122 protein-coding genes and 2 riboswitches are annotated in these 115,343 nt (G+C 25.9%); of the genes, 55 read left to right on the plus strand and 67 right to left on the minus strand.

What is annotated here, in order from left to right:
* Positions 1-17: 17 nt before the first annotated feature.
* The 5 genes from I4U89_RS04585 (at position 18) to I4U89_RS04605 (ending at position 3,307) form a co-directional block, all read left to right on the plus strand.
* Entirely contained in the window at positions 18-335 is a 318-nt protein-coding gene (locus tag I4U89_RS04585) for a hypothetical protein (RefSeq protein WP_195938759.1), read from the plus strand.
* Between the two features lie 100 nt (positions 336-435).
* Positions 436-1,359: a tyrosine-type recombinase/integrase gene (locus tag I4U89_RS04590; protein ID WP_195938761.1), complete on the plus strand. Its 924-nt coding sequence runs from the start codon at positions 436-438 to the stop codon at positions 1,357-1,359.
* 48 nt (positions 1,360-1,407) lie between these two features.
* Positions 1,408-1,695: a hypothetical protein gene (locus I4U89_RS04595; protein WP_195938763.1), complete on the plus strand. Its 288-nt coding sequence runs from the start codon at positions 1,408-1,410 to the stop codon at positions 1,693-1,695.
* A gap of 1 nt (position 1,696) precedes the next feature.
* Positions 1,697-2,503, plus strand: a complete 807-nt coding sequence (locus tag I4U89_RS04600) for an N-acetylmuramoyl-L-alanine amidase (RefSeq protein ID WP_195938765.1) — start codon at positions 1,697-1,699, stop codon at positions 2,501-2,503.
* 435 nt (positions 2,504-2,938) lie between these two features.
* A complete protein-coding gene (locus I4U89_RS04605) occupies positions 2,939-3,307 on the plus strand; it encodes a hypothetical protein (protein WP_195938767.1) in 369 nt (122 codons plus the stop codon).
* A 33-nt stretch (positions 3,308-3,340) separates the two neighbouring features.
* Here I4U89_RS04605 and I4U89_RS04610 read toward each other — a convergent pair whose 3' ends face one another.
* Positions 3,341-4,207, minus strand: coding sequence for a hypothetical protein (locus tag I4U89_RS04610; protein WP_195938769.1), 867 nt, complete (start codon positions 4,205-4,207; stop codon positions 3,341-3,343).
* A 503-nt stretch (positions 4,208-4,710) separates the two neighbouring features.
* On the opposite strand from I4U89_RS04610, the gene I4U89_RS04615 reads away from it, so the two are divergent.
* The 7 genes from I4U89_RS04615 (at position 4,711) to I4U89_RS04645 (ending at position 11,198) form a co-directional block, all read left to right on the plus strand.
* Positions 4,711-4,899, plus strand: a complete 189-nt coding sequence (locus I4U89_RS04615) for a hypothetical protein (protein ID WP_195938771.1) — start codon at positions 4,711-4,713, stop codon at positions 4,897-4,899.
* Positions 4,900-5,157: 258 nt separating this feature from the next.
* Positions 5,158-7,044, plus strand: a complete 1,887-nt coding sequence (locus tag I4U89_RS15815; RefSeq protein ID WP_195938773.1) for a cell wall-binding repeat-containing protein — start codon at positions 5,158-5,160, stop codon at positions 7,042-7,044.
* 101 nt (positions 7,045-7,145) lie between these two features.
* Positions 7,146-7,562, plus strand: coding sequence for a PH domain-containing protein (locus tag I4U89_RS04625; RefSeq protein WP_195938775.1), 417 nt, complete (start codon positions 7,146-7,148; stop codon positions 7,560-7,562).
* 135 nt (positions 7,563-7,697) lie between these two features.
* Positions 7,698-7,880 carry a hypothetical protein gene (locus I4U89_RS04630; RefSeq protein ID WP_195938777.1) on the plus strand — a complete coding sequence of 61 codons (183 nt, stop codon included), beginning with the start codon at positions 7,698-7,700 and terminating at the stop codon, positions 7,878-7,880.
* A 368-nt stretch (positions 7,881-8,248) separates the two neighbouring features.
* Complete coding sequence (locus I4U89_RS04635; RefSeq protein ID WP_195938779.1) at positions 8,249-8,650, plus strand: hypothetical protein; 402 nt, start codon at positions 8,249-8,251, stop codon at positions 8,648-8,650.
* 14 nt (positions 8,651-8,664) lie between these two features.
* A complete protein-coding gene (locus I4U89_RS04640; RefSeq protein ID WP_195938781.1) occupies positions 8,665-8,895 on the plus strand; it encodes a hypothetical protein in 231 nt (76 codons plus the stop codon).
* 14 nt (positions 8,896-8,909) lie between these two features.
* The gene (locus tag I4U89_RS04645; protein ID WP_195938783.1) at positions 8,910-11,198 is read left to right on the plus strand and encodes a hypothetical protein; all 2,289 of its coding nucleotides are present in this window, start codon (positions 8,910-8,912) and stop codon (positions 11,196-11,198) included.
* A 250-nt stretch (positions 11,199-11,448) separates the two neighbouring features.
* On the opposite strand, the gene I4U89_RS04650 is transcribed toward I4U89_RS04645, so the two are convergent.
* Complete coding sequence (locus I4U89_RS04650) at positions 11,449-12,348, minus strand: DnaD domain protein (RefSeq protein WP_195938785.1); 900 nt, start codon at positions 12,346-12,348, stop codon at positions 11,449-11,451.
* Positions 12,349-12,591: 243 nt separating this feature from the next.
* Here I4U89_RS04650 and I4U89_RS04655 point away from each other — a divergent pair, with 243 nt between their 5' ends.
* The 3 genes from I4U89_RS04655 to I4U89_RS04665 all read left to right on the plus strand — a co-directional run bounded on the left by I4U89_RS04655 (position 12,592) and on the right by I4U89_RS04665 (position 15,981).
* Positions 12,592-14,229, plus strand: coding sequence for a hypothetical protein (locus tag I4U89_RS04655; protein WP_195938787.1), 1,638 nt, complete (start codon positions 12,592-12,594; stop codon positions 14,227-14,229).
* Between the two features lie 161 nt (positions 14,230-14,390).
* Complete coding sequence (locus tag I4U89_RS04660) at positions 14,391-15,008, plus strand: hypothetical protein (protein WP_195938789.1); 618 nt, start codon at positions 14,391-14,393, stop codon at positions 15,006-15,008.
* Positions 15,009-15,312: 304 nt separating this feature from the next.
* Positions 15,313-15,981, plus strand: a complete 669-nt coding sequence (locus I4U89_RS04665; protein WP_195938791.1) for a tetratricopeptide repeat protein — start codon at positions 15,313-15,315, stop codon at positions 15,979-15,981.
* A 107-nt stretch (positions 15,982-16,088) separates the two neighbouring features.
* Here I4U89_RS04665 and I4U89_RS04670 read toward each other — a convergent pair whose 3' ends face one another.
* Positions 16,089-17,183: an AI-2E family transporter gene (locus I4U89_RS04670; RefSeq protein WP_195938793.1), complete on the minus strand. Its 1,095-nt coding sequence runs from the start codon at positions 17,181-17,183 to the stop codon at positions 16,089-16,091.
* Between the two features lie 179 nt (positions 17,184-17,362).
* Between I4U89_RS04670 and I4U89_RS04675 the strand changes: the two genes are divergently transcribed.
* From I4U89_RS04675 to I4U89_RS04685, 3 genes are all read left to right on the plus strand, one after another.
* On the plus strand, positions 17,363-18,079 hold the full coding sequence (locus tag I4U89_RS04675) for a pseudouridine synthase (RefSeq protein ID WP_195938795.1): 717 nt from the start codon (positions 17,363-17,365) through the stop codon (positions 18,077-18,079).
* Between the two features lie 7 nt (positions 18,080-18,086).
* Entirely contained in the window at positions 18,087-18,668 is a 582-nt protein-coding gene (locus tag I4U89_RS04680) for a class I SAM-dependent methyltransferase (protein ID WP_195938797.1), read from the plus strand.
* A gap of 262 nt (positions 18,669-18,930) precedes the next feature.
* Positions 18,931-19,803, plus strand: a complete 873-nt coding sequence (locus I4U89_RS04685; RefSeq protein WP_092925918.1) for a MurR/RpiR family transcriptional regulator — start codon at positions 18,931-18,933, stop codon at positions 19,801-19,803.
* A 95-nt stretch (positions 19,804-19,898) separates the two neighbouring features.
* Here I4U89_RS04685 and I4U89_RS04690 read toward each other — a convergent pair whose 3' ends face one another.
* Together I4U89_RS04690 and I4U89_RS04695 are read right to left on the minus strand one after the other, a co-directional pair.
* Positions 19,899-20,675, minus strand: a complete 777-nt coding sequence (locus tag I4U89_RS04690) for a hypothetical protein (protein WP_195938799.1) — start codon at positions 20,673-20,675, stop codon at positions 19,899-19,901.
* Positions 20,676-20,813: 138 nt separating this feature from the next.
* Positions 20,814-21,542, minus strand: a complete 729-nt coding sequence (locus tag I4U89_RS04695) for a M48 family metallopeptidase (RefSeq protein ID WP_195938801.1) — start codon at positions 21,540-21,542, stop codon at positions 20,814-20,816.
* Between the two features lie 109 nt (positions 21,543-21,651).
* Positions 21,652-21,751, plus strand: a riboswitch (purine riboswitch).
* Between the two features lie 81 nt (positions 21,752-21,832).
* Here I4U89_RS04695 and add point away from each other — a divergent pair.
* The gene (gene add, locus I4U89_RS04700) at positions 21,833-22,819 is read left to right on the plus strand and encodes an adenosine deaminase (protein WP_195938803.1); all 987 of its coding nucleotides are present in this window, start codon (positions 21,833-21,835) and stop codon (positions 22,817-22,819) included.
* 141 nt (positions 22,820-22,960) lie between these two features.
* On the opposite strand, the gene I4U89_RS04705 is transcribed toward add, so the two are convergent.
* Positions 22,961-23,590: a peptidylprolyl isomerase gene (locus I4U89_RS04705; protein ID WP_195938805.1), complete on the minus strand. Its 630-nt coding sequence runs from the start codon at positions 23,588-23,590 to the stop codon at positions 22,961-22,963.
* A gap of 273 nt (positions 23,591-23,863) precedes the next feature.
* Between I4U89_RS04705 and I4U89_RS04710 the strand changes: the two genes are divergently transcribed.
* Together I4U89_RS04710 and I4U89_RS04715 are read left to right on the plus strand one after the other, a co-directional pair.
* Positions 23,864-24,175: a hypothetical protein gene (locus I4U89_RS04710; protein ID WP_195938807.1), complete on the plus strand. Its 312-nt coding sequence runs from the start codon at positions 23,864-23,866 to the stop codon at positions 24,173-24,175.
* A gap of 60 nt (positions 24,176-24,235) precedes the next feature.
* Complete coding sequence (locus I4U89_RS04715; protein WP_195938809.1) at positions 24,236-24,856, plus strand: HAD family hydrolase; 621 nt, start codon at positions 24,236-24,238, stop codon at positions 24,854-24,856.
* Between the two features lie 43 nt (positions 24,857-24,899).
* On the opposite strand, the gene I4U89_RS04720 is transcribed toward I4U89_RS04715, so the two are convergent.
* Positions 24,900-25,058: a hypothetical protein gene (locus I4U89_RS04720; RefSeq protein ID WP_195938811.1), complete on the minus strand. Its 159-nt coding sequence runs from the start codon at positions 25,056-25,058 to the stop codon at positions 24,900-24,902.
* 182 nt (positions 25,059-25,240) lie between these two features.
* Here I4U89_RS04720 and I4U89_RS04725 point away from each other — a divergent pair, with 182 nt between their 5' ends.
* On the plus strand, positions 25,241-26,488 hold the full coding sequence (locus I4U89_RS04725) for a chloride channel protein (protein WP_195938813.1): 1,248 nt from the start codon (positions 25,241-25,243) through the stop codon (positions 26,486-26,488).
* Between the two features lie 52 nt (positions 26,489-26,540).
* Positions 26,541-26,705 carry a hypothetical protein gene (locus tag I4U89_RS04730; RefSeq protein WP_195938815.1) on the plus strand — a complete coding sequence of 55 codons (165 nt, stop codon included), beginning with the start codon at positions 26,541-26,543 and terminating at the stop codon, positions 26,703-26,705.
* A 123-nt stretch (positions 26,706-26,828) separates the two neighbouring features.
* Here I4U89_RS04730 and I4U89_RS04735 read toward each other — a convergent pair whose 3' ends face one another.
* The gene (locus I4U89_RS04735; protein ID WP_195938816.1) at positions 26,829-27,653 is read right to left on the minus strand and encodes a thermonuclease family protein; all 825 of its coding nucleotides are present in this window, start codon (positions 27,651-27,653) and stop codon (positions 26,829-26,831) included.
* A 247-nt stretch (positions 27,654-27,900) separates the two neighbouring features.
* Between I4U89_RS04735 and I4U89_RS04740 the strand changes: the two genes are divergently transcribed.
* The 11 genes from I4U89_RS04740 to I4U89_RS04790 all read left to right on the plus strand — a co-directional run bounded on the left by I4U89_RS04740 (position 27,901) and on the right by I4U89_RS04790 (position 37,832).
* A complete protein-coding gene (locus I4U89_RS04740) occupies positions 27,901-28,716 on the plus strand; it encodes an Mrp/NBP35 family ATP-binding protein (protein WP_195938818.1) in 816 nt (271 codons plus the stop codon).
* A gap of 90 nt (positions 28,717-28,806) precedes the next feature.
* Positions 28,807-29,742, plus strand: coding sequence for a dipeptidase (locus I4U89_RS04745; protein WP_195938819.1), 936 nt, complete (start codon positions 28,807-28,809; stop codon positions 29,740-29,742).
* A gap of 79 nt (positions 29,743-29,821) precedes the next feature.
* Entirely contained in the window at positions 29,822-30,097 is a 276-nt protein-coding gene (locus I4U89_RS04750) for a hypothetical protein (protein ID WP_195938821.1), read from the plus strand.
* 19 nt (positions 30,098-30,116) lie between these two features.
* On the plus strand, positions 30,117-30,788 hold the full coding sequence (locus I4U89_RS04755; protein ID WP_195938823.1) for a response regulator transcription factor: 672 nt from the start codon (positions 30,117-30,119) through the stop codon (positions 30,786-30,788).
* Positions 30,789-30,936: 148 nt separating this feature from the next.
* The gene (locus I4U89_RS04760) at positions 30,937-31,077 is read left to right on the plus strand and encodes a hypothetical protein (RefSeq protein ID WP_195938825.1); all 141 of its coding nucleotides are present in this window, start codon (positions 30,937-30,939) and stop codon (positions 31,075-31,077) included.
* A 107-nt stretch (positions 31,078-31,184) separates the two neighbouring features.
* A complete protein-coding gene (locus I4U89_RS04765; protein WP_195938827.1) occupies positions 31,185-33,155 on the plus strand; it encodes a [FeFe] hydrogenase, group A in 1,971 nt (656 codons plus the stop codon).
* Positions 33,156-33,195: 40 nt separating this feature from the next.
* A complete protein-coding gene (locus tag I4U89_RS04770) occupies positions 33,196-34,089 on the plus strand; it encodes an HD domain-containing protein (RefSeq protein ID WP_195938829.1) in 894 nt (297 codons plus the stop codon).
* 164 nt (positions 34,090-34,253) lie between these two features.
* Positions 34,254-35,075 carry a pyrroline-5-carboxylate reductase gene (proC, locus tag I4U89_RS04775; RefSeq protein WP_195938831.1) on the plus strand — a complete coding sequence of 274 codons (822 nt, stop codon included), beginning with the start codon at positions 34,254-34,256 and terminating at the stop codon, positions 35,073-35,075.
* 179 nt (positions 35,076-35,254) lie between these two features.
* Complete coding sequence (locus I4U89_RS04780) at positions 35,255-36,496, plus strand: peptidase U32 family protein (protein ID WP_195938833.1); 1,242 nt, start codon at positions 35,255-35,257, stop codon at positions 36,494-36,496.
* A gap of 193 nt (positions 36,497-36,689) precedes the next feature.
* Positions 36,690-37,394: a glucosaminidase domain-containing protein gene (locus I4U89_RS04785; RefSeq protein WP_195938835.1), complete on the plus strand. Its 705-nt coding sequence runs from the start codon at positions 36,690-36,692 to the stop codon at positions 37,392-37,394.
* A 78-nt stretch (positions 37,395-37,472) separates the two neighbouring features.
* The gene (locus I4U89_RS04790) at positions 37,473-37,832 is read left to right on the plus strand and encodes a hypothetical protein (RefSeq protein ID WP_195938837.1); all 360 of its coding nucleotides are present in this window, start codon (positions 37,473-37,475) and stop codon (positions 37,830-37,832) included.
* 81 nt (positions 37,833-37,913) lie between these two features.
* Here the strand turns inward: I4U89_RS04790 and ymfI are convergent, their stop codons facing one another.
* Both ymfI and rluF read right to left on the minus strand, forming a co-directional pair.
* Positions 37,914-38,654: an elongation factor P 5-aminopentanone reductase gene (gene ymfI, locus I4U89_RS04795; protein ID WP_195938839.1), complete on the minus strand. Its 741-nt coding sequence runs from the start codon at positions 38,652-38,654 to the stop codon at positions 37,914-37,916.
* A 79-nt stretch (positions 38,655-38,733) separates the two neighbouring features.
* Positions 38,734-39,438: a 23S rRNA pseudouridine(2604) synthase RluF gene (rluF, locus tag I4U89_RS04800; RefSeq protein WP_195938841.1), complete on the minus strand. Its 705-nt coding sequence runs from the start codon at positions 39,436-39,438 to the stop codon at positions 38,734-38,736.
* Positions 39,439-39,991: 553 nt separating this feature from the next.
* On the opposite strand from rluF, the gene I4U89_RS04805 reads away from it, so the two are divergent.
* The 6 genes from I4U89_RS04805 to I4U89_RS04830 all read left to right on the plus strand — a co-directional run bounded on the left by I4U89_RS04805 (position 39,992) and on the right by I4U89_RS04830 (position 47,533).
* On the plus strand, positions 39,992-42,181 hold the full coding sequence (locus I4U89_RS04805; protein WP_195938843.1) for a helix-turn-helix domain-containing protein: 2,190 nt from the start codon (positions 39,992-39,994) through the stop codon (positions 42,179-42,181).
* Between the two features lie 56 nt (positions 42,182-42,237).
* Positions 42,238-43,074: a hypothetical protein gene (locus I4U89_RS04810; RefSeq protein ID WP_195938845.1), complete on the plus strand. Its 837-nt coding sequence runs from the start codon at positions 42,238-42,240 to the stop codon at positions 43,072-43,074.
* A 13-nt stretch (positions 43,075-43,087) separates the two neighbouring features.
* Positions 43,088-44,332: a hypothetical protein gene (locus I4U89_RS04815; RefSeq protein ID WP_195938846.1), complete on the plus strand. Its 1,245-nt coding sequence runs from the start codon at positions 43,088-43,090 to the stop codon at positions 44,330-44,332.
* A 461-nt stretch (positions 44,333-44,793) separates the two neighbouring features.
* Positions 44,794-45,033: a hypothetical protein gene (locus tag I4U89_RS04820; RefSeq protein WP_330615524.1), complete on the plus strand. Its 240-nt coding sequence runs from the start codon at positions 44,794-44,796 to the stop codon at positions 45,031-45,033.
* Between the two features lie 486 nt (positions 45,034-45,519).
* The gene (locus tag I4U89_RS04825; protein ID WP_195938847.1) at positions 45,520-46,920 is read left to right on the plus strand and encodes a MotA/TolQ/ExbB proton channel family protein; all 1,401 of its coding nucleotides are present in this window, start codon (positions 45,520-45,522) and stop codon (positions 46,918-46,920) included.
* Positions 46,910-47,533: an OmpA family protein gene (locus tag I4U89_RS04830; protein WP_195938849.1), complete on the plus strand. Its 624-nt coding sequence runs from the start codon at positions 46,910-46,912 to the stop codon at positions 47,531-47,533. Before I4U89_RS04825 ends, I4U89_RS04830 begins: the two co-directional genes overlap by 11 nt.
* A gap of 34 nt (positions 47,534-47,567) precedes the next feature.
* Here I4U89_RS04830 and I4U89_RS04835 read toward each other — a convergent pair whose 3' ends face one another.
* The gene (locus I4U89_RS04835) at positions 47,568-47,972 is read right to left on the minus strand and encodes a DUF4829 domain-containing protein (RefSeq protein WP_195938851.1); all 405 of its coding nucleotides are present in this window, start codon (positions 47,970-47,972) and stop codon (positions 47,568-47,570) included.
* Between the two features lie 215 nt (positions 47,973-48,187).
* Here I4U89_RS04835 and deoD point away from each other — a divergent pair, with 215 nt between their 5' ends.
* A complete protein-coding gene (gene deoD / locus I4U89_RS04840) occupies positions 48,188-48,901 on the plus strand; it encodes a purine-nucleoside phosphorylase (RefSeq protein WP_195938853.1) in 714 nt (237 codons plus the stop codon).
* Positions 48,902-48,979: 78 nt separating this feature from the next.
* On the opposite strand, the gene lexA is transcribed toward deoD, so the two are convergent.
* From lexA to I4U89_RS04880, 8 genes are all read right to left on the minus strand, one after another.
* Positions 48,980-49,609, minus strand: a complete 630-nt coding sequence (gene lexA, locus I4U89_RS04845; protein WP_195938855.1) for a transcriptional repressor LexA — start codon at positions 49,607-49,609, stop codon at positions 48,980-48,982.
* A gap of 101 nt (positions 49,610-49,710) precedes the next feature.
* Positions 49,711-50,856 carry a tyrosine-type recombinase/integrase gene (locus I4U89_RS04850; protein ID WP_207744114.1) on the minus strand — a complete coding sequence of 382 codons (1,146 nt, stop codon included), beginning with the start codon at positions 50,854-50,856 and terminating at the stop codon, positions 49,711-49,713.
* Between the two features lie 624 nt (positions 50,857-51,480).
* A complete protein-coding gene (locus I4U89_RS04855; RefSeq protein ID WP_195938857.1) occupies positions 51,481-52,434 on the minus strand; it encodes an acetyl-CoA carboxylase carboxyltransferase subunit alpha in 954 nt (317 codons plus the stop codon).
* 153 nt (positions 52,435-52,587) lie between these two features.
* Entirely contained in the window at positions 52,588-53,436 is an 849-nt protein-coding gene (gene accD, locus I4U89_RS04860) for an acetyl-CoA carboxylase, carboxyltransferase subunit beta (RefSeq protein WP_195938859.1), read from the minus strand.
* A gap of 13 nt (positions 53,437-53,449) precedes the next feature.
* On the minus strand, positions 53,450-54,817 hold the full coding sequence (gene accC / locus I4U89_RS04865) for an acetyl-CoA carboxylase biotin carboxylase subunit (RefSeq protein ID WP_195938861.1): 1,368 nt from the start codon (positions 54,815-54,817) through the stop codon (positions 53,450-53,452).
* A gap of 11 nt (positions 54,818-54,828) precedes the next feature.
* Entirely contained in the window at positions 54,829-55,299 is a 471-nt protein-coding gene (gene accB, locus I4U89_RS04870) for an acetyl-CoA carboxylase biotin carboxyl carrier protein (RefSeq protein ID WP_195938863.1), read from the minus strand.
* A 131-nt stretch (positions 55,300-55,430) separates the two neighbouring features.
* Positions 55,431-56,018 carry a hypothetical protein gene (locus I4U89_RS04875; RefSeq protein WP_195938865.1) on the minus strand — a complete coding sequence of 196 codons (588 nt, stop codon included), beginning with the start codon at positions 56,016-56,018 and terminating at the stop codon, positions 55,431-55,433.
* Positions 56,019-56,090: 72 nt separating this feature from the next.
* The gene (locus I4U89_RS04880; RefSeq protein WP_195938867.1) at positions 56,091-56,294 is read right to left on the minus strand and encodes a hypothetical protein; all 204 of its coding nucleotides are present in this window, start codon (positions 56,292-56,294) and stop codon (positions 56,091-56,093) included.
* 195 nt (positions 56,295-56,489) lie between these two features.
* Here I4U89_RS04880 and I4U89_RS04885 point away from each other — a divergent pair, with 195 nt between their 5' ends.
* Entirely contained in the window at positions 56,490-56,750 is a 261-nt protein-coding gene (locus I4U89_RS04885) for a hypothetical protein (protein ID WP_195938870.1), read from the plus strand.
* 23 nt (positions 56,751-56,773) lie between these two features.
* Here the strand turns inward: I4U89_RS04885 and trmB are convergent, their stop codons facing one another.
* Positions 56,774-57,412: a tRNA (guanosine(46)-N7)-methyltransferase TrmB gene (gene trmB / locus I4U89_RS04890; protein WP_195938872.1), complete on the minus strand. Its 639-nt coding sequence runs from the start codon at positions 57,410-57,412 to the stop codon at positions 56,774-56,776.
* Positions 57,413-57,510: 98 nt separating this feature from the next.
* On the minus strand, positions 57,511-57,642 hold the full coding sequence (locus I4U89_RS15820) for a hypothetical protein (protein WP_279311298.1): 132 nt from the start codon (positions 57,640-57,642) through the stop codon (positions 57,511-57,513).
* Between the two features lie 454 nt (positions 57,643-58,096).
* Here I4U89_RS15820 and I4U89_RS04900 point away from each other — a divergent pair, with 454 nt between their 5' ends.
* A complete protein-coding gene (locus tag I4U89_RS04900; RefSeq protein WP_195938876.1) occupies positions 58,097-58,957 on the plus strand; it encodes a YitT family protein in 861 nt (286 codons plus the stop codon).
* A 21-nt stretch (positions 58,958-58,978) separates the two neighbouring features.
* Here the strand turns inward: I4U89_RS04900 and I4U89_RS04905 are convergent, their stop codons facing one another.
* Together I4U89_RS04905 and I4U89_RS04910 are read right to left on the minus strand one after the other, a co-directional pair.
* On the minus strand, positions 58,979-60,076 hold the full coding sequence (locus I4U89_RS04905) for a leucine-rich repeat domain-containing protein (protein WP_195938878.1): 1,098 nt from the start codon (positions 60,074-60,076) through the stop codon (positions 58,979-58,981).
* 34 nt (positions 60,077-60,110) lie between these two features.
* The gene (locus I4U89_RS04910; RefSeq protein WP_195938880.1) at positions 60,111-60,677 is read right to left on the minus strand and encodes a GNAT family N-acetyltransferase; all 567 of its coding nucleotides are present in this window, start codon (positions 60,675-60,677) and stop codon (positions 60,111-60,113) included.
* 308 nt (positions 60,678-60,985) lie between these two features.
* Between I4U89_RS04910 and I4U89_RS04915 the strand changes: the two genes are divergently transcribed.
* Complete coding sequence (locus I4U89_RS04915; RefSeq protein ID WP_195938882.1) at positions 60,986-62,098, plus strand: tyrosine-type recombinase/integrase; 1,113 nt, start codon at positions 60,986-60,988, stop codon at positions 62,096-62,098.
* A 334-nt stretch (positions 62,099-62,432) separates the two neighbouring features.
* Here I4U89_RS04915 and I4U89_RS04920 read toward each other — a convergent pair whose 3' ends face one another.
* The 6 genes from I4U89_RS04920 to I4U89_RS04945 form a co-directional block, all read right to left on the minus strand.
* On the minus strand, positions 62,433-63,257 hold the full coding sequence (locus tag I4U89_RS04920; RefSeq protein WP_195938884.1) for an alpha/beta fold hydrolase: 825 nt from the start codon (positions 63,255-63,257) through the stop codon (positions 62,433-62,435).
* A 360-nt stretch (positions 63,258-63,617) separates the two neighbouring features.
* Positions 63,618-64,820, minus strand: a complete 1,203-nt coding sequence (locus I4U89_RS04925; RefSeq protein WP_195938886.1) for an alanyl-tRNA editing protein — start codon at positions 64,818-64,820, stop codon at positions 63,618-63,620.
* A gap of 209 nt (positions 64,821-65,029) precedes the next feature.
* The gene (locus I4U89_RS04930; protein WP_195938888.1) at positions 65,030-65,992 is read right to left on the minus strand and encodes a magnesium transporter CorA family protein; all 963 of its coding nucleotides are present in this window, start codon (positions 65,990-65,992) and stop codon (positions 65,030-65,032) included.
* A gap of 115 nt (positions 65,993-66,107) precedes the next feature.
* The gene (locus I4U89_RS04935; protein WP_195938890.1) at positions 66,108-66,419 is read right to left on the minus strand and encodes a hypothetical protein; all 312 of its coding nucleotides are present in this window, start codon (positions 66,417-66,419) and stop codon (positions 66,108-66,110) included.
* Entirely contained in the window at positions 66,395-66,595 is a 201-nt protein-coding gene (locus I4U89_RS04940) for a hypothetical protein (protein WP_195938892.1), read from the minus strand. Before I4U89_RS04940 ends, I4U89_RS04935 begins: the two co-directional genes overlap by 25 nt.
* Positions 66,596-66,704: 109 nt before the next feature.
* Entirely contained in the window at positions 66,705-67,265 is a 561-nt protein-coding gene (locus tag I4U89_RS04945) for an NUDIX hydrolase (RefSeq protein WP_195938894.1), read from the minus strand.
* Between the two features lie 416 nt (positions 67,266-67,681).
* Here I4U89_RS04945 and I4U89_RS04950 point away from each other — a divergent pair, with 416 nt between their 5' ends.
* The gene (locus I4U89_RS04950; protein ID WP_195938896.1) at positions 67,682-67,882 is read left to right on the plus strand and encodes an ATPase; all 201 of its coding nucleotides are present in this window, start codon (positions 67,682-67,684) and stop codon (positions 67,880-67,882) included.
* A 59-nt stretch (positions 67,883-67,941) separates the two neighbouring features.
* Here I4U89_RS04950 and I4U89_RS04955 read toward each other — a convergent pair whose 3' ends face one another.
* The 11 genes from I4U89_RS04955 to I4U89_RS05005 all read right to left on the minus strand — a co-directional run bounded on the left by I4U89_RS04955 (position 67,942) and on the right by I4U89_RS05005 (position 78,421).
* Positions 67,942-68,916 (minus strand): acyltransferase family protein, encoded by a 975-nt coding sequence (locus tag I4U89_RS04955; protein WP_195938898.1) that lies wholly within the window; start codon positions 68,914-68,916, stop codon positions 67,942-67,944.
* Between the two features lie 55 nt (positions 68,917-68,971).
* On the minus strand, positions 68,972-69,808 hold the full coding sequence (locus I4U89_RS04960; protein ID WP_195938900.1) for an alpha/beta hydrolase: 837 nt from the start codon (positions 69,806-69,808) through the stop codon (positions 68,972-68,974).
* A gap of 113 nt (positions 69,809-69,921) precedes the next feature.
* Complete coding sequence (locus I4U89_RS04965) at positions 69,922-71,256, minus strand: FAD-dependent oxidoreductase (RefSeq protein WP_195938902.1); 1,335 nt, start codon at positions 71,254-71,256, stop codon at positions 69,922-69,924.
* A 275-nt stretch (positions 71,257-71,531) separates the two neighbouring features.
* Complete coding sequence (locus tag I4U89_RS04970) at positions 71,532-72,371, minus strand: 4-hydroxy-3-methylbut-2-enyl diphosphate reductase (protein WP_195938904.1); 840 nt, start codon at positions 72,369-72,371, stop codon at positions 71,532-71,534.
* Between the two features lie 24 nt (positions 72,372-72,395).
* Entirely contained in the window at positions 72,396-72,992 is a 597-nt protein-coding gene (locus I4U89_RS04975) for a lysophospholipid acyltransferase family protein (RefSeq protein ID WP_330615525.1), read from the minus strand.
* A 27-nt stretch (positions 72,993-73,019) separates the two neighbouring features.
* Complete coding sequence (gene cmk / locus I4U89_RS04980) at positions 73,020-73,670, minus strand: (d)CMP kinase (protein WP_195938906.1); 651 nt, start codon at positions 73,668-73,670, stop codon at positions 73,020-73,022.
* Between the two features lie 40 nt (positions 73,671-73,710).
* On the minus strand, positions 73,711-74,088 hold the full coding sequence (aroH, locus tag I4U89_RS04985) for a chorismate mutase (protein ID WP_195938908.1): 378 nt from the start codon (positions 74,086-74,088) through the stop codon (positions 73,711-73,713).
* 9 nt (positions 74,089-74,097) lie between these two features.
* Positions 74,098-75,312: an NAD(P)/FAD-dependent oxidoreductase gene (locus I4U89_RS04990; RefSeq protein ID WP_195938910.1), complete on the minus strand. Its 1,215-nt coding sequence runs from the start codon at positions 75,310-75,312 to the stop codon at positions 74,098-74,100.
* Positions 75,313-75,321: 9 nt separating this feature from the next.
* A complete protein-coding gene (locus tag I4U89_RS04995) occupies positions 75,322-75,963 on the minus strand; it encodes a histidine phosphatase family protein (protein ID WP_195938912.1) in 642 nt (213 codons plus the stop codon).
* A 102-nt stretch (positions 75,964-76,065) separates the two neighbouring features.
* On the minus strand, positions 76,066-76,890 hold the full coding sequence (locus tag I4U89_RS05000; protein WP_195938914.1) for a MerR family transcriptional regulator: 825 nt from the start codon (positions 76,888-76,890) through the stop codon (positions 76,066-76,068).
* Positions 76,891-77,101: 211 nt separating this feature from the next.
* Positions 77,102-78,421: an MATE family efflux transporter gene (locus I4U89_RS05005; protein WP_195938916.1), complete on the minus strand. Its 1,320-nt coding sequence runs from the start codon at positions 78,419-78,421 to the stop codon at positions 77,102-77,104.
* Positions 78,422-78,752: 331 nt separating this feature from the next.
* Here I4U89_RS05005 and I4U89_RS05010 point away from each other — a divergent pair, with 331 nt between their 5' ends.
* Together I4U89_RS05010 and I4U89_RS05015 are read left to right on the plus strand one after the other, a co-directional pair.
* Positions 78,753-79,922, plus strand: coding sequence for a cation diffusion facilitator family transporter (locus I4U89_RS05010; RefSeq protein ID WP_195938918.1), 1,170 nt, complete (start codon positions 78,753-78,755; stop codon positions 79,920-79,922).
* Between the two features lie 341 nt (positions 79,923-80,263).
* Positions 80,264-80,938: a Crp/Fnr family transcriptional regulator gene (locus I4U89_RS05015; RefSeq protein ID WP_195938920.1), complete on the plus strand. Its 675-nt coding sequence runs from the start codon at positions 80,264-80,266 to the stop codon at positions 80,936-80,938.
* 49 nt (positions 80,939-80,987) lie between these two features.
* Here the strand turns inward: I4U89_RS05015 and I4U89_RS05020 are convergent, their stop codons facing one another.
* The 7 genes from I4U89_RS05020 to I4U89_RS05050 all read right to left on the minus strand — a co-directional run bounded on the left by I4U89_RS05020 (position 80,988) and on the right by I4U89_RS05050 (position 88,807).
* A complete protein-coding gene (locus I4U89_RS05020; RefSeq protein ID WP_195938922.1) occupies positions 80,988-82,676 on the minus strand; it encodes a MutS-related protein in 1,689 nt (562 codons plus the stop codon).
* 103 nt (positions 82,677-82,779) lie between these two features.
* Positions 82,780-83,535 (minus strand): hypothetical protein, encoded by a 756-nt coding sequence (locus I4U89_RS05025; protein ID WP_195938924.1) that lies wholly within the window; start codon positions 83,533-83,535, stop codon positions 82,780-82,782.
* Between the two features lie 35 nt (positions 83,536-83,570).
* Positions 83,571-83,834, minus strand: a complete 264-nt coding sequence (locus I4U89_RS05030; protein WP_195938926.1) for a helix-turn-helix domain-containing protein — start codon at positions 83,832-83,834, stop codon at positions 83,571-83,573.
* Positions 83,835-84,065: 231 nt separating this feature from the next.
* On the minus strand, positions 84,066-86,663 hold the full coding sequence (clpB, locus tag I4U89_RS05035) for an ATP-dependent chaperone ClpB (protein ID WP_195938928.1): 2,598 nt from the start codon (positions 86,661-86,663) through the stop codon (positions 84,066-84,068).
* Between the two features lie 229 nt (positions 86,664-86,892).
* Entirely contained in the window at positions 86,893-87,321 is a 429-nt protein-coding gene (locus I4U89_RS05040; RefSeq protein WP_195938930.1) for a hypothetical protein, read from the minus strand.
* A 143-nt stretch (positions 87,322-87,464) separates the two neighbouring features.
* Positions 87,465-88,130 carry a Bax inhibitor-1/YccA family protein gene (locus I4U89_RS05045; protein WP_195938932.1) on the minus strand — a complete coding sequence of 222 codons (666 nt, stop codon included), beginning with the start codon at positions 88,128-88,130 and terminating at the stop codon, positions 87,465-87,467.
* Between the two features lie 89 nt (positions 88,131-88,219).
* A complete protein-coding gene (locus I4U89_RS05050; RefSeq protein ID WP_195938934.1) occupies positions 88,220-88,807 on the minus strand; it encodes a hypothetical protein in 588 nt (195 codons plus the stop codon).
* A 174-nt stretch (positions 88,808-88,981) separates the two neighbouring features.
* Between I4U89_RS05050 and ytaF the strand changes: the two genes are divergently transcribed.
* Complete coding sequence (gene ytaF / locus I4U89_RS05055) at positions 88,982-89,599, plus strand: sporulation membrane protein YtaF (RefSeq protein WP_195938936.1); 618 nt, start codon at positions 88,982-88,984, stop codon at positions 89,597-89,599.
* Positions 89,600-89,637: 38 nt separating this feature from the next.
* On the opposite strand, the gene I4U89_RS05060 is transcribed toward ytaF, so the two are convergent.
* The 8 genes from I4U89_RS05060 to I4U89_RS05095 form a co-directional block, all read right to left on the minus strand.
* Entirely contained in the window at positions 89,638-91,263 is a 1,626-nt protein-coding gene (locus I4U89_RS05060; RefSeq protein ID WP_092925788.1) for a Na/Pi cotransporter family protein, read from the minus strand.
* Between the two features lie 240 nt (positions 91,264-91,503).
* Positions 91,504-92,034, minus strand: coding sequence for a hypothetical protein (locus I4U89_RS05065; RefSeq protein WP_195938938.1), 531 nt, complete (start codon positions 92,032-92,034; stop codon positions 91,504-91,506).
* A gap of 175 nt (positions 92,035-92,209) precedes the next feature.
* Entirely contained in the window at positions 92,210-92,623 is a 414-nt protein-coding gene (locus I4U89_RS05070; protein WP_195938940.1) for a membrane lipoprotein lipid attachment site-containing protein, read from the minus strand.
* A gap of 205 nt (positions 92,624-92,828) precedes the next feature.
* Positions 92,829-93,134 (minus strand): hypothetical protein, encoded by a 306-nt coding sequence (locus I4U89_RS05075; protein ID WP_195938942.1) that lies wholly within the window; start codon positions 93,132-93,134, stop codon positions 92,829-92,831.
* A gap of 118 nt (positions 93,135-93,252) precedes the next feature.
* Positions 93,253-93,798 carry a hypothetical protein gene (locus tag I4U89_RS05080; protein ID WP_195938944.1) on the minus strand — a complete coding sequence of 182 codons (546 nt, stop codon included), beginning with the start codon at positions 93,796-93,798 and terminating at the stop codon, positions 93,253-93,255.
* A 422-nt stretch (positions 93,799-94,220) separates the two neighbouring features.
* The gene (locus I4U89_RS05085; protein WP_195938946.1) at positions 94,221-94,853 is read right to left on the minus strand and encodes an ABC-2 transporter permease; all 633 of its coding nucleotides are present in this window, start codon (positions 94,851-94,853) and stop codon (positions 94,221-94,223) included.
* A 1-nt stretch (position 94,854) separates the two neighbouring features.
* Complete coding sequence (locus I4U89_RS05090; protein WP_195938948.1) at positions 94,855-95,709, minus strand: ABC transporter ATP-binding protein; 855 nt, start codon at positions 95,707-95,709, stop codon at positions 94,855-94,857.
* A gap of 11 nt (positions 95,710-95,720) precedes the next feature.
* Entirely contained in the window at positions 95,721-96,095 is a 375-nt protein-coding gene (locus tag I4U89_RS05095) for a GntR family transcriptional regulator (RefSeq protein WP_195938950.1), read from the minus strand.
* Positions 96,096-96,397: 302 nt separating this feature from the next.
* On the opposite strand from I4U89_RS05095, the gene I4U89_RS05100 reads away from it, so the two are divergent.
* Positions 96,398-97,741, plus strand: a complete 1,344-nt coding sequence (locus I4U89_RS05100) for an MATE family efflux transporter (protein WP_195938951.1) — start codon at positions 96,398-96,400, stop codon at positions 97,739-97,741.
* Between the two features lie 56 nt (positions 97,742-97,797).
* Here the strand turns inward: I4U89_RS05100 and I4U89_RS05105 are convergent, their stop codons facing one another.
* The 3 genes from I4U89_RS05105 to I4U89_RS05115 form a co-directional block, all read right to left on the minus strand.
* Positions 97,798-98,490: a radical SAM protein gene (locus tag I4U89_RS05105; RefSeq protein WP_195938953.1), complete on the minus strand. Its 693-nt coding sequence runs from the start codon at positions 98,488-98,490 to the stop codon at positions 97,798-97,800.
* Positions 98,491-98,597: 107 nt separating this feature from the next.
* Positions 98,598-99,161, minus strand: a complete 564-nt coding sequence (locus tag I4U89_RS05110) for an ECF transporter S component (protein ID WP_195938955.1) — start codon at positions 99,159-99,161, stop codon at positions 98,598-98,600.
* 1 nt (position 99,162) lies between these two features.
* Entirely contained in the window at positions 99,163-100,128 is a 966-nt protein-coding gene (locus I4U89_RS05115; protein ID WP_195938958.1) for a nucleoside hydrolase, read from the minus strand.
* A gap of 98 nt (positions 100,129-100,226) precedes the next feature.
* Positions 100,227-100,270: riboswitch (PreQ1 riboswitch) on the minus strand.
* 286 nt (positions 100,271-100,556) lie between these two features.
* Here I4U89_RS05115 and nhaA point away from each other — a divergent pair.
* Entirely contained in the window at positions 100,557-101,756 is a 1,200-nt protein-coding gene (gene nhaA / locus I4U89_RS05120) for a Na+/H+ antiporter NhaA (RefSeq protein WP_195938960.1), read from the plus strand.
* A 44-nt stretch (positions 101,757-101,800) separates the two neighbouring features.
* On the opposite strand, the gene I4U89_RS05125 is transcribed toward nhaA, so the two are convergent.
* Entirely contained in the window at positions 101,801-102,598 is a 798-nt protein-coding gene (locus tag I4U89_RS05125) for an HAD family hydrolase (protein WP_195938962.1), read from the minus strand.
* Between the two features lie 221 nt (positions 102,599-102,819).
* Positions 102,820-103,506: a ferric reductase-like transmembrane domain-containing protein gene (locus I4U89_RS05130; protein ID WP_195938964.1), complete on the minus strand. Its 687-nt coding sequence runs from the start codon at positions 103,504-103,506 to the stop codon at positions 102,820-102,822.
* A gap of 347 nt (positions 103,507-103,853) precedes the next feature.
* On the opposite strand from I4U89_RS05130, the gene I4U89_RS05135 reads away from it, so the two are divergent.
* The 3 genes from I4U89_RS05135 (at position 103,854) to I4U89_RS05145 (ending at position 106,561) form a co-directional block, all read left to right on the plus strand.
* Positions 103,854-105,776, plus strand: coding sequence for an OPT family oligopeptide transporter (locus I4U89_RS05135; RefSeq protein WP_195938966.1), 1,923 nt, complete (start codon positions 103,854-103,856; stop codon positions 105,774-105,776).
* A gap of 105 nt (positions 105,777-105,881) precedes the next feature.
* Positions 105,882-106,232: a PqqD family protein gene (locus I4U89_RS05140; protein WP_195938968.1), complete on the plus strand. Its 351-nt coding sequence runs from the start codon at positions 105,882-105,884 to the stop codon at positions 106,230-106,232.
* Positions 106,232-106,561 (plus strand): hypothetical protein, encoded by a 330-nt coding sequence (locus I4U89_RS05145; protein WP_195938970.1) that lies wholly within the window; start codon positions 106,232-106,234, stop codon positions 106,559-106,561. Before I4U89_RS05140 ends, I4U89_RS05145 begins: the two co-directional genes overlap by 1 nt.
* A gap of 123 nt (positions 106,562-106,684) precedes the next feature.
* Here the strand turns inward: I4U89_RS05145 and I4U89_RS05150 are convergent, their stop codons facing one another.
* The gene (locus tag I4U89_RS05150) at positions 106,685-107,869 is read right to left on the minus strand and encodes an MFS transporter (RefSeq protein ID WP_195938972.1); all 1,185 of its coding nucleotides are present in this window, start codon (positions 107,867-107,869) and stop codon (positions 106,685-106,687) included.
* Positions 107,870-108,161: 292 nt separating this feature from the next.
* On the opposite strand from I4U89_RS05150, the gene I4U89_RS05155 reads away from it, so the two are divergent.
* Positions 108,162-109,466, plus strand: coding sequence for a DEAD/DEAH box helicase (locus I4U89_RS05155; RefSeq protein ID WP_195938974.1), 1,305 nt, complete (start codon positions 108,162-108,164; stop codon positions 109,464-109,466).
* A 35-nt stretch (positions 109,467-109,501) separates the two neighbouring features.
* On the opposite strand, the gene I4U89_RS05160 is transcribed toward I4U89_RS05155, so the two are convergent.
* The 5 genes from I4U89_RS05160 to I4U89_RS05180 form a co-directional block, all read right to left on the minus strand.
* On the minus strand, positions 109,502-110,269 hold the full coding sequence (locus tag I4U89_RS05160; protein ID WP_195938976.1) for a YdcF family protein: 768 nt from the start codon (positions 110,267-110,269) through the stop codon (positions 109,502-109,504).
* A 67-nt stretch (positions 110,270-110,336) separates the two neighbouring features.
* Complete coding sequence (locus tag I4U89_RS05165) at positions 110,337-110,864, minus strand: GNAT family N-acetyltransferase (protein WP_195938979.1); 528 nt, start codon at positions 110,862-110,864, stop codon at positions 110,337-110,339.
* A 195-nt stretch (positions 110,865-111,059) separates the two neighbouring features.
* Positions 111,060-111,230, minus strand: a complete 171-nt coding sequence (locus tag I4U89_RS05170) for a hypothetical protein (protein WP_195938981.1) — start codon at positions 111,228-111,230, stop codon at positions 111,060-111,062.
* Positions 111,231-111,376: 146 nt separating this feature from the next.
* A complete protein-coding gene (locus I4U89_RS05175; RefSeq protein WP_195938983.1) occupies positions 111,377-111,988 on the minus strand; it encodes a YitT family protein in 612 nt (203 codons plus the stop codon).
* A gap of 396 nt (positions 111,989-112,384) precedes the next feature.
* Positions 112,385-113,038, minus strand: a complete 654-nt coding sequence (locus I4U89_RS05180) for an FMN-dependent NADH-azoreductase (protein ID WP_195938984.1) — start codon at positions 113,036-113,038, stop codon at positions 112,385-112,387.
* Between the two features lie 551 nt (positions 113,039-113,589).
* Here I4U89_RS05180 and I4U89_RS05185 point away from each other — a divergent pair.
* A complete protein-coding gene (locus I4U89_RS05185; protein ID WP_195938986.1) occupies positions 113,590-114,495 on the plus strand; it encodes a glycoside hydrolase family 73 protein in 906 nt (301 codons plus the stop codon).
* A 185-nt stretch (positions 114,496-114,680) separates the two neighbouring features.
* On the opposite strand, the gene I4U89_RS05190 is transcribed toward I4U89_RS05185, so the two are convergent.
* Complete coding sequence (locus I4U89_RS05190; protein WP_243279136.1) at positions 114,681-115,340, minus strand: YczE/YyaS/YitT family protein; 660 nt, start codon at positions 115,338-115,340, stop codon at positions 114,681-114,683.
* Positions 115,341-115,343: the final 3 nt, after the last annotated feature.

The following is a 115,343-nucleotide window of genomic DNA, read 5'->3' on the forward strand; positions in this document are numbered from 1 at the left end:
GAGAGGAGTTGTCTAAAATGGGAGAATCAATAAATGATATATTTTTTAAAAATAAAACCAAGGATAGTATAGATTTAAATTTAACAAAATTTGGTGATTTTACTAAAATATCAATTTTAGACAATAGTCTAAAAGGAGATGCAAAATATAAATACTACGTTGGACCTGTTATAGAGGAGTGTAAACAATATATTTCAAATAAACTAGAAGTCAATATATGCAAATTTTATAGCAAATCAGAAGATAAGACTATTATAAAGACACTTAAAACTAGTGATGATGTAGAAGATTTTGAAAATTATATTAAATCATTAATTAAGAAAAAGAGACCTTGAATGTCTCTTTTTTTATGCTTAGAAAATAAAAAATATTAATTAAGTTATAAGTTAGTAACAATCTTTATATAATGCAATATAGTAAGGGTGGTTAATTGATATGGCAAAGAATAAAATATGCATTGAAGGAAAAATCAATGAACAAAACTTAATGGCTTACAACATGTATAAAGGTCATAATGAATTAAAAGGAATATCCGAGAAAACTATCAGAGGATATGAATATGATCTTTTTCAATGGTTTAGATTTCTCAACACCTATCAAGAGGATAAAACTTATAAGGATGTTACATCTGAAGATATAGAAGAATATCTTATGTTCTGCAAAATGAACGGTAATGAGGCATCTAGAATTCAAAGAAGAGCAGCATGTATAAGTAGTTTCTATATTTTCTTAAGAAAGAAAAAGAAAGTAAAGGTAAATCCTCTTGATGATGTAGAAAGACCTCGTAAAAAGATGTTTGTTAGAGAGAAGCATTTTTTAAAAATGGACCAGGTAGAAGAATTAAAATCTAAACTTCCAGAGTTAAATAATATTGTTGCTGAAACATTTGTATTACTTGCAATCAATACAGCAGCTAGAAGAAATGCTCTAAGAAATATAAAGTGGACAGATATAGACTTTGATGAAAGAGAGATCTATGTTATAGAGAAAGGTCCAAAAGAAGTTACATTGTATATCTCAGAGGATATAAAAAATAAACTTCTAAAGCTAAAAGAATACTACGAGGATAATAATATAAATCTTCCGTATGTGTTTATTACAAAATATCATGGTAAGTATAAGCAAGCAGGAGAAGCAGCAGTTTCTAAATGGGTAAGACAAGCAGGGTTACTTATAGGTATACCTAAATTAGCTCCTCATAGTCTTCGTAGAACTGCAGCAACTCTTTTATATCATAATGGGGTTGATTTATGGACAGTATCTAATATATTAAATCACCAAGATACTTCAACTACTCAAATATATTTACAGACTAATAAGAAAAAATTAAAAAACATTAAAGATAGTGTTAATTTATAAATTTAAGGACTAGGTATTTACCTGGTCCTTTTAATATGGAGGTATTGTATGGAGCAAATGATATCTGAATTTGCAGGACTTGGAATAGTGGGGTTAATAGGTGGATATCTATTTACAACTTTTATGAAAGAGAGAGCCGAAGAACGTAAAGTAAACATGGAAAATCAAAAAGAAGATAGAGAGTTATTTAGAAAGTCAGTCGAAACTTTTACAGAAACTTCAAAAACATATGCAGAAAGTATAACAAGTTTAACTATTAGAGTTGAAAATGTAGAAGAGGGTGTAACTAGAACAGAATCAAAAGTAGATAAAATTTTAGAAAAGGTTGGTGTATAGTATGAAGATAGCGATAACTGTAGGGCATTCTATTTTAAAGAATGGAAATTGTACAAGTGCTGGTGGATATGTACAAGAATATAAATATTGCAAAGAATTAGCAACATTAATAGCTAACTACCTTAAACAAGAAAAACATACAGTAGATGTTGTTGTATGTCCAGAAAGACAATTTAATAAAGCATATGAAGAAAAGGCATATAAGCTTAGTAAAGTTAATAAAAGAGGATATGATTTATTGGTAGAGTTGCATTTAAATGCTTTTAATGGATCTGCTAAAGGAACAGAAGTATTGTATTATTCAGATAGAGGTAAGCCATATGCTCAAAGAGTAAATGACAAGTTAGATGATATATTTATTGATAGAGGTATAAAAAAGAGAACTGATTTATACATATTAAGAGATACAGATTGTCCTGCAATACTTGTAGAAGCTTTCTTCTGCGATAATAAAGAAGATTATCAAAAGGCAGATGAAGCCCATGAAAAAGATTTAATAGCTAGAAAGATAGCAGAAGGTATTTTAAATAAGAACTTAGACATACAAAATAAGAAGTATAAAAATTGTATCTTATATGGAAATGATATAGATAAAGTTGGCGCAGAAATAATTAGTTGGTCTAAAGATGATTGTATTGTTAAAAATGTAAAAGATCATATAGCATGGGAAGGAACTAATCTATTTGTTATTGGTGGTCCTGCTAAACAAGAATTAGATAAAATGAATACAAAAGAAAAATATACATCTATAGCCGGTTCAGATAGGTATGATACGATAAAGAACTGTTTGAAATTTGTAGGTAAATAAAGTTATAATAAAAAAACTAATAATTTTAATTTAGAATATTTGACTTCAAAATATATTTATGATAAAATAATAAATAATCCTTGTTATTTGTAATGTTTTTATAATGGGAATAGATTATTTATATTTATTTTTTATTAACATCATTAAACCAAAAAGAAGTTATTATTCCTAAGTAGAATAGTCACTTCTTTTTTTATAAATAATTATATTTCAAAAATAATATATTAATATATATAAATAAATTTATATTGTTGATTGTTGTCAAATATTGTTATATTATACTATTAATAATATTATAATTTCCAAATCGTAGTGTATGTTTTTACAATCTACAAATTGTATAAGTTAACGACCCTAGAAAAGAGACTGTTATTATTTTATACAGCCTCTTTTTTATTTTAATATAAATTAAAAATTTAGTATGTGGAGGTAACCATGGACATATTTTGGATAATAATTATTGTATTTGGAACCTTGTATTTTTTTATAAAATGGCTAATTGATTTAACTGATAAAGTTAAAAAGAAGTTAGAAATCAAAAACACTAAAACAAATGTCGTTCCCATGAAAGTTGTTAATAAATTTTTTGTGGAAGGGAAACTTGAAAAGATAGGTGGAAACATATTACCATCCAAATATCCTGATTCCTATATTATAGAATTAAAATATAAAGATTCTTATTATAAGATTAATGATTATGAATTATACAATAACTCAAATATAGGGGATACAATAAGTTTACAACTTATTAATAACATAGATAAAAATGGTAATATTATTAATTCTAGTATAAAAAAAATATGAGCCGACAACTATATAGTTATCGGCTCATATTTTTTATATTCTAATATAATTGTATTGAGCTACATTTACATTTTTTAGATAAGATAAAGTATATCCTGCAACTTTTACAGCAGATGACCCTAGGTTAAATGCTGCTAATATTGCTATTACAGTGTTAAGGCCAGGAACTGCTGCAACAGGACCTATATATTCTAAGAATGCTGCTAGAATTTGCCCTACACTCACTCCAGGGCTTAGAGTACTTGCAATATTATTAACATTTTCTCTACCATTTTTTATTTCTTTGTATAGTCCAGCAGTATAACCTGTGTTCCAACTTGAGTTTTTATACCATGTCTTACTCTTTCCATAATAACTTGTAGCATGCATTTTATATTTTGATTTATAGTTTCCTCCTTTTTTTACATAAAAACTAAATGGGTCAGGTCCCCCTGTTCTTATAGGTCTAACTTCATAGGATTCAGCATATAAGGAAGATTCATTATTTTCATTTTCTAGATTTTCACTATATTTCTTAACATTTTTTAAATAATCTATAATAATACTATTTTCTACATTACCAGCATTATCATATGTTGTGACTCTTAACTGACCAGTAAAACCGTTACCTTCCGTTTTGAATTCCTTAGTTTTAGCGATTAATTTAAATTCGTCTTCTGTTCCAAACTTGGAGATAAAATCTTTTTTTACTTGTTCATAAAGATTTTCATTTGAGAAAGTATTGATTGATCCTCCTAACAGCAAATCTTCATTAATATACTTTTCCTCATTAATTCCCTGACTTAACACTAAATTATCACTTTTTGAGATTTCACCTGCATAAACAATATTTGCTATAGGTGTAAAGATCATTGATGAAACAATTCCCATTGCTATAATTTTTGATTTTCTTGATTTCATGAACTTTCATTCCTCCTGTAAACTAATATTTATATTGTAAAGCAGTATAACATGACAAATTTATACAGTAAATTATTTTTTATCGCAATTTTCAACAATATAATTGACTAAGTAAACTAAATTTTATAAACAATTTGAATGTTGAAATTCTATTGATAATTACATAAAATTTCTTGATGAGTATTTATTTTTATTGATACCTTTAATTGATATGCACAAAAACTGACCGAATAAAGGATATTCTCATAAATGTAGCCACTTAAGAAACATATATAACTAGAATTACTATTAGAAATAGATTCATTGAGTTAACTTAAAATAAGTAATTTTATTTCAAGTTAATCAAACTATTTTGGAATTGGAAAATAATTGAATATTTTGTATAATATAATCAAAGTTTACAATTGTTATATAATGTAAAATAATAATACATCTGATAACATATAGATAAAATTAAGAATTTGAAGGTTAGATTAACATAATCAATTTGTAGGGGGATAAGAATGAAAAAACTAAAAATAATTAGCATCATAGCTTTAATTTTAAGTACAATTTCAATGATTTGGGGTATTGGTGTAGTATGTTACTATGTTGAGAATTTGTTTATTCGAGGAACATCAGTAGCTATTTTAATTGCATCATCTATATTTGTATCGAATACAGTAGGATTGGTATTTAAAGAGTCAAAGTAATGCAAATTCCAATTTATAGAGTAAATTTAGTGAATAATATTAATATATTGCGAACAATTTACAGTAAATTAGAAAAACAACCACATCTTAGGTTTGGATACCTTGGAAATACTAAGGTGTGGTTATTTATATACTATAATTATTACGAAGTAAGCTAACATAGTCTAATAAAATACATTTTTCATACATATTTTTATGAAAATCGACATACATTGTATTGTATACTCATAGTGATTTACATAAAACGGAGGGGAATATATGAAAATAAGCAAAAAGTTATTAGCTTTGGGGTTGTCTTTCTCAATAGTTATATCTAATGTACCAGGAGCATATGCTTTATCTAGCATTGATAAAGTTCAAGGTAAAGACAGATATGAAACTGCAGCTATGATAGCAAGTAAGCAAAATTACAGTACAGCTATTTTGGTAAATAGTGATAAATCATTAGCAGATGGTTTAAGTGCTAGTGGATTAGCAGGAGCAGTAGATGCACCTATATTATTAACTAAAAAAGATAGTATACCTGGCTATACTCTTAATAAGTTAAAAGGAGTAAATAAAGTATACATAATAGGTTCAGAAAGTACAGTAAGTAAAAATGTTGAAGAGGAATTAAAATCAAAAGGTATAGTAGTAGAGAGATTAGGTGGAGCTGATAGAATTCAGACTAGCTATAATGTAGCTAAAGAAATAAGTGAAATAACTAAAGTAGATAAAGTTATTTTAACAAATGCATATAAAGGTGAGCCCGATGCAATGAGTGTTGCACCAGTAGCAGTAAGAGATAATGCACCTATAATACTAACTAATGGGCAAAGTATACCATTTAATGCTAAGGATATAGAGAGTTATGTTATTGGTGGAAAAACAAATATGAGTGATAACTTAGTTCAAGATACTAAGTCAGAGAGATTAGGTGGTACAGACAGATTTGATACTAATAAAAAAATAATAAATAAGTTTTATCCTGGAGTTAAAGAGTTCCATATAACTAAAGCATATAATTTAGTTGATGCATTAACAGGATCTACAATAGCAAAAAATACTCCGATTGTATTAGTTCACAACAACAGTGATAAGAGTATTTTAAAAGGAGCTACAAAAGTTACTGCTTTAGGGGGAATAGATCCATCTATAATACAAGAATGTATAAATGCTGTTAATGGAATAGTTTTAAGTGGAAACATAGAAGTACACTTTATAAATGTTGGTCAAGGGGATGCTACATATATAGAAATGCCTGATGGAACAGACATACTAATAGATGCTGGAGAAAGTAAATATGGAAGTACTGTAGTAAATTATTTAAATAGTCAAGAAAAAGGAATGGATTTAGATTATTTAATATCTACTCATCCAGATGCTGATCATGTTGGAGGTATGCAAGAGGTATTTAAACAGTTAAATGTTAAGAATTTCTACTATCCTGTAGATGCACCACATAACACTCAAACTTGGAAGAATGTTCTAAGCTTAGCTAATACAGAAGGGTGCAAAATACTAGACTCTAAACCAGGTACAGTTATAAGTGGTGGTGGTGCAACTTTAAAATTCATTCACCCTGCAAAAGATTATAATGATAATAACGAAGATAGTGTAGTTGGATTATTAGACTATAATAATACAGAGGTACTATTAACAGGAGATGCTGAAGCTATAACAGAGCAAGACATGGTTAGTCAAAATCTAGTTCCAGATGTAGATGTATTAAAAGTAGGCCATCATGGATCTAATACTTCTACTACACAAGAGTTTTTAAATAAAGCTAAGCCAGAACATGCAGTAATAAGTGTTGGAGAAAATAGTTACGGACATCCGACTCAAAATATATTAAATAGATTATTTGGTATAGGTTCTAAAGTATGGAGAACAGATAAAAATGGCCATGTAATTATGACAAGTAATGGTAACAATATAGATATGAAGGCAGTAGCTGGTGGTCCTCAGACTCAACCAGACACTCCAGATAATGGAGAAGATAATCAACCAGTTGAGAAAGCAGTTTATGCTAATGGTGGAAGTAGCTCATCTAATAAGTATCATAAAACAGCAACAGCACATGGTATGAAAGGTGCTATAAAAATGACAGAAAGTGAAGCTAAGAAAAAGGGCTACGTAGCTTGCAAGACTTGTTTTAGAAAATAAAAAAATAGGGGTTATATCCCCACCTATTTTTTTATGTATTTATTAGTATGTAAAAAATTGGTATAATTATAGTTGACATTGATTAGTAAGGGGAAAATAATATGTTTGGATTTGGTAAAAAGAAAGATAAAAATATTCCGGTTGAATTAAAAGACTTGAATAAAAAAAGTTTAGAAACTCATATAGAACTACAAGAAAAGGTTAAGGAATATTTATTAGAGGGAGAAACAGTTATTGTAGATGGAAGATTGGAATTTAAAAGTTACTTCGCTACAGAGAAGAGAATAATAATCATACAAGCTATGAATAAGAAGTTAAAAGGCATACAAGTTGATTCCATTTATTATAACAATATCGCTTCTGTAAAATATAGTGAAGGAATAATAAAAAAATTAAACTATGATTTAATAACTATAGATTTAAAAGGTACTATACAAAAATGTATGATACAATTACCAAGTGTAGTTACAAAAGAAATGTATAGAATAATAAATGAATATATAGCGGTTAATGCTTAATTTAAGTAGGTCTAGATGACCTACTTTTTATTTATTATAAAAAATTTAATTGGACAGGTAAGTTTCTGCACACAAACTCATAGTATGTATTAGAAATGAGTAAAAAATATATGAAAGTATAAGAAAGGAGTAGTTATGACGAAGAGGAAGCAATCCTTAAAACAACCTATAAGTTTTAAGCAAAATGTAAGAGATTTAGTCATCTATAATTATTTAGAGTCAATCAAGAATACACTTGGTAAAAGTAATTACATGAAAAACTTAGTTGAAAAGGATATGAGAAAAAAAGGATTATGGAAAGATGAGTATGATGATTAAAAATTAAAGAGCTCCAGGACGGCCATCCATAGAGCTCAAAGTTAAGTGAATTAAAATTATATAATTCTATAATAAATTTCTATAAATATTATTTAAACCCTTCAAATTAAATCTAAAAATCTACTCTAATAACCATGCATGTGCTATTCATATCTGCACTTATACTAAAGAAGATAAACACATTAGAAGCGCTTAAGAAGTTTATATTAGAAATTGTTTTAGAATTTAAAAAGAGATTTATTTAATTAACATTTCTATAATAGTTCCAATAGTACCAAAAGCACTAAACCAAAGAAAATTACTCATAAATTACCTCCAGATAAATTAATTATAAGATTATTATAACCAGGTAGAAGGGGGATTATACTATGTTACTAGGAAAATATAGAGTGAAAACATATAAGTTCGGAGAGTTTATAAAAGAAGATATTACATTAGCAGAGAAGGTTATAGCGAATATTAAAAATAATAAAGTTATGTATACTAAATTAGTATTTATGGTAGTTTTAATGCTACATATAGATATAAATGTATATGGGAATGAGTTTGCATCTAGCTTAGATAGAGTAGGAAATCAAATAATAGATATGCTATCAAGTTTCGCTAAATGGGGATGTATAGGCATGGGTACTAAGACTATGATAGTAACACTTTTGAACGGTGGAAATATGAAGCAGGCCATGACAGAAGGAATACAGTACTGGATAGGATTTTTATTCATACAGTTTTATCCTCAATTATTTGAAATGTTCAATGGGATTAAATTTTAAAGGAGGGATAGTGTATGTTTAAAAAGTTATTTGAAGCTGTAAACCCTTGGAATTATATAGAAGAATGGCTATTAGAAGTGGGAATAGACGTAGTGTTATCTAGCCAGTATATATGTGCTATAGCAGGTATGATAGGACTTATATTATATTTGTTTGGATGTAATAAAGGAAAAACAGTAGCATCTATATCGCCTGTAATATATGTAATAATTAGAATTTTAGGTTCTGTATTGTTAGGAATATAGGAGGAGTAGATATTATGTTTAAGAGAAAAGTAGAAAGCATAAAGCTTAGTAAATTAATTGAAGTTAAGAGAACGGAATATACAGTAGTTCAATTAATACCCACAAAATCTAACAAAAATAATTCAACCCATAGTATAGCTAATCTTATAAATAAGATGTATATGCAAACTAGTAAATTAATTAGAGTTGAAAATAAGAAACTTATCATAGAAACACAACTAAAAGCTTCTTATTATATACATGTTACTAAAAAAGAAGTGCAGTTCTTTTTCATAATACCTACTGTTCATCTAATGAAATTTAAATCTAAGTTTATGGAAACTTGGAAGAATATCGAGATAAGAGAGGTAGATAAGCTACCTATTAATAATATAAATGAATGCACGAAGTACCAGTTAAGATACAAAATGAATGATGCGTTAAGTTTAAATGTGGATAAAAGAAGTAATGATCTTCTTAATGCAAATATGTCAGTTCTAGAAATTTTAGAAGAAAATGAAAGTGTAGGGATATTATATAACTTTATCCCAACAGCAGAAAAGGAAAGTAATTATTTCAAAATAACATATAAGGAAGCTATCCAAAGATATAGAAAAGGAGAAAATCTAAAAAAGAGTAAAAATATAGTAGATTTAGGCATAATAACACTAAAATTTTTAATTCAATTTTTAGATGACTTTATAGGAGCGATTTTAAGTAATAATAAAACGACTCAACAACTATTTATATCTACGAATAAAGAGCCTTCTCCTAGCACCATTAGAAAGTCTAAAAGTGATATATGTAAAACTCAAGTGGTTATTTTAAGCAAATCTAAGGAAAAAGAGCGAGAAAAACAACTAGCTATATCTACATGTAATACTTTTAAGGCTATAAGTGATGATAATGAACTAATTGGAACTGAAATCAAACAAAATCTAAATGAATATACAACACAATTAAATAATGTAAAGACTGTAAATACAACAGAAGAAGAAGTAGGGAATTTTATATCAGTTCCAGGAAAAGAAATAATAGATATGTATAGTGTAATACAACATAATAAAATACTAGAAAGAAAAGCTCCGAATTGTTTAGAACATGGTGATGTAAGAGTAGGAACTGTAAAATGTAAAGATATAGAACAAGAGGTTTTTTATAGTATTGATAAACAGATAAAGAGGCTTGGGAGAGTTTTACTAGGACCTATGGGAGCAGGGAAAGATTACTACATGGTAAATATGGCAAAGGATATAATAAAAGCAGATAGAGGACTCATAGTTATTGATTATATAGATACTTGCCAGCTATCAGAAAATATTAAAGCAATCACACCTAAGGAAAGATTGTTAGAAATAGATTGTACAAATATAAAACAATTACAGTCATTTTCATATAATGAGCTTAGATATAAAGATGATGATGATGAATATACTAAAGTGTCTATATCTATGCAAAAAGCACAGCAACTACAAATATTATTAGATAGTATAAATGATGACAATGCTCAACTCACACCTCGTATGCTTAGATACTTATATGCAGCAGCTACTGTTGTATTTTATGTAAAAATAGATGCTAGCTTTAAAGATGTTATAGATATACTTACTAATCCCCAAAAGAGAATATCATTAATTGAAAGTATAAGTGATGAGGGGAAAGATATACTTGTAGATGAAATAGATGATTTAGAAGATTTGACTAAAGTAGATAAGAAAGGCAATATAGAAAACTATGATAGTAAAATAGATGGAATAATAGATCGTATAAGTTGGTTAAAGGCTAATATGTACACTAAGTTAGCTTTTACAAATAATAGCTCTAGTAATATAGATTTTATAAAAGAAATAAATGATAGAAAGGTAATATTAATAAAGATACCTGAAAAACAATTCAATAGTAGAATGATAAGAAATATATTAGCTACATTTTATCTTAGTAAAATATGGCTAGCGAAGCAACTTGGAGCAACTGATGCACAAACAGAGTTATTTATAAATGAGATACATCAATCTTATAATTGTCAGTTGCTGATGGAAAATATATTAGTGGAATGCAGAAAGTTTAATTTAACACCTACATTAGCATTACATTTCTTAAGTCAATGTACAAATAAATGTAAGAATGCTATTTTAGCTTCAGGGTCTTCTTTTTTACTATTAAGCGGATGTGATGTAAAAGCATTCCAAGAATTAAGTCACCAGTTTGAAAAGTATAATTACAGTGAAGAGGATCTAGTGGAATTAGAAAGATATAATGCTTTATGTCTTATAAAAAATGAAGATACAAATTATAGTGCATTTGTTGCAAAACTCCCAGCTTAATAGTTTGGGAGTATTTTTATGTACTTCTACATACATTTATATATAAATTTTAATATAAAAGGCCAAAGTCAAAATGTATAGACTTTGGCCAGGTCACTTACGACCAATTATACTGGTCGTTCATATATATACCAAACAAGTTTGTAACGCTACGCTTATATATTCACTTGTATAATGTAAGTGTATGCAAATAGCATAGTAAAAGTTGCATGTCCTATTGTAAAAAATAATTTTTATATTATTTTAGATTTTAAAATGTTGCTTCACCAAATTTAGCTTCTTGACTTTTTCTCAATATTTCCATAAGTTCATCTTCATTATAATTGGTAAAATTTTCATTAAAATTATGGAATTTAGTTTTTTTATATTTGTTTTGTGGTATACTATTTTTATCGTTAATGTTGGGCTTATCTGTTTTAGATAGTCCATTTTTTTTGCCCTTAAATACTTCATAGTCAACTTTATATTCTTCTATAGTTTTTATATTCTTTTTTTCTAGTTCACTAAATACTTTCTTCATATACTTATATGGATTGTCTACTTTGTTACCAGATGCAGATGTAAAAACTTCTTCAAATATTTCATAATCAAATAGATCACAATAATTCTTAATCATTTTAATAGTATGTGGCATAACTCTCTTTTCAAGCTTCATTTCTTTATATAAATTTATAACTTTTTCTTCTAATGTATTTTGATCATTAACAACAACATTATTTTCTTTTTTATTTATTTTCTTTTTACTTATTTTCTTTTTATATTCGTGATTTTCCGAAGTCGGATAATCCGATTTCGGGTTTTCCGTAATCGGTGAGTTCGTAGTGAATTCAACTGGTTGAGCGTGAACAATATATTTATAACCGTTGAATTTACCTTTCGTTCTAATTTCGCTACGTTGAATATATCCAAATGAAATTAATTCATTTATAGCAGACGTAATAGCATCTCTACCTTCTTTTAATTGCTTGGTTAAAGAAGAGATATATATCTTATGTTTATTTGAATTTTGAAATCTTATTATTTTTACATATATACCTAATGCTTTAGCACTAATATCTTTCTCATCTAGTATTATATTAGGAACCCTGGTAAATGGATCTTCAAATCCGCTACCCATTTCGAAATATGTTTCATTTTTAAATTTACTCATTACTTTCTCCTTAACTTATGTTAAAATCAAAAATGACTAGTTTGACTAGTCATTTTGTGGATAAAAATGTGGATAAGATGTGAATAAATATCTTTAACTGACTACTAACTGACATTTAACGACAATATTTAAAGTTATCCATTGATAAATAGCCATTTATAAAAAACGTATTTATTTTTTTACAATAAATGGATATAATGTAATTAAATATAAATAAATAAATAATAAGAAAGGGAGTATTTAATGGGAAAGAAAATAAAACCGTATATAATATCACTTATAATCATTTTGATATATTTAATCATAAAACTACCAGTTTTAGGTTTTGACTTTTTATCATTTACATCGACGCTTATACTATTCTTTGGTTTATCTGGCTTATTAGACATGATGCTTGACAGGTCCGAAAAGACTTCTAAAATGGCAAAATACAATTTTTTTATAGCTATAATACTTATAGTTTATAATATAGCTGTTCCATTTATAACATCTTCACCAATACTTCATTCTAAATCATATCGAAACTTATTAGGAGAAGTTAAGGAAAGTACCTTTACAAAAGATGTAAGTCCCGTAAGTGTAGCAGATATTCGTTTAGTAGATGAAGATATGGCTATGAAATTGGGAGACAAAAAAGTTGGCGAAGTACCAGCATTAGGAAGTGTTGCTAAACTTGGTAAATTTCATATACAAAGTGTAAATGGAAATTTATATTGGGTAGCACCACTTGTACATAGAGATTTAATAAAATGGATAACATCACTGGATGGAACTAATGGATATGTAATGGTATCTGCTAGTAATCCTCAAGATGTAAGGCTAGTTCAAGAGATAGACGGGAAACCTGTTAAGATAGTATATCAACCAGAAGCATATCTACATCAAGACTTACACAGACATATGTATTTAAAAGGCATTGTAAATGTAGGTATGACAGATTTTACACTTGAAATAAATGATGAAGGTAGACCTTATTGGGTTACAACATTATACAAACATGATATAGGATACAGCGGTGCTAATGCTGTTGGAGTGGCTACAGTAGATGCAGAAACTGGAGAAACTAAGAGATATAGTATAAAAAATGCACCAAAATGGATAGATAGAATACAACCTCAAGAATTTGTAACAGATCAAATAAATGATTGGGGATTATATGTGAAAGGATTTTTAAATTCTGTAATATCAGAAGAAGGCGTTTTAGTCCCAACTGAAGGAACATCTTTAGTTTATGGAAATGATGATAAATCATATTGGTATACAGGGATAACTTCTTCTGGCGGAGATGAATCAACTATAGGATTTATGTTAGTTGATACTCGTACTAAAGAATCTAAATTATATAAGCAACCAGGTGCAACAGAAGCAGCGGCTATGAGATCTGCAGAAGGCAAAGTTCAAGAGAAAAACTATGAAGCAACATTCCCTGTAATGTATAACATACTTGGAACCCCTACATATGTTTCATCTTTAAAAGATAAAGCAGGTTTAGTTAAGATGGTTGCATTTATATCAGTAGAAGACTTTAGTATATTAGGACTCGGAGAAACAAAAGAAGAAGCACTTAGAAATTATAGAGAGGCACTTTCTTCGAAAGGCAATAATATAAAAATAGAAAATGACACAACAACAGAGATAGTAGAAGGTACTGTATCTAGAATTAGCCCAGATGTAAAGTCAGGCAATACTTTCTATTATCTGACATTAGAAAATAAAGATGATAGAATATTTAATGCAACATCAAAAGTATCTATAGACTTACCACTCACTCAAGTGGGAGATAAGGTTAAAATAACTTACCAAAAAGGGGAAAAGGGGTTTGTAGATATAGTAGAATTTGATAATCTAAGTATAGGTAACATAACTAAAGAAAATAAATGATTTAAGTTAGAAGTAGCAAATTTGCTACTTCTTTTTAGTTTAATTAAATATAATATTTGAACTTTTAAATAAATTACTTAAAATTTGTAAATTTTATAGTACCTGCTTAATATAATAATATATGACTTTTAATATCAAATAACTTCAAGGAGATAGACGATATGCTTGGAATAGAAAAAGAGATATTGATTTTAGTAAGTAGAGTTAGGTGTATGACAGAGAATCAATTTGGAAAAGTTTTTGGGACAAGGAAGAAATTCAAAAAAAAATCTTTTAAAAAAACTTTAAGAAAGATGTGTAATGATTATACACTTAGAAAATATCCATGTAATATAAATTATTCAGGATATAAAGACAATTCATATGTATATTACCTAAATGGAAGTAAACAATATAAGGGTAAAGAGCTTATAAAGGTAATTATTGGATCAGAAGTAGCAATCAAATTAAATAATAATGGATATGATATAAAAAGATTTTATAGAAATATATCAGTAGGAAATTCAAAGTATGATTTATTTGTGGAATATATTGATAAGTATGGAGATATAAAGCAAATCTTGATAGACATAAAAATAGATGAAAAATTAAACACTTCTAAGTATGAAAATATGGATGAAAAGATAAAAAAATCAACAATACCTTTTTTTGAAACTCCAAAAGTAATAGTTATAACAGGGGAAGAAATAGATGATTTACAAAGAAGTATGATAAATAAGTTAGATGGTGAGGTTGAAGTAATAGATATATTTTTAAATAAATTGTTTAGATATATATAAAAGATTTGTATTTATAGAGAATATAATATTCAATATTAAAAAAGTGCAGATATTTATGACTACACTTTAAATATATTTAATTATGTTTTATTATCATATTTTTAATATTATTAAATATATAACATATTGCAAAAAGTTACTAACTAAAATAAGAATCGTTAAAAAATAGATTTCTAAATGAAAATTTACAATAATTTATCTAAAAATAAAATAAAAAAGTTTTTTAAAATATTAATTTCGATATTTTCTCCTATATAAACAACAAGTATGATAGAATTATTACTAGATAATAAGGAGGGATTTAATGAAATTAAAATTAATTTTACTATTATCATTGATAGCAATTGTAATGGTAGGTTGTTCTAAAGAAGACGATGACTTAGTTAGTCAGGGAAAAGTTGCTTTAGAAAAACATGAATACGAAAAAGCTAGAGACTTATTAGCAGATGCCTTACAAGCCGATAGTGCAGATGATGAGGCCAGAGCTATGTATATGCAAGCTGTTAAAATGGAAAAAGCTAATGAATATGAAAATCAAGGAAATTATAAAAAAGCTATAAAAGAGCTTGAACGAATAGAAGATATAAAAGATGGTTCATCTAGTATTAAAAATGAGGCACTAACTAAGAAAAAAGAACTTATAAAGCTAGATGAAGAGTACCAAAAAGCTCAGAAAGAAAGAAAAGAAAATGCAAAAGAAGCTTCTAAAAAAGGTGTAATTTATGCACAAAAACAAGTTTCAAGTATTCAAGCTAAAATACTAGCTAAAGAAGAGGAAAACAGAAGAAAAGAAGCTGAAGAAAAGCAAAAGGAAGAGCAAAATTTACAAGAAAACATGGAAATAACACAACCAATAGTTCCTAATCAACCGGTAACACCTCCTATAACTCCTTCACCAAATCCAGATACTCAGCCTATTCCTCAAACTATAGAACGAAAAATAGTAACTATAGTAGATAAAATTTTAAAATAAGATTGTACAGAATAATAAATAGCTATGATTTAAATCATAGCTATTTATTATTCTTAAATTTTATTTCATATAGCTAATATAAACAAATATTTAATTGAGGAAAATTATTATTTTGAGTCTTTAATATTTATCTGATTGTTTATGTATTTACCCAAACAAATTTTTATTAATGCTGCAAAAGGAACAGACAAAAAAACACCTAATACTCCAAATAATGAACCCCCTATAAGTACTGCAGATATGACCCAAAGTGGACTAAGTCCAACTTGATCTCCCATAATCTTAGGTCCGATTATATTTCCATCTATTTGTTGAAGAATAAAAATAAATACAAATACCCAAAGTGCCTTAAGAGGACTATAAAGAAAAGTCATAGAAATAGGTAGTATAGCTCCTATAAATGGACCGAAGTAAGGTATTATGTTAGTTAAAAAAACTATAAATGATAAAAATATAGCATTATCAATTTTAATTAAAAACTTAAATCCTAAAAAAGCTAGTATTCCTATTATTAATGAGTCTAATATTCTACCAACTATATAATGATAAAATATATAATTAGAGGTTTTAAAAAATTCTATAAAAGAATTAGCTTTTCTGGTAGTGGTAATAGCGTATAATAAATTCTTACAACCTAGTATTATCTTTTCTTTATCATATAAAATATAAAAAGATAATATAAGCCCCATTAAAATATTAAAAAATAAAGAAGTTATACTAAGTATATAATTCAAAATATCAGTAGAAGTTTTTGACGATAAATTATTAAGTTCTTTTAATAGTATATTTAATCCATCTTCTATTTTATATATCAATAATTTTAAGAGATCTAAATTTGATATATGCTTAGTAAGTACTGTCTCTAAAGTATTTATACAATAAGGTATCTCCTTTAATAAAGTGCTTAATGTATTTATTAAAGAGGGGATTATCATATTAGCACAGATAGATACTAATGATAAAATACCAATATAAGATATTAAAAGACTTAAAATTCTTTTAATATTAAACTTTTTTTCAAGAAATACCATCAATGGATCTATCAAGAGAGAAAATAAAATACCTATAAAAAAAGGACTTAGAATCATGAATAAACCCTTTATATTAGATAATAAATTCTCTGGCGAATCTATAAATTTATATATAAGTATAGTTATAAAAGCTATAAATACATAATACTTTATATTTTCCTTTGAAATCATAATATTCTCCTTAAAAATTTACTTAAATTAGATATATTAATAGTATTTCATATAAATGAAAAAAAATTAGGGTTTTGTTTTTAATAACAATGTATTATTATATATAATTGTAATAATAAAAAAAAAGTCTTATATCAGTGAATTATTAGAATGACAAAATATTAAAGAGAAGGTGTAATATGAGGATAAATAAATATATAGCGTCTTGTGGTATAGCATCAAGAAGAAAAGCTGAAGAACTTATAAATGATGGTAGAGTTAGTGTAAATGGAAAAATTATAACAGAATTATCATTTCAGGTAGATGAAGTTAAGGATATAGTAGAAATAGATGGAGAAAAAATAGGATTAGATGAAAAAGAAGTATACATAGTTTTAAATAAACCAGAAGGATATATAACGACAGTAAAAGATCAATTTGACAGACCAAGTGTACTTGATTTAATAACTGATATAAAAGAAAGAATATATCCTGTTGGAAGACTAGATTATGAAACTAGTGGATTATTACTTCTTACTAATGATGGTGATTTAACTTATAAATTAACTCATCCAAAACATGAGATAGATAAAACCTATATGGCAATAGTAAAAGGTGTACCAACTAATGAAGAAATAGAAAACTTTGAGAAAGGTTTGTATATAGAAGATTATAAAACAGCACCTGCTAAGTTTAAAATAGTAAAAATAAATGAAGAGAAAAATTATTCAATATGTCAAATAAAAATACATGAAGGTAGAAATAGACAAGTAAGAAAGATGTGTAGAGCTATAAATCATCCAGTACTTAGACTTAGAAGAGTTGCTATGGGTAAAATAACTTTAAAAGAAACTGAAGTAGGAAGCTACAGACACTTAACTAATGATGAGATAAAGTACTTAAAGGGTATAAAGTAGGTGAATTATGATAAAAGCTAAATATTTAACTAAGGTAATAGACATAAATAAATTGTATTTAGAACAAATAATAAATGAGGGCGATATAGTCGTAGATGCTACTATGGGTAATGGATACGATACAACATATCTTGCTAAGAAAGTAGGAGAAAGTGGTTTTGTATACAGCTTTGACGTTCAAGAAGAAGCTATACAGTCAACATCAAAAAAGTTAGAAAAAGAAGGTTTATCTTCTAGGGTAAAACTTATTTTAGATGGTCATGAAAACATGGACAAATATATTGATAAAGAAATTTCATGTGTTGTATTTAATTTAGGGTATTTACCAAGGGCTAAACATATGATTACAACAAAACCAAATACAACAATAAAGGCTATAGAGAATAGCTTAAAGCTACTTAAGCCTCATGGTGTAATAAGTCTTGCAATTTATACAGGACATGAAGGTGGATTAGAAGAAAAAAATTGTGTGCATAATTTTGTTAAAAACTTAAACCAAAGTGAATTTAATGTATTAGAATGTAAATTTATAAATCAAATAAATAATCCACCAGAGCTTATTTTAATAGAAAAGAAAAAAGAATATTAAGCCATGCTTTAAGCATGGTTTTTTTAGATGATTTATTTAAAAAATATTTCTTAAAAAGAATTAATTATATGATGCTAGATAAAAATAAAATTATATATGTTTTTATACAAAATCTTTAAATGAGTATTTAAAATATATATGTAAAAGTGGTATAATAATATTCGATGCTCAATCAGACATTAAAAATACAGAGAATTTGAATATAGAGGCATTTCTAAAAGAATTTAGAAATTTTGATAATATAAATTATAAGGAGAAAGAAATGGAAGATACTAGAGACTTAAAAGATAGTAAAAAACTTATCTCAGACATACAAGCACAATATCCAAGACTTAGTAAAGGGCAAAAGCTAATAGCTCAATATATACTATCAAACTATGATAAAGTAGCTTTTATGACAGCTTGTAAATTGGGGGAAACAGTAGGGGTTAGTGAATCTACAGTAGTCAGATTTGCAAATGCACTAGGTTATTCTGGATATCCTAAACTTCAAGAAGCACTACAAGAACTTATAAAAAATAAGCTTACAACAGTTCAAAGAGTGGAAATGGCAAAAGAATATTCAGATGATAGTACAATACTTAATAAAATACTAAAAGGCGATATAGATAATATAAAATCAACGCTAGAAACAATAGATGAAAAAGCATTTGAGGAATCTGCAAATAAGATACTTAAAGCCAGAAAAATATATATATTAGGTATGAGAAGTTCATTTACTATAGCTCAATATTTAGGCTTTTACTTAGATATAATACTTGATAACGTTCATATAATAAGAATGGATATGGGAGATGCATTTGAACAAATAGTAAAAATAAATGAAGAAGATGTAATAATAGCTATAAGCTTCCCAAGATATTCTAAAAAGTCATATCAAATAGTAAGCTATGCTAAAGAAAAAGGAGCTCATATAATATCATTAACAGATAGTTTATTTGCGCCAGTTGCATCTTTAGCAGATGATGTATTATTAGTAAAAAGCAATATGGCATCATTTGTCGATTCACTAGTACCTGCATTAAGTATAGCTAATGCGTTAATAGTATCTGTTGGTATGAAAGAAAAAGAAGATATAAAAGAACACTTTAGTGATTTAGAAAAAATTTGGGATCAATATTCCGTTTATGAATAGGTTTAAAATAAGCAATATACTTAGCAAATTAAGTTTGGTATATTGCTTATTTTTTATAGTTTTTAAAGTACCGTATAATCTTTTAAGTTTATAAATTATTTATATACATTAAAATGCTTTAAATATACTCCATCTTTTTCTTTTTTAGAACGAGTATCGAAAGGATTATTTATAAGTGCTTTTATATATAAGCTAGGATAATTATAACTTAAATAATTGATATAATGACACCACATATAAGTTAGATATCGATAAACCTGAGATATATCACTTTCTAAATGCTCCTTTTCATATTCTTGAATATCTAGATTGTATCTAGTATCAATTTCTTCTTTCAAGTGAAAAAGTGCCATAATAGTTTCTGTAAAGGTTTCGTGATCATGTAAATATTCATTACTTATTAAAATTACAAGTAAGTTCTTACTTTCATGAAGAGAATTTTTTATGACAGTTAAATCAATATTATTTAAGTCAATTTTATAGTCATATTTAGATGTAACTAATTTAATGTTTTTAAAATAATCAGCATCATTTATTAATTTATCTAAATCAACCATATTTCTGATATTATTAATATTTTTATCACCGATAGTAAATTGATTAAGCAATTTAGTTCCTACCTCTGTGAAGAATACACCTATTAGTAGGCTAAGCTTTTCTACTATATGTGCCCTTTCTCTTTTTTCTAGCAATTTATCTATGAATAACGTTGTGAAAAATACCTCCATAGGGATAAAGGCTATATCTGCAAATAAAAATATCAAAGTATGATGAGCATCTTTAAATACTAAGTAATGTATATAGTGCAAAAACAATGACAATAAAATAAGAAATGCGCCTATCAGCATATTTCCATTTTTAAATTTTTTCATTAAATCCTCCAGTTTTTTTAATCAAATACTTCATTTACGTATAGAAAGTAATTAATTATGCTTTTAATAACTTTTGCCAAAGTTAATGATGATATACATTTTTAGTTAAGATAAATTTTACCTAGTATTATAAAATAACTATATTTTTAATTTATTTGAATTATTTTTTAGATACTCTCTTTTATTTTTATAATCTGGTATTACACTTTCAACTAAGTTCCAAAACTCTTTTGAATGATTCATATGCTTTAAATGGCATAACTCATGCACTAATATATAATCAATAATATCAATAGGTGCTAAAAATATTCTCCAGTTTATGTATATATTACCTAGGGAAGAACAAGTACCCCATGTAGTTTTTTGTTCTTTAACTTTAATATTTTCAGGATATATATTTAAAATTTTAGAATATATGTTTAATCTTTCTTTAATTTTTTCATTACCAGAGGTTATAAACCATTCTTTAAGTAATTCGTAAATTGTATTACGCCTATTTGATATACTTATATGAGAGCTTATATCTACTATAAACTCACGTTCTTTTAAATATATACTATTTTTAGATAAGAATTTATCATCATTAATTCTTAATGTATAGAGATTACCAAGGTAATAAATATTATCTCCATCTATAAGTTCAAGTTTTTTTGTATTAAAATTTATCTCATCAAATTCACGTAATTTATTCGATATCCAAGAAATCTTAGATTTAAGTAAATCATTAATATAGGAATTAGATATACCACTTGGTGAAGTTACAGTAACTATCCCTGGATATTTAACTTTAATAGAAATGTTTTTTATATTAGATTTTTTTATTATAGAATATTTTATAATATTATCTTTGTATTTAATTTCATGCAATGATTTAACCCTCCAAATAAATGTATTAACTTTATTTTACATAAAAAAATAGATTATTAATATAAAAATATATTGACAATGTTACAAAAAGATAATAGAATCATTAGAAATAAATAATTTAGAGAATCTACGTATAATCCCAATGATATGGTTTGGGAGTTTCTACCAAGAACCGATAATTCTTGATTACGAAGGAGTTTTACATGATTTTAGTGTGCAAGCTTCTTTGTGATCAAGAATTTTTTTATATAAAAAATTAAAAACATAGAAAATTAGGGAGGCGATTTATTATGAGGAAATTACCCAAAATAGAACTACATTGTCACTTAGATGGGAGTGTTAGACCACAAACAATAATAGATATAGCAAAGAGGGAAAATATAGAGATACCTTCATATAAAGAAAATGAAATAAAAGAATTAGTAATGATAAAAAAAGATTGCACATCGCTTAATGAGTATTTAGAGAAATTTGACTTACCAAATAAAGTAATGCAAAGCAAAGCAAGCTTAAAGCAAATAGCTTTTGAACTTTTAGAAGATGCACAAAGAGAAAATGTAAAATATATAGAAATTAGGTTTGCACCACTATTACACATAAATAAGGGGTTAAGTGTAAAAGAAGTAATACAAAGTGTAATAGATGGAATAAAAGAAGCTCAAAAGATATATGATATAAAAGGTAATATAATATTATCTTGTTTAAGAACTATGAGTGTAGAGGATGGTATTAAAGTTGTAGAATCTGGGAAAGAATTTATAAACAAAGGAGTAGTGGCTATAGATTTAGCAGGATGTGAAGAAGAAGGATTTTGTAGTAAGTTTAAGCCTGTAATAGATAAGGCTAGAGAATATGGCTATAATGTAACTATACATGCAGGAGAAGCAGCAAGTGGGCAAAATGTTATAGATGCTATAAATTTACTAGGAGCAAAAAGAATAGGTCATGGTGTTAGAATAAAAGATATGAAAGAAGCCTATGATTTAGTAAAATCAAACAAAGTATATCTTGAGATGTGCCCAACAAGCAACATTCAAACTAAAGCAATAGATGATTTTAATAATTATCCATTATATGATTTTTACAAAGATGGAATATATGTGACGTTAAATACAGATAATAGAACAGTATCTAATATAGATCTAACAAATGAGATAGATTTAATCTTTGATAAATTTAATATTAATGAAATAGAGTATAAAAATATATACTTAAATGCAGTAGAAGCAACATTTTCAGATGAACAAATTAAAAATTGGTTAAAAAGCTTTATATAAATAAAAATCACCTCTTGAGTAAGTTAAATTACTCAAGAGGTGATTTTTGCTTAAAATGATTTATCATTAAATTAAAATATAATTTATGGTCAAAAATTTATTATAGTTTAGGCATTTATTCGAAAAAGCGAGCAAATATAACTACATTTTTTTAGGTTCATCATAAGTAGTACCAAATGTATCTACTTTAATTGAATCTATAATTACCTTTCTAGTAGGAGCATCATTTTTGCCAGTCTCAATATTTTCTATTTTAGAAACTACATCTATACCGTCAATAACCTTGCCAAAAGAAGCATATTGTCCGTCTAAATGAGGAGAATCTTTAGTTACTATAAAGAATTGACTTCCAGCACTATTTTTATTTTGACTTCTAGCCATAGATAATACTCCTTTAATATGCTTTAAATCATTTTTAAACTTATTCTTAGTAAACTCTCCATAAATACTATATCCAGGACCACCCATACCAGTTCCATCAGGGTCTCCACCTTGAATCATAAAATCTTTTATGACTCTATGAAAAGTTAAACCATCATAAAAACCACTATTAGCTAAGTGTATAAAGTTATTAACTGTATTTGGGGCTATATGAGGATATAGCTCAGCTCTAACCGTTCCAAAATCCTTAAATATTATAGTAGCAATAGGAAGATTTTCAGGTGGAGTTCTGACTTCATCATCAATTTCACTATTTGAAGAACATCCAACTAAAGCTAAAGCACCTGCAATTAAAGCTCCTATAAAACCTTTCTTTGTCTTATTTCCCACAAAATCACCATCCTAGTTAAATTTTAGTCGTTTTATTATAGCATAAAAAATATATTTTTTTGTAATAAAAAATTAATATAAATTTTTATTATAGCATTATATATAAATTAGTACATATAATATGTAAATATATTTATATATAAGTTAAAAATACTTTTTACATTACAGAGGTAAAAACATGAAAAAATACAAAAATGCCTATCAATACTTTGTAGAGTATTTTTATTTTTAGTTATAGCAGTTAATATAAATTCTTATGCAAATGAACCTATAATGGAGTACAAATTTACTGTAGAGCAACAAAAAGTAAAAAGAGCAGAATTTATATGGAGAACCTGTATAAAAAAACTTAGACAAGAAAAAGTATTAAGCAACACAGATGCTAAAGCTATAAATAAATATATATCTGACAAAATGAAAAATAAAAGATATGAAGCTCATATCAATAACTATAAGTATCAAAAAGATGCATTAAAAATAAAAAATGTAGATGAAATTGTATCTAAAAATATAATAACTAAAGAACTGGGAAAGATATTAAAAAAAGAACTGGCAAGTTATAATCTAAATAACTTAGACTACTAAAATGCTATGTAGAAAATACATATAAAATAAGGTACTATAAAATGGTAAGGGGGGAAGATAATGAAAAAATATAAAAATATAATATTTGATATTGATGGTACTATATTAAATACAGCAAATATGAATATATATCCATTAATCAAGCTAATTAAAGAGGAAAAAGAAGTAGATATGACATATGAAAGCCTTTTATTTGCTTTGGGTCTTCCAGGAAAGAAAACTCTAGAGATATTAGGATTTAATAATATTGATAAATCTTATGAAAAGTGGGTTAAGTATGTAAATGAATATGAAAAAAAGGCAACACTTTATGATGGAATTGAAGATATTATAAAACATATTCATTCTAAAAATATAATATGTGGAATTGTAAGTTCAAAAAATAAGTCTCAATATAAAGTTGACTTTATGCCTACAGGACTTCATGAGTGTATGAGTGCTATAGTATTAGAAGAAGATACAAAATATCATAAGCCACACCCAGAACCATTAAAAAAAGTAATGGAAATGTTAAATATAAATTCATATGATACATTATATATAGGAGACTCCATATCGGACTATAATTGTTCTAAGAGTTGTGAGGTAGACTTTGCTTTAGCTTTATGGGGAGCCGTAGATAAAAATATAAATGCAACTATAAGTTTAAATGAACCTAGTGATATATTAAATCTTATATAAAGATAAAATAGATTATGGATATATAACCATAATCTATTTTATATTATTTAAATTGATTAGTATACTTTTTATTTTTCTTATCCTTACATCCTAAATCTTCTTTTTCAAAAGAAGGGCAAGTTCCTTCTAATCTTTTTTTAGTAGTATTAGTCATTTTAACATTACTATCTGAATTAAATTCTGGTCTAGTATTTTTCTTCATAACAATTTTTCTCCTATCATATCTTTATAGTTAGTATGTCTATATAATTTATAAAATATTTATTGTAAAAATATATAAAACCATATTTATAAAAAATAATAAAAACATTGACTTCCATAGCAAAAAGAGTATTATATTGTTAGTATAAATATATAAATTTAACAAAATAAGAGGTGATAATATTGCACCAAATTAGAGTTCATATCAAAGAAAGTCGATTGATCTTAATTTCCTTTTTAAGGTGGTTTGTATTAGCATCTATATCTGGTGCTGTTGTTGGATTAGTAATCTCTTCATTTTTAAATTGTTTACAATTTGCAACAAATACAAGAAAATCTAATCCGTGGCTTTTATATTTACTTCCATTAGGAGGGGCATTAGTAAGTTACTTATATGCTAAATTTGGAAGAGATTCAGCTAAGGGAAATAACCTTATAATTGAAAGAATTAATGAAGGACAAGGTCATATACCATTTAGGATGGCGCCATTGGTATTTTTTGGAACATTTGTTACTCATTTGTTTGGTGGATCAGCAGGTAGAGAAGGTACTGGAGTACAAATAGGTGCAAGTATTTCAGCAAAGATAGGTAGAATACTAAAATTAAAAGGATTAGATTATACAATATTAATAATAAGTGGAGTTAGTAGTGGTTTTGGGGTAGTATTTGGAACACCTATAGCAGGTACTGTATTTGGACTTGAAGTAAGCTCTATTGGTAAAATGAGGTACGAAGCTATAATACCATGTTTTGTATCAAGTTATATTGGAAACTTTATAGCTAAATTACTTAATGTTCACCACAGTCACTATAATGTAGTTGAGGTTATAGGTGGTGTTGACGTATTTTTTAAGGTAATATTGTGTGCAGCTTTATTTGGTCTTACAAGTAAACTATTTGCAGAACTTACACATGAATTAAAGAAATTTTTTAGCAAAAAAATACCAAATTCAACTTTAAAAAGTTTTATAGGCGGAATAATAATTATAATTATTGTATTAATACTTGGAACCAGAATATATTTAGGATTAAGTTTGGATTTGCTAAGTGATTCATTTACAACAGTAGTTTCTAAAGATTCATTTATAATAAAACTAGTATTAACTTCACTTACTTTAGCTGTAGGTTTTCAAGGTGGTGAGGTAACTCCATTATTTGTAATAGGTGCTACACTTGGAAATTTACTTGCTGGAATAGTTGGGTTACCTATTTCATTTTTAGCAGGTATGGGTATGATAGCTGTATTTGCTGGAGCAACCAAAACTCCTATATCATCATTTATAATGGGTGTAGAGCTATTTGGTTCTTCGAATATGGAATATCTATTTATAGTTTGTGCAATAAGTTATGTGTTTGCAGGTAGAAGTACTATATATACATCTCAGAAAAATTCATTATTTAAACCAGATGAAGAAGATATATACATTTAAAGACAATATATGATAACATAAAAATATATATAATTAAAAGGTAGGGAAAAATATGAATAAAAAGGGCAATATTTTAATAGATTCACTTTTAGAACAAGGAAATATTTATAAGTTAAAATGTAATAAATGTAAATCTGTATCAGTACAAATTACTGAAAATAAAGAACCAGATTATAAATGCTCTGACTGTGATGGAACATATACAATAATTAAATAGTATCCATGTAAAATAAAAGTAAAAAGTACTTGCCAAAGTTAAATAACTTTAGTAAGTACTTTTCCTAATTTTATTCTCTAATAAATAACATTAAATTTAAAATATATATGTAAATAGAACTTTTTATTTAAAGCATTTAGAACATGGACTATAACCTTTATCTAAAGCTTCTTTTTCAGTCAATTTTATAGCCCCCTTCATTCCATGAGAAGTTCTTGATTTATGATAGTATTTAGACTTACTATTACCACCATTAGCATATACTACATTTTTATCATTTGAATTTATAGTCCCAGAACTTTCTTTTTCATTTACCTTAGACATATCATATCCTTTATCAGTTACATACCCATCAATTGACCATATATTTAACTTATTAGATTTAGCTTCATTTTGAGTTTTATTTAGTGAGTCAAGATGTTTAGTTTGATTGTATATATAACCAACTCTTGCCAATCCTTCTTCTACAACTCTTTCATTATACATTTCTAATTTTTTGTGTTCAGGACAAGTATACCATAGATACCCAAGATACCTTCCATATTTATCTGTTGAGGTTTTTCCATCAAGCTCAAAGTAAACAGTATCACCCTTTTTTAGCAATGATTTAGCAAATTCAGAAGCCTCAGGACCATATTTTTGGACACCAAGATTTGGATGCTTAGTTTCCGGAGTATCTATTAATAATAATCTAGTATCAACTTCTTTATTATTAGGAAGTATTATTTCAACTGTATCTCCATCCACAACTCTATCAACAGTAGTTTTTATTACATCTTTAGAATTTACATCTAAATCTTGACTTACATTACTCTTATGATTAGAAATCTGGCTATCTAAGACTTTAGAATTAGATGTTTTACTAGTACATCCTACAAAAAGTAATGGTATTGATATTACAATAGATAATAAGCTTCTTTTATATTTTAGTTTCTCTAAAATTTTCATTTTATTCACCTCTTTTACATACTTTATATATAATACTATTTATCTTGAATTTGATGCAACTATTTTGTAGTAAAATGATGAAATTTGTTTTATAGAAATTTTAAAGTATTTTTGATAAATTATCAAAATTAATATATATAATAAGCAATATATATAATAAAAATTAAAGTTTATGCCTAAAAATGATTACATAAGGATATAATGGGTATATAGTTATACATAATTTAAAACTTTTAGGAGGATACAAATGTCAAATTGTAGTTCATGTCCATCAAAATCAAGTTGTAAGAGCCAATCTACTTGTAATATAGAAAATAATCCAAAAAATAATATAAAAAAAATTATAGGTGTTATGAGTGGTAAAGGTGGAGTTGGTAAATCAACTATAACAGCACTACTTGCTAAGAAACTAAATAAAATGGGATATAAGGTTGGTATCCTTGATTCTGATATAACAGGACCTAGTATTCCAAGACTTATGGGTGTATCAAATGAGAGAGCTATATCTCCAAATGGTAAAGATATATACCCTGTAATAACTAAAGAAAATATAAAAACAATGTCTGTAAATTATATGGTAGATAATGAAAACCAGCCAATAGTTTGGAAAGGACCATTAATAGGAAATACTGTAAAGCAATTTTATAGAGATGTTATGTGGGAAGAGTTAGATTATTTATTAATAGATATGCCTCCAGGAACAGGAGATGTAGCATTAACTGTTATGCAGTCTATTCCTTTAACTGGAATAGTAATGGTATCAGTTCCTCAAGATATGATATCAATGATAGTTGCCAAAGCTGTTAATATGGCCAAAATGCTAAATATTGATATATTAGGTGTAGTTGAAAATATGAGTTATATACAATGCCCTGATTGTGATAAAAAAATAAAGTTATTTGAAGGAGAAGAAACGGAAAAATTCTTGAGTGAAATGAATTTAAAGTTACTTGGAGAACTTCCTATGACTAAAGAAATAGTAAATATAACTCACAATGGAGTAAATGAAATAAGTAAGGAATTAGATAGTATACTGACAGGTATAGTGAATAATATAAAATAATAAATAAAAATAAAGCTACTAAATTAGTAGCTTTATTTTTATTTTAAATCTATAATCTAATATATGATTAATATAAGGGAGATGACTATTATGAAGCTTATAGATTTACATTGCGATACAATAGATAGACTAATGGAAGCAGATAAAGATTTATATGAAAATAATTTTTCTGTAGACATAAAAAAATTAAGAAAATCAAATTCTATTTTACAAGTATTTGCATTATATTTTGATCTAAATAAATATAGGTTAGATCCATATAAAAGATTTGAAGACATGTATGAAAAATTTAATAAAGAGATAATTAAAAATAGAGAGTATATAGGTCTAGTAACAAGTTATCAGGATATAGTATCTAATATTAATAATAATAAAATATCAGCAATTCTTTCAATCGAAGAAGGAGGAGCTATAAATGGAAATATAGATAATTTATATAAAATACATGATAAAGGTGTTAGATTGATAACATTAACTTGGAATTATGAAAATGAAATAGGCTATCCTCATAATAATTACGATTTTAGTGACAATCCTTTAAAATCATTTGGGAAAAAAGTAGTTGAATGCATGAATGAACTTAATATGATAATAGATGTCTCTCATTTAAATGATGGAGGGTTTCATGATGTAGCTAATATATCTAAAAAACCATTTATAGCATCGCATTCAAATGCTAGAAGTATAACTAATGTCACTAGAAATCTAAGTGATGACATGATAAAAATATTAGCCAATAGTGGTGGTGTTATGGGAATAAATTTCTGTAGTTATTTTACAGGAAAAAGTTCTATAACTAAAATAGATGATATAATACATCATATAAAGCATATAGCAAATATTGGTGGGATAGATGTAATTTCTATAGGAAGTGATTTTGATGGAATAGAAAATATAGTCGAAGTTTATGATATAGGTGAAATGGAAAAACTTTATAACTCACTAAAAAAAGCTGGATTTAAAGAAGATGAAATTGATAAAATGATGTATAAAAATGCATTAAGAGTTATAAAGGATGTTCTCTAGAAAGTTTTAAAGAGAATATATTAACATAATATAAATCTAAAGAATATCATACATTAAAATGAATTTTGGGAGGTATATTATGAAATATGCTAGCTATAAAAAAGGAGTTATAATTGATATAACTAGTATTGAAAATGGTAAGTATATATTTATAACTATAGGTGAAGAGCCCGGTAATATATACACTTATACAAGGCTTGTATATTCTGATAAGACTTTAATACTAGATCATGAGTATAATGAAATATCTGTTAAAGATTTAAATATAGGAGACTTTGTAGTCGCATATCATTCTAATATCATGACCTTAAGTATACCACCACAGACTAATGTATATATAATTGAAGTTAAGTAGTTATATAAGGAGACAAAATATGAAAAAGCTAATGATTATAGAAGATTCAAAGACTATAAGAGAAGAGTTAAAAGCGTTACTTAATAGGTATGGTTATGAAGTATTTGCATCAGACAAGTTTGAAAATATAATAAATGATGTAGAAAATGAAAAACCACATTTGATATTACTAGATATTAATTTACCTATATATGATGGATTTTATATATGTAGAGAGATAAGAAAGATTTCTAATATACCAATAATAATAGTTACAAGTAGAGATAATGAAGTAGATGAACTTATGAGTATAAATTTAGGTGCAGATGATTTTGTAACTAAACCCTATAATACACAAATACTTTTAGCACGTATAAGTTCTGTATTAAAAAGAGTTTACAATGATTCAGGAAATATGGATATTCTTGAATACAAGGATTTAAGTTTAAATCTATCAAAGGGAACTGTAAAATCGTCTACAGGTTCTTTGGAAATTAGTAAAAATGATATAAAGATATTATCTTATCTTATAAAAAATAAAGAGAAAATAGTAACTAGAGAAGAATTAATGAACTATATGTGGAATTCAGACTTATACGTTGATGATAATACACTATCTGTAAATATAAATAGGCTTAGAAAAAAATTAGAAGAAATAGGTCTTAAGGATTATATAGAGACTAGAAGAGGGCTAGGGTATATAATGAAATAAAAAAGTACAGCTAAATTAGTTGTACTTTTTTATTTCATTTTATTTTAGATATATTTATTAAAATCGACAAATTACTTTATTTTATGTAACTATATATGTAAATTTGAATATATATATACTAAAAGAAAACTATAAATTGGAGGGTACAATGTCTAAAAAAAACAATAAAAATTCTAAGACTAAAAAGATAAATCAAAAAAATTCAAAGAATAAACCTCAAGATTCTATAAATCTAAATAATGAAATAAAGGAGATTTTACTGAAAAAGTTAATAGAAAAGATAAAATAAAAAACCTGAAACTATCAGGTTTTTTATTTTATCTTTTTAAAGAATAAGATTAAAACTTAAGGGAAAAATTAAATAGTAAATTATAAAATTGTATAAGAGGTGCAGACATGGCAAATGAAAGACAAACTATAATACATAGTTCCCTTGGTTCTGTATTTAGTGTTTTTAGTGAAGAAGAACTAAAAAAATTAACAAAAGAATGTAAAAGAAGAATTGCTATCTCTGGAAAAATTAATTCTCCAGGTATAATAGAAGTTCCTAAAGGTGCAACACTTGCCGAAATAATAACTATGGCAGGAGGGCTATTAAATGATAGTGGATTTAAAGCAGCACAGCTAGGTATACCATTTGGTGGATTTATAACTGAAGATAATTTAGACCAAGAATTAGATTTTAAATTATTTGATAAAAATACAAGTCAAACTATAATAATTCTTTCTGACGAAGACTGTATAATACAATATGCTAAATTTTACATAGATTATCTTTTAGGTAAGATGCAAGATGGTAGTTTAGACAATTATTTAGTTGCTAAAAAAGAGATAATAAGAATGTGGAAATTACTTGATAGAATCAGCAAAGGTAGAGCTAATATGAGAGATATTTTCTTTCTAAGAAGACTTGCAAGTACAGTAAAAGAAAAAGTAAATCAAAAACACAATATAATGGAAGAAATTATAGATAAGTTTTATGATGAGATAAAAGAACATATAGAAGGCCACCGATGTTATACATTTCAGTGCAACCATCTTATAAAGCTATCTATAACTAAAAAATGTATAGGATGTGGAGCTTGCAAAAGAGTTTGTCCAGTTGATTGTATTGAAGGCGAAAGAAAAAGTAGACATTACATAGATTATACAAGATGCACTCACTGTGGACAATGTGTAGCTGCTTGTCCAGTAAATGCTATAACTACAGGAAATAATACTTTTAGATTTTTAAGAGATCTAGCTACACCAAATAAGTTAGTAATAACCCAAATGGCACCTGCTGTTAGAGTTGCAATAGGTGAAGCTTTTGGACTTGAACCTGGTACTAATGTAGAAAATAAAATATCATCGGCGCTTAGACAGATTGGTGTAGATTATGTATTCGATACCACTTGGGCTGCAGATTTAACTATTATGGAGGAAGCTGCTGAGCTTCAAGAAAGAATAGAAAAATATTATTCAGGTGATAAAAGTGTAAGACTTCCAATGCTTACATCTTGTTGTCCTGCTTGGGTAAAATTTATAGAACAAAATTATGCAGATATGTTAGATGTACCATCATCTGCTAAGTCACCTATGCAGATGTTTGCAACTGTTGCAAAAGATATTTGGGCGAAAGAAAAAGGGTTAGAAAGAGACCAGGTAACATTGGTTTCTATAATGCCTTGTATAGCAAAAAAATATGAAGCTTCAAGGGCAGAGTTTTCACGTGATCTTAATTATGACGTTGATTACGTTATAACAACTAGTGAGTTAATGACGTTATTTAAAGATTCAAATATAGATTTAAGTCAAATAGAGGATTCTCCTATTGATTCAGTTATGGGTGACTACACAGGAGGAGGAATAATATTTGGTAGAACAGGAGGAGTTATAGAATCTGCGACTAGGACTCTTTATGAAAATATGACTGGTAAAAAACTAGAAAAAGTTGAATTTGAATCTCTTAGAGGATGGGATGGCCTAAGGGTTGCAGAGGTTAAAATTAATGATTTAACATTAAAAATAGGTATTGCCTATGGTTTAAGAGAGGCTGGTAAACTCCTTGATAAAATAAGAAATAAAGAAGAATTTTTCCATGCTATTGAAATAATGGCATGTCCTTATGGATGTGTTGGTGGAGGTGGACAACCTAAAGCTAAAAAAAGACTTGAAACTCTTCAACAAAGAGCTGAAGGTTTAAATTCCATAGATAGATCATTAGACCTTAGAGTATCCAAAGAAAATCCTAAGGTAAGAGCAATCTACGATAAGCACTTAGATCATCCATTGAGTCATAAGGCTCATGAATTACTTCATACTGAATACTTTGTTAAGGTAAAAAGAGGAAAAGATGAAAACACTGATGCAAGTAAAGAAGAATAGAAACTTACTTAAATAAGCTTTTAAAGAAAGAGTGAATTTTATGGGTAATAAAAAAATATTTTTGAGAGATATTAAAAATAATGAACAGATAAAGACCTCTCTTATGGTTATGAAGTATCTTCATAGAGATGGTAATAAATATGTATTTAATATGAGTGATAAAAGTGGTCATATTAAAGCTAAACTTCCTTACAGAGTACCATTAGGTAAAGTTTTATCTATAAATTGTAAGAAGAATTCTATTTTGGATATAGAAGAATTTGATGAAATTAAGGATTATGACCTTAAGGATTATTTACCAACAACTAAAGAACCTATAGAAAATATACTAAATGAGATAGAAGAAATATCAAAAAAATATATAGTATCTACAGAAGGTAAATTATTAAACGATTACTTTTTCAAAGATGAAGAATTTTTAAATAAATTTAAAGAAGCTATAGGTGGAGTATCTATGCACCACAATTATATAGGAGGTCTTGCTGAACATACTTTAAATGTAATGTACTTGACAAAAGTGTTATGCGAAAGATATTCTTGCAAGAGAAAAGAAATAGCAATATTAAGTGCTAAGCTTCATGATATAGGCAAATTATATGAACTTGAATACCATGGTCCATTCAAGTATACTCTACAAGGAGAATTAGAAGGACATATAGTAATTGGAGTTCAGATGTTAGATAGAGCTTTTGATAATATAGATTATACATTTAGTGAAGACTTTATAAGAAGAATAAAAGGATGTGTAACTCAACATCATGGTAAGTTAGAATATGGTTCTCCAAGGCCAGCTAATATGGAAGAGTCATTTATAATAAATTATGCAGATTCAGTTGATGCTACTATGAGTAAGATAGTTCAAATAAAAGATAATACAAGTGATGATGAATGGTCTGAGTATGATAGAAGGATAGAAACAAAGCTTTATCTATAAAACACAAATAATTCTAAAAGTGAAAACTATATGAAATATTGGTAAAAAGTATTATAAAGTCACGAGTAAAACTTGTGACTTTATTTTTTATGTAATCTATATGTAATAATATTAATGATTTGTTATACTTGTTTATATATAAATAAAAATATAAGGAGAATGATATGAATAAAAAAATAGGATTTATCGGTTGTGGTAATATGGCTAAAGCTATGATTAAAGGAATTATAAATTCAAAGCTTATTAAAACTGAAAATATATATGCATCAGCTTTAAGTGAAAATACTTTAATTAATGCAAAAAATAAATTTAATATAAATACAACAAAAGATTCAAGAGAAGTTGTGTTAAAGTCAGATATAATTGTTATTGCTGTAAAACCTAATATATATGATATAGTACTTAATGATATTAAAGATGTAATAGGTAATAAAATAATAGTAACTATTGCAGCTGGAAAAACTATAGATTCTATAGAAAGCATAATAGGTGATGATAAAAAAATAATAAGAACTATGCCAAATACTCCAGCACTTGTAAACGAAGGTATGAGTGCACTTTGCAAAAATAAAAATATATCAGATCAAGATTTAAGAGATATAAAAAGTATTTTTGATTCATTTGGAAAAAGTGAAGTAGTAGATGAAAATTTAATACATGCTGTTATAGGAGCTAGTGGTTCATCTCCTGCATATGTATTTATGTTTATAGAGGCTATGGCGGACTCATGTGTATCTCATGGTATGTCAAGGGATATGGCTTATAAATTTACATCTCAGGCTGTTATGGGAGCTGCTAAGATGGTACTAGAAACTAATATTCATCCAGGTGAATTAAAAGACATGGTATGTTCTCCAGGAGGAACTACTATAGAAGCTGTAAAAGCTTTAGAAGAAGAAGGTTTTAGGAAGTCTATAATAAAAGCAATAGATAATTGTATTGATAAGTCAAAAAAAATGAGCAATGCTGACCTTTCTAAAAAATAAATTATAATGTATAATGAATAGTTGTATAAAATATTAATACAAGTTTTATAAATTTATATTTGGGTAAAATATGTAGAATAAAGAAGAACTACAGCGTTTAAATACCCATTATAATTATTTTATAATAAATATAAATTAGTTTAATTAAAATAAAGATATAAAAGATTAAGGAGACATATATGAAGAAAGTAGAATTACTAGCACCAGCAGGTGACTTAGAAAGATTAAAAATAGCTTTTACTTATGGTGCAGATGCTGTTTATCTTGGTGGAGAAATATTTGGTATGAGATCGGCTGCTAAAAACTTTACTATAGAGCAAATGGCTGAAGGTGTAGAATTTGCACATGAAAGAGGAAAGAAAGTTTTCGTTACAATAAATATAATACCAAGAAATGAAGAGTTAGACCAATTAAAAGCATACTTATTAGAATTAGATAGAATAAATGTAGATGCAGTTATTGTAAGTGATCCTGGTATATTTACTATCGTTAAGGAAACAATACCTAACATGGAGATACACATTAGTACTCAAGCTAGTACAACGAATTCATTAGCATCAAACTTTTGGTATAAAGAAGGCGCCAAAAGAGTAGTTATGGCTAGAGAATTATCATTTAAGGAAATAAAAGAAATAAGAGACAATGCAGCTGAAGATATGGATATAGAAGCTTTTGTTCATGGAGCTATGTGTATGTCTTATTCAGGAAAATGTGTTATAAGTAATTATACAACAGGAAGAGATGCAAACAGAGGTGCTTGTGCTCAACCTTGTAGATGGAAATATACTTTAGTTGATGAAGTTAATCCTGGTCAGTATGAAAAAGTTGCAGATGAGATAGATTCTTCATTCTTCTTTAATTCAAAAGATTTATGTATGATAGAGTATATACCACAAATAATCGAAAGTGGTATAACAAGTTTAAAAATAGAAGGTAGAATGAAAACGGCGTATTATGTAGCTACTACTGTTAGAGCATATAGAATGGCACTTGATGAGTACTATAAAAACCCTAAGGAGTGGAAATTTAACCCTATGTGGCTGGAAGAACTTAAAAAGGGAAGTCATAGAGATTATAGTACTGGATTTTATATTGATAGACCAAGTGAAAAAGCACACAACTATGAATCAGCTTCATATATAAGAAATTACGACTTTATCGGAATAGTCAGAGATTATGAAGAAGAAACTGGCCTTTATATAGTAGAACAAAGAAATAAAATGAATGTATTAGATAAAATAGAGGTTATAGGACCATTTAAAGAAACAATGGATGCGACAATTCTTGAAATGTATAATGAAGATGGTGAAGAAATAGAATCTGCTCCACATGCAAGACAAATTGTTAAAATGAAGTTAGATGTTAAAGTAGACAAGGATTATATGTTAAGAAAACCAATTGTAAATATAAAAACAATTTAATAAAATGTAAATAAAAAGTCCTAGTATTAATTTATTAGGACTTTTTATTTACATTTTATTAAAAAACATATATTTAAGATTAAAGATGGAGTATATAGTAAAATTTTGTATTAAATTATATAAAGGGAATGTAAATTATATAGTTGAATATATACTAAAACAATATTTATTTTTCAATAAGGAGAAAAATAGTATGAAATTTATTAAAAAGTCTATTGTGATATATATACTTATAGTTTCATTTATAATATTTATATTTTCATCAAATAAAACAACATTTATTACAAAAAATACAAACTCATCAAATGAAAAAGTTAACGAAAATATTAAAATAAAGAGCTATGTTCTATCTAGTACTAAAGAAAAATTAAGTAAAGAAAATGTAAAAAACATAGAAAAAGATAGAGTCTCAAATATTGTCTATAAAAGAGAAGATATTACTATCGAAAGTGGAGTAAAAAAAGAAGAACTTGAAAATGTATTTAAAAATTATAAAGGTGCATCTAGTATGACTCATCTTTCTAAGGCATTTGTTGATGCCGAGGAACTTTATGGTGTAAATGCATTTACAATGGCTGCTATAGTAGCTCTTGAAAGTGGATTTGCTACATCAAGGAGAGCTGTTGAAGATAATAATTTAACAGGATTTGAGGTCTATACAGATGAATCAAAGGGAAAGTTATTTTCTACTCAATATGAATCAGTCATATATACAGCTAAGCATCTTGCTAATAACTACCTTACAAAAGGAGCTATTTATTATGAAGGGGTATCTGTAGATGATGTACAGATACATTATTGTCCTGATGAAGGAAAAAATAAGGAATGGGAAGTAAAGGTAGATAAATTAGCTTCTGGATTCTTAGATGTATATAAAGAACTTTACGTAAATGAATAAAATATATCTAATGTATTAGCTTATAATAATATATATTAATCATAAGATATTATATATTTATAGATGGGAGGATGATTTATGCAACATAAAAAGGTTGAGTATATAGAGATAACATCTAGAGAATTAGATATATTAAAGCTTATAAATTTAGAACAATTTGATTTAAAAAAATGCTCTAAGCAATTTAATTTATCTTTAAATGAAATTTCACAATTAATATTAGATATTAGAAGAAAAGTAACAATAGCTATTATTGAAGATATTCCTATAAAAATAACTCAATGTGTGACAAAGGAAAAAGTAAATACTATTTGTAAATTTAGGTGTGCTATTTGTGGAAGTATTTATACTATAGATTATACAAGTGAAGAAATAACATGTCCATTATGCTTTTCAAAAGAAGTCATGACAAATCAAGATGCTGGTTTCCTAAAATAAATTAATTTAAAGTTAAAAAAATCTATGTAAAATACTTTATATTAATTATTATTATAAATAAGTATTTTACATAGAACACATCTAATTTATTACAAATCCACCATTAGAGCTTATAACTTGACCTGTTATAAAATTTGATTTTTCACTAGCTAAAAATAAAGCTAAATTAGCTATATCTAGAGGAGTACCCAGTCTTAACAATGGAGTTTCATTTTTTAGATCTTCAATAACATCTTCATGTATATCATTTAACATATCTGTTTGTATAATTCCAGGTGCTATAGCATTAACTTGAATATTAGAAGGCCCTAATTCTTTTGCTAGAGCTTTTGTCATACCTATGAGTGCAGCTTTCGATGTAGAATATGCTACTTCATATGATGCTCCAACCATTCCCCATATAGAAGATATATTTATTATTTTACCGCTATGCTCATATAACATATACTTTACCGCAGATTTAGTAGTATAAAAAACACTATTTAAATTTGTATTTATCATATTATTCCAATCTTCATTAGTTGTATCTGTAAACATCTTATAATCAGTTATACCAGCATTATTTATAAGTACATCAATTTTTTCAAAATTACCGATACAAAACTTAACCATTGCATCTGCTTCTAAAGGATTTGATATATCTGCCTTATATAAAACTACTGAATACCCTTTTGATATTAGTTCATCGTAAAGTTCATTAGCTTCTTTTTCTGATTTATTATAATTAATTAATACATTATATTCATTTTCTGCAAATACTTTTGCCATTTCGCGACCGATGCCTCGAGAGGCACCTGTTATTAATACTGTTTTCTTACTCATATTTAGTTTTGACCTTTCTTAAATCTGTTTTATAAAGTAAAAAAATTTTATATAATTATAAAATACATATACCTACACTTTATAGCTTTTGTAAAATATTATCCATTTCTTTGCTTGTTAGTTTTCTCCATTTTCCAGTGGGTATTCCCTTTAATGTTAAATCCATTATCCTTACTCTTTTTAATTTTATAACATTATATCCAAATACTTCACACATTCTACGTATTTGTCTATTTAATCCTTGAGATAATATTATTTTAAATGTACGATCATTTATCTTATTAACATGACATTTTTTAGTTACAACCCATTTATTATTAACGGGATTAAATATTTTAACCCCAGAACTCATTTTTTCTATAAATTTTTGATTTATATTTTTATCAACTGTAACAACATATTCTTTTTCATGGTTATTTTCAGACCTTAATATTTTATTTACGATAGATCCATCATTTGTTAAAAGTATTAATCCTTCTGATGGCTTATCAAGCCTTCCAATAGGAAATATTCTTTCTGGATAGTTTATATAATCAATTATATTACCTTTAACATGACGTTCTGTTGTACATGTTATTCCAACAGGCTTATTTAATGCTATATATACATTATTTTTTTTAGGAATAATTCTTTTTCCATTAACCTTTACAATATCATTAACCTCAACAGACTGACCTATTTTGGCTATTTTTCCATTTATAGAAACTTTTCCTTGTTGTATTAATTTATCAGCTTCTCTTCTAGAACACATTCCAGTAGAGCTAATGTAATTGTTTAGCCTCATATCGTTCTCCTTTGTTTCTTAATTGTAAAACATCTTAAATAATACTTTTAAAGTATATTACAGTTGCATATGTTAATCAAGGTGTAAATGATGACTTAAGTGTGTTTGGTTTGTAAATTTAAAAAAAAGATGTTTCTTACCAGAAGTTAAAGAAATATTTAGAGTAAATATTAAATTTTATATATGTTAGTTAACTTTATGATAAATAATATTTATAAGTTCGCAATTGTTATATAATTCAAAATAATTTTATGATATTTTATATTAAATAATGGAGATATATTATAAAAAATATATCAAGATGATCTAATAAAATTAACGAAAAATATAACAATTTATAAAATTTAATTGTAATCCATGAAATTAAACATAGGTTAAATATTTTGTTTTATTATATAGAAAAGTTTAAAATTAATAAAAATAACTCTATTACATTCAATATATGTTATAGGGTTATTTTTATTAGAGAGAGAGTTCATAAATTATATATATATATATATCATATAAAATAAATATATTTGATATTATATAAAAATTATGAGGAGAAACTAATATGGCGCTAAATACCAATAGAATATTAGAACAGATAGGATATTCAAGAGAAGAGTTTGCTAGAGAAATGAATTGGACATTAGATGAATTGTCAAAATATGAGAAGGGAGAATTAAAATTACCCGCAGAACAACTTATAACAATTATACGTATAACTGATTTACAACCTAAAGATATTCAGATAGATGATAGTAAAGAAAAGTTTTTTAAAACAAAAATAAGTCCTAGAAATACATGGAAACCTTCGAGAATAACTCAAACTAGTCTACTTGAATATATAAAAGAAGGTATTGAGAATATTAATGAGACTACTTGTAAAACAGAATTAGAAAGAGTAAAAAATTGTATTAGCACCCTAAGAAAACCTAAAATTTCATTTGCAGGTCAGTCAGATGTAGGAAAAAGTACTTTAATTAATGCATTAATAGGATCTGAAAAAATGCCTGCAAAATGGACTCCAACAACTTCAATTGTAGTTCATATTAAACATATAAACGATAGGCCAGAGTTTATAAAAGATAATGTATGGATTTTTGGGAAAAATAATAATGAATTTTGGTCAGATGAAAAGTTAAATGATGAAGTATATTGTAAAAAGTTTTTGGTAGGCAAAGGTGATTATTCTTTGCTACAAACTTATGGTACTCATCAATCAGAAAATAATAGAAATAAAGAAGCATTTTCAGCAGTTACATTTATAGAAAGTGATTTGCTTGAAACTTGTGATATATTGGATTTACCAGGATTTGCAGCTAATTTAGAAGATGATGCGTTACATAAATTTAATACACAAGAAAATGAAACGGATATTCTTATTTACTTAAGTAGATCGAATGGTTTTTTACAGGATAGGGACTTAGATTACTTAAACTTATGCTTAGACGCTTTAAGACCTATTGAAAGAAAAGGGGTAAATGATTTAGATAAATTAGAAAACTTATTTATTATAGCATCACAAAGTAAAGCAGTAGGTAATGGCAACTTTAAGGAGTTACAAGAAATACTAGATAGAAGATGTAATGCGTTCTGTAAATTATTACGAATAGCATCTGAAGAAAATGGGGAAAAATCATTACTTTATAAAAGAAGCAAAATAACAGGATATGATTACACAAACAAGGACATTAGAGCAAGATTTTTTACATACGAAAGAGATATAACAAGGTTATGTGAGAGATTTAATAAATCATTTCAAAAAACAGCAGAAAAATTATCACAAAGTATCTATAAAGATTTTTCACAAAAGCTAGGTGCTATTTATGGCAGTTCAATAGAAACTATTAAATCTAAGATTAATGAATATAAATTAATAATGGAAGAAAGAGAAAAATATATTAAATTACTAACAGCGATTAAAGAAAATGAGCCATTGAGAAAGTCACAACAAGATGAATCAAATAAAAAAGTCTTTTTTGAAATTACTAATCTTAATACTTCAACAAAACAAGAAATACAAACTATTTATGATGAATTTATGAATGTAGAAAGTTTGATAACATTAATAGATAAAAATAATTATAAAAATAATAAAAGTGATAAAGAGCAATTTAGCTCACTAGTATCAAAAATATTAAAGGATAGAATACAACTTGTTATAGAAAATAAGTCCAATGATTTTTCTAAAATTCTAGATGAATATTTAAAAGAGTATGATAATAGATTTAAGAAGTTACTAAATTTAGGTTTAGAAAAAGATATTGACTTAAACTTTGATACAGTAACATTATTTGCTACAAGTATAGCAAGTATTGGTGTAGCAGGTGCCGCAGGGATTTGGCTAACAACATCATTTACATCAATGATAGTGACATCATTGGGGGCTTATGCAGGTTTAGGTTCTATAATAGCATTTGGTGGTGTTATAACTATTGCGGTAGGGGCTGTAATAGCGGCTGTAATATCCGCTTTGAGGATTTTTTCATGGAAGAAAGATTTATGTGAGGCGATAATCAATTCATACAAATCAGAAGAATATATAACAAAGATATTTTCAGAAGTTGATAAATATTGGAATGATACTAAAAAAGCATTTGAGTTATCTGTTAAGCATATAGAAGATGAATGGAATAAGAAAATAAATGAGTATGAAAATTTAGCAGATGAAGAAAATTTATCACAATTAGAAAATAATTTAAAAGATGCTAGGGATGGATTAGATTTTTTTATGAACATGCCTTTAGTAAAAAGTTAACGATGGTCTATAGAAATATAATTAATAAAATTAAATTAAATGTATAGAGGTATATGATGGATATAAATAATAGTTTTTATAAATACTTAAAAGAAAAAAATAATGTATTTGATGCATATACAGTAATAAAAAATTATTTTAGTAAAGATACTTCAAATGAGATATATTTTAGTAATTATATTGAAAGTGCATTAACATTAGCTCAATTAGATATTGATTTTAATGATAGAAAACAATATATCTATGAATGTAATAATGCGTTAGCTGTTTTCTCAGAGTCTGTAGAAATGAATGAAGAAACATTGAACACAATTAAAAATACAAAAATGATATTGCAAGAAACCTTTAATAATATTTGTAGTGAAGAAGATAAATTTTACTCTAAAAATGAGATAAAGATTCAAAATGAAAATACTAAGTTATTAGATAAATTATCAAATATCAAGTTAGGAATATCAAATGCAAAAACACAGCTAGAGATGGACAAATTATTAGCTAAAGTTGTAGAAATTGAGAATTGCTTAAATAAAGATTATTTTACTTTAGAACAAAATGAAATTTATGAAACGCTTACGAAACACTATTCTAATACGATTTCTAGTAAAATGGAAGAATTAAATAAAAATATATTATTAGAAATGAATAAAAAAGCTGTTAAAAGTTTTAAAGAAGCATTTGATAGTTTTACAAAGAAAAAATCATTGTATAAAGATACAGAATCAAATTTAAAGGCGTTAGTAGTAAGTAAATTATTTCCTTATGATTCAAGTAAGTTATTTAACGAAACTTTAATATACTATAATCATGTTTATGCACTAATTTTTCAAGAAGTCAGTGATGAACTAAAATTTAAACTGACAGAATGGTCTATTCAGACTACAAAAATAAAGTAGGTGGTATATTTTTATGATTAGTAAACAAAAAACTATTTCTTATGTATCCCATTTACAAAGAGACGATAACAATAAAATTAAAACAATAAATCATAGAGTTAGAAATTCTATTGTAAATACAATAGAAGAATCAATGAAACAAAATAATAAAACTATATATAAACATATATATAGTAAAGATCAAGATAATAATACCAAAGTAAACTATATAAAAAGATATTCTATAGATTCACCTATAATTGCACCCACTACATTTAGAACTAGGACTATAACAGAATCTTTTAATAGTGAGTTATCAAGCTTTCATGATCAATTTAAATCAATGAATAAAACAACAGGAAGTAGAAATTTAGGAGTTAGTAATGCGTGGAAATATGAATATGCCGAGGTTAAAATGGGTGGAGAAGGTACTCGTAATTGGACCAATGAACAAAAGATTGAATTGCTTGAAAATGGTAAAGTAAAGTATATGGAAGGTCATCATATAAATAATGTTTCTCACCATGCTGAACAACAATCTAATCCTAACAATATTAAATTTTTGAACAGAGAAGAGCACCTATTAGAGCACCATGGTGATTTCAGAAATGAAACTAAAGGTAAAATGTATGATAGAGATCAAAGGTTAATAAAAGTTAATTCAAAAAGAGTAATAAAAAATGAAATATACGGATTAGGAACAGCTGCAGCAATTGGACTTGGAATAGGATTTACAATTGGATTCTTAGTATCATTATCTCAAAATGATTTAAATCCAAATAGTATAAAATATGCTTTCATAACAGGAACTAAATCAGGTATTGAAAGCTCTGCAATGGCAATGGGAGGACATATAATAGGAAGAAGTATAGGTTCAGTAGCTAGCGACACCTTAACATCATGCGTTATAGGATGCTTAGGTAAAAATATTGCTGAGGAAACATTAAATAATATTTATAAAATGTGTAATATAGGAGTTGTTGGAACTTTAAGTATAGCGATATTTTCAATTTATCAATTTACAAAAATGAAAATGATGGGATTATCAACAAAGGAATGTTTAATAAGAACAGGAAAGTCGGTAGGATTATCTTTTTCAGTATTAATTTTATCTATTGTAGCCCAAGGTATATATGGTGGATCAATAGGCGTCATAGTATCAGTTGTTGCGGGTATAATCATGACAGGAAAAATACTAAAAAAAGAGATTAAAACTAGAGAGATAGCTAAGAAAATAACTACTTATAGTATATCGCTTACAGAACCACTTTTTGCATAACAAATTTAGTGCTTAGTTAATATTTACAATTACAATATATTTAATTAGTATTTAGGTATTGATGATTTAAGTTTATATATTAGTTAAAGTAAATAATATTAATATATTACGAACATTTATATTAAAAATAACCATACTAAGTTATTGAAAAAACTTTGGTATGGTTATTTTTTATACACATATTATCACAAAGCAATATAACAGAGTATAAATTTTTAATTTAATCAGATTCTATTTGAATTTTAATTATTAGAAATGAACAATAAATATAATAAGTAGATAAATTTATATAAAAAACTTCATATAAATATACTAAAATATGTAGTATAGAAAACATTTCAGGGTGAGAAACAAAGTGCAACCAATACTAGATAGTAATGAAAATTTAATAAATAGAATGCAAGAAATACTACAGCAATCTAGATTTCTTTTCTAGATCTGCGACAACTGCACATGTAGTTATGCAACTCAACTCAGAAAATGGAGGTAATAGAAAGTATATAATGGTACAACTTCCAGAAGCAACAGATGAAAAAAGTGAAGCTTATAAATCAGGATATAAAAATGAAATAGGAAAAGAGCGTATAAGAAGAGCTGGAGATAAAATACTTAAAGAAAACAAAGATAAAGAAGGAATAGAAAATCTAGATATAGGATTTAAAGTATTTAGAGTAGAAAACTCAAACATAAGACTTTACTGAATATATATTCGAACACAGGAAATAACTTTTTTTCAATCTACATGATTAATATAATGATAGTCTTTATATAGTACATTTTTTAAATGTAAGTGTCTTCTCTTTAAGACGAATTATAAATCAGAATCTAAATATAAATGTATGTATAAATGACAAGAAAAACCGAGTTTATATTTTTGGACCTCTCATAAATATACGTAATTATACGAATTATATATATTTATGTATTTCAATTTAATTTTATTTTCCATAGTAACAAATCATAGAAATTTTTCATAGTATTTAGTAACACTATTAAAAACTCCCTACAATAATCTTAAGACAAGAGTTATCTAGATTTTTCAAAGATAAAACCAATAATTTAACTTAATGTAGGCTAGTTATGATAGTTAATAAAGTGACTTAGGTTTAAGTCACTTTATTTTTTGAATTTTATCTTTAGCTAGTACATATATATAATTATATAAATATTAAGGGAGGAGAGAAGTTTTGAATAGTTTACTTATAAATATATTAACAGTTTTCTTTGTTTTAGTAATACTTATTTATAGCATTATAAATATAATCTTAAATAAGGCTTTATATAATCATATAAATAATGATTATATAAATTTAAATGAGCATAATCAAAGAAGTATGATGTATAAATCTATAAAAGAGAAATATAATTTATATTTACTAGAAAATAGCCATGCTCAAGTTAATATAACTACATTTATTGAGGAAATTTGTTCTAATTTAACATTTAAAAAGAGATATGTACTTGATAATATTAAATCAATAAAGAACTCATCATCCAACTGTATATTACTTGGTGTATTAGGAACCTTTGTTGGGCTTTCGTTAATGCTTTTAAGTATAAATACTAGTGATATAATAAATTCACTTCCTCAAACTATAAGTTCGATGCAAACTGCATTTATAACTAGTATTTGTGGAATAGTTAGCTCTATTGTATTAAATGCCATACTTTCTCATAATGATTGTGAACAAATATTAACTATGTTTATGTTAAAATGTGAAAATTTACTAACTTCTGATATAACTCATAATAAATCTAAGGACTTAGATAATAAAATAGAAGATGTAAAAGATACTATAAAGCAAATTAGCAAATCAATAGAATCTATAGAGAAGTTTGATGATATATCAAAAGATTTAAATAAATTTAATAAAGACTTTATAAACAGTATAAAAACGTTAGAGAACTTACTTCTAGGATCTTCAGATTCTATAAGAGTATTTGATCAAGATATTAGAAAATTAGATAAACAATTTAATATATTGAATATAAAATTTAGTAAATTATTTGACAAATATGATGTTCAAGAGGATATAAATAAAGAAATATTATTAGATATAAAACTTACTTCTAAAAATATAAATGAGTCTGTTGAAAATCAATACAAAATGAGAGAGTTTTTAAGAAGCTTATCTGCTAACTTCGCTTTATATGAAAGAACTGCTCAAGACTTATTAGTTAAACTTGTAGATTATGAAAAAAATCTATCTAATATGCAAGGTAACATAAATAAGGAGCAAATAAACCTAGATCAAACAGTAAAACATTTAGCATCTGTAATAGCAATTTCAAGTCAAGATATAGATGAAAAATTGAATATGATATTTGATTACATAGAAATTTATAAAGAAGCTGTAGCTATGGATTATATGAAAGAAGATAAATATAAGCCTGAAAATCAAGAAGAAATTTATGATATAGAAGAAAGTGATTCTAATTATAGTAAATCTAGTGAGTTATTAAGAACTTCAGATGTATCAAGAAAGAAAAGACAAAATAAGTTCATATCTATAGATTCAAAAAAAAGAAATAAATTAAGTAAATCATCTTTAAATAAATTAATTGGAGATGGTAAAGATGATAAATAAGTATAGAAGAACTATTAATAAAGAATTTGAAAAGAGTAGCTTTTGGCCAACTTTTACAGATATGATAGCAACTGTATTGATGGTTATAATGCTCATACTTTTTAGTAGTGAATCTATAACAGGTTCAGTTGAAAAAGATTTAGCAAAAAATATAAATGATTCAGTTAAAAATACATTAATAAATCAAGGATTAGATGTATCAGTTGATGAAAATAACGGATTAGTAACTTTTGGTGAAAGTACTATGTTTGATGTAGATAGTTATGAGTTAAAGCAAGAAGCTAAAGAGATGCTTAAAATATTTATTCCAAGGTACGTAGAAGCTCTTTATAGTGATTACGATGGTAATATATCAAAAATAGTAATAAAAGGTCATACAGATGATGTGGGGAGTTATTTGTATAATCTAGACCTATCTCAAAAAAGGGCTTATAGTGTAGCTACATTTATAGTAGGTGAGGAAATTGGAGATTATAAATATAAAGATAAGGTATTAAAGGATATCGAAGCTATAGGTAGATCTGAGGCTGAGCTTATAAAAAATACCGATGGTACTATAAATAAAGATGCATCAAGAAGAGTAGAGTTAATGTATGAGATTGATGTTGATTAACAAAAAGGTGGATATAAACCACCTTTTTATAATTTTACATATCAAAGATATCTATTAACCATTTAGAACTATGATTATCTCGGCAAAGGTATATCCAAGACTCATATGTATTATTTATATTTTTAGGAGTAGTATAATCAATTTTGTACTTAACTTTATAGATTCTAATATTGTCGATGCTTTTTTTGCTATATTTTGTGTATGATTTTAGTAAACTATTGTTTGTTTCTCGTTCTAGTGATTTTAATGTGATTTTATCTATATAATTTAATTTAGAACTTAAAAAATTAATTTCATCTTGATCTGTAATGATTTGATTTATTTTAGATATGTCTTTTTTATTAATTGAGTCAAAATATTCATTTACAACTTCTCTAGAAGTATCATTTTTTTCTATACCTTCGGACTTTATCGTTGCTAAAAAAGAAAATATAAGCATAGGTATTAAAAGTAATAATGCTAATGTTTGGTTACTCTTAGTTTTATTTTTTATGAAATCACCTCCTAAATTAACAATTCTAATTAAATAAATGCTTAAATTTAGTTATTTATTCCTGGAAAAGGTATATCTAATTATAGTATACTATCATATAAGCTAAAAATAAATTATAAGTTAAAATTTATTAATACTTGATATTTTAAGGAGGCTAAAATATGAATAACACACCAACAGCACATAATAATGCAAAGCTAGGAGATATAGCAGAGACTATATTACTTCCTGGAGATCCACTAAGAGCTAAATTTATAGCAGAAAATTTTTTAGAAGATGTAATTGAATATAATACTGTTAGAGGTATGTTTGGATATACAGGATATTATAAAGGCAGAAGAATATCTGTACAGGGAAGTGGTATGGGCATACCATCAATAGGAATTTACTCTTATGAATTAATACATTTTTATGGAGTTAAAAATCTTATAAGAATTGGCTCAGCAGGAGCAATAAATGAAAAATTAAATTTACATGATATTGTAATAGGAATGGGCGCTTGTACTGATTCAAATTTTGCATCACAATATAATTTACCAGGTTCATATGCTCCAATAGCAAGTTATAAATTACTACAAAAAGCAGTAAATATAGCTAATGATAAGGGGACTACAGTAACTGTTGGAAATATACTTTCAAGCGATGTATTTTATTCTGATACAGGACTAAGTAATTTAGAAAAATGGAAGAAGATGGGTGTGCTATGTGTAGAAATGGAAGCAGCGGGTCTTTATATGAATGCTGCTAGAGCAGGAGTTAATGCACTTACTATACTTACAATATCAGATTGTCCTTTTACTGGAGAAGAGTGTTCATCTCATGATAGACAAGTAGCATTTACGAAGATGATGGAAATTGCGTTAGAATTAGCTTAAATATTAAATTTTCAATCATAAATAAAAGATATGGCTGTAGTACCATATCTTTTATTTATTTAAAAACACTTAAATTTATTATAATACTCTAAATACACCTGTAACAATTCCTATAACCTGTACATCTCTAGATGTTAGAACTATTGGTTCCATAAAATCATTTTGAGGTATTAGTCTAATAACATCTCCATCTTTTTCAAATGTCTTTACTGTAGCATACTCATTATGAATAAGAGCTACTACTATCTCAGAGCCAACAGCAGTATTTTTTCTATCCACAATAACATAATCTCCATTTAAAATACCTGCATTAACCATACTATCACCTTTAACTTTTAAAACAAAGTTATTGCTACCTTTAACTAAGTTAGCTGGTAATGTTATGTACTCTTCTATATTTTGTTTTGCAAGTATTGGTAGTCCTGCTGTAATTTGTCCAACCAAAGGAAGATTTAACATTTCTGGAGTAGGAAAATCTGATTCGAATCCAGCTTTATCTAAAACTTCTATAGCTCTTGGTTTAGTAGCATCTCTTCTTATATACCCTAATTTCTCAAGCTTATTTAAATGTGCATGTACAGTAGAAGTTGATTTTAACCCTACAGCATCACATGTTTCCCTAACTGATGGTGGATATCCCTTTGAGGCTATCTGATCTTTTATAAATTCTAATATTAATATTTGCTTACTACTCAAATCTATATACATAAAATCTCTCCTTCCTAATCAAATATTGCATTATACTTATATTGTAGCACAATGTTTCCCTTTTCTCAAACATTCGTTCCAAAATAAAAGGTATTTACTATTTAATCTAAAGAAGCTTCTTTTTCATCATCTATCCATTCGAAATTATTTACGATATCTCTTTTAACATGTTTTTTATGTGCAGCATAAAGTTGAGTAGTAGTAACATTGTCATGATCCAATAAATTTTGCACATCATATATAGAAAAACCATTTTGGATTAGAGAAGTAGCGGCAGTAGCACGAAGTTTATGAGGGCTATAACCACTATCTCTAGAGGTTTCCATAGAAATAGACGTATATTTTTTTACAAGTTGTCTGATAGCTTTTGGTGTAATTCTTTTATTTTGTAAAGATAAAAATAAAGCATCTTTGTACTCTTCAGCCAGTAATTCATCTTTTGTCCTCTCATTATAAATATAATCCTTAACAACAATTTCACAAGTATGATTAATTGGCATCAAAACTTCTTTACCTCTTTTTCTATATATTTTAAATTCACCTCTAGAAAAGTTAAAAGAGGAAATATTTAGTTCCCTAAGTTCATTTAATCTAAGGCCATAAGTAACAAATAAAGCTAAAATAGCCTTATCACGAAGCTTAGTTTTTCTCCAATAAACTTTTTCTTTATCGGTTAACCCATAACCATTTTCAACAGAATCAAGCATTTTAGCGACTTCATCTATTTCAAGTCTTTTTATAGCATCTGGTTGAGGTTTAGGAAGTTTAATTGGATTAAAGCCATCAGTTATGTTGCTTTCTAATTGTTCATTTCTAAACATAAACTTAAACAGAGTAGAGAGAGATGATTTTTTTCTAGCAAGGGCTCTATTGTTGTTTTCATAAATCAAAGTTGTATCTTGGGATGTTTGTTTATAATATCTAGTACAATAATCACCTAAAAATAAGTTGACATCTCTTGCTTTAATCAAATTAAATTCTTCTAAGGTAATATCACATATTTCTTTAGCAACTGTTAGTTCTTGAGATTCAACTAAGTAATTACAGAAAAATTTTATATCTTTTAAATATGCAAGTCGAGTAGAGACAGATACAGATCCTTTTAAATAAACAAAGTAATCTTTCATAAACTTAGGCAATGATTTTTCTATTATTATACATTCTTCTATAAAATTGTTATCACGTATAACAATGTTATCTGGTTTATCTGATTTATTATGTATTTTTAATATTTTTGTATCCTTCAAAATTTACCTCCAATTATAAAATAAAAAGTTATTATAACTATAAAATATAATAACACTAGGTTTTTCTTATTTCAACTATTCCTAAAATATAAGTATTACTTACAAATTATATTATAAAGAGATTGAGTATAAGCATTTTGAAGCTTAAAATAAAGCATATTAAGTATACGTATATAATAGATGAAAAATCGTTCGTTAATACATTATAGTATATTAATTGTAAACTGTAATACGGAAAACTCTTTATAAAAAATATAAACACAAAAAGAGTATTAATAAGTATTAGCAAATTAATATAAATTAATTAAATCTATACAAGCATAAGTCATAAGTGCAAAGAGTTAAATTTCATAGACCTGCATGCATAATATTATTAATTTTAACAACTATTCCCTAAATATACATTTAAAGACTAGTTATATTTTAAAGATTTATAAATATAACCACTACTTCCAATTATTAATATTACATTCATTTTAATTTTTACTATTAATATAAATGTGCATTGAATCTGCATGCGTAATTAATAAATGCATTAATTAAATTTATATTAATATATTTTTTATAATATTAAATAAAATATACCTATACAATAAAATTTATCATATAGGTATATATGTAAACTTATAAACATTTTCCAATTTTTCTATATTTGTCATATCTTTTAGAAACTATCTCAGTTTCAGTAAGTTTTTCATAGTAACTAAGTCTATCTAGTATAAATTTCTTTATTTTGTCAGCTACTAAATCTACATCTTCTTGAGCACCGTTTAATGGTTCTTTTATAACTTTATCAATTATTCCAAGTTCATATAGATCTTTACTAGTAAGTTTCATGACTTCACTAGCTTCTTTAGCTTTAGATGAATCTTTAAATAATATGCTCGATAGCCCCTCTGGAGAAATGACTGAGTAAACTGAGTGTTCCAACATACATACATCATTTCCAACACCAATTCCGAGTGCTCCTCCACTTCCCCCTTCTCCGATTATAAAGGATATGATAGGTACTTTAAGTTTGCTCATTTCAAGTAAATTCTTAGCAATAGCTTCACTTTGACCACGTTCTTCAGCTTCTATACCACAAAATGCCCCAGGCGTATCTATAAATGTAATTATAGGTCTTTTAAATTTTTCAGCTTGTTTCATAAGCCTAAGGGCCTTTCTATATCCTTCTGGATGAGGCATTCCAAAGTTTCTTTTAATATTTTCATGAACATCATTTCCTTTTTGATGCCCTACAATGGTAACCTTAAAATCATTTATATTACCTATCCCTCCTATTATGGATGGATCATCTTTAAAAAGTCTATCTCCATGAAGTTCTATAAAATTAGAACAAATTCTATCAATGTAGTCTTTTGTTGTAGGTCTTTTTATATCTCTACTTAAACAAACTTTTTCATAAGCTGCTAAATTAATATTAGCTTCATCTTTTAATTTACTTAGCTTTTCTTCTAATTCTCTTATTTGATCACTTAAATCCATTTGATTAGCTTTAGATATTTCGGTTAAATTACTTATATCTGCCTTTAATCCCTGTATTTTTTTATTTATGTCAATGGTATTTATATTCATTTTATTCCTCCATATAGGTATATTCTATAAAAACTTCATTACTTTAATTTTGAATTAGATATTTAGCTTGAATGTAAATATTCATTTAATTTAATATTTATCTGTAAAAAATTAACGAATAAATTTTTTATTTATTCGCTAACTTCTATTTATTTAATGTAGTGAAAGTATAGTATATAATGTATCTTTTAAATATCTTCTATTAACTATCTTATCTATAAATCCATGTTCTAGTAAAAATTCAGATGTTTGGAAGTTGTTAGGAAGCTTTTGATTTATAGTTTGCTCTATAACCCTTTTACCTGCAAAACCAATTAATGTATTTGGTTCAGATAAAATTATATCTCCAAGCATAGCAAAACTAGCACTAACACCACCAGTTGTAGGGTGTGTTAATAAGCTTATATATAATAATCCTTTCTCTTCAAGTTTAGAAATGGCCTGAGAAGTTTTAGCCATTTGCATTAAGGACACCATTCCTTCTTGCATTCTAGCCCCTCCTGAGGCTGTACAAATAATTATATGAAGATTATTATTAGCTGCATATTCTATAGAGCATGTTATTTTATCCCCAACAATACTTCCCATACTTCCCATCATAAAATCGGGATTCATTACACACAAAACTATTTTTATTCCATTTACATTACAAGTACCGCAAATAACTGCTTCATCTTCTTTTGTTTTTTCCTTGTAATTGTTAAGTTTATCTAAATAGTTGGGAAACTCTAATGGATCTTGAACATCAACTTTAAACATAAACTCTTTAAAAGTATCACTATCAGAAATTAAATTTATTCTATCTCTAGCCTTAATACTATAATGTGTTTCACATTTTGGGCATATATTTAGATTTTCTTCTATATCTTTTTTAAAAACATGATTATTGCAACCTTTACAATATATCCAAAATTTATCATCTACACTGTTTTTTTTAAATTTATTATCTAGAGAAACTGTGACATATTTAGTTTCTTTAGATGGTAAAAACTTTTTAATCATAACTATTTCTCCCTTATATGGTTGTTGCTATCTGTGTATTTCCTAAAAATTCATTTTCGATAAATTTAGTATAATGCCTATCTTCTAAGAACGCTTCACTATTTATAAGTGATTTTTGAAAATCTATATTAGTTTTTACGCCGTCTATAATTATTTCATCTAAAGCTCTATTTATTTTTTTTATACACTCTTCTCTACTTTCGGCCCAACAAACAAGCTTACCTATCATAGAATCATAAAGAGGAGGTATAGTATATCCAGAGTAAACAAAAGTATCAAACCTTGTTCCAAATCCACCAGGTATATTTATTGATGCTATTTTACCAGGACATGGTTTAAACTCTTCTTCTGGTATTTCAGCATTTATTCTACATTCAATAGCATGACCTTTAAATACTATATCTTCTTGAGTAAAAGGTATAGGCTTGTTATCTGCAATTAATATTTGAAGTTTTATAAGATCTATTCCTGTAATCATTTCTGTAACAGGGTGTTCTACCTGTATTCTTGTGTTCATTTCTATGAAATAGAAGTTTTTGTCATTATCTACTATAAATTCTATTGTTCCTGCACCTATATACTTAATTCCTTTTACTATATTAATAGCACTTTCATATAAATTATTCTTCTCTTCTTCGTTTAAATAGTTAGAAAGTGATTCTTCTAGTACTTTTTGATTTCTTCTTTGCATAGAGCAATCTCTTCCACCTAAATGTATTGCATTTGAAAATCTATCGCCAAATACTTGAATTTCAATGTGTCTAGGATTTTCTATGAACTTTTCAATATATAAATCACTACTCCCAAATGATGCCAAAGCTTCAGAACTAGCTATATCAAAACTTGAGAAAAGCTCATCTTGTGTATAGGCTATTCTCATACCTTTTCCACCACCACCATTAGAGGCTTTTATAATTACTGGATAACCTATCTTATTTGCTACTTCAAGAGCTTCTTCTTTGTTTCTTAGTACACCATCAGAACCAGGAACTACATTTGTACCTAAACTAATAACAGTTTCACGAGCTCTAGATTTATCGCCCATTAAAACCATTTGTTTTTTACTTGGTCCGATTAAAATAATATTATTTTCTTCACATTTTCTAGCAAATTCAGGGTTTTCTGATAAGAATCCAAATCCAGGATGTATAGCATCACATTCAAGTTTAAGAGCTAAATATATTATATTATCTATATTATTATAGCTTTTTGATATATTATTAGGGCCAATACATATAGATTCATCCGCTAGATATCTATGTAGACACTCACTATCCGCTTTAGAGTATATAGCAACTGTTTTTATATTTAGTTCTTTGCAAGTTCTAATTATTCTAACAGCTATGTCTCCTCTATTAGCAATTAATATCTTTTTAATCATAATATACCTCCTTATAATGGCCTAATCTTAAATAAAGGTTGATTGTACTCTACTAATTCTTCACTTTTAGCTAATATTTCTACTATTTCACCTTCTATGTCAGTGTTTATTTCATTCATAAGCTTCATTGCTTCTAATATACATAGCTTATCTCCTTCTTTAACTATATCACCAATATTTACAAAACTTTTCTCATCAGGACTTGGTGATGAATAAAATGTTCCCATTAAAGGAGCTTTTACTATATACAAATTATCTTCATCTTTAGAAATATCATTTTCACTAATATTTTCATGATTTTCATTTTCTAATTCTATTTCTTCACTATTTATTAAAGTATTTTTTTCATTTTTAATATTGTTTTTTATAAAACTATTTTTTCTCGATACTTCTAGTCTTAGTTCAGAGTTTTCTAATTTTACATATTCTAAACTTGTATTATCTATAGTCTTTAAAAGTTCTTTTATTTCATTTATTTTCATGTGACTTTACCCCCTTATATTATTACCAGGTACTAATATTATATCATAAAAAAGAACTTTGTAAACAAATTATGAAGTTATATCATTTTATATAAACAATAAAAGATACTAATTTATTAAATTAGTATCTTTTATTCTTGATCTAAGTTTTCACTAATATCTATTATTTCTTCTTTAGATAAACCTGTAATATCAATAATAAACTCTATATCAGCATTTTTTAACAAAAGTTCTAATGCTATTTCCTTTTTTGTGTTAATTAAGCTTAAATTCATCTCATTACTATTTAACAAAGAATTATTTATAGCATACTCATCAACTTCATCATCACTGTCAATCTCTTTGTATTTTTTTAATACATTATCCATAAATACATTAAATAATATAAATAAAGCAGGTATTAAAAAATATATCCTAGCCCCCATAAAACCTATAAGGATATTTAATGAAATAAAGACCAGATTTAATTTATTTAAATTATCATTTAAAGTCTCTTTACCAGTGCTATAAGCTTTTATTATAGATAATATAAAAGTTATTATACATAAAGGTAGTAAGAGGTAACTAGATACTATTTCAAAAAAATTCATAGTATCGAAAAGTACAGAAATATTACTATATGTAGATATAAATCCTTTTAAATATGCATATACACATGCCATTATTCCAAATATGGCTCCAAGGGCTTGAGTATACCAATTTATAAATCGTAAATTCATAATATCCCCCCCTAGATATCTATATATAATAAATATGCTGTTTATTATTTGAATATTTCTATATTATATAAATTACTTAATTAAATTATAAGCTGTAGTTAATATTTCTATATTATATAGATTATCTTGAAGCTGTATTAAATCATTAGTTAATTTTTTAGCTTCATTAACATCTCCTATATCTATACATTTGTAAATTTTCTTTAGTATAATAAGTTCATTTTCATTTAAGATATTTTTGTTATTATTATTAAGTTTATGATTATATATACACATTTTAAACTCCTTTAATTAATTTAGTTATATTAATTATTATTTAATATGTTTATTTTTATACAAAATAGTATTATAATTAAATTTATGTATATTAAAAATTAGTACATAACTATTAATGCCATAAGCTAATGATTAAATATACTTTATATGGAAATAATATAAAATAAATCCACTGAGTTAAGGGGAGTTTTGAATATGTTAGACACTATAGAATTTATATTAAAGATTTTATTTTTAATTTTATCTATTGTTTGGATTGGAAAAATCATGGTTTTAAGAAGTGATAAGCAAATTGTTATAAATCCACTACTTATAGGAATATCTGCAATACTTTCAGTGCTACCTCATCATTCAAATACTGAGTTACAATCAACAAGAATTATTCTATACATATTATATTTGTTAGTTGTATGCTTTGGATTATATACTATGAGAAGAAAAAATGGAATATTTTAAAAAATAAGAGGCGATATCACCTCTTATTTTTTTCTAGCTTCGCATCTAAATATTTTCATTCCATAAGACATAAATTTATCTTCATATTCTGTTGTTACATTTTCAAATTCACTATTTGCTAAGTCTAGAGATATATTTTTCAATTTCCAGTTGTTATCAGTTATTTCATTTAAACTAAATTCAAATAAGTTTTCATTATCAGTTTTAAAATGTATTTCACCATCATCTTTTAAAATTTCACTATACATATTTAAAAAGTTTTTATGTGTAAGTCTTCTTTTTGCCCATCTTTTCTTTGGCCAAGGATCACAGAAGTTTATATAAACTCTAGATAGTTCTTCCTTTTCGAAATAGTCTAATATGTTAGATACATTTGCCCATGCAAATAAAATATTACCAGAATTATTTTCTACAGCCTTTTCTACAGCCTTTAATAGAACTTCTTCCTTTATTTCAAAGGCTATATAGTTTATATTTGGATTTTCTTTAGCTAAAGTAGTTAAGAATTTTCCTCTACCAGTACCAAATTCTACATGTATAGGATTATCATTTCCAAATTTTTCATTCCAGCTTCCTTTGTACTGTTCTATATTGTCTCTTAGTACATAATTTTCATGACTTAATAATTTTATATCTGCACCTTTTACTTTTCTTCTTCTCATAAGTTGCTCCTTGCTTTATACTTTATTATCTATTAATAATACATTAATTTTAGTGAAAAATAAAGAGTATTAGCATTTGCTAATACTCTTTTTAAAGATTAATGTCCGCAACCAGAACATCCTCCGCCGCATCCATTATCATCTTTCATATTTTCAGGTATAACTTTAAAACCGTATCCTGTATCTTCTATAACTATATCTCCATACTTAGTATAGTCTTCTTTACTCATTATAAAGTGTAATCCCTCTACATCGTATTGTAAATCGTCAGCCTTTTGCTCATCCAGAGCAATTCCAAATGATGGACCGCCTCAGCCTATACCTGCGAAGTATACTCTTATATTATGAGGTCTATCTTGATTATCTTTTAGTATGTCTTTTAGCGTATCTACCGCTGTTTGTGGTAAAGTAACCTTCATGTAATCATTTCCTTTCAATTATTAAATTTATATATATTATATACTTTTATTATATATATAATCAATTAAATTTTACAAAATATACTAAAAATTAATAAAAACATATCATTTAATTTATATAAATCTATTTATATTATACCCTTTGGTATCAATAATAAACGAATTTTATTTTACTATATAATTATTTTACTTTATATACCATATATTTACTGTTATAATACATAAATGTGATAAAAATTGACACTTTAATATAATGGGGGTAAAAATGAAAAAGGAAAATTCTAAATTACTTGTAGAGGCTTTTGGATTAGTATTAGGATGTATATCTATGAGTATAGGTATTAATATGTTCTTAAAGCCGCACACAATAGCACCAGGAGGGCTTAGTGGTCTTTCGGTAGTATTAAGTAAAGTTACAGGTATGTCAGTCTCTTTTATAATGTTGGCTATAGGTGTTCCTCTAGTTATATTTTCATTTAAAATACTTGGAGGAAAAAATTCTATAAAAACCCTAATAGGTACAGTCATGTTTTCTATTATAGTAAATTTAATGGCTCCAATTTCTGACCTAGTTGTGACAAATGATTTATTATTATCAGCTATATCAGGTGCTATATTACTAGGTGTAGGTATAGGAATAATGTTTAGAGCAGATGCATCTACTGGTGGTACTGATTTAATTGCACTTATACTGAGTAAAAAATTTAAAGGTATTAAGCCTACACAATTTATGATATGTTTAGATGCTTTTGTAGTTATATCTTCAGGAATTGCTAGCAAAAATATTGAAATTGCTCTTTATTCTGCTATAGCACTTTATACAATGGTTAAAATAGCAGATGCAATAATGGAAGGATTTGATTACTCTAAAGCTTTCTTTATAATATCTAAGGAAGCGGAGAGCTTAAAAGAAGTTGTAACTAGTGATTTATCTAGAGGTGTTACTATATTAGATGGTAGGGGTGGATATACTGACGATAAAAAAGAAGTACTTTTAGTAGTCGTCCCTAGAAATCAAGAGATTCATTTAAAAAGACTAGTTAAATTAAAAGATCCTAATGCATTTATAATAGTTAGTAATGTTCATGAGGTGTTAGGGGAAGGATTTAAAGTCTTAGAAAGTTAAAGCGGTATGTAAATACCGCTTTTATTTTTTATATACCCTAGAATCTATGATCATTTCTCCTTTTTGTGTTAAATTACATATAACTAAAGATGGTGTTGTGTATTCATAATCATCTAAAAATGGAAAAAGCAATGTATATCTTCCTTTTCTTAAATTCTTAAACTCATATAATCCATTTTCATTGGTTAATGAGTAAGCTTTATTTCCGTTACTATCTATAATAGTAACAATTTTTTCTTTCAATGGCATACTTTTAGCATCAGTACCTGTTTCTCTATTTTCTACAAATAAATTTCCAGATATTCTTGATAATGAACTTATTTTAACTATATTATCAGCTTCAAAAACATTTAAAACATTTTTTATCTTTAAATTTATTTGCTGAATTATTGTTCCGCTTAATATAGTAGATTTTGAAAATGGAACTTCATGGTAAAAATCAGCTTTTAATAAACAATTAGAAAGTATGTTTTTTATCATTACTTTAGAAATTGAATATAATATAGAAGGTCTTTTATCTGTTTTAATCGAATTATAGTTACCTCTTACTTGGATATTGTCTAATAATACTATAGTGTCATCACTAAAATGAATTGGACTATTAAAAATATAATCTTGACCTTTATAGACAGTTACAGGATTTAACATTATATACTGATCGCTAGCTATAATTTTAATATTATCAGAGCTAATAGAATCTAAAAAAGTTAAGTCTTGAATTTGGTTATTTGAAATATTTAATATTTGTAACTCTGTAAGATTAACTAAATTGCTTATCTTGGATATATTATTACTATCTAATCCTATAGATTTTAAATTTACTAAATCACTTAAAAAACTAACATCTTCAATTTTATTTTCTGATAACTCTAATGTATTTAAATTAATTAACTTGGAAAGTAAAGAAGCATCTCTTATTTCATTTCTACATAAATTAAGGGACTTTAAATTTATTGCATATTCTATCCCCTTTAAACTGGATATATTTTTATCTGATAAGTCTAATTTTTCTAATTGTTTTAATTGATTTTTTGTAACAGCAGATTTTTCTATACCTAATATACTAGATATAACATACTTTAAATGTCCATCTATCCAATTATCATTCATATCTTTCATAAAAAATTCATCTCCTTATTATAGATGTTAAATTTCATTTATATTTGCTCATTAAGTAATTTTTTCGTGATAGTTTATATAAATTACATTTTACTTTTTTATTAGATGAATGAAATGTTTTGTAATAGGATTTTATATATTTAAAATTTAAGTTTTCTAATGGCTTTATTGAATAATTATTATCTTCATAAGTTATAGCTATAATTTCCTCGAGTTTTAATTTTTTAAATCCATATTTTATAATTTCTCTAGCTAACTCAGTTGATAAATCATACCCCCAATAAGCTGGATTTATGCATATTCCAATTTCCCCCTTTTTATTATCTTTAGAGATATCATTAAAACCTATATTACCTATAACTTTTTTGTTTGATTTTAATACTATTACATAATGAGCTAATTTATTATCATTATACTTTTTTAAGAAGAAATTTTTTATAAATTTTCTAGTTTCATAAATATTCTGATGTGCTTTGAATGGAAGATATTTTACGACTATTTCTTTGCTATAACACTCATGCAAATCTGGAGCATCTTTTAAAGTTACAGGTCTAAGTATACAACGTTTTGTTTCTAAAATATTCATTTTAGAGTTGTACATTTTTAACTCCCCTTTGATGAAATTTAATATAATTTTGATCATAATTATATATTGATTTTTTAATAAACTATAAAAAAAATCAATATATAATTAAAAGACTTTTATATAACTTATGAGATTTATGTATTAACTGTTCTTTATAAACATAAAATATATAGTTTTATGCCAAAAAAATAAAATGTAGTATTTTCAATATATTAAAGTTATATATATCACTTTATGTCAGTTATATGTCAGGACTTTAAATGTTTTTATTTTTTCTTTTATGATATAATATATATAGATTTGTAATAACATGGAGGAATAGGATGAGTTTTGCATTTATAAGAAAAAGAAGTAAAAACTATATAGTTTATTTAGAATATAAAGATGCTGAAAGTGGAAAAAAGATACAGAAAAATATGGGGTCATTCGATAAAAAAAGAGATGCATCTAAGAAGTTAGTAGAGCTAAAAGAATCTATTTTAAACAATGAATTAGCTACACCAAATTCTATAAAATTCGATAATTTTTTGTTGGATTTTTTAGAAAAACACAAAATAAATTTATCTATAACTACATATAATTGTTACCTAAGAATATGCAAAAAGTATATAATACCTATGTTAGGAAATCATAGATTAGAAGATTTAAAACCTATACATATACAAAATTATGTAGATGATTTAGTTGGAGTTCTTAGCCCTCAAACCATAAAAATACACATAAATATATTAAATCTAGCTATAAAAAAAGCCTATAGATTAAGACTTATAAGGGAAAATATTGTAGATTGTGTAGAAACTCCTAGAGTTAGAAAGTTTAAAAATAATATATATGATAAAGAAAATATGGTGAAATTACTTAAAACTTGCGAAAATACACCTTTAAAATTACCTATATATTTAGCTTCTGGGTTAGGGCTTAGAATATCCGAGATATTAGGATTGACTTGGGACAATATAGATTTTAGTGAAAATACTATAACAATAGATAAGATAACTGTAAGGAATGAAGGTAAAGTTATACTTAAAGAGCCTAAAACTGAGAGTTCAGAAAGAACAATATCAGCACCTATGGAAGTTATGTCTTTACTAAAAGAACATAAGAAAAAACAATTAGAAGCAAAATTAAAAGGTAAAAAAAATCCTTTAAATTTATTATTCTATAATAAAAATGGACAGCCTATAGCTCAAGATGTCCTTAGTAAAAAATTTAGTAGATTTTTAGATGAAAATAATTTAGAACATATAAGATTTCATGATTTAAGACATTCTCATGTAACTTTACTTATAAATTCCAAAGTACCTATAAAAGTTATATCAGAAAGAGTGGGTCATTCTAATATTAATACAACATTAAATATTTATGCTCACGCACTTAAGAACATGGATGTTGAAGCTAGCGAAAAAATTTCTGAAAGTTTATTTAAGTTAGGATGACAATAAATGTTTTATTTTGGAATGGTATTAAAACTAACCTTTTATATAGATTTTTAAGCCGATATTTAAATTTATTCAGACTATAAATATATGAATTTAAATACAGTCTCTAAACTGAATTAAACAAGCATTTTCATATTTTGAGATTATTTTATTTATAAAATACAAAAAAGTTTTAAAATAATTTAATTATGTAAACTTTACTATATATAACACATCCATTATGTGAAATTTAAATTGTCTAACCAATTTATAAAATAAAAATGATGTTAGTTCAAAATAACATTCTTTCTAACATCATTTTTACTTAATAAAATTTATACACAACAAATTATTAAATACCTTCTAAAAAATCTTTAATAATAGAGATATATTCTTTTGTGTTTTCTACATATGGATTATGTTTACTTTTTAGTATTTTTATGGTTTTGTTTTTAAAATCAAAATCTTTATAATGATTAATTCCAATAGCATAATCTTCATCACCACAAATTATAAGTGTTTTAACATTTAAGCTTCTAGTTAGATTTGTATAGTCATAAAAATAATCTTTATTATAAAATGCTTTTTTAGATAAATTTTCATTAACCATATTTTCATCTATTATTTTAACCTTTTTATAATTAGAATAATTTATATATTGTAATTTATAATACAAATTATCTTTAATCAGTTTATTTGCAATCAAAGTCCACTTAGTTATAAGTTCATCGTATTTATATGTATCAATATCTATATTTAATAACTTACATCCCTGCTCTACTTGACTTTGTAAAGAATCATTTAAATTCAAAGTGCAATTAGTTAATATTAAAGCTTCAACATTTTCTTTATACTTATATGCATAATTTACTGCTATTATCCCACCAAAAGAATGTGCTATTAAAACAAGTTTGTTTATTTTAAGATCTTTACGTATATCCTCAATATCATCAACTAAACTGTCTATAGAATAGTTATCATCCAAGTTACCATCAGAACGTCCACATCCTCTTTGGTCTAAATATATCATATTACAAAATTTACTAAACTCATCCTTACAATAAACTTTAAAGTCTTCACTCCAAGACCCAGGACCACCATGTATATATATACAGTTTTTCCCTTCTCCATATTTTTCAATATATAAATTTATATTTTCTCTATTTTTTATAAACATAAATACTCCTTTATTTTTTAATTTCTAATGACAAGTACAAATTATTTTATAAAAATTTTAAAAATTGCCTTCTGAATTCGAATCTTTAAATTGGATTTTAAGAGATGTTTACAAAAATTATGTTGATTTATATCTATAATAAATAATATATGCTTAAAATCCAATTTAAGTATTTTCACTTATTTTTAATCGTTTAAAGTGAAATAAATTTTAAAATAATTTAATTATGTAAACTATAATGAATTATATGATTTTTAGTTTAAAAAATATATAATTCAAAAGTATATATATTTTTTAATCCAAAACATACATAATAAGGTAAGTATAGTACTTATAGAAATCTACACTTACCTTTAACCATTAAATCAACCCTTTTTTTATTTTATCAAAAGCATAATCAATAGCTACTTCTAAATTACCGTTGTTTTTACCACCACCTTGAGCTAAGAATGTACTTCCTCCTCCTCTTCCATCAAGTAGTGTCATTGTGTCTCTTAAGATATTGTTCATGCTAACATCGTTTATATTTTTAGAACTAGCAAAAACTAAATTAACTCTATCATTATTTTTAACTCCAATTAAAGATATAGTATTTTCCGACCCAGTTATTTTAGATGCTATTTTAGATATGTATTTGATATCCTTGTCTATGTATATCTTTTTTATAATAGATATATCTTTTACCTTATATGAATTATTTATCATCTCTTTTATTTCAAAATTTACAACAACATCTTCAATCTTCCTTTTTTCATAAAGAGCATCTTCAAGTTTATCATGAAGTTTTTTAACACCATTTATAGCTTCTTCTTCAGTTGAACTTAAATATCTACAAATATCAGTTAAATAAATATCTCTTTTTAGAGAGTTATTTATTGCTCTTTTTCCTGCTAAAAATTCGATTCTTATAGAATCTTTATTTTTTTCCCATCTTCTTATTTTTATCATTCTAACATCTAGTGTAGACCTTGGGTGAACACCACAACAAGCATTAGAGTCTAAATCACCTATTTTAACGATTCTTATTTCTTCTGAAGTATCTGGTAAATCTCTTCTTATCCATACCTTTTTTAAATCTTTTTTAGATGGAATCAGTGTTTCTACCTCTATATTTTCACTTATTATATCATTTGCCATTCTTTCGACTTCTCTTATTTCATCAGTAGTAAGAGGACCTTTTATATCGACAGTACTTATCTCGCTACCTAAATGAAAAGCAGTTGTATTTTTTTTAAATAAAGTATAAAAGCATCCAGATAATATATGTTGTGCAAAATGTTGATGCATTCCATCTTCTCTTCTTTCCCAATCTATAAAACATTTTACTTTATGTATCTTTATAGGTTTTTTTTCCACTACATGGTATACTTTATTGTCTTTTTCATATACATCTAAAACATCATGAACATCAATCTTTCCTAAATCGCAAAACTGTCCACCACCACCTGGGAAAAATGCTGTTTTATCTAGTAATATATGATATTTTCCATCTACTTCTAATATTTCCTCTATTTCTGCAACGAACTCTTTTATGTACTGATTTGTATAGTATAATTTTTCCATATTACCTCCTATATAAAATTCTTTATAATTGTAATTTTACACTACTTCTTATAAAGAAAAAAGGGTTCTTAATAATATTAAGTTTTAAGCATTTTAATTTAATTAAATAAACCAAAATGCAATTTACCTCAATAGGCCGACTTAAAATAATTAAGTTAATCTAATATAAAATAAAAAGAGGGTTTAACCCTCTAAAATAATATATATAATCAAAGTAGCTTTTTTAGTTTGAATATTAGAATGCCTATTATAACTATTATAATCATAACAGTTATGACTATTGGATAAGCATATACAAAGTCAAGCTCTGGCATAAATCTAAAGTTCATTCCATATATACCTGTTATAATAGTCAATGGCGATGATATTGCTGTAAGTAAAGTAAGTTTTGTTATCAAGCTATTAGTTTTTTCTGCTACTTGAGAAGCATAAATATCAAGAAGCTTATCTGCTAGTTCTCTAGTCGACAAAGAAAATGAATAGAGCTTCTCTATACCGAAATCTATACTCTGGAAGTTTTCAAGATTTTGCTTTCTTATATCAGAGTATTTTAAGTACCTTATATTTTCCTTTAATATTCTATCACCTATATATAAAAGAGGCCTTGTATTTTTTACGATAGACCTAGTTATACCTCTTATATGATTTATTTTTATTACATGTTCATCTATTGCATTTTCAAGTATATCATCTTCTAATTTTAATATAATATCTTCTATCTTTTCTAGTATTTCAAATTGATGCATTATTATATTTTTAAGTATTAAATAATTAACCTTAAATAAAATAAATATATTAGAAGTATTATTTAACTTAATATTATTAGTTATTATGTTTTTTACAAATTCAAATATAAAATTTTCTTCATTGCATACAACTAATACAAAATTTTCTGATAAATATATGTTTATTTCTTCTACGTATATATCATCATTATTTATTATTTCAAAGGTATTTATACTAAGAAAATCATACTTATCAAATAAATCTAATTTTATATTTTCATCAAATCTAAGGCAATCATTAAAAGTAATTTCATCTATTTCTAATATGTCTTTAAGCATATTCAATTGTTTAGGATTACTTAGTATAATATAAGAACTATTTTTATTGTAAAACACTTCATTAAAACTATCATATTTATCTCTAGTATCTAAGTTAAGTATATACATTTTATCACCTATGTTATATTATTCCTTATATTTACACTTAAATACGTACACATTTGTTTTGTATATTAAAAAATCCTAGGTATATCATATTAAAAAATATACCTAGGATTTTAAGCTATTTTAAATTCTCTAAAATGTTATAGGCCTTTTCCTTAGTAGTTAATGTAAGTTTAGCATCATCTGTTAAACTTTCTCCTACATACTTCTTATCTGCAAAATCAGCTCCATTTTTTATTTTTATAAAGTATGGTTTATTGATATTTGACTTAGTTAATATAGTATATGATATTATATCTTTTTCTTTATCATAATTCCATACTTGTACAGATATAGCTGTAGTATCATGTAACTCTAACTCTGATTTTATGTAAACGGCTTCTACTTCTCCTCTAATAAGTTTTTTCATCTCATTTTTACACAGTCCCATGTTATCCCCCTAGTTATGTTATAAGAATTTTCTAATCCATTTTTGAAGTTAGATATATATGTACTCATTTGTTCAAATCCTGGTGTTATCTCAACTATAAACACTTTAGTATAAGTATTTATTTTTTCACTTCTGGAAATGTAGTATATTTCTAAACTTTTATCCCTATCTAGCAATAGGCTTTCTATTAATAAATCTTTTCTAGTGTATTTTTATTTACTTGGCAATCTTTTTATGATATCAATATAACTATCTAAATCTTTTATAAAATTTTCATCCTTTATATTATTTAGTATTCATTTTATCTATAAATTTATTGTATAGTCTTAACATATGAGGCTCATTTTTTATGTATTCATCTAATTTATTTATAGGTATCCACATAACTCCACTATTTTCATCTTCTTTAACTATTAATTCTTCATTTTCATCAGCTTCTACTAAATATGCTATAGATAAATGAAGATGAGGGGCTACATATTTTCCTCTTTTGATGTGGCTTTTAACTTCTAATATGTCTATAGAAAATATATCATCTCCTATTATCCGTGGATTTTTAACACCTGTTTCTTCTTCCAATTCTTTTATAGCTACTCTTAAAAAATCATCGTCTCCATCATTATGTCCTCCCATCCATGACCAAGTATTATAGATATTGTGGTGTACCATTAAAACTTTATCACGTGATTTATTTACTACAAATGTAGAAGATGTTAGGTGAGCTATTTCGTTATTTCTAGTTAATACATCTTCAAAATCATTTATAGCTTTTAATATTATTTCCTTATCTTTACTTTCTTGTTCATTAAATGGCTTATATTCTTTTATAGGTTTAATCCATTTCATATTATCATCCCCCTTGCTGTATAAGTATATATTAACATATAAATATGTAAATTAATGTAGCTTTTGTATTATTTTATATTCAAGATTTTTTAAACTTTCTATTTTATTACTATCTCTTCCTATTTTATTATCTAAAAGTATCATATAATTTATAATTGACTTTTTTACATATTCTCTTTAATTGTCTTTCATTAAATAATATCTAAATGTTCATTTATACCCATATATTTTCTCATAGTTTTCTAATAAATTTATTTTAAGATTATTTTTTATTCTACATAAGTTGCCTTTAATCCTTTTACTTAGATATAATAATTTATAAACTGTATGAGCTAATAAACAATTTAATATGATATGTAACAATCTGTTTTTAAATTTAATATATTATAGTAAACATATTTTTAGGAGTTGACATTATGTATAAATATGCTTTAGATTTTTTAAATGAATATGTTGAAATATACTCATATTTATCTAAAGAAAAGCTATACGGTGAAATCATAAGAGTAACCCCTATAGAGGTTGTTTTGAATAGAAAACATATAGATAAAGCATCTAATAAGAATTACAACTTATATATACCTTTAACATCTATAATTTATATAAAGAAACTCTAATATAAATACATGCAAACAAAAGCGATAGCTTTAAGCTGTTGCTTTTGTGAGCGTATTTGTTACTTTATTAATTTAAATATGCTATTAAAGAATTTATCATATATCTTTGCAAAAATTTTTTTAGATAATATATATGTTACAAATAAAGGACTTGCAAGTATAATCCATATAGTCAAAATATTTTTATTCCAATCAGGTACTAAATAAAATATTATCAATATTACATATACATGGTAAACATACACATACATAGTCGACTTTCCCATTGAAGTGTAAAAAGTCTTTCTATCAGGTATCACAGTTATTATAAATGTAGAGAGTATTATACTACACAAATATAAAATAATCCTATACATACTACCCTCAAATACACTTATTCCAAGTTCTAAATAAGAATATGAACCATATAAAAAACTATAGTTTATGATATTATTTTCGGATATAAATAAAGCTAATGCCATAAACATACTTATTCCCAGAATGCTAATCCATATATTTATATTATTATATAGCTTGTTTAATGTATTTATATCAGTATAATATCCTAATAAGAAAAATGGCAAATATACTATAGTCCTTGAAAAAGATAATATTGAGCCATTAGGAACAAGCCCAATAAGAATACCAAGTATAAAACTTATAGGAAGTATGTATTTAATTTTTATTAAATACTTAAGAGATATCCTCCAAAAAAATAGGCTTAATAAAAACCATAAGGTCCATCCTGGATATATAACTGGTATGTAAGTTTCTTTTGTATATAGATATGCCAAAGAATACCAGATCATATTTAACACAATATACGGTATAAGTAACTTTCTCAAAAGAAATTTTTTGCTTTTGTTTATATTTTTTGAAAGTAAACCTGATATAAATATAAATAAAGGCATATGGAAAGTATATATAAATATATACATACCCATTAAAATATAATTACCTTCCATATATCGTTCTATTAGATGACCAAATACTACAAAAAATATGAGTACAAACTTTATATTATCTATGTAGTAATTATTTTCGATTTTATTCATAGTTACTCCTTTACTTTTAAAACACTTACTATAATCATTAGTTATAAAAATGTATCTATATATCTATTTCCTTTATATCGTCTATTTCCTTTATAAATCTTAATATATATTCAGAATATTTATTTCCGCCTCCTCTTACTATATCTATTGTATCTTCATGTTCTGCTCTTTTTATTGTTTTAAGTATAGTATTTTCATCTAGATTATTTACATTTTTAATAAAAGATATAGAAGTATTAACATTAATCAAAGAATCACGTTCTCCATGAATACACAGTATAGGTAAATTAACTTCCTTGTTTAAAAGATTTATAGGGTTTGCTTTTTTAATATTACTTTTATATATATAGTTGCTTACTAATATTTTAGAGTATGTAGAAGTACACTTTGAAAAGTCAAGCACTCCAGACAAAGATATAAACCCTTTTAACAAATCTTTATTAATATCGTATTTTAACTGTCTATTATGATCAAACACTAAACGAGAAGCTAATTCTCCACCTGCTGAATACCCTGCAATTACTATACTATTTATTTCTTTATTACATTCTATAAAATGTTTTAAAGCTTTAAATACATCATCTATCTGAGTTGGATATCTATGAAAGGGTACTAGTCTATATCCACATAATACAGTCTGATATCCTAACTTATAAAAAAATTTTCCTACACCACTATAAAGTGATGGATTTCCATGCCACCAACCTCCACCATGTATAAAAAATATAGTTGACTTTAAATTGCTGTTGTAAGGAGTATATACCTTATAATATTGTCTCTTATTATTACCATATTTAATAATTTTCCCTTTTATATTATTATCTTTTATGTAGCTATTAGTTATAGTTTTTCCTATATTCAATAATTTAAGTTTTATAGATTTTAAGTTCATTTATATACCATCCTTGAATTTTTCTTCTATAATATATAAAAAGACATGAATTTTAATTCATGTCTTTTTATATATTATATGCTATTATATTTTTATAATTCTTATTCTAATTTCTATTTAATAGCTTCAAGTGCAGCTATATTTAACAAACTCCAAGGTTTATTAAAGTGAGGTTGGAAGAAAAAGTCTGTTACAGCTAATTCTTCTAAAGTCATTTCATTTTGTATAACTACAGATAATGTGTTCATAAATTGAGTTAAATCTATCTTAGATATAATTTGACCACCTAAAATTTTATGATTATCTTTATCAAATACTAGTTTTAAAATAGCTTCCTCAAATGTTGGCATAAATTCAGGTCTATAATTATCTTTAACCATCACTGAGCCTACATTAAATTTAGTTGTTGTATTTGCCATTTCTTCTGTAAGTCCAGTTGAGGCTATTGATAAATCATATATCTTTATTCCTGAAGTTCCTTGTGTTCCAAGATATTTTAATTTTGGTTCAATTAAATTTTTAGCTATTAAAGTTCCCATTCTAACGGCGTTTGTAGCAAGTGGTATATATCTAGTATCGTTAGCTGGATTATATTTAACTACACAACAATCTCCTGCTGCAAGAACATCTTTAGCACTTGTTCTCATATACTCATCTATCATTATAGCTCCATTAGGTAACATATCTATTTTGTCTTTAAGTAATTGAGTATTAGGTTTAAACCCAATACAAAGTACAACTAAATCTGACTCAAATTCGTTTTTATCTGTTATAACTTTACTCACCTTACCATCTTTACCTTCAAATTTTTCAACCTTTTGACCAAGCTCTAACCTTACACCTTTTTCTGTAAAAATTTGTTCTGCTATATCTGTAAATTCAGAATCTAAATATTTTGACATTATTCTATCTTCTGCATCTATTAATATAGTATTTTTCCCTTGGATTTTAAAGGCTTCAGCGAGTTCTACACCTATATAACCAGCACCTATTACAACTACGTTTTTTGCATCTTTACTTTTATTTATTATAGTCTTTGCATGATCATAGTTTTTGCATAATACTATATTTTCTAACTCTCCACCTTCAAACTTAGGTACTATAGGCCATGAACCAAGTGTTAATATTAACTTATCGTAAGTATCTTCTAATATTTCATTATCTATTAAGTTTTTTACCTTTACTTTTTTATTAATAAAATCTATATCTAAAACTTCATGTTTCATATTTGTTTTAATTCCTAAATCTTCTAATCCTTTAGGAGAGTTATAAAAAAGCTTTTCAGGCTCAGTCACAACTTTTGAAATACTTAATGCTATACCACATGATAAAAATGATATGTTATCATTTTTTTCATATACTACTATTTCACTTTCGGGATATTCTTCTTTTATATTAACAACTGCAGCTGTTCCTGCATGAGTACATCCTACAACTATAACTTTCATCTTTTTTACCTCCATATTGATATTTTATTAACATACTTTATATATACCCAAAGCTTTATATAAAAAACATAATTATTAATATTAGTATTATCTTATGTAGATATAGTTATCTATATTATTCTAGATATAATTATTTAAATAACTACTAATTATATAAATTAATTATTCTATAATCAACATTTTTATGTGACTTTTTTATTTTAATTTACATTACTATTTTATACAAATAAAAAGCTTAGATATTTAATCTAAGCTTTAAGTAGTAGTTTACTTCATTATAATGATTTTATAAATGCAACAACATCTTCTATTATCCAATCTGGTGTTGATGCACCAGCTGTTATTCCAATATTTTCATATTTTTTTAATGTATCTATATCTAATTCTTCTTTTGTTTCTATTGCGTATGTGTCTACATACTCTTTACATATATTAACTAGTTTTTGAGTATTTGAACTATGTTTCCCACCTATTACAACGACACAATCTACTTCATTTGATAGCTCTCTAGCAGCCTCTTGTCTTACTTTTGTAGCTGAACAGATAGTATTATTAAATACCACATTATCTAAAATAGATTTTAAGTAATCTGTTATTTCTTTATATAATTCCATATTTATTGTAGTTTGAGCTACTACGCAATATTTCTTATCTTTATCAAGCTCTAAATTTTTTGCGTAATCTAGTGTTTTTATTATTATAGCATTATTTTCACACCATCCATTTATACCGATAACTTCTGGATGCTTATAATCTCCTATAACTATTATCTGATATCCTTTATCATAGTAGGCTTTAGCTTTTCTATGAATCTTTTTTACAAAGGGGCACGTTGTATCTATTATACTTATATCTTTTTCTCTAGCTTCTATATATACATCTTCACTTACTCCATGCGATCTTATTATCATATGTTTTGAATTTGGAACAGAGTTTATATCATCAATAGTTAAAAGTCCCTTATTTTCATATTTTTTAACTGCTTGTTTATTATGTATAAGTGGACCTAGTGCATATATGCCATCACTATTTTTTTCTAATTCATCCCAAGCCATTTTCATAGCTCTTTTCACACCAAAACAAAATCCTGCTTCTTTAGCTATTTTTACGTTCATATCATTCTCCCTATATCAAAATAATTATTTTGAATGTATATAATAATTTTCTTTAATAACTTCTAATACATTTTGAGCTAATCTCTCATTCTCCTCAGTAGTAAGCTTTTTACCATAATATTCTTTAAATGATATAGGCTTATCTATATATACTGTAACTCTATTAAAAAATTTATAATTACTTATTATAGATATAGGAACAACATCAGCCTTTCCTTTTACAGCAAATACTGTAAGCCCTCCTTTAGCCTGTCCAAATCCTGGTTCTTTAACTCTAGTTCCTTCTGGGAATATACCTAATATATATCCATCTTTTATAGATCTTAAAATACTTTTTATAGTTGACACATCAGGCTTATCTCTATTTATCGGTATAACATTTAATTTATTTAAAATAAATGCCAGTGGTTTTGATTTAAATAATTCCTTCTTAGCGATAGCTGCTATTTCTCTATTTTGTATTGCTGATGCTATAAATATAGGATCTAAGTTTGATTTATGATTACAAGCTATTATTATATTTCCTTCATTTGGAATATTTTCTTTTCCTATAACTTCAAATTTATAAAATGTTTTTGAAAACATTAAAAGTACTTTTGTTGCAAAATTATAAAAACTCACATCTATCTCCCTTCAAAACTAAGCTTATTATAAATTTATTTTAGATACTACACTTTCAACAACGTCATCTATCGTTTTTCCAGTTGTATTTATTTCTATAGCATCATCAGCCTTAACAAGCGGCGCAAATTCTCGATTAGAATCTATTTCATCTCTCTTTATTATATCTTTAATTATTTCTTCAAGAGTTGTTTCATATCCTTTTTCTTTTAGTTCCTTGAAACGTCTTTGACCTCTTTCTTCTGGAGTTGCTACTAAATAGAATTTATAATCTGCATTAGGGAATACATATGAACCGATATCTCTTCCATCTAATATAACTGAATTTCTTTTTCCTATTTCTCTTTGAACATCTACCATCAAATATCTAACTTCTTTAATTTTAGCTACATTAGATACATTGTTACTAACTTCCATAGTTCTTATTTCTTCTTTTAATATATTTCCATCTAGATATATATTATTATCTCTAAAATCTATATCTGTGGCTTTAGCTAGTTTAATTACTTCTTCTTCGTCGTTTATATCTATATTATTTTTTAAGCACTTGTAAGTTATTGCTCTGTACATTGCACCTGTATCTATATAGTTTATGTTTAATCTATTTGCTATTATTTTAGCTATCGTACTTTTACCTGCTCCTGCAGGACCATCTACTGCTATTACTAAATTTCTCATAATTATTTCTCCTAACTTTTTATCTATTATCTAATGAAGTTTATTTGTATTCATTTGTTATTAGATCTTTTCTTAAGTTTTTAGCATTATTTAAATATATATGTTTTATATCTTTTTTTGATTTATCTGTATTTACATACATCATAATTCTAACACACATTTTAAGACTTCCCTCTATATATTTTTCTTCAAAGTTAAGCATAGGAACGTCTGTTATATCTAATATATCCCTAACTGCCACTGATGGATATACTTTATCTAAGTCATTTGTCATTGTAAAACACATACTTACTATATCATCAATATCTAATGTATTTTCTATTATTATAGTTTGCACCAATTTTGCAGTCTCATCAAGTATATCTGCTTTAGTATTAGAAACAACCGTTGTTGCGCCTCTTATTGCTAATGTTTTCATATTAATCACCTATACACTTATTCCCGCTAAATATCCTGTTGAAAAGGCTATTTGTAAATTATAGCCTCCTGTTTCTGCATCTATATCTATTAATTCCCCCGTAAGATATAAATTTTTTATTACTTTTGATTCCATAGTTGAAGAGTTTATCTCTTTAACTGTTATTCCACCACTTGTTACTTGCGATGTTTTTATCCCTTTAGTACCATTACAAGTAAGCTTCATAGATTTTATATAGCTTATTATTTTCTCTTCATCTGCTTTTGTTAATTCATTTGCTTTTTTATCAGTAAAATTAAGAATCTCAAGAATCTCTTTTAAAAAGTTTTGTGGAAGTAATCTTTTTAAATTATTTATTATATTTTTATTAGGATTTTCTCTTATTATTTTAGATATTTCATCTAAACTAGTATTTGGCAAGAAGTCTATGTTAAGTTCTATTGGGTTATCTTCTATATGTTTATTTATATAAGAAGACAATTTAAGTACACAAGGACCTGTTAGGCCAAAATGTGCAAATAATATATCTCCCACTTGATATATTTTTTTATTTCTTATCTTGCAAGATATTTCTACATTTTGTATAGATACACCTTGTAATTTTTTTATCCAATGCTCCTTTATAGTAAGTGGAGTAAGTGCTGGATATATTTTTTTCAATGTGTGATTATACTTAACTAATACATCATACATTGATCCATCTGAACCTGTATGAGGATAGCTTTTACCACCCGTTGATATTATAACTTTATCTCCTCTTATATTTTGGCCATCATTAAGTATTACACCATAAACTGTATCATTTTCTACTATTATATCTGTAACTTGTTTATTATATATAACTTTAACATTGTTATCTTTTAAGTCATTTTTTAGTATATCTATAACTTCTTCTGATTTACCTGATTTAGTATATACTTTATGATCATTAAAATCTTCTATTATATATTCTAAGCCATTACTTTTAAAATACTCTAATAAGCTATGATTAGTAAATGTATAAAAACTACTATATAAAAATTTTTTATTAGTTACTATCTTATCAAAGAAATCTTCTATATCTCTATAATTAGTGAGATTACATCTTCCTCCGCCCGTAACTTTAAGCTTTTTTCCTAATTCTTCATTTCTTTCTATAAGTATAACTTCATTATTATTCTTTGAAGCTGTAATAGCTGCCATCATACCTGATGGACCACCACCAACTACTATTACTTTTGACATAAATATCTCCTATTCTAATGCAGAGTTGTTTATCTTTTCATTATTTTTTATATGGCTAGTATCATTCATTTTTATTATTACTGGACCATAATCTCTATATTCTACTATGTTTAAAGCTGTGTTATCTTGCTTTATTCTGTATATATTTTCCATACCTGAGTTTAAAAATGCTAATAGTAATACTCTAACTGTTACAGAATGACTAACTAATAATATATGTTTATCATTATATTTTTCATTTAATTCTTTTATAAATACTTCTAATCTATCCTTTATTAAATGAAGAGTTTCTCCACCTTCTATATTTACTAGATGAGGTTCATTTCTCCAAGTGTTATAAGTTTCTAAATAATCTTGTTTAATTTCATCTATTAAAAGGCCTTCCCAAACACCAAATCCCATTTCTCTAAGTGCAGGTGTTTCTTTTACCTTAACACCTATTTTTTCTCCTATAAGGTTAGCAGTTTGTATTGCCCTTCCTAAATCACTACTGTATATGTAATCTATTGGATACTCTTTTAAAGCTTCACCAAGACAAGTTGCTTGTTCTTCGCCCTTAGCTGTTAAATCAGAGTTACCATGCCCTTGAGTTTTGCCTAATATGTTCCAATTAGTTTGTCCATGTCTTACTATATAAAATGTATTAGCCATTTATTGCCTCCTATGTTGTATATAGTTATTTTTATCTTTTACTAAATTTTTATTATACCATAAATATAATTTATTAAAAAGATATATCATTTTAACTATTCCCTAAATATCAATTTCAATAAGTATCTCTATCTGTGCTAGTGCTTTTATTTCACCACTACTATTTGCTCTTGTTATTATATATATTTCATGGAAATCTCCAATAACTTTTATATTGTTTTCCTTTATATAGTTTGTTATTAAATTATAATATTTTTTTATATCATAAAAGGTATCATCAAAATACATTGTAAGGTAGTTTCCTTTAGGTAGAATTATTATTCTCTCATCTGTATTTAATGCATCTTCTGTTTTTATCATAGTTCTTGTGTAAGTTAATTTATCTTTATTTATTAAGTCATTGTAAGATGTGGCAAAAACTATTTGATAATTAAATGTATTATACATTTCCTCTATCTCCACTAGACTTTTTCTAAGATTCATTTCAAATTCTTCTGTATACCTTCCAGAATAATTATATTTTATCATTTTTCTTTCTTCATTATATTTTATAAATACGTTGTTAAGTCCAATAGCAAGCGAGTCCTTTATATCATTTTCAAGGTGTTCTATACTTTCCTTTATAGTATTTAACTCATGTAGTTTTTTGTTTACAAGATCCTTTTGTTTTTCAAGTGTTTTTAGTATAGATCCTAATGAATCATAGTCATTCATTACATCTTTTATTTCATCCAATGATAGACCTATTGCTTTACATTTTTTTATAATATCAAGCTTCATAAAGCTTTTTATAGAATAATATCTATATCCTGTTTTTTCATTTATATAATCTGGATTTAACAAATTATATCTATCGTAGTGTCTTAATGTTTCTATAGATATGTTATTTAATTTAGCCATTTCTCCTATTGAAAAGTATTTTTCCATTTAATCACCTCTAAACTTATATCTTTTTATAGTATATGCTAAATGACCATATACTTAAAGAGATAACATTCTTTTATAAAATAAATTAAAAAAAGAATAGTTTCAAGAGTAAAATTAACATTAAAGTAAATTATATATTTTTAATTTGCAAATAATAAAAAAGCTATGAACAATAAAGATTTTACTCTATTATTCATAGCTTTACTTTTTACTATGCAGTTTCTACAAGTTTATTTATTGATTTAGTTGTTGAAGTTTTTATATTAGCTATTAAGTTTATTGCTATAAATGTTAATGATTCAGATACTAATGTACCTGCCCATATACCATCTGCCCCGAATACTTTAGATAGTACAAATAAAGATATCGGTAAGAATATAACAGATCTAAATAAACATATTAAAGTAGATAATTTAGGCATCTCTATAGCCTGGTAAAACACTATTGTTCCTATATTTAACCCAACCATGAAATAACTTAAAGTTCCTAGTTTAACAGCAAAATATGCTATTTCTAATATTTGTTTATCATTTGTAAAAATTCCTATTATTTGTTTTCCAAATACATAACATGCTACTACAAATACAGCTGTTGTAACTATAGATGCTATAGAATTAATTTTGTAATATTTTAACACCTTATCTTTATCTTTTCTTCCAAAGTTATAACTAATAAGAGGTTGTGCTCCTAATGTCAATCCAAATAGTACCATATATATATTAGTTCCAATATAATTTAATATACTATATGCCGATACTCCTATTTCTCCCATAACATTCACTAATGTCAAATTATGAACAAGTACTATAAAGGAGAAACTTATTTGAGATAAGAAAGAAGGAAATCCTATCTTTAATAAATCACTTATAACTTCTTTTTCTATTTTTACTCTCCCAAAAGTTAAACAACCTTTTTTCTGTATAAAATGAGGAAGCATTATAGCTACTGTTACTATCTGTCCAAGTCCTGTTGCTATAGCTGCACCTTTTATTCCAAGCCCAAATGGGAATATAAATACATAATCTAATATTATATTAGTTATAGCACCTGCTATTATGGAATACATTGCTAGTTTTGGCTTTCCGTCATTTCTTACGAAACTGTTAAGTGCTAATCCTACTAGGTTAGGAATACAAAATATTGCATAGTATTTTAAGTAGTCAACTGCTAATGTTTCAAGAGCTTTTGTTGCTCCTAACATTTTTACTATAGGCTTTGCAAATATAACACATACTAAACTTATAAATACAGTTGCTATAAGTAAGAATTTACATACTTGTCTAAATATATTTACTGCTTTTTCAATATTTTTAGCCCCTATATTTTTAGAGATTAAAGCTCCTCCACCTACAGCCATCATATTAGCTATACCAACTAACATCACGGTAAATGGAAGTACTATATTGACTGCTGCTAACGCGTTATCTCCTACACCTTGCCCAACAAAAATTCCATCTATTATAGTATATAATGCCGATACAAGCATAGCAAAGGCAGAAGGAATTGCATACTTTAAAAACTCACTTATCATAATATCACTCCTTTTCACTTTCTTCCTTTTAAGATTATAAACTCTTGTGTAACAAAAGGGTCAATATATTTTTTATCAAATTTATTAAAAAGTATATACTATTTAATAAAAATCGGTAAATAGTTTACAATATTAATTTGATTTATATATTAATATTTAGTTTATAAATAGAGAGTTATTCTGTATAATTATGAATATATGATTATTACTATAAATTTTGGGAATAAATTATTGTAGCTATTTACCATTTACTAATTAATATTGCATTAGATTATATAATTGTAATTTGCAAACAATTATATTAAGAATTATATTAAGAAAGGAGTATTTTATGATTTCTAATTTTTTAGTTAAATCTTTTATTAAAAATAGTGAGGATATTAATAATGAAAGTGTTAGGAATAGATATGGTTACTTAGCAGGAATTGTTGGCATAGTTTTAAATTTACTACTTTTTATAATTAAATTTTCAGTAGGATTTATAACATCTAGTATAGCAATAACGGCTGATGCTTTTAACAATTTCTCTGATATGGCATCTTCTATTATAACTATCGTAGGATTTAAATTAGCTAGTATGCCTCCAGATAAAGAACACCCTTTTGGACATGGACGAATAGAGTATATATCAGCTTTAATAGTTGCATTTATGGTTATGTTTGTTGGTGTAAGCTTTACTAAAACTTCTATACAAAGAATACTAAATCCAGAAGTTGTAGTATTTGAATTTGTACCATTTATATTATTACTTATATCTATTTTAATAAAGTTATGGCTAAGTATATTTAATAAGTATATTGGGAAAAAGATTGATTCATCTGCACTTAAGGCATCTGCTGCAGATGCACTTGGAGATGTATTTACTTCAAGTTGTGTTGTATTATCTTATCTAGCATCAAAGTATATATCTTTTCCAATCGATGGTTATATAGGAGTTTTAGTTTCTTTAGCTATAATCTATGCAGGATTTACATTAGTCAAAGAAACTATAAGTCCTTTACTTGGAGAAGCACCAGATCCACATTTAGTTAAAGCTATAAATGAAAAATTATTATCTTACGACTACATATCAGGAGTACATGACTTAATAGTTCATAACTATGGTGTTGGAAGACGTATAGCATCTGTACATGTTGAGATTCCTGCTACTATAGATATTATGACCATACATAATATTATAGATAATGCCGAATATGATATATCTAAGGAACTTAATATCCATTTAGTTATTCATATGGATCCTATATGTATGAAAGATAGTGAAATAGTTAAAACAAGAAATGAACTTAATGAGATATTAAAAAAACATAAAGATATTAAATCTATGCATGATTTTAGAATTATTGGTAATGATGATGTAAAAACTTTAGTATTTGATGTAGTAACTTCCCATGATAAAGATACATCTGATGACGAAATAATAAAGTATATAAAAGGTGAAGTAAAAAAAATACATCCTCACTATAAATGTAAAATAGTAATAGATAAAGACTATAATTAAAATAAAAGGTGCCTAAATTCAAATAAATTTAGTCACCTTTTATTTTACAAAAATTGATAATAGTACAAACATGTATTAAGTATAGTAATTTAGTTTTTTTATATTATTAAAGTATTGTCTTATATATAAGTTTAATGCCTACTAAAAATGTTCCTGTTCCTGGTCAGAAAAATTAGAATCTACAAATACTTCTATAAACCCTCCCATACATAAAAATATAAGTGTTTCCATTTACAATTATCTCCTCTTTTTGTTTATTATAAGAGTATTAACTTATAGTAGTATATCATATATAAATTTGATATATTTTTAATATGAATAAATTTACTTGGAGGTATTTAATGAATCATTGGAATGAATTAATATATATATATCCATTTTTAAATACATTAGATGAAGAAACTAAATCAATTATAAAAAATTCTTTAATAATTAGAGAATTTGATAGTGATTATACATTAATATATGAAAGCTCTTCTTGCTTAGGTTTCTCTCTTATAATAAGTGGCTCTATAAGAGTGTATAAATTATCAGATAAAGGTAGAGAAGTGACACTTTATAAATTAGAGGAAGGTGATACTTGTTATCTTTCCATATCTTGTATGCTAACTAATGAACATTTTCCAGCATTTGCAGAAGTTATAGAACCAACAGTTATTGCTTTTATACCAAGTTCTATATTTAATAAGTACATTTATAATACATTAGAGTTTCAAAAGTATATGTTTAAAAATCTTTATATTAAATTTAACAATGTGTTAAAAGTATTAGAGGAAGTGGCTTTTGAAAGTGTAGATATTAGAATAGCAAAATATTTATTATTAACCTCTCAAAAAACTAATGGCAGCAAATACTTATATTTAACTCAAGAAAAAATAGCACAGGAACTTGGAACTAGTAGGGAGGTTGTAAGTCGTATGATTACTGATTTTAAGAATAAAGATATACTTATTTCAAGTAGAGGTAAGATTAGTATATTAGATTTTGATAAATTAAATAGCATAGCAAAGTTATAATTATATTTATAACTTTGCTATGCTATTTTTAATGTATGGTTATAATATTTTACCATTTTCCATTTAATAAAAAGTTCTTAGCTTTTTCATCCGCTTTAACCACAATATCTCTATCATAGCCCATAAACTCAAGGAGTCTTATAGCATTTCTAGTTTCTGATCTTCCCTTATGCAATTTATAATCAAATTTTATGTCTTTATTTGTTATAGTTTCTTCAAAGTGATAATTTTCAAACTTATTTTCAAGTATATGAGTAAGTTCTATATCGTGAGTTGCTGCAAAGCACAAAGTGTTACTTTTGTAAAGGGCTGATAGTACTTCACAAGAAGAAGCTATACGCTCTATGGTATTAGTTCCTCTTAATATTTCATCTACAAAGCATAAACAAGGTATATCTTTATTAGAGTTATCTATTATTCTCTTTAGAGATTTTATTTCTACTATATAGTAACTTTCATTGCTAAATATATCATCTTTTAAAGCCATTGATGTGTATATATTAAAGTATGATGAATTGTATTTTCTTGAAGTAGTTGTATATATAGTTTGAGCAAATATTGCATTTATTGCTATAGTTTTTATAAATGTTGATTTTCCCGATGCGTTAGAACCTGTTATTAATACATTTTCGTCAAAATTAGCAGAATTAGTTATTGGATTTTTTATAAGAGGATGATATATATCTACAAAATCTATGTGGTTTTGATATTTACTTTTACTAATACTAAGAGTTGGTTTGCAGTAGTAATCTAAACTTTCTCTAAAAGATGCAATTGATATTAATGCATCTATAGTTCCTACATAATCATATATAGCTTTAAAGTCATCTGCATTTTTTATAACAGTGCTTTTGACTTTTTCATATCTTTTAAGTTCTTTTAACAATATCATATCCATATATTCACTAAATACATTCATATCTGCCATTATGGCATTAGTGTTTGAGCCTAAGGATTTTTTTCTAATATGTTTTATGTTATCTAGATTTGTTGATATATCTTTTAAGTTATCATTTATTTCATTTATATTTAAATCTTTTAATCTTTTTGTGGTATTTATTAAAGATATCATATATGTAAATCCATCTACATTATAATTATATTTTTGATTACTTTGACTTATCCAAACATTATATCCTATAGATGCTATAAGTGGCATAATAAAATATATATTAAAAAAGGTTAATATTAAACTTAATACTGGTATATATGATAGTACAGTATACTTTAACAGTTTACTTCTGCTATAGTCACATTTATTAAATAAACAGTTTGTAGTATATAAATCATCACTTATACCTAACTTTGCTAGAATATATTGAACCTCAAATCGTTTATCTGGATTTTTTGTAAAATACTCTATTAAGTTATCTCTTTTTTTAAGTTCTTCACTTTTATATAAAGGTGTTCTTAGTATGCTATATAATATTTCTCTTCCTGCAGTACTTTGAGTATTGCTAATTTTTTTGTATACTTCGTCCATACTTAAATCATTCCATGTTATATCATCTATACATTCTTCTATATTTTTATTCCTGAAGTAACTAGATACGCTGTTAATTTTATAATCAATATCTTCTTCATTTACTTCCTTTCCATATTTGTATAATATATCTTTTTTTATTTTCTTATTTTTTTTTATCTTAAAGTATAGTTCTATAGAGAAAAGCATTAATAATAGAGCTATCAAACCAAATATAAATTCTAAGATATTGATATTTAAATTAATATTTTTCATTTATTCCTCCCGTGTATATCATTATATTTATGACTTACCAGTTCTAATTTAAATTTTACTTAAGTCGTATTTCATACTACACTATATAAAAAATAGTATATTATTACTTACCTTTATTAACTAATTTTCTTAAATCTATTATTCTAGATATTATATCTTCAAATTCATTATTTCCTTTTAAAGAACTAAAAGTTTCATTTAGAGAATCTATTAGCATTTGATATATATCTATGTCTACTGTTGTGCCTTTATTTATATCATCAAGATTATCAAAGTATGCTATTTTATTAAGTTGTCTAGGTATATCAGTACCTAAACGTTCTATGCTGTTTACCAATTTATTTAGATAAATTAATGAAGTTTTTATATCACCTTTTTTTAGATTAACATGAGCTAAGTTTGAGTTTAAAAATGATCCCATTTGATTACCATCATATACTAATTTATCAATATCAATAGCTAGTTGATAATACAGACTAGCTTTATCAAAATCAATATCTTTTTCATCAATATCATCTTTATAACTATAATAAGAAATTGCAAGCCCCATACAAGATGTCATAGCTTCTCCAACTGAAGCATTTAAGTTTTGTTGCATTAATTTTCTTGCCTCATATATCTTATCTTGTTGCATATATACAAAAGGTAACATTACATCTGGATTGCAGGTTGGTTTGTATATTTTTTTCAAAACTTTTTCTGCCATATCATTTTTTCCTACCATCATATAGTTACTACCCAGCTGTATAAGAGAAGATTCTTTTAAAGATATATCATTTGTGTTATCCACTATGTCTTCCAAAATTTCTATTATTCTATTTGTTATATCTTCTGCGTTTAAATAATTTTTTCCCTTCATCATCACTAGAGAATAAATATAAGTTAGTTTAAATTTTAACTTATAATTAGATGGATATTTTTTAATATTGTTATATCATTTTCATTTAGTTCTTTTTTATAGTTTAATAGTTCATCTATTGTTACCTCAAAATAGTTAGCAAGTATGGGAAGTACTGTTATATCTGGATAACTCGTACCATTTTCCCATTTAGATACTGCTGGTATTGATACTCCAACAATGTTTGCTAATTGTTCTTGTGTAATATCTTTATCTCTTCTTAGTAATTTAATAGTTTCCCCTATCTTTATTTTATCCATATATTTACTCCCTTAATATGTTATATTTATAGTATAAATTAAGTAATATATATTAACAATGGAAACATAGTTAACCTTTAATTAATAAATTTAACTTATAGTTAAATTTTAATTGAGATACTGTGTAGGCGAATTATTTCTTATTGCCAATAGATTCATCTGTTATTAAAAATTAAAAGACCTATTAAGTTTATACTTAATAGGTCTTTTGTATATTTTTTATTTTATTAATTAGTTTTTGGTAAACACTTCTATATTTTCTCCATTACCATCCACAACTACAGTACATCCACTATAAACTTCTCCAGATATTACCTTTCTAGCTATTATTGTTTCTAAAGTGTTGCTTATATATCTCTTAAGCGGTCTAGCACCATATACTGGATCATACCCTTCTTTTGCCATAACCTCTTTAGCACCCTCAGTTATTTCTATATCTATATTCTTTTCACTAAGTCTTTTTCTTAATGCGTCTACGAATATATCTATTATCTTTTTAATACCTTCTAAGCTAAGTGGCTTAAACATTATTATATCGTCAACTCTATTTAAGAACTCTGGTTTAAATCTATGCTTCATTTCATTCATTACCATATCTTTTGTAAATTCATCTATGTTTTCACCAGCTTCTAATAAATGATGACTTCCTATATTAGATGTCATTATTATAAGTGTGTTTTTAAAGTCTACTGTTTTACCTTTATTGTCAGTAAGTCTACCATCATCTAATATTTGAAGGAATATATTAAATACATCTTCATGTGCTTTTTCTATTTCATCAAATAATATTACAGAGTATGGATGTCTTCTAACAGCTTCTGTTAATTGACCACCTTCTTCATATCCTACATATCCTGGAGGAGGACCTATAAGTCTAGATACTGCATGTTTTTCCATATACTCACTCATATCTATTCTTATTATATTATCTTCACTATCAAATAGATTATTAGCTAAAGTCTTAGCAAGCTCTGTTTTACCAACCCCTGTAGGTCCCAGGAATATAAATGAACCAATTGGTTTTTTCTCATCTTTAAGTCCTGCACGAGCTCTTATTACTGCATTAGATACTGCTGTAACTGCTTCATCTTGACCTATAACCCTTTTATGAAGTTCATCTTCTAACTTAAGAAGCTTTTCTCTTTCACCTTCTACAAGTTTAGTTACAGGTATTCCAGTCCATTTAGCTACTATTTGAGATATTTCATTTTCTGTTACTTCTTCTTTTAATAATGCATTTTCATAGCTTGATGCCATCTTTTCTTCATGATTTTGTATTTGCTCTTCTAATTTTGGTATTATGCCATATTTTAACTCTGCTGCTTTGTTAAAGTCATATTCTCTTTCATATCTTTCAACATCGCCTTTAGCTTTATCTAACTCTTCTTTTAAGTTTCTTATATCAAGTATTTGTTTTTTCTCATTTTCATATTTAGCAGTCATTTCATCATTCTTAGATTTTAATTCTGCTAACTCTTTTCCTAAATTCTCTAATCTAGTTTTACTTTTTTCATCATTTTCCTTAAGAAGTGCTTCTTTTTCAGTTTCAAGTGTAAATATTCTTCTTCTTACAGTGTCTAGTTCTGTTGGTAGAGAATCTATTTCACTTCTAATCATAGCTCCTGCTTCGTCTATTAAATCTATTGCTTTATCTGGTAAGTATCTATCTTGTATATATCTATCAGATAACTTTGCAGCAGCTACTATTGCATTGTCATGTATTCTTATACCATGATGTATTTCGAATCTTTCTTTAAGTCCACGTAGTATTGATATAGTATCAGATACAGTTGGTTCTTCTGCTATAACTGGTTGGAAACGTCTTTCAAGTGCTTTATCTTTTTCTATATATTGTCTATATTCATCAAATGTAGTAGCACCTATACAGTTAAGTTCTCCACGAGCTAACATTGGTTTTATTAAGTTACCAGCATCCATTGCACCATCAGTTTTACCAGCACCTACTATTGTGTGTATCTCATCTATAAATAATATTATTTTACCTTCTGAAGATTGTACTTCTTTAAGTACAGCTTTTAATCTTTCTTCAAATTCACCTCTATATTTTGCACCTGCTATTAGTGAACCCATATCTAGTGCATATATTACTTTATCTTTAAGTCCTTCTGGTACATCCCCACGGACTATTCTTTCTGCTAATCCTTCAACTATTGCAGTTTTACCAACACCAGGTTCACCTATAAGTACTGGATTATTTTTAGTTCTTCTTGATAATATTCTCACAACTCTTCTTATTTCTTCGTCACGTCCTATAACTGGATCTAATTTATTTTTCTTAGCTAAATCTACTAAGTTAGTTCCATATCTAGATAAGGCTTCATAAGTTCCTTCAGGGTCTTGAGTTTCTACTCTTTGACTTCCGCGAACTTGTGATAATACTTCTAAGAAGTTACTTTTATTTATATTGTATTGTCTTAATACTTTTCCTACTGATGTATTGCCTTCCATGTCTATTATAGCAAGCATTACATGTTCTACACTTATATAAGAATCTTTAAATTCTTTAGATATTTCTTCTGCTTTTATTAATATTTCATTTATCCTTCTTGTAGCTGTTACACCTTGTGAACTTATGCCTTCCCCATGAATTTGAGGTAATTTGCTTAGTTCCACATCTATACTATTTTTTACTGAATCTACTGATACACCCATTTTTTCTAATATATTCGGTATAAGACCATCTTCTTGATTAACTAATGCACTTAATAAGTGTATAACATCTATTTGTTGATTATGATTTTTAACACCTATATTATAAGCTTCATTTAAAGCCTTTTGTACTCTTACAGTCATTTTTTCTATATCCATATGTATCCCTCCACTATCATAATATATATTATTTTCAGTAAAATCTTAATTATTTATTTTATTTAGAATTTTCTTATTAGCACTCTGGTTTGTTGAGTGCTAATAATTTATTAACTACAATATACTCCTATAAAAATACTTTGTCAATAGTTTTTTATCTTATTTGTCAATATATAATATATAAAGGTAAAAGCACCTGTTACAATTCCTTGTAATAGGTGCTTTTACCTTAGCTTTTCATATTATATTCTTGTAATTTTTTAATGTTTTCTAATTCTTTTATAAAATCATTAGCCTGAATATAATCTATATATAAAAGACAAGAAACTTCTTCTGTTTTTTCACTCATTCTAGTAGTTATTCTAATATGATCCTCTAATTTCTTTGTGTAAAATTTATATATTAAATCAAGATGTACTCTATCCCCATTTAATATTATATCTATACTTTCATTAGGAATCTCTACCTCTACATTTTTTTGTGTATGGCCCTTAGATATATTATTGTATTTAGTATATTTATAAGAATATCCCTTATAATCAAATCTATTACTTTCCTTTATTCTATTTAATATATATTCTCCCTCTTCCTCTTTTAGAAAGTCTTCTTTTTCAAAGAAATAATATTTAGCAAAATAGTCTAATTTATATTTTCCCATAGTTTCCTCCTAAGTTATATAATAATAGTATTTCTATATTTAATAATTATATGAAGGTTATTTAGAATTCAAATATATAAGGACTTAAGAATAAACAAAAGACTGGATTATACTAATTAAATATAATCCAGTCTTTTTGTTTATTAATCTTTGAATTCGTATATTAAATTTAATAAATCTAGTAAAATATTTACAAAATCTAGATAAAGATTTAATACATGTATAGATAAATCATTCTTACTTATTATATTTTTTGATTCTATATCATATTTTATTAAACTTATATCATATAATATATATCCTGAAAATATTATTATACTTAAAGCACTATATAATATATTTAGTGTCTGTGAACCTATAAATATATTTATTATAATTAAAACTAAAAGTGATATAAGACCTGCAAATAATATAGATCCTATACCTAGGTAATGCCCAGCTTTCTTTCTATAAGATATAAAGGCTAGTATCCCAAATAATATACAAGTTCCAAGTAAAGCATTAATTACTACAGATGTTCCTAAACTTTGTAAGTAAAAAGATAATAGTGGATATAAAAGTATACCATCTATAAATGTAAATAAGTAAACATAGTTCATCGAAAAACTTCTAGGTATTATACTTTTCTTAGATAATATTGCCATTATAAGTAAACCTATTATTAAAAATGGCAATATTAAATTTGCTACTTGTACAACACTTATCGGAATAAAAGCTTGCCCAAATGCAAACCCTATAAACATAAATAGTATAGATATTGCTAGATACTTAAAAATATCAGCCATTGGATTTGTAATTTCTTTATGCATTTTTATCATCTCCATATATTATAAAAAACTATATATGTATTATACCATATATTACTAAATTTATATTATATGAAATAATTTATATCAAATTAATTGATTATATTACTTATGTTATCAGAAATTTTATTTACTTTATCATTTGCTACATTTGTTAGATCTTCTTTAGTATTTTCTATTTTAGATTTTATAGAGTTAATATCATTTTGTAATTCTTTTTCTTTATCTAAATACTTACTTAAATTAATATCCTTTATAAAATCATCTAAATTTTCAGATAAATTATTTTTGTATTTACCTATTAAAGTTTTTAATTTATCATCACCTATATTAGCGAGTTCATCAATTGATGTAAGTTTATTTTCTATGTCTCTTAATTTCATGTCATCTAAATTCAATATTTTGTTAGTATAATTAGATATCTTCTTTTGATCTAAACTAGTATTATCTGACTTATCTACAGAAACTTTATCTTCAATTTCTTTTACAGAGTCTTTATATTTGTTTTTTATTTCAGATAGCATATTATCTATCTCTTTTATTGATTCGTCTGATTTTTCTTCAATATTAGATACTGCCTTTTCTTGATCTTTTTGTATATCATTTTTATCGCAAGCTACAATACCTAATGACATTAATGATATTATAATTAATGATATTATCTTTTTATTGCACTTCATTTATATAACTCCTCTTAATATTTTAGTATTTATATTTTACCACTAAAATCTAACTATTTACAACCTTATTTAATTTAATCAAAATAAATTATACATTTATAATATTTTATAGTTAACAAAATACGAATTAATTAATATCTTAATATTAGTTAAATATTTTGGGGGTGTCATCCAATGCTACAATCTCTTCTCTTGGTGCTATCACTTTCATTAGATACATTTGTAGCTAGTGTTGCTTATGGAACAAATAAAATTAAAATTCCTTTTAAATCAGCATCTATAATAACATTAGTATCTACAATCACTTTAGGTATTTCTTTATTTTTTGGCTCTTTGTTTAAAGATTTACTATCAGCTAATATAGCATCTATATTAAGTTTTTTATTGTTATTAGGCCTTGGCATATTTAGATTATTTGAATGTATAATTAAAAGCTATATAGATAAAATATATAATCATCAAGCTCCTCTAACATTTAAGTTATTTGATTTTAAGTTTGTACTTGAAATTTATGCTGATGAAACTAAAGCAGATTATGATAAATCTAAAATGCTTACACCTAAAGAAGCTCTTTATCTTGCAATAGCTCTTTCTTTAGATAGTTTAGCAGTTGGATTTGGAAGTAGTTTAGGATATATTAATTATTCAGAAGTTTTATTATTATCTTTAATTATTGGATTTTTATCTTTACTATTTGGTTGTATAGTGGGTTATCATATTAATAAGATTAGTAATATTAATTTGTCTTGGTTGTCAGGAGTAATGCTTATAGCTCTTGCATTTATAAGATAAAAAAAGAGTTATCTCATACTTGAGATAACTCTTTTGAATTATGCTACTTTATTACTGTTTGCCTTTATAACTTGTTGAGCTATGTTTACTGAATGGTCAGATATTCTCTCTAAATTACTTACTATATCTAAATAAACAACTCCATTATCTATTGTGCATACACTCTCATCTAATCTTTTCATATGATTTTGACGACATACTTTTTCCATTATATCAACTTGTTCTTCCATTTTGACAACTCTTAATGCTAAATCCACATTATTAGATTCTAAAGATTCAAGTGCATAAGTATATGTACTTAAGACTTTGTTGTATATTTCAGTTAACTCACCTTTACATTCATCAGATAATTTTAATTCTTTAGTTAATATTATTTCTGATAATTCAGCTATATTTTCAGCATGATCTCCTATTCTTTCTATATCATTTACAGTATTGAATAGATAGTCAACACCTTCTCTTGAATCATCATTTAAAGTTGTTTTAGATAGCTTCAGTAAGAAACTTAGTATAGCTTTTTGTAATTCATTTATCTTTATTTCTTCATTAAATGCCTTTTTTATTTTAGCATCTGACATTTCAAGCACACCTTCCATTGAACAAATCAGAGCTTTCTTAGCTTTTTCACCCATTCTTAAAGTCTCTTTAATAGTATTTGATAAAGCTATAGATGGTGTTTCTAATATTCTTTCATCTAAGAATTTAACAGTTTTTCTCTCTTCTATTTCGTCTTCTTTCTCTGGAACTAACTTCATAGTAAGTTTCACTATTAACTTAGAAAAAGGTAATAATAGTATAACGTTAGTTATATTAAATAAAGTATGTGCATTAGCTATTTGTCTACTTACATCATTTGGATCTAAGTGTGTAACTACCATTGTTATTGGCTTACTTAGTAATAACATAAATACCAATGTACCTATTACATTAAATGTTAAATGCATTGTAGCAGCTCTTTTAGCATTCTTACTAGCACCTATACTTGATATTAATGAAGTAACACAAGTACCTATATTTTCACCATATAATATTGGTAAAGCAGATGATAATGGTAATATTCCTTCAGATGCAAGTGCAAGTAACATACCCATTGAAGCACTAGAACTTTGAACTATTGCAGTTATACCAAATCCAAGAAGTATACCAAGTATCGGATTATGTCCAAATGATACTAATGCATTAGTAAATCCTGAAAACTCTTTTAAAGGTGCAACAGCTTCCTTCATAAAATCCATACCTGTAAATAATATACCAAATCCTATAAATATTTCAGCTATTGTTTTAACCTTTGGCTTAGAACTAAATAAGTAAAGTATTATACCTACACCTAATGCCATTGGCGCTAAACCAACTAAATCTAGTGATACTAATTGAGCAGTTATAGTTGTTCCTATATTTGCTCCCATTATTACACCTATTGCTTGAGGTAGTGTCATTATACCCGCATTAACAAATCCAACTACCATAACTGTCGTAGCACTTGAACTTTGTATTATAGCTGTAACTAAAGCTCCAACTATAACCCCCATTAGTACATTACTAGTTAGAAGTTCAACTATCTTTTTTAGTTTTTCTCCTGCTGACTTTTGAAGGCCATCAGCCATCAAATTCATACCATATAGAAAAAGACCTAGTCCCCCCATCAGGTTTATTGCTATTTCCACTATATTTCTTCCTCCTTAAAACTTAAATGTTTTTAAAATTAAATAATTTTATTATTTTATTATTACAAACTTATTCTATCAAAAAAATTGTCATAATGTGTTAAGCAAATGTTAATTTATTACACCTAATGTTAAATCTATGTTAAATAAAAGTTAGTTAAATTGATTTATGTTAAGTTTTTTAAATTTAAGTTAAAAATAATATATGTTATGTAAATAAAAAAACCCATTAAATGGGTTTTATTTTCTAAAGTCTTTTAAGTTATTTTCTATGCTTAAATTTTTTAATATTGATGTTAGTAATATTTGTCTAGTTTCTATTGATTTACCAAACTCTTCAAAACTTTTCATACAATCTAATTGATAAGTTTCGATTATTCCTTTTTCTAATTCCTCTAAATGTTTTACGATATACTCCTTTATATCTTCTTTGCTTTTTAACCTATCTATTTCTTCACCTCTTAAAACATGCTTAAATATTTCAAATCCTTCACCTTTTGCTCCCCATATAAATATTCTAAATGTTATTAATGCCATTTCACAATATATACCTGCACTTATAGAATTCATATGATTTATATCTTCATACAAATGTTGGTTAAAATCAAAGAAGTTACTAGATGCTATTTCATAAGTTTTTTGAGGTTCAAATTCAATATTACTTTCAGCTATGTTTTTGTCTAAATTTTCATAACCACTACTTTTTATAAGAATATCACATAATGGTGATGTATGTATTGATAATTTGTCTTTTGATAAAAATTGTTTCATAGTTTTGCTCCTTAATTTAAAATATATGTTTATTATAACCATGAGTTTATTTTTAAACAATAGTTATTGTAGAAAACGTCTCTAATAATTAGGTTCACTAGTATTCATTTTATTATATAAGAAATCTTCATATTAATTTGTTTTTTTAATTAATTTAAAACCATACCTTATATAACTATTTAGCCCAGTAATAAACATCACCATTTTTGCTTACTGCATATATATTATCGTCTTTTGTTCCTACAGTAAGCTTATTATTCTTGATTTTTTCTTTTATATCCTTTTCATTAAACCACTTAGTTTCTATAAACTTATCATCTAGTATACTTTTTTTATCTACCGTTTCTAATGTTTTTATAAATTTATCTATTTCACCTTTTGGTATTATAAATCTTCCATTTGCTTTATTTGAATCTAAGTTGTGAACTTCTTGTATATTTGTAGCACTAGTTGGTATATTCTCAGGAATCCAACCTCTTTCTATTATATCTTTAGCATCTTTATAACTATCAAACTTATGAATTTTTATATCCATACTACATCCTGTCAATATAGTTGCCAACATTAAAAATACTATTGTCTTTTTCACTTTCAATTTCCTCCATGTATGTTCTATTTAATATTATAAGCATATTATATATACTATATCTTAAAAATTAATAAACTCAACATTAAATAAATCTTAAATTATTTAGATACTATCTAAAAATTCAATAAAAAAGACCATCTTAAAATAAGTCTAGTTAATAACAAAACTTAATTTAAAACAGCCTTATATAATTAGTATTTAACTTTTATTGATCTTTAAATACCGTATTCTCAGTTTTCCATTGTAATAATTTTATATATAACCAAAAACCATATATACCAAGAGTTATTATAGTTAATGCTAACCATTTTATATAGTTAAAAAATAGACTAGCCCCAGTACCTATAAATTCAATCCTTCTTCCTTCTATTACTGTATTTTCGGCTTCCCATCTATATTTTATACACATAGCCCATGGTGTGGCTAGCCCTAATGTAAAAACAGTTATTAACCAAGCTAATATATTAACTCCAATAAGTCCTAGTAATCCACCTTCAAATCTTGATTCCATATGTTTCCCTCCTATTACGTATATATATTATTACATATATATAAAAAAGTATATAAACTACAACTTAATTAAATCTTAAATAAACCTTAAACTTTATAAAAATTTATTGTATAGTGATTTATTCTTTTGTTATAAATTTTTCTATAAAGTTAATAATTACTTTTTCTAAGTCGCCACTATCTTCTACTTCTATTATTCTAGGTGGAGCTAATTCACCTCCATGTTCAAAGTTTACGCTTGATATTACTATTTCCTTGTCCTCATAGTCAAAGTCAAGTATTAAACCTACTAGGTTATTTAAATCTATTCTAAAATCTCCAATATCTCTTATATTATAATCCTCATACTCATCATCACCATAACTTCTTAAGTTATATATCTTTCCATCTATAAATTCTACCTTATCTAAATCTTCATTAGTCTTACCTATAGCAAAATGAAGTGCATATTCTTCTCCTAATAATAAATTAGCATAATCACTTGCATCATTTATATCTTCGTAATCTTCATCAAATGTTACTACGTCCATATAATCTCTATCTATTAGACATACTCTTGATACATATTCTGGGTACTCATGTAATAATTCATCACAAGTATCTTTATAATAGTTTATAAAATTTTCTAATCTAAATTCTTCTGGTTTTACTCTTATTGCTTGCATATTTATGTCCTTTCTATACTAATTAGTTAGAAATTTAGTATACTATAAATCTAGTTTAATTTATAGTATGTTTGTATATTTTTAATACTTATCTAATATAGAATACTATGAATTAACATTGAATATATGTTTTTTAATACAAAAAAATCCCCTATGGATTAGGGATTTTTTTGCTATGCGCCTTGTTTAGAATCAATTTAAACTCCATCTTTTAATAATATTTATCCTATATAAATAAGTAAAATGCTAGATACTAAAAGCACTATTATCTTAATGCCATCTAACTTTAGAAGGTACACAGCTAATATATCATTAAATTTTTCAAGTGAATTTGTATAATGGAGTGCCCAACCGCTAGTGAATTATTTATAAAATGTATAATCATTGCTATATTTAATATAGGCTCTTCATATTAAATCAAATTATTTAAATTCTTTTTTATCATACATCTTTATACAAATTAACATAGATATTAGAATTGCCAAAGTACTTACTATGCTTGAAATTACCAAAGGATTTGTGTTATTTATATAGTATATTGTAGATTCTAGAAATCTTGGAGGTTCTTGTAGTATATCTGCTAATGACATTGAACAAAATATAACAAAAAAAGTTACGGCAAACATCATAAGTCTTCCTTTAACAATACCAAATTTCATTATAAGTGGAATTATAGTACTTATAATTATAGTTGATGATAATATAGATGTAGTAAGTAGCAAGTCTAAAGTTATATCTATATCTATTAAATTGTAAATAATAATAACTACAATAATTGTTGTTAGCATACTTATTATTCCTACAATATATTTTGATATTACATACTCTTTTCTTTTTACAGGAATTGTTCCTATAATATTATCTATTGTACTCATATCTTCATATGACATAAGCTGTCCTACCACAGCTATTGTAATAATACCACCTAGCATACCTATAAATGAGTTTTCAAATAGTGACATAACAACCCATACTACTAATATTAGTCCTACTTGTTTAAATATAGATTTAAAGTTTATTAAACTCATTTTAGTAAGATTTATTATATTATTCATATTAATTCCCCCTCGTATAATACATTAGTATATCTTCTAAATTAACTTTGTCATAAATCACTTCTTCCCCAAATATTTCGTATGCATGTTTTACATTTGATGTTAATCCTTCAAATCCAAATGAATTTTCATTAAATGCCACTAATGCTCTTTTAGTTTCATTGTCTAATAAATTTTTACCACCCCTTATCATACTATGTCTTTCTAATATGCTATCTTTATCTCCACTTAGTATTATTTTCCCATTATATATAAATACTAAATAGTCTGAGACCTTATCTAAATCAGATGTTATATGAGTTGAATAAAACACAGTAGCTTCTTCTTTTTCTATATGTTCTTGAAGTATATCTAAAAATTCATTTCTAACTAAATGATCTAAATTCGCTGTTGGTTCATCCATTATTATAAGTTTAGGGTGATGAGATAGTGCCATTGTTAATTCAAACTTTTTCTGTTGCCCCTTTGAAAGTTTCTTATATAATTTATTTTCATCTAGTTTAAATTGTTGTACGTATCTTTTATATAATTTTTCATCCCAGTTCTTGTAAAAAGAAGATACTGATTTTTTTATATCTTTTAGCTTAGATCCATTTAAGTATCCAGGAACATCACCAATATAACCTATTAATTCTTTTGTATTTATGTCATTTTTTTCAAATTCTTTTCCAAATATTTTTATACTACCACTATCTTTAAATATCATATCCATAATTAATTTTATTGTTGTAGTTTTACCTGAACCATTTGGACCTATAAACCCTGTTATATATCCCCTTTTTATATCTAGATTATCTATATCCAAATTAAATTTATCTAAATTTTTCTTTAAATTTCTAATCTCTATCGCATTCATAATATACCTCCTTATATCTCTTCATATATACTTTTAAATATTTCTAATCCTTCTTCTAATGTTATACCTACTGATTTTACTTGTCTTATTATATCTTCTAACTTATTTTCTATTTCATATAAAGCTATTTCTCTTAATCTGTCTGTATTTTGTGTTGATACAAAAGTTCCCCTCCCTGTAACAGTTTCTATAAATCCCTCTTTTTCAAGTTCTTCATAGGCTCTCTTTATAGTTATTATGCTAACCTTTAATTCTTTTGCAAAATTTCTTATAGACGGAAGACCCTCTCCTGGCTTTAATGTTGAGTCTAATATTTGATTTTGTACCTGGCTTTTTATTTGTTCATATAAGGGTGTTGTTGATGTATTACTTATATTTATATTCAATTTTACACCTCTTTTCTTTGCTAATATTTAGTGTATATATAATGTGTATACTATATATACACACTTTATGTACACCTCATGTCAACCTATTTTTAAAATTAATTTGAAAAATTTCTATATTAATACTTTTATTTAAGTGCAGGTTTTATAGAATTATTTTGTAACAATAAATTAAATACTATTGTAATATACTAAAAATATAGTATCATTTTTAATAACTTTTTTATAATCTATTGTATATGGTTTTAAATAATGTTAGTATATGCTGATGGATATATCTTACATAAAAAGGGGGAATGTTTATGACTAAAGATATGACTACTGGTAATCCAGTAAAATTAATTTTATATTTTTCTATACCACTTCTTATAGGAAATATTTTTCAACAATTTTACAATATGGTAGATACAATAATAGTTGGTAGGTTTTTAGGGGTTAATGCTCTTGCAGCCGTTGGATCAACAGGTTCTATGATATTTTTGATACTAGGTTTTGTTTTAGGTCTTGCATCAGGTTTTTCTGTTTTGGTTTCACAAAGATTTGGTGCTAATGATGAAGAAGGTGTTAAAAAAGCTGTAGGTAATGCTATTATATTATCAATAATTATGACTATTATAATTACTATCATAAGCGTATTTTTTGCTAAACCACTTTTAAATCTAATAAAAACTCCACATGACATAATAGATGAAGCGTATTCTTATATAGTAGTTATATACGGAGGTATATTTGTTACATTTTTCTATAATATAATTGCAAGTATACTTCGTGCACTTGGAGATAGTAAAACACCTCTATACTTTTTAATTGTTGCATCTATTTTAAACATAATACTGGATTTAGTATTTATAGTTAAATTTTCTATGGGAGTAGAAGGTGCTGCTTATGCTACTGTTATTTCACAAGGTTTTTCAGGTATTTTATGTTTGATTTATACTTCTAAGAAATTTCCTATATTAAAACTAGAAAAAAAACACTTTATTTTGGATAAAGAATTTTATAAAAAGCATCTAAGCATAGGAATCCCAATGGCTCTTCAATTTTCAATAACTGCTATTGGTGGTGTTATACTTCAAAGTGCTGTTAACTCCTTTGGATCTACTGTTGTTGCTGCACACACTGCCGCTTCTAAGGTAGAACAACTTGTTATGCAACCAAGCGTAACATTTGGTGTTACTATGGCGACTTATTGTGCTCAAAATCTTGGTGCTAATAATATTGAAAGAATCAAAGAAGGGGTTAAAAAGTGTACATTGATAAATATAGCTATTGGTACTATTGGTGGGATTATGCTTATAGTACTTGGTGAAAATTTTGTTAAGCTATTTGTGTCAAATTCAGACCCGAATATAATATCATATGCTACTAAATATTTAACTACAGTTTCTTTCTTCTTTATCCCTCTTAGCTTAATATTTATATACAGAAATGCACTTCAGGGGATGGGATATACTTTCGTGCCTATGATGGCTGGTGTTTATGAATTAGTTGCTAGAACTATAGTTGCATTTACTCTGCCTTTAATTATTGGATATACGGGTATTTGTCTAGCAGGTCCAATGGCTTGGATTGCTGCATCTGTACCTTTAATTATTGATTACCATAAAAAAATTAATAGTATGAATATATCAGAGTGTTATTCATAATAAAATAAAAACAAATCTATATTTAAAAGCTAGCTTAAAAAATTTAAGCTAGCTTTTTATTCACCTACACCAAAATCAGTATTATTATATAATACTTCTATATTAGGATTTTTATCTAATAACTCTTTATATTTATTAACAAACCAATTAACTATTTCATCATCTCTTTTAACATCTGATGTATTATTTACAAATACATTTATAGTAGCATGATCGAAATTATTTAAAACTATATCCATATCTTTATCTATCATATCTTTGCTTTGACCTTTTATACCTACCATCATACATGGAGAATCAAAATAGGTTTTAAGTTCTTCTACACTTTTAAATTTAGCATTTTTATTTAAAAAATTATTTCTAAAATCATAATCAAAACTTTCTACACCTATTTTAAAAGTTATAGGTACTTCAAAATATTCTCTCATCTCTTGTATTCTATTTTTGTATGACCAATGACTTTCTAAAAATAATCTTTCAATATTTTTTTCTTTTATTATATCTTTTATTTTAGCAAGTGTAGCTTTTGGAAGTTCAAAACAACTTCCTGAGTTTATAACTTCTAAAACTTTATATTTTCCTGTTATATTTTCAAGTACTTCAAAGTTTAATTTATTTATTTCCTCTTCTGAATCTGAGTTATCTAATATATAATCACAAAAACTACATTTTCCCCATATACAAGGAAAACTTTTAAGTAATACTATTTCTCTTTGTTTTTTATTAGTTATTTCACTATATCTGTCCATTTTTTCTCCTTTATAATAAATTAGGTATCATACATAGTATAATACCTAATTTTATATATTATAATCTATGTTTAATTTAAGTTTTTAAAAATTAGTTATTATGAATTTTATCTATTTAATAATATCTGTGATTTTACATTTCTAGGAAGTGCATTTACACAAAGACCTACTACTAGTACTGCTACAAATTTATCAGTATAATCTGTAAATATTTGTGTTATAAACACACTTAATACATTTGGAACTCCGATTACACTTAGTATTTGAACTATATACGATGAACCTGATGATGTTATACCTCCAAATAAAAATGCACTTATCATTGCACTTATTATTGATGTTGGTAATGTAAATATAAATACTCCAAGAGGAGTTTTTATACCTTTTAAGAATCCTTTATTATACATTAAACCAGCTAAGTACCCTGTGCTTATTTGAACAGGAGCAAAGTATATTGAATATATATCAAAAGTCATTCCGCTTACTAAGCTTCCACATAAACCTGTTATTACTGCATATTTAGGTCCAAGTAAACATGCTATAAATATTGTTCCTATAGAGTCCATATATATAGGAAGTCTTAAAGAATAAGCTATAAATGCTCCTACTACATTTAAAGCTATCCCAAAGCTTATTAAAGTTAAGTTTCTAACGTTTAATTTCTTTTCCATATTATATCACCCCTTTTACAGAGTCTATAATATTACTTTTGTCTTTAAATATCCTTTTTAGAAACATCTTCATAAAAGCTTTTTCATCTACTTCTGTAAGTATATGTGCATTATTCTTCTCTTTATAAAAATCATATGCATCTACTATAGTTTGACCTATAGCTTTTCCTTCCTCTACTACTTCAACATAAGAATCAAATCCGCTACATAGATTTTTATCTATAAAATATGCAACTGCTAATGGATCATTTATTACACAACCTATTATGCCTTCTTGATTCCAATGAAAATCTATATAAAATCTAGTTATTTCTGTTATATATTTAGATATATCTTTATCTAATTTATTCATAAATTCAATAATATTTGGTGTTAACACTATTTTTCTAGTTACATCAAGTCCTATCATATGAATTTTTTTAGGTAAGTTTTTATAAACATATTCAGCAGCATGTGGATCTACCCAGTAATTAAATTCGGCTACTGGTGAACAGTTTCCATGACTTTTGTAAGTCCCGCCCATAGAAACAAACTCATCTAGATTATTAAAGGCTTTCTTATCTTTAATTAATGCTTTAGCTATATTGGTAAGCGGACCTAATGCTATAATAGATACATCTTTATTTTTATTTAAAGTATCTACTATAAAGTCTACTCCATCATATAAAATTTCAGCATCAACATCTTCATAAAAATTTTCTCCTATACCATCTTCTCCGTGAGTATCTTGTGCTGTTATAAGTTCTCTTTTTAAAGGTAGTTCTTCTCCTATATATACAGGTATATCTAGCGAAGAACACATTTGAAGTGCTTTTAGAGCATTTTTGGCTCCTAAGTTTGCAGGTACATTTCCACTACATACGGTAAGCCCTAATACTTCTAGTTCTGGTGAATTTAATGCTAGAAGTATTGCTAAAGAATCATCAATTCCTGGATCACAATCAATTATTACTTTTCTTTTTTTCATTTTAATCTCCTCCATAAACATTTAATGGAGAACTATACGCTTTTATTTTGTGCATTAAAAAAGCGTATCTAGGATACGTCTATATACTGCCACTATATAAATCCCTAGTTTTTTATACTTGGAGTTCTCGAACAAGTCCCAGATAACATTAAATTATCTAGTATTTTCAATTATTTTTACGGTTTATTATAGTTTTTGTCTAGTTTTTGTCTAGTTTTTTGACTTATAAACAACTAGCTAACAAATCTAATTTTACAATAAACAGTTGTGTAATTCAATAAAAATAAAATTTTATTTTTTATAATTTAGGTTTATATTATTCATGATAATATTGATAACCTAATAATATTATAGACTCATATTTAAGTGTTATTATTCATAGATTTATTATATGCTTGTTTAAAAATTTAAAGTTAGTTGGTGATATATTGAGATTATTAAGAACCTATAAAAAGCCATTAAAATTAGAAATACTAACAAGTTTACTTTTAATATTATCCACTGTGTGTGCTCTTTTTATGTACAATACTCCTTTAAGAAGTATTTATGAATTTATATTTAAAGACGTTTATATAATAAATGATTTTTCATTTCATATGTTTGTAAATGATTTTTTAATGGCTATTTTTTTTCTAGTATCCGGTCTTGAAATAAAACACGAAATACTTTATGGAAATTTATCTTCTTTTAAAAAAGCATCTTTTCCAGTTATAGCCTCTATTGGTGGTGTTCTTGTTCCCGCAGCTATATTTATATATTTAAATAAAAATACTGCTTTTTTAAATGGCTTTTGTATACCTATATCTACGGATATAGCTTTTGCAGTAGGAATATTTTTACTTTTTTCTAAAAAACTTAATCCATCACTTAAAGTATTTTTACTTTCCTTAGCTGTTGTAGATGATTTGATTTCGATAATAGCTATAGGTGTAGTTTACTCATTAGATATAAATTTAATCTATTTATCTATAGCACTTTCAATTGTGCTTTTACTAATTATAGCAAATAAAGTATTTAATATTTACAGCATATATTATTACCTTATATCTGGTTTATTTTTGTGGTATTTCATTTATTTAAGTGGAGTTCACTGTACAATAAGTGGGATATTATTAGCTCTTACAATTCCTTCACGTAATAATAATGGATATAATACCTTAGAAAGACTTCAGAGGATTTTAGTTCCTTTTAATAGTTTATGTATAATACCACTTTTTGCATTTGCTAATACAGGTATTTCTCTTACTTCTAGTATAGGTTCTTCTGATACAAATTCTTTAGTCTATGGTATAGTTTTAGGGCTTTGTTTAGGAAAACCTTTAGGAATAATGCTTTTTAGTTTTATTGGTTGTACTTTTAGAATTGCTGAAAAGCCCTCTGGTATAAGTTGGTTAGCTGTATTTTTAGTATCATTAATTGCAGGTGTTGGTTTTACAATGTCTATCTTTGTATCTGAAGTCGCATTTATAAATAATATAGCTTTAATTGATATTTCAAAAAGAGCTATATTGATATCTTCTTGTATATCCATATTATCTAGTATAGTTGTAATAAGTTTTTTTGATGTTAGAGTTAAACTTATGCTTAAGAACAAAAATTCTTTAGTAAATAAATATTACATATCATAATAAAAGGTGTTATCTCTATTATTTGCTGAGATAACACCTTTTATTTACAATTTAGCCTTTTCATTAACTAAAATTACTTCTTTTATAGCCTCAATCACTCCATTATCATCATTAGATTTAGCTATAAATCTTGCCTTAGACTTTACTTTATCTTTAGCATTCTCCATTGCAAAACTATAATATGCAGACGCCATCATTTCTAAATCATTCATATTATCACCAAATACCATAGTCTCATCATATTTTATATTAAATTTATTTTGAATTATTTCTATTCCATTTTTCTTATCCCCAGTATATCTACATATATCAATAGAAAATCTCCCAGATATAGTTACCATGAACTCATTGTTTAAAATTTTAAGTTTCTTCCAATTTTTATTAATAGCACTTGGTCTTCCAAAAACTGTAACCTTTATAATATTGTCTTTTATTTTCATAATATCCTTAGTATATTTTATATTAAGTCCCCATAGAATCCCTATGAACTTAGCAACTTTACTCTCACTATATATAATATCTTTTCCACAATAAAGTGTATTGTGCTTAAAAAATTTTCTTACAACTATTGCTATCTTTTTTAACTTATCTTTTTGTATATAGTTCTCAAAAATAACTTTACCTTTATATTCTATATAATTTCCATTGTTTGCTGCAAATACAATATCTTCATCTATATCTTTAAATACTTTCTTTAAAGAAAATATATCTCTTCCACTTATTGCTGTAAATATTATATTATCTTCTTTTAATTGTTTTAATATCGTATAAAATTCTTTGTTTATCTTTTTCTTTGAATTCAATAAGGTTCCATCCATATCAGATGCAATTAATTTTATCATCTGTACCTCCTAAAATTTCTAATCCTTATAATTTAATATAAAATATATTTATGTATAAATCATATACCCTTATTAACTTTCTTTAAACTAAAAATACTCCCTAGTAAACATACTAGAAAGTATTATAATATATATCTTTTTTAACTTTTTTAAAAATTTATCTAATAATAACTTATAAAAATACTTAATGTCTATTATTCTTCATTTTTTTTGAAAAATATCTACTTATAAAATGAAAGCTTATTATTTTTTGAGATCTTTGTCAATTTTAATACGAAGTATCCAATAAATAATATACTATATATACTTAATTTTAATATATCAACTTTATCATCATTTAAAATTGAAAGTACTATATGTACATAAACTAATATATAAAATGGATAAGCCAATCTTTGTAACTTTTTCCACTCTATATACTTCATTTTAGCTCTTACTTTTTTAAGAGATGTTATAAACAATGGAATCATTATTATAAATGCTATTAAACCAAAAATTAAATATATAATATAAAGTTTAGTTATGGGCTTATAATTAAGTAATTTTACTATAAAACGTACTAAATACATTATACAATGAGGAAATATTAGTATAGATCCTAAAATAGCAGCCTCTGCTCTTATTCCTAACAATTTTTTCGTTATTTTCCATCTTGGATTAAGTGCTCCTGCAAACATTACTAGTACAAAAAATGCTATTGAAAAATTTCCTTTCATAGATGCTTTTTCAAATTCGCCTATAAATCCTTGTAATTTCATATCTGATGTTAACCTAAATATTTCATAAATTACTGTTGATGTTGCTACTATCGAAGCTATTAAATAAAATAACCTTGAATGTTTTCTTATGCTAGATGTAAAAATTAGAGCTAAAGCCACTATAAAAATTAATGAATAAACTAATCGCATATTAATTCTCCTTTTCAATTTATATTGATAATCATTATTATATTTTACTGTTAATACCTTGTCAATAGTTTTAATTAGAATTCTTATAAAATATCATATGGAAAAATTTACTAAATAACAAATTGTAATATTTCTTTAAATTTTTAGATTTTTGAATTTAATTTATATAGTTTTAATTTTATTCATATAAATTTTCTAAATGTATATACTCTACTATAGATATCTTTTCCTAATCCCAACCTTACTTATGATAAAAATATTGCATAACATATTTATAAATTATACGAATTATAAAAAATTAATATTAAAATGAGTCATTAATGTATGGCTCAAAAGGGGGAATATTTATGGATAATCAAAACAATTTTAAGCCATTTATTCCTGCTAATAAAATAGTTCCTGAGTTTACCGTTACATCAATAGTTCTTGGGTGCTTATTAGCTGTAATATTTGGTGCTGCAAATGCTTATCTAGGTCTTAGAGTTGGTATGACAGTTAGTGCATCAATTCCTGCTGCTGTTATATCAATGGGTGTTTTAAGAGTTATATTAAGAAGAGATTCTATACTAGAAAATAATATAGTACAAACAATAGGTTCAGCTGGAGAATCTTTAGCTGCTGGTGCTATATTTACATTACCTGCTATGTTTATATGGATGAAAGATTGGGGACTTGGAAGTCCAAGCCTAATTAAAATTGCTATTATAGCTTTATGTGGTGGTGTACTTGGAGTATTATTTATGATACCTCTAAGAAAAGCGCTTATTGTAAAAGAACATGGTGTATTACCTTATCCAGAAGGTACCGCTTGTGCAGAAGTTTTACTTGCTGGTGAGGAAGGTGGATCTAAAGCATCTATAGTATTTGCTGGTCTTGGTATAGCTGGTTTATACAAATTTATAGGTGATGGTCTAAAACTATTTCCAACAGAAATTGAATGGGAAATACCTGGATATCACAATGGAGCCTTTGGTATAGATGTATTACCTGCATTACTTGGAGTTGGTTATATATGTGGATTCAAAATATCTGGATATATGTTTGCTGGGGCTATAGTTGGTTGGATAGCATTAATTCCATTAATATCACTATTTGGTGCCAATATGACACTTTATCCTGCCACAGTTCCTATAACTGAACTAGGATTTTGGGATATATGGGATAATTACATAAGATATATTGGTGCTGGAGCTGTTGCTTGTGGAGGTATTATTAGTTTAATAAAATCACTGCCTCTTATAATAGACACATTTAGAAAAGCTATGAAAGATTATTCTAATTTAGATAAATCTGAAAGTTCACTTAGAACTGATCAAGATATGTCTATGAAGATAGTTTTATTTGGCTCTTTATTAGTAGTTATAGCCATATGGTTAGTTCCTTCTATTCCAGTTAATCTTGTTGGAGCACTTTTAGTTGCTGTATTTGGTTTCTTCTTTGCAACAGTGTCTTCAAGACTTGTTGGTATAGTCGGAAGTAGTAATAACCCAGTTTCTGGTATGGCTATTGCTACACTTTTAATAAGTACTATGGTGCTTAAATCAACAGGACTTGTTGGTCAAGATGGTATGATGGGTGCAATAGCTATAGGTTCTGTAATATGTATTATAGCTGCAATTGCTGGAGATGCTTCTCAAGACTTAAAAACAGGTTATATTGTTGGTGCAACTCCTAAGAAGCAACAATATGGAGAGCTTATAGGTGTATTAATTTCTGCTATAACTATAGGTGCAGTTCTATACTTATTAAATGCTGCTTGGGGATTTGGTTCAAAAGAAATACCAGCACCACAAGCTACTCTTATGAAATTAGTTGTTGAAGGTGTTATGGAAGGAAATCTTCCTTGGACTTTAATATTTGCTGGTGCAGGAATAGCTTTTGCTGTTGAAATAATAGGAATACCTGTACTACCATTTGCAGTTGGGCTATATCTTCCAATACATTTAAGTGCTGGAGTAATGGTTGGTGGTATTATTAGATTATTCTTTGAAAAGAGAAAGAAAGTATCTGAAGATGATAGAAAAGAACAAATTGATAGAGGTATATTATATACTTCAGGGCTTATAGCTGGTGAAGGATTAGTTGGAGTGTTACTTGCTATATTTGCAATAATAAATGTTGGAGAATCAAGTCTTGCTGATACTATAAACCTTTCTTCTTCTGTTAATTTAGGTCAAATAGGTTCTATTATAGCATTTATAATACTAATACTTACATTATTTAAGTTTACTATCTCCTATAAAGATAAAAACAGCAGTAAAACATCGTAGAATATAAAAAATATATAAGCATATACTTAAGTAGGAGAAATTTTCTCCTACTTATTTCTTTAATTAAAGAAAAGTTGTTTATTTTAAATTTGTAGGAGTGGTATTATGAAAAAAAATGATAAAAACTACTTAGACTTTATTCCTATCAAAAACTCAAAAATAACTTGGTATGAAGATAACTTAGGAATAGTAACATTAGAAATAACTAGAAAAGGATTATTTGATAAGATTGCTCAAAATTTATTTAAAGTCCCAAAAAGTAGTTCTATAAAATTAGACAAACTAGGAAGCTATGTATGGAAAAATATAGATGGTGAAAGCTCTATATACGATATATCTAAATATGTTAAAGCTTCATTTGGAAAAGACTGTGAACCATTATATGAAAGATTGATTACATATTTTACCATACTTAAAGATAATAAATTTGTTTCTTTAAAAAAGGATGGTAGATAATGGATATTATTATATACATATTATTATTTGCAGTGGCAACAATAATTATTTATACTTGGGGACTTATAAAAGAGAGAAATAAATCTAATGATTTACTAGACTTACTTTATAATAAATCTTATAAAGCTGTTATGAAAGCTTTTAAAACTAAAAAAACTTTATCTAAAAAAGATATTGAGAATGAAATTTTAAATCTAAAAGCTTCTTTATTTTACTCTAAAGATAAGTTAGTTATAAAAGATCCATCTCATATATCTAAAATACTTATTGGAAAAATGCTCAAAGATGGTATTATAGAAAAAACTACCAATGGATATAGTCTAAAATAGTTAAAACTATATTTGATTTATAATTATATAATGAAAAATATTTTTAGTTAAATTAAAAAATGAGCTATTTAAAATAGCTCATTTATATATATAACTCTAATTTACTTTTAAACACTATCCTATTTATTTTAATAAGCCTTTGTTAACACCTTTATAAAGTATTATAAAGCTTATTAAAAATGATATACTTGCTACTAAAAAAGCAACTACTATAGATAAATACTTCATAATAACTCCTGATATAAGAGTTCCTCCCATTATACCTAATGTCATAAGTGTTGATGTCAATCCATTTATTTTTCCTAAATATTCTTGATCTGTAACTTTAGTTATAAGTGCCATTACATATCCACTAAGTATTCCACCTAGTATATTATCTATAAATTGAAGACTCATGGTAAATACCGGATTTGTTGAATATCCTTCAAAAAATACTGTTATAGCAAATACTCCTATAATAGTATATAATACTTTCATATTCATATATTTAGATATTGCTAAATATAGTCCACCACCAACGATTACTCCTACTCCTGCTATTCCTGAAAAAAACTGATAAAACTCTTTGCTAAGGCCTAGCCTTTCTGTTACTAAGAATATATCTAGATTATTAGCTATTCCCATAGCAAAGGCTACTATAAAAAATATTTTAGATAATAACTTTAGTATTTCTTTTTCATTTAAATATTTAAAAGTTAACTTTATATCTTCACTTATACCGCTACTCTCTATTTTTTCAAAATTTCTTTTAGGTAGTGTTAATAATAATAAAATAGATACTAAGAATAATCCTGATAATATTATTAGTGTTTTACCTATTCCAAAATTAAAGTAAAAGTAAGAACCTATAAATGGTCCTATAACAAAAAATCCAGAGCTTAAAAGCTGATTTATTCCAACAGCACTTTCTATATGTTCTTCATCTATATATTCCTTAAAATACTTTTGTGATGCAGGATATGAAAACTGTGTAACACTAGCAGAAACTAATACTGCTAGAAATATAGCTACTATATATCCTTTAGATATAGCTAAGCCTAGTATTATAAAGGATATAAAGCTAAATAAATCTCCACATATCATTAGTTTTTTAGGATTATACTTATCAGCTATTATACCTCCTATAAAAGTAAGCAAAAACATTGGTAAAAACTCTATAAAGTTAAGTGATGATATTGCTAATGGATCACTATTTGTTATATCCATTATAAAAAACATTATAGCTATATTTCTTATCCATATAGCCATTTGCTGTATTATGTCTGTTATAAGTATTGTTAAAAATACTTTATTTTTAATTAAATTCAAAATATATACCTCCTAAGATCTTGATGGATTTATTCTAATTTGTAGTAAAAATTATATTTTATTGTAGTGCATTAAAGTATCTTTGCTTATATTGAAAAGTTTACTAACTTGCTCTGTTAAAAGTTTCATATTTATCACCTTAAAATAATTATAAACTATGGTGTAAGACCATAGTCTATAATATTTTTAGCATTATATTTACTACTAAACTTAAATAATTTAGTTCATACTGTATAAAAATATATATAATACGTGTATAATGTAATTTACAAGATATGTAAAGGAGTTAAAAATGAATACATTTGAAAAATTGAACTTAAATGAAAATTTAATAAAGGGACTTAAAGAACAAAATATAACTTCTCCAACAGAAGTTCAATCTTTAACTATAAAAGATATATTAGACAATAAAGACTTATTAGTAAGCGCTCAAACGGGTAGTGGAAAAACTTTAGCTTATTTACTTCCTATGTTTGAAAAAATAGACGCTACGAAAAGAGAAACACAAGTATTAATACTTGCACCTACTCACGAATTAGTTATGCAAATAACTGAGCAAGCTAAAACTTTATCACAAAATTCCAATATGGATGTTACTGCCTTTTCTATAATAGGTGAAGTAAATATTCAAAAGCAAATAAAAAATATAAAATCTATAAAGCCTCATATAGTAGTTGGTACTTGTGGTAGAGTTTTAGATTTAATAAAACAAAAAAAACTTAAAGCACACACTATAAAAACTATAATACTTGATGAAGTTGATAGTTTACTTAGTGGTAAAAATGAAGAAGTTGTTGAAAGCATAATAAAAACTACACTAAGAGACAGACAAATATTAGGATTTTCAGCTAGTTTAAATGAAAACACTATAAGTATGTGCGATTACTTAATGAAGGATATGAAAATGCTTAAAACCAAAGATACGTTAGTAATAAATCCTAATATAGCTCATATGTATTTATATGGGGACAGAAGAGAAAAGTTTACATTACTTAGAAAATCTCTAGCTTCTGCTAATCCAAGTAGGTCTATAGTGTTTGTTAATGATGAAGATAGTATAGAAGTTATAACTGAAAAACTTAACTATCATAATTACAAAGCTGTGTGTATATCTGGTAAAATGACTAAGGAAGACAGAAAAAATGCACTTAGTGCTTTTAGAAGTGGTAAAGTCCGTATTTTAGTATCTTCTGACCTATCTGCTAGAGGATTAGATATAGTTGAGGTTAGTCATGTATTTAACTTAGACTTCCCACCTAGTAAAAATGAATATATACACAGATGTGGTAGAAGTGCCAGAGGAAATAGAAAAGGAACTGCAATATCTATAATAACTAATCAAAATCTATTTACTATAAGAGATTATAGAAGAAATTTTAAAATAGATATGAAGGCTGTCGAGTTAAAAAATGGTAAATTTATAGAGGTCGATTTTGATAAAATGAAAAAAGAAGCTAGAAAAAAGGCTAAAGAAAATGAAGTTAGAAAAGAAGAAAAGGTTAGTAAGAATAAAAAAGTAGATAAGTATGCTCACAAAAAAACTGACAAATATGCACATAAAAAATCTTCAGACAAGAAACTTAATAAAAATAAATAACAAAAAGACGGTGTCGTATTTCACGATACCGTCTTTTATAGTTGCTTTTGTAAGTAAGTTCTTATTATGTCTATTATCATTGTTGGATATTCTCTTATTAGATAATTAATTCTTACTCCCATAGTTGTAGTTGATGCTAAACCTTCATTGTCTAACCCTAATATATCTCCTATAAGCATAGCCCTTGTCAAATGAAAATCACTAGTTACTATTAATACTTTTTCATCTTCATCATTTCTTTTTTCTAATATATCTTTACTAAATACTAAATTTTCTAAAGTTGTTGTAGCTTTATCTTCTTCTATTATTTTAGATTCATCAACACCCTGGCTTATAAGATACTTTTTCATTGCATCAGCTTCTGTAGTAACAGCACCTTTTCCAAGACCACCTGATACTATTATATTTGTATCTTTGTTTAAATTATAATATTTAATAGCTTCATCTAACCTAGCTCGTAATGTTTTTCCAACTTTGTAGCCATTAAGACCTGCACCTAGTACTATTACATAATCTAACTTTTCTATGTCCTTAGCTTCTTTAAAGCCAAACATAGTGTAAATTATCATACTTTCTACTAGTATAAAAGATGATATAAATAATATTACTAGTACTGTATATACCTTATATAGTATTTTAATGTATTTATTATCTTTTTTATCATACAATCTTTTAATCACTATATTTAAGTATATTATACACAAATTTACCGTTATAAATACTGAACCGAAGGTTACTCCTTTTAATGCCATTACTATTATACTAAATATAAATAGAGCTATTATTTCTCTTAATCTTACCATCATTACACCTACACTTTAGTTGTTTTAATAATATTCTTGGTAATTATTTAAAATAGATTTAATACTATTATTCAAAGAAAGCACTTGAATACTCTACTACTCCACTCGTACCCTTAAATTTCTCTTTATTTAATACTAATACTTTAAAAACATCATTTGAAACTTCAAAGGGGGGTTTTATATAAAATTCATTAGCATTTATAAATCCAAACTTAGAATAATAACTAGGATGACCTAATACTACTATAGAAGAATATCCTAAATTTTTAGCTTTTTCTATAGATTCATTTATTAGTGCCTTACCTACTCCTTTATTTTGATGCTTTGGAAGTACCGAAATTGGAGCAAGCGCTAAAGATTCTCTAGATTCATTTTCATTCTTTATATTTATTTTAGTAAGTAAAGAATATCCAACTACTTCTTCATTTATTTCTGCCAATAAAGCTAATTCTCTTATATATTCATTACTATTTCTTAGCCTATCAACCAAGTTATGCTCATCTTTATCACTAAATTCTGTATTTTTAAAACTTTCTTTTACTACATTTTTTATTATCGGATAATCTTTATCTAGTTCACACCTTATGTTTATCATTATATTTTACTCCTTCAGACTACTTTTTATCATTTAATTATCACACATATATTAATAGTTTTCAATTATTCCATTTATATTATTTACTACTAAATTAATATAGATAAATGTAAATTTTATTCATTATATATTTTTGTTTATAATATAAAAAAGACCTAAGGATTACCTTAAGTCTTTTAGTATAAGTATTTTATATTATTTTTCATATCTATTTTTTACATCATTATAAACTTCTTCACTAACCTTATAAGTTCTTTTGTTTACGGATATTTTATACTCATTAGCATCTACTATTTCATAAAACTCTACATTAGAACCTGGATAAACTACTACTCCCGTTCCACTAATATTATTAAAGAAAAACATTATTTATCCCCCCTTTATCTCTTTATTATATTATTCAACATATTTATATATATTCCTCTTTTAAATATTTTTTAAATTTAGTTCTTCTTTTTTAATCAAAATTTATTTAACAAAAAGACAGGTATTTAAACCTGTCCTTATATATATTAAACGCTTGCTAGCTTATCTGTGTTGTTGTAGTTATATATCAAGTCTATAAGCCTTCCGCTTATATTTACAGCTATTAAAGACCAGAATATATCGTATGCAGATAGATATGATAATGATAATATAAGTATAACTACATCACTTATCATATAAACCTGACCTATTTTTAAAGATGTAATCTTAGAAATCACCAATGCTAAAGCATCATCTCCACCAGCTGCTGCACCTGCTCTAACTATTATACCAACACCTACCCCTACAAATAAACCAGATAATATAGTACCTAATAGTTTACTTTCAAGAACTGGTATTATAGGTCCTATTCCTTCAAATATAGAATAAAACACTGAGAAACTAAATGTAGCAAATAATGAATACATTAAAAATCTCTTTCCAAAGAACTTATATCCTACTGCAAATAAACTAATGTCTATTAGTATACTTGCCATAGATAAATCCACATTAAACACATTCTTTAGCAGTAGTAAAACTCCTAACACTCCACCTTCAGTTATATTATTTTGATAATTTAAATTAAATATTCCAAATGACAATATCATTGCCCCTAACAATATTAACATTATTTTTTTTACATTCGTCCGCCTATCCATAAACATCCCTTCCTATTTTTATAATTTATTAGCCAGTTCCTTTGACTTACTATCATTATATATATTTAAAATTATTTTGTATAGTGCATTTTTTGAAACTAAATATTATATAAGATTGACAAAATTTTTTCAAGGTATTTTTGTGGTTTTTTTTATAAACTTTTAAATCTTTTGAAGATACTAGTATTTTCAAAGGTTACATTCGTATTAATTTTTTACTATTCTTATATTAAATTTTTTTTAGTTTAGTATATATAATTTTGAGTTTATAAAAATTTTTGTTTTATTTAGTTTTACTAAACATAAAAAAGGAGGTATTTTAGCATAAATATCTCCTTTTTATTATTTTATAATATATATAATTTAAAATGATTATATAATTAAACATATGCTTACTTAAAATTTCATAGAATCTATAACATCATCTATGTGATCTGTTGCTTTTTTTATAGCTTCTAATCTTTCTTCTTCTGTATAACCTGTTCCATCTACTAATAAATCTTCAAATTTTTTAATTCCCATAAATTTAGCTATATCTTCTATATAGTTCACTCCTTTGTTAAAAGCAGGCTTTAATATCCAAGGAACATGAGCGCCTGATGATTGAATATAAATCATTGTTCTAGGTTTATCATCAAGTAAACCTTTAGGCTTTTTATTTTCATCACTAAAACTTATAGTTTTTTTATCTTGAATTATACAGTCTATATATTCTTTAAGTGGCGCTGGAAATGATAAACTCCACATAGGTGCTGCTATAACATATACATTCGCACTGATAAATTGATCACATAGTTTTCTAATTTTTTGTATTTCTTTTCTATCTTTATCGTCTAACTTTCTTGAATTTTCTTCACTTACTATGCAGTTTCTTTTTTCAAAGTATTGATACTCAAGTCTTGGTATATGTTCTTTATATAAATTAATTTCTTCAACGACAAAACCTTTATTTCTTTCTAAAAATCTATTTATAAATTTTCTTGCTACAGTTTTGCTTGATGATAAATTTTCAGGCTTTGAGTTTACGCTTATATATAGTAATTTTTTCATAATAACTCCCTTTCTTTATATAATTATTATTATTTTTAGTAACAATTATATTTTTATACTATATTTATACTCAAATAACTTTTTTATTTATATAATTATCTCTATTACTGTACTATTATTTACTTCACTTTTTATTTTACCACTATGTGCATTTACGATTTCTTTTGCCATAGACATACAAAGTCCAAAACCTTTATATGATTAGCCTGTATTAATTCATCTATAGTATTTTTCAAAAATATACTTTAGTTCTTCTTCATTCATTCCTTTTTCGTTATTGCTTAAAACTATATTTATATGAGTATTTTACTTTTTATTGTATTATTTTCTATATTTTTCTTCATTCATTTGTCTTCCTAATTTATGGTAATAAATACTAATTATATTATTCTTCTGTTTTCTTACAATCAATAGTATATGCTTAAAATTTAAAATATCTTAAATAAATCTTAATAAAAACTTACTTTCTTCTGAATTTTTTATAAACTCTATTTTTAATTTAAATATATATGATACAATAAAGTTCAAGTTTGTATCAAGGGGATGATAAAATGAAGATAAATAAAACTATAATCATATGTGTTATATCTGGTTTAATGTGTATTTTTATAGGGTCAAAAATTTTGAGTAAACAAAAAAATATAGATTTGGATGATATTAATGTTTCTAGATATATAAATATTGTTGACAAAGCTAGTGAAAATAAAGTTCAAGTAAATTGGAAATATGTATGTTCTATAGTAAGTGTTTTAAACAATAATAGTCAAAGTAAGGTAGACGATAATGAGATATTTAAAATTTCAAATATGTTTATAAAAGAAGATTCAGGTAAATATTATATAAATTCTCTAAAGGATGTTGTTGAGAAATTAAATTTAGATAAGAAAAAAACATCTTTAATATATAAATATATAGATGATTTAGAACATTATAGTTTAATACCTTATAAAACTTCACCAAATAGCAGCTATATGAAATTTATAAATGATATAAAAGAAGTTGCAATTGATAACTATAAAAAGTATAATATACTACCATCTATAACTATAGCTCAAGCAATATTAGAATCTAATTGGGGAAAATCTAGACTTTCTTCAGATTTTAATAACTACTTTGGTATAAAAGCTGATGCTAGCTGGAAGGGAGAATCTGTATCTCTTGAAACTAATGAATTTTATGATGATACTATAAATGATAAATTTAGAAAATATGAAAATAAATACGATTCTATTCGCGATCATGGTAAGTTTTTACATGAAAATAAAAGATATAAAAATAATGGAGTATTTGATGCAAAAACATATATAGCTCAAGCAATTGCCTTACAAAATGCTGGATACTCTACTATAGAAGATTCAAGTGGTAAACAAGTCTATGCACAATACTTGATAAATTTAATTAAACAGTATAATCTTCAACTAATAGACAGTGAAGTTGCTATTAATAAAAATAAATAATTATACATTTCCTAATGTAGATTCTGTAAGTATTTGACATATAGGTGAATATATTCACCTATGTGTCAAATACTACAAAGGAGTATTTCTAAATCATTTTTTATTGCTAGATTTACTTCTTTTTATTTTTAATATATATAATTATTTAATGATATAAAACATCTAATATATACAAAATAGATTACTTAAGTATTTTTACTTAGATAAGATTTAGCATATTCTATATCTTGATATATAAATCTATGTTTTATGTTATCACTTTTAAAGTTACATATTTTAAATACTAATTGTATAAAATGTCCAAGACAAAATGCTGTTATTAAAGTTCCTATACCTACTGGTCCCCCTAATAAGTATCCAAGCATTAAAGCACTAATTTCCATAGTTCCTCTTACTATCTTTATAGGCTTTTTAGTTATCTTTTGAAAAGCGATCATCATACCATCTCTAGGACCACTCCCAAGTTCACTTCCTAAATATAAAACCATTCCAAATCCCATAAAAGTCATTCCTATTATAAGCATTACTATGCCAACCCATAAATTATTAGAAACTGGTATTAGACCACTAAACAATATGATATCTAAAAACATTCCTATAAATATCATATTTAATATAGTTCCCCAACCAATTTTTTCACCTAGTATGACATCTATTATAACTAATATAAACCCTACTGCTATTGTAGCTGTTCCTATTGTTATTCCTATTTTATTAGCTATACCTTGGTGAAGTACATTCCATGGTGATAGACCTAGGTTGGCATTTACCATAAATGCTATACCCATGGCACAAAACAAGAATCCTAAAAATAATCTGATAAGTTTTTTTAATATTATACCCAAATC

This window comes from Romboutsia sp. 1001713B170131_170501_G6 (assembly GCF_015668195.1).
GTDB lineage: Bacteria > Bacillota > Clostridia > Peptostreptococcales > Peptostreptococcaceae > Romboutsia_C.

Coding starts and splice junctions, on each gene's coding strand:
- I4U89_RS04755 (WP_195938823.1), top strand. CDS start 30,117: ATGAAAAAGCTAATGATTATAGAAGATTCAAAGACTATAAGAGAAGAG.
- I4U89_RS04920 (WP_195938884.1), bottom strand. CDS start 63,257: ATGTTTATAAAAAATAGAGAAAATATAAATTTATATATTGAAAAATAT.
- I4U89_RS05105 (WP_195938953.1), bottom strand. CDS start 98,490: ATGGACAGATATAGTGAAATAACTAATAAAAAACAAAGAGAAATAGTA.
- aroH (WP_195938908.1), bottom strand. CDS start 74,088: ATGAAAACATTAGCAATAAGAGGCGCAACAACGGTTGTTTCTAATACT.
- I4U89_RS05100 (WP_195938951.1), top strand. CDS start 96,398: ATGACTAAAGATATGACTACTGGTAATCCAGTAAAATTAATTTTATAT.
- I4U89_RS04905 (WP_195938878.1), bottom strand. CDS start 60,076: ATGAAAGATATGAATGATAATTGGATAGATGGACATTTAAAGTATGTT.
- I4U89_RS05075 (WP_195938942.1), bottom strand. CDS start 93,134: ATGGAATCAAGATTTGAAGGTGGATTACTAGGACTTATTGGAGTTAAT.
- I4U89_RS04930 (WP_195938888.1), bottom strand. CDS start 65,992: ATGTATATACTTAACTTAGATACTAGAGATAAATATGATAGTTTTAAT.
- accB (WP_195938863.1), bottom strand. CDS start 55,299: ATGAAAATAAATGAAATAAAAGAACTTTTAAAGACTATAGATAATACA.
- I4U89_RS04910 (WP_195938880.1), bottom strand. CDS start 60,677: ATGTACAACTCTAAAATGAATATTTTAGAAACAAAACGTTGTATACTT.
- I4U89_RS05005 (WP_195938916.1), bottom strand. CDS start 78,421: ATGATAAGTGAGTTTTTAAAGTATGCAATTCCTTCTGCCTTTGCTATG.
- ytaF (WP_195938936.1), top strand. CDS start 88,982: ATGCTACAATCTCTTCTCTTGGTGCTATCACTTTCATTAGATACATTT.
- I4U89_RS04730 (WP_195938815.1), top strand. CDS start 26,541: ATGAATAAAAAGGGCAATATTTTAATAGATTCACTTTTAGAACAAGGA.
- I4U89_RS04645 (WP_195938783.1), top strand. CDS start 8,910: ATGTTTAAGAGAAAAGTAGAAAGCATAAAGCTTAGTAAATTAATTGAA.
- I4U89_RS04715 (WP_195938809.1), top strand. CDS start 24,236: ATGAAAAAATATAAAAATATAATATTTGATATTGATGGTACTATATTA.
- I4U89_RS15820 (WP_279311298.1), bottom strand. CDS start 57,642: ATGAGTAAAGAAGACTATACTAAGTATGGAGATATAGTTATAGAAGAT.
- I4U89_RS04630 (WP_195938777.1), top strand. CDS start 7,698: ATGACGAAGAGGAAGCAATCCTTAAAACAACCTATAAGTTTTAAGCAA.
- I4U89_RS04710 (WP_195938807.1), top strand. CDS start 23,864: ATGGAGTACAAATTTACTGTAGAGCAACAAAAAGTAAAAAGAGCAGAA.
- I4U89_RS05175 (WP_195938983.1), bottom strand. CDS start 111,988: ATGGATAGGCGGACGAATGTAAAAAAAATAATGTTAATATTGTTAGGG.
- I4U89_RS05090 (WP_195938948.1), bottom strand. CDS start 95,709: ATGAATGCGATAGAGATTAGAAATTTAAAGAAAAATTTAGATAAATTT.
- I4U89_RS04590 (WP_195938761.1), top strand. CDS start 436: ATGGCAAAGAATAAAATATGCATTGAAGGAAAAATCAATGAACAAAAC.
- accD (WP_195938859.1), bottom strand. CDS start 53,436: ATGATTAAAAAGTTTTTACCATCTAAAGAAACTAAATATGTCACAGTT.
- I4U89_RS05160 (WP_195938976.1), bottom strand. CDS start 110,269: ATGGTAAGATTAAGAGAAATAATAGCTCTATTTATATTTAGTATAATA.
- I4U89_RS04820 (WP_330615524.1), top strand. CDS start 44,794: ATGCAACTCAACTCAGAAAATGGAGGTAATAGAAAGTATATAATGGTA.
- I4U89_RS05155 (WP_195938974.1), top strand. CDS start 108,162: ATGAATACATTTGAAAAATTGAACTTAAATGAAAATTTAATAAAGGGA.
- I4U89_RS04600 (WP_195938765.1), top strand. CDS start 1,697: ATGAAGATAGCGATAACTGTAGGGCATTCTATTTTAAAGAATGGAAAT.
- I4U89_RS05045 (WP_195938932.1), bottom strand. CDS start 88,130: ATGCATAAAGAAATTACAAATCCAATGGCTGATATTTTTAAGTATCTA.
- I4U89_RS05145 (WP_195938970.1), top strand. CDS start 106,232: ATGGATATTATTATATACATATTATTATTTGCAGTGGCAACAATAATT.
- I4U89_RS04635 (WP_195938779.1), top strand. CDS start 8,249: ATGTTACTAGGAAAATATAGAGTGAAAACATATAAGTTCGGAGAGTTT.
- cmk (WP_195938906.1), bottom strand. CDS start 73,670: ATGAGAAATTTAGTAATAGCAGTAGATGGTCCTGCAGGAGCAGGTAAA.
- I4U89_RS04750 (WP_195938821.1), top strand. CDS start 29,822: ATGAAATATGCTAGCTATAAAAAAGGAGTTATAATTGATATAACTAGT.
- I4U89_RS04740 (WP_195938818.1), top strand. CDS start 27,901: ATGTCAAATTGTAGTTCATGTCCATCAAAATCAAGTTGTAAGAGCCAA.
- I4U89_RS04675 (WP_195938795.1), top strand. CDS start 17,363: ATGAGGATAAATAAATATATAGCGTCTTGTGGTATAGCATCAAGAAGA.
- I4U89_RS05020 (WP_195938922.1), bottom strand. CDS start 82,676: ATGAAAAATATTAATTTAAATATCAATATCTTAGAATTTATATTTGGT.
- I4U89_RS05110 (WP_195938955.1), bottom strand. CDS start 99,161: ATGGAAAAGAAATTAAACGTTAGAAACTTAACTTTAATAAGCTTTGGG.
- I4U89_RS05180 (WP_195938984.1), bottom strand. CDS start 113,038: ATGAAAAAATTACTATATATAAGCGTAAACTCAAAGCCTGAAAATTTA.
- I4U89_RS04680 (WP_195938797.1), top strand. CDS start 18,087: ATGATAAAAGCTAAATATTTAACTAAGGTAATAGACATAAATAAATTG.
- clpB (WP_195938928.1), bottom strand. CDS start 86,663: ATGGATATAGAAAAAATGACTGTAAGAGTACAAAAGGCTTTAAATGAA.
- I4U89_RS04960 (WP_195938900.1), bottom strand. CDS start 69,808: ATGAACTTAAAATCTATAAAACTTAAATTATTGAATATAGGAAAAACT.
- I4U89_RS04745 (WP_195938819.1), top strand. CDS start 28,807: ATGAAGCTTATAGATTTACATTGCGATACAATAGATAGACTAATGGAA.
- I4U89_RS05030 (WP_195938926.1), bottom strand. CDS start 83,834: ATGGATAAAATAAAGATAGGGGAAACTATTAAATTACTAAGAAGAGAT.
- I4U89_RS15815 (WP_195938773.1), top strand. CDS start 5,158: ATGAAAATAAGCAAAAAGTTATTAGCTTTGGGGTTGTCTTTCTCAATA.
- I4U89_RS04625 (WP_195938775.1), top strand. CDS start 7,146: ATGTTTGGATTTGGTAAAAAGAAAGATAAAAATATTCCGGTTGAATTA.
- I4U89_RS04965 (WP_195938902.1), bottom strand. CDS start 71,256: ATGAAAGTTATAGTTGTAGGATGTACTCATGCAGGAACAGCTGCAGTT.
- I4U89_RS05140 (WP_195938968.1), top strand. CDS start 105,882: ATGAAAAAAAATGATAAAAACTACTTAGACTTTATTCCTATCAAAAAC.
- I4U89_RS04785 (WP_195938835.1), top strand. CDS start 36,690: ATGAAATTTATTAAAAAGTCTATTGTGATATATATACTTATAGTTTCA.
- I4U89_RS04805 (WP_195938843.1), top strand. CDS start 39,992: ATGGCGCTAAATACCAATAGAATATTAGAACAGATAGGATATTCAAGA.
- I4U89_RS04810 (WP_195938845.1), top strand. CDS start 42,238: ATGGATATAAATAATAGTTTTTATAAATACTTAAAAGAAAAAAATAAT.
- I4U89_RS05080 (WP_195938944.1), bottom strand. CDS start 93,798: ATGCAAGCAATAAGAGTAAAACCAGAAGAATTTAGATTAGAAAATTTT.
- I4U89_RS04585 (WP_195938759.1), top strand. CDS start 18: ATGGGAGAATCAATAAATGATATATTTTTTAAAAATAAAACCAAGGAT.
- I4U89_RS04925 (WP_195938886.1), bottom strand. CDS start 64,820: ATGGAAAAATTATACTATACAAATCAGTACATAAAAGAGTTCGTTGCA.
- I4U89_RS04735 (WP_195938816.1), bottom strand. CDS start 27,653: ATGAAAATTTTAGAGAAACTAAAATATAAAAGAAGCTTATTATCTATT.
- I4U89_RS04660 (WP_195938789.1), top strand. CDS start 14,391: ATGCTTGGAATAGAAAAAGAGATATTGATTTTAGTAAGTAGAGTTAGG.
- I4U89_RS05135 (WP_195938966.1), top strand. CDS start 103,854: ATGGATAATCAAAACAATTTTAAGCCATTTATTCCTGCTAATAAAATA.
- I4U89_RS05015 (WP_195938920.1), top strand. CDS start 80,264: ATGAATCATTGGAATGAATTAATATATATATATCCATTTTTAAATACA.
- I4U89_RS05010 (WP_195938918.1), top strand. CDS start 78,753: ATGATTTCTAATTTTTTAGTTAAATCTTTTATTAAAAATAGTGAGGAT.
- I4U89_RS04780 (WP_195938833.1), top strand. CDS start 35,255: ATGAAGAAAGTAGAATTACTAGCACCAGCAGGTGACTTAGAAAGATTA.
- I4U89_RS04760 (WP_195938825.1), top strand. CDS start 30,937: ATGTCTAAAAAAAACAATAAAAATTCTAAGACTAAAAAGATAAATCAA.
- I4U89_RS04950 (WP_195938896.1), top strand. CDS start 67,682: ATGTATAAATATGCTTTAGATTTTTTAAATGAATATGTTGAAATATAC.
- I4U89_RS04650 (WP_195938785.1), bottom strand. CDS start 12,348: ATGAGTAAATTTAAAAATGAAACATATTTCGAAATGGGTAGCGGATTT.
- I4U89_RS05125 (WP_195938962.1), bottom strand. CDS start 102,598: ATGATAAAATTAATTGCATCTGATATGGATGGAACCTTATTGAATTCA.
- I4U89_RS04990 (WP_195938910.1), bottom strand. CDS start 75,312: ATGTCAAAAGTAATAGTAGTTGGTGGTGGTCCATCAGGTATGATGGCA.
- I4U89_RS04605 (WP_195938767.1), top strand. CDS start 2,939: ATGGACATATTTTGGATAATAATTATTGTATTTGGAACCTTGTATTTT.
- add (WP_195938803.1), top strand. CDS start 21,833: ATGAGGAAATTACCCAAAATAGAACTACATTGTCACTTAGATGGGAGT.
- I4U89_RS05130 (WP_195938964.1), bottom strand. CDS start 103,506: ATGCGATTAGTTTATTCATTAATTTTTATAGTGGCTTTAGCTCTAATT.
- I4U89_RS05185 (WP_195938986.1), top strand. CDS start 113,590: ATGAAGATAAATAAAACTATAATCATATGTGTTATATCTGGTTTAATG.
- I4U89_RS04955 (WP_195938898.1), bottom strand. CDS start 68,916: ATGAATAAAATCGAAAATAATTACTACATAGATAATATAAAGTTTGTA.
- I4U89_RS04615 (WP_195938771.1), top strand. CDS start 4,711: ATGAAAAAACTAAAAATAATTAGCATCATAGCTTTAATTTTAAGTACA.
- I4U89_RS05050 (WP_195938934.1), bottom strand. CDS start 88,807: ATGAAGTGCAATAAAAAGATAATATCATTAATTATAATATCATTAATG.
- I4U89_RS04720 (WP_195938811.1), bottom strand. CDS start 25,058: ATGAAGAAAAATACTAGACCAGAATTTAATTCAGATAGTAATGTTAAA.
- trmB (WP_195938872.1), bottom strand. CDS start 57,412: ATGAGAAGAAGAAAAGTAAAAGGTGCAGATATAAAATTATTAAGTCAT.
- accC (WP_195938861.1), bottom strand. CDS start 54,817: ATGATTAAAAAGATATTAATTGCTAATAGAGGAGACATAGCTGTTAGA.
- I4U89_RS04790 (WP_195938837.1), top strand. CDS start 37,473: ATGCAACATAAAAAGGTTGAGTATATAGAGATAACATCTAGAGAATTA.
- I4U89_RS05025 (WP_195938924.1), bottom strand. CDS start 83,535: ATGAAGGGAAAAAATTATTTAAACGCAGAAGATATAACAAATAGAATA.
- rluF (WP_195938841.1), bottom strand. CDS start 39,438: ATGAGGCTAAACAATTACATTAGCTCTACTGGAATGTGTTCTAGAAGA.
- I4U89_RS04880 (WP_195938867.1), bottom strand. CDS start 56,294: ATGTGTATATATAATCATAAACTTAATAATAATAACAAAAATATCTTA.
- I4U89_RS04690 (WP_195938799.1), bottom strand. CDS start 20,675: ATGAAAAAATTTAAAAATGGAAATATGCTGATAGGCGCATTTCTTATT.
- I4U89_RS05170 (WP_195938981.1), bottom strand. CDS start 111,230: ATGTTTTTCTTTAATAATATTAGTGGAACGGGAGTAGTAGTTTATCCA.
- deoD (WP_195938853.1), top strand. CDS start 48,188: ATGAATAACACACCAACAGCACATAATAATGCAAAGCTAGGAGATATA.
- I4U89_RS04595 (WP_195938763.1), top strand. CDS start 1,408: ATGGAGCAAATGATATCTGAATTTGCAGGACTTGGAATAGTGGGGTTA.
- I4U89_RS04670 (WP_195938793.1), bottom strand. CDS start 17,183: ATGATTTCAAAGGAAAATATAAAGTATTATGTATTTATAGCTTTTATA.
- I4U89_RS04610 (WP_195938769.1), bottom strand. CDS start 4,207: ATGAAATCAAGAAAATCAAAAATTATAGCAATGGGAATTGTTTCATCA.
- I4U89_RS04655 (WP_195938787.1), top strand. CDS start 12,592: ATGGGAAAGAAAATAAAACCGTATATAATATCACTTATAATCATTTTG.
- I4U89_RS04995 (WP_195938912.1), bottom strand. CDS start 75,963: ATGGCTAATACATTTTATATAGTAAGACATGGACAAACTAATTGGAAC.
- I4U89_RS04665 (WP_195938791.1), top strand. CDS start 15,313: ATGAAATTAAAATTAATTTTACTATTATCATTGATAGCAATTGTAATG.
- I4U89_RS04815 (WP_195938846.1), top strand. CDS start 43,088: ATGATTAGTAAACAAAAAACTATTTCTTATGTATCCCATTTACAAAGA.
- I4U89_RS04935 (WP_195938890.1), bottom strand. CDS start 66,419: ATGGGACTGTGTAAAAATGAGATGAAAAAACTTATTAGAGGAGAAGTA.
- I4U89_RS04915 (WP_195938882.1), top strand. CDS start 60,986: ATGAGTTTTGCATTTATAAGAAAAAGAAGTAAAAACTATATAGTTTAT.
- I4U89_RS04765 (WP_195938827.1), top strand. CDS start 31,185: ATGGCAAATGAAAGACAAACTATAATACATAGTTCCCTTGGTTCTGTA.
- I4U89_RS05115 (WP_195938958.1), bottom strand. CDS start 100,128: ATGAAAAAAAGAAAAGTAATAATTGATTGTGATCCAGGAATTGATGAT.
- proC (WP_195938831.1), top strand. CDS start 34,254: ATGAATAAAAAAATAGGATTTATCGGTTGTGGTAATATGGCTAAAGCT.
- I4U89_RS05065 (WP_195938938.1), bottom strand. CDS start 92,034: ATGAAACAATTTTTATCAAAAGACAAATTATCAATACATACATCACCA.
- I4U89_RS04640 (WP_195938781.1), top strand. CDS start 8,665: ATGTTTAAAAAGTTATTTGAAGCTGTAAACCCTTGGAATTATATAGAA.
- lexA (WP_195938855.1), bottom strand. CDS start 49,609: ATGTATATAGATTTGAGTAGTAAGCAAATATTAATATTAGAATTTATA.
- I4U89_RS04835 (WP_195938851.1), bottom strand. CDS start 47,972: ATGCTTATATTTTCTTTTTTAGCAACGATAAAGTCCGAAGGTATAGAA.
- I4U89_RS04685 (WP_092925918.1), top strand. CDS start 18,931: ATGGAAGATACTAGAGACTTAAAAGATAGTAAAAAACTTATCTCAGAC.
- I4U89_RS04855 (WP_195938857.1), bottom strand. CDS start 52,434: ATGAATATAAATACCATTGACATAAATAAAAAAATACAGGGATTAAAG.
- I4U89_RS04830 (WP_195938849.1), top strand. CDS start 46,910: ATGATAAATAAGTATAGAAGAACTATTAATAAAGAATTTGAAAAGAGT.
- I4U89_RS04770 (WP_195938829.1), top strand. CDS start 33,196: ATGGGTAATAAAAAAATATTTTTGAGAGATATTAAAAATAATGAACAG.
- I4U89_RS05085 (WP_195938946.1), bottom strand. CDS start 94,853: ATGAATAATATAATAAATCTTACTAAAATGAGTTTAATAAACTTTAAA.
- I4U89_RS05040 (WP_195938930.1), bottom strand. CDS start 87,321: ATGGGAAAATATAAATTAGACTATTTTGCTAAATATTATTTCTTTGAA.
- I4U89_RS04875 (WP_195938865.1), bottom strand. CDS start 56,018: ATGAATTTACGATTTATAAATTGGTATACTCAAGCCCTTGGAGCCATA.
- ymfI (WP_195938839.1), bottom strand. CDS start 38,654: ATGAGTAAGAAAACAGTATTAATAACAGGTGCCTCTCGAGGCATCGGT.
- I4U89_RS04970 (WP_195938904.1), bottom strand. CDS start 72,371: ATGAACGTAAAAATAGCTAAAGAAGCAGGATTTTGTTTTGGTGTGAAA.
- I4U89_RS04945 (WP_195938894.1), bottom strand. CDS start 67,265: ATGAAATGGATTAAACCTATAAAAGAATATAAGCCATTTAATGAACAA.
- I4U89_RS04885 (WP_195938870.1), top strand. CDS start 56,490: ATGTTAGACACTATAGAATTTATATTAAAGATTTTATTTTTAATTTTA.
- I4U89_RS04900 (WP_195938876.1), top strand. CDS start 58,097: ATGAAAAAGGAAAATTCTAAATTACTTGTAGAGGCTTTTGGATTAGTA.
- I4U89_RS05000 (WP_195938914.1), bottom strand. CDS start 76,890: ATGGAAAAATACTTTTCAATAGGAGAAATGGCTAAATTAAATAACATA.
- I4U89_RS05165 (WP_195938979.1), bottom strand. CDS start 110,864: ATGATAAACATAAGGTGTGAACTAGATAAAGATTATCCGATAATAAAA.